A 91,587-nucleotide genomic window follows, 5' to 3' on the forward strand; every position below is an offset into this window, starting at 1 on the left:
CGCAACTGACGATCGAGCGCCGAGCGGCGCTCGGCGGAATGGTAAGCCCGCTGATCAGCGATACCTGACTCATTCCTCCCCGGAACGGGGAGGGGGACCATTCGCCTCTTCCGGCGAATGGTGGAGGGGCTTGGAGCGAGGCAACCGTGCCGCGCTCCAAGCCCCTCCACCACCCGCTGAAGAAGCGGGCGGTCCCCCTCCCCGTTCCGGGGAGGAATAAAGGGAGGAAAAGGTTGACCTCCCTCCCCAACACCCCCACATGCGCAATCGGAACGAATCAATCCGATTGGAGCTCATGCGTCTTTCCAGCCTTGCCGATTACGCGGTCGTGATGATGTCAGCCGCCGCCCGCCATTGCGGCGGCGTGGCGCGGCTGAACGCGACATCGCTCGCCGAGGAGACCGGATTGCCGCTGCCGACGGTGCAGAAGCTGGTGAGCCGCCTCTCGGCCGCCGGCCTGATCGAAAGCGCCCGTGGCACCGGTGGCGGGTTCCGCCTGTCCCGGCCGGCCGCGGCGATCAGTCTCGCCGATATCGTCGAGGCGATCGAAGGCCCGATCGCGATGACCGCCTGCGTGGACAATGGCAGCCATGATTGCTGCATCGAGGAGACTTGCCGGGTGAAGCCGCACTGGAATGCCGTCAATGGCGCGGTCAAGGGCGCACTCGCCGGCGTCTCGCTCGCCAGTCTTTCAGGAGCGCCGGCATAATGGCCACCAAGAACGCCGAGGCGCATGCCGCCGCGAACAAGACGTACGAATGGGGCTTCCATTCGGACATCGAGCAGGAATTCGCTCCCAAGGGCCTGTCCGAAGACACGGTCCGCTTCATCTCCGCCAAGAAGAACGAACCGGAATGGATGCTTGAGTGGCGCCTCAAGGCCTATCGCCTGTGGCTGACCATGACGCCGCCCGACTGGGCCAAATTGAACGTCCCCCCGATCGATTATCAAGACGCCTATTATTACGCCGAGCCCAAGGCGAAGCCGAAGCTCGGCAGCCTGGACGAGGTCGATCCCGAGATCCTGCGCGTCTATGAAAAGCTCGGCATCCCGATCGCGGAGCAGAAGATGCTGGCCGGCGTCGAGGGCGCGCGCAAGGTCGCGGTTGACGCGGTGTTCGACAGCGTCTCGGTGGCGACGACCTTTCGCGCGGAACTGGAAGCGGCGGGCGTGATCTTCMGCTCGATCAGCGAAGCGATCCGCGAATATCCGGATCTGGTGAAGAAGTGGCTCGGCAAGGTCGTGCCGCGGCACGATAACTACTTCGCCGCCCTCAATTGCGCCGTCTTCTCGGACGGCACTTTCGTCTACATCCCTGAAGGCGTGCGCTGCCCGATGGAGCTGAGCACCTATTTCCGCATCAACGCGGAAAATACCGGCCAGTTCGAGCGCACCCTGATCGTCGCCGACAAGGGCGCCTATGTCTCCTATCTCGAAGGCTGCACCGCGCCGATGCGCGACGAGAACCAGCTCCACGCCGCCGTGGTCGAGCTGGTCGCATTGGACGATGCCGAGATCAAATATTCGACCGTGCAGAACTGGTACCCAGGCGATGCCGAGGGCAAGGGCGGCATCTATAATTTCGTCACCAAGCGCGCGCTCTGCCAGGGGAAGAACTCCAAGGTCAGCTGGACCCAGGTCGAGACCGGCAGCGCGATCACCTGGAAATATCCGAGCTGCGTGCTCGCGGGCGAGAACAGCGTCGGCGAATTCTACTCCGTCGCGGTGACCAACAACCACCAGCAGGCCGATACCGGCACCAAGATGATCCATCTCGGCAAGAACAGCCGCTCGACCATCGTGTCGAAGGGCATTTCCGCCGGCCATTCGAACAACACCTATCGCGGCCTGGTCCGCGTCGGGCCGACCGCTGAGGGCATGCGCAACTTCACCCAGTGCGATTCCCTGCTGCTCGGCAGCGAATGCGGCGCGCATACCGTGCCCTATATCGAAGTGCGCAACCCGAGCGCGCAGATAGAGCATGAGGCGACCACCTCGAAGATCAGCGACGACCAGATGTTCTACGCAATGCAGCGCGGCCTGGATTCAGAGGCTGCGGTGGCGCTGATCGTCAACGGCTTCGCGCGCGAGGTGCTGCAGCAACTCCCGATGGAGTTCGCGGTCGAGGCGCAGAAGCTGCTGGGGATCTCGCTCGAGGGGAGTGTCGGGTGAGCATTGACTATGAAGTCATTGTTCCCGGCGACCGCTGGCCAACCTTCGCGGATGCCAATCGTGCGTTGCGCGCTCGCGGCTTTCCCGTTGAAATCGTGCCTGGCAAATCGATGGCCTCGGACGAGCCGATCCAAAATGTGGCGCGCACGCTGGGAATGTTGGTTCGTGTCAATAGAACTCCGCTTGAACTTCAGGTTTTCGTAGGACCCTTTTCCGATCCCATTCGCGCTGACGATGAAACAAATGAGACATTGGAAATGATAGGCGCCGAAATACGCGCCAGACCGGGCGACTATCAATTTTCAGTTGGCTTACATTCGTCGCCGGATGAATGGACGGCTGCCAGCTATATTATGGCCGTGCTGGTCCTCGATTTTGGTGGTTATGGGTACGAGCTGCAGGCGGAATCGCACGGTCGCGATCCGTGGGCTTTCGATCTGATCGAGGCCGCAAGGCAGGGCTTCGCGTCGCCCTTAACCGCAAGGGTCCAAAGCGAGGCGCCAGTATCAGTGAACCAGGTTCCGACCAGAAAATGGATCAGCAACCCCCGCCCTTTCAGGGGGGAAAATCTGTTTTGGCTCGTGGCGTTTGTGCTCGCGGCAATCGTTGGTTTTGCTCTTTCGGAATTTTCCCATGCTAAACATCAATAACCTGCACGCCGAAATCGACGGCAAGGAAATCCTCAAGGGTCTCTCGCTCGAAGTGAATGCGGGCGAAGTGCACGCGATCATGGGCCCGAACGGCGCGGGCAAGTCGACGCTCGGCTATGTGCTCGGCGGACGGCCCGGCTATGAAGTGACCTCGGGTTCGGTGACCTTCGCCGGCCAGGATCTGCTCGAAATGGCGCCGCATGAGCGCGCCGCAGCGGGCCTGTTCCTCGGCTTCCAATATCCGGTCGAGATCCCGGGCGTCTCCAACGTCCAGTTCCTGCGCGAGGCGCTCAATGCGCAGCGCAAGGCGCGTGGCGAAGCGCCACTCTCGGGCGGCGAGTTCCTGAAGCTGGCGCGGGCTCAGGCCGATCTGCTGGCGATGGACCAGGAGATGCTCAAGCGCCCGGTCAATGTCGGTTTTTCCGGCGGCGAGAAGAAGCGCAACGAGATGGTGCAGATGGGCATCATCGGCCCGAAGCTCGCGATCCTCGACGAGACTGATAGCGGCCTGGACATCGACGCGCTCCGCGTGGTCGGCGACGGCATCAACCGCATCATGCGCGCGCCCGACAAGGCGGTGCTGCTGATCACCCATTATCAGCGGCTGCTCGATTATGTGAAGCCTGACTTCGTGCATGTCCTGGCGGATGGCCGGATCGTGCGCTCGGGCGGCGCCGAGCTGGCGCATGAGCTGGAAGCCGAAGGCTATGGAGCGATCGCGGCGTGATTTTGCTCACTCCTCGTCATGCCGGACTTGTTCCGGCATCCATCGAGCCTCGAACGCTGAGCGTCGAGATGGCGCGAGCCGAAGCCGCCGTTGCGCCTGCGGAAAAATGGACCCCGGAACAAGTCCGGGGTGACGGGCAGTGAGCGTGGCTACGCTCGCCTTGCCAACGCGCCGCGACGAGGCCTGGCGCTATAGCGATCTCGACGCGGTCGCGACCGTCTGGCCGATCGCCGGAGCCGAGACGATCCACGTCCCGGCCGGCGAGGAAATCGCCCGCGTAATCGTACAGGACGCCGCCACTGACGAAGTCGCCATCCGCGACTATGCCGTCATCCTGGGCGCAGGCGCCCGCGCGACGTTCCACATCCTCAACACCGGCGGCAAGCTCGGCCGCGTCACGATCGATGTAACCCTCCACGAAGGCGCACATTTCGAGCTTGGCGGTGCGATGCTCGGCGGCGGCGAGCAGACGCTCGAGATCGTCACCACAATGCGCCACATCGAGCCCGGCGCGACCAGCAACCAGGTCGTCCGATCGGTGCTCGGCGGCAAGGCCACCGGCAGCTATCTCGGCAAGGTCGCAGTCGCGCGCGATGCGCAGAAGACCGACGCGAGCCAGTCAGTGAAGGCGATGCTGCTCACCCGCACCGCAACCGCGAACGCCAAGCCCGAGCTCGAAATCTACGCTGACGACGTGAAATGCGCGCACGGCGCCACGGTCGGCGAGCTTGATGCGATGGCGCTCTTCTATCTCGCCAGCCGCGGCATCGCCCCGGCCGAAGCCAAGGCGCTGCTGCTGCGAGCGTTTATCGGGTCGGTTTTCGACGATGTCGCCGATGCGGGCGAGCGCGAGGCAGTCGAGGCGGCAGCGCAGACAGCGCTGGAGCGGATGCTGTGAGTACGCTCGTCGATACCCGCCCACTCGATGTCCTCGCCGACTTCCCCGCGATTCCGGACGGCTGGGCCTATCTCGACACCGCCGCAACGGCACAAAAACCCCAGCCGGTGATCGACGCAATCAACCGCGGCTATGCCGAAACCTACGCCACCGTTCACCGCGGCGTATATCAGCGCTCAGCCGAAATGACGCTCGCCTATGAAGCCGCCCGCAAGCGCGTCGCCCGCTTCATCGGTGCCGGATCGGCCGACGAGATCGTCTTCGTCCGCGGTGCCACCGAAGGCATCAATCTCGTCGCGCAGTGCTGGGCCGGCGAGCAGCTCAAGGCCGGCGACCGCATCCTGCTCTCCACGCTCGAGCATCACTCGAACATCGTCCCCTGGCAAATGGCCGCCGAGCGCGTCGGCGCAGCGATCGACGTGATCCCGCTCACCGCCGATCACCGCATCGATCTCGACGCAATGGCGGCGATGATCACCCCCGCGCACAAGCTCGTCGCCCTCGGGCATGTCTCGAACGTGCTAGGCTCGCTGCTCGATGCGAAGCGAGCGGCGGACATCGCTCACTCCGTCGGCGCGAAGATCCTGCTCGACGGCTGCCAGGCTGTGCCGCGCATGGCCGTCGACGTCGCAGCGCTCGATTGCGACTTCTACGTCTTCTCAGGCCACAAGCTCTACGGCCCAACCGGCATCGGCATACTCTGGGCCCGGCCCGAACTGCTCGAGGCAATGCCCCCCTACCAAGGCGGCGGCTCGATGATCGACCGCGTTACCTTCGCGAAAACCACTTACGCCCCGCCACCCGGACGTTTCGAGGCCGGAACGCCGCACATCGTCGGGGCGCTCGGGCTGCATGCCGCGATCGACTATGTCGAGCGCATCGGCCTCGATCGAATCCATGCGCATGAAACCGCGCTCGTCGCGAAGACCCGCGAGGCGCTGTCGCAGATCAACTCGGTGCGGCTCTACGGCCCCGAGGATTCAGCCGGCATCGTCTCCTTCACCATCGAGGGGGTGCATCCGCACGACATCGGCACCATCTTGGATGAGGAGCGGGTCGCGATCCGCGCCGGCCACCATTGCGCTCAGCCGCTGATGGAGGCGCTCGGCGTGCCGGCGACGGCGCGGGCGAGCTTCGGGGTCTATAGCAGCGCGGCTGACGTGGATGCGCTGGTTCGGGGAATAGAACGCGTCACCAGGATTTTCGGGTAGGGTTGGCATGAACGAAGAGCGGAAGATCATTGTGGAAGAAGTCGACTCGGTCGAGGCACCGCCCCGGGCGCGCGTCGATGGCGGGGTGACCGAGACGTTCGAGCGCAAGCGCGATTATCTCGAAGGTTTCCTCTCGCAAAAGCCGCAGCCCGAAGCGAGCGGCGAGCCCGGCGGCGCGCTCTACGAGGCGGTCGTCGCGGCGCTGAAGGAGATCTACGATCCCGAGATCCCGGTGAACATCTATGATCTCGGTCTGATCTACGGCGTCGAAGTAACGGACGAAGGCCATGCCGTGGTGACGATGACGCTCACCACGCCGCATTGCCCGGTCGCTGAATCCATGCCCGCCGAAGTCGAGCTGCGCGTCGGCTCGGTGCCCGGTGTCGGGACGGCGGACGTCAACCTCGTCTGGGATCCGCCATGGGACCCGCAAAAGATGAGCGATGACGCAAAGCTCGAGTTGGGGATGTTGTGAACATTGACGCTCCCGTCCTGACGATCACGCGCGCCGACTATCGCAACGCCGATCATGGCCGTGACCTCGTCACACTGCTCGACGGCTATGCCCGCGATCCGATGGGCGGCGGCGAGCCGCTGGCGGCGGATACGCGTGAACGGCTCGTGGAAGCGCTCGCCGCGCTGCCCAACGCCTTTTCTTTGATCGCTTATGTCGATGAACAACCCGCCGGTCTGGCGAACTGCTTTGTCGGCTTCTCCACCTTCGTCGCAAAGCCGGTGGTCAATCTCCATGACCTGGTCGTCGACTCCCGATTCCGTGGCACCGGCATCGGCCGCGCGCTCTTCGCTCGCATCGAGGCAGAAGCGGCCGCGCTCGGCGCCTGCAAGGTCACCCTCGAAGTCTTGAGCGGCAATGGCCCAGCCAGGGCGCTTTACGCGTCGCTCGGCTATGGCGACTATGTTCTGGATCCCGCTCAGGGAACCGCACTCTTCTGGCAGAAAAGGCTCGAAGCATGACGACCGCCACCCGCGTCCGCCCGGCGGCGCTGATCCTTACTCCGACCGCCGAAGCGCGGATCGCTGACCTGATGGCAAAGGCACCCGAAGGCGCGATCGGCGTGAAGCTGTCGACGCCCCGCCGCGGCTGTTCCGGCCTCGCTTATTCGGTGGACTATGTCACCGAAGCCAAGCCGTTCGACGAGAAGATCGAAACGCCGGGCGGGACCCTGTACGTCGATGGCGGCTCGATCCTGTACCTGATCGGCTCGACCATGAACTGGGTCGAGGACGATTTCGCCGCCGGCTTCGTCTTCCAGAACCCCAACGCCAAGGGCGAATGCGGCTGCGGCGAAAGCTTCACCGTTTAGGATATCGGTCCCGGTCGATTCAAATCGAGCCGGGATGATAGCAGGACGATCTCGCGAGGCGCCTCATGGCGCCCGCGCGCTCTTTGTCATGGCCGATCTGAATTTCCCTGTTCCGACAGAGAAATTCCCTGTTCCCAGGAACAGGGAAATTCAGTCCAAGCCTCTGTTAATATTTACGTATTTCGGGCCAAAAAGCCGCTCCGGCGCCAAAAAAATAAAAAATTCCCTGTTATCGGCCAGGAACAGGGAATTTGCCTCGCCCAGTCACTGCAACGCCGAGCGCAACGGAGGCCAACCGACAGCGAAATGCCGCCCCTGCTTTTTGGCCTTCCGCGCGGGTCGGGGACGGGGTAACCTTATCTCATGCGCAAACATATCCTCATCATTCTGGGCATTTTCATCGTCGTGGCGGTTGGCATCTGGCTTTGGGTCAGCCAGCCGGACGAGGCACAGCTGAAAGTTGACCAGGTCACCGGCAAGCTGCCGAAGATCACGCCACCGCGGCCGCAGACTTTTCCGACGTACAAGATCGCCGATGCGGTCGGCTGGCCGCAGGGGGCGATGCCGACGCCCGCCGCGGGGCTGGCGGTGAAGGCGTTCGCGCGCGGGCTCGATCATCCGCGCTGGCTGTACCGGCTGCCCAATGGCGATGTGCTGGTCGCCGAGACCAATTCGCCGCCGCGCGAGGGCGGCGGCATCTCGGGCATGGTGATGGGTCATCTGATGGAGAAGGCGGGCGCCGGAGTTGCGTCGGCCAACCGGATCACGCTGCTCCGTGATGCCGATGGCGACGGCGTGGCCGAGACGCGGTCAGTGCTGATCCCGGGGCTCAACTCGCCGTTCGGCATGGCGCTGATGGGGGGCTTTCTCTACATTGGTAACACCGATGCGCTGGTCCGCGTGCCCTATAAGGAGGGCGAAACGCGGATCACCGCCAAGCCGGAGACGGTGGTGAAGCTGAACGGGGGCGGCAACCATTGGGCGCGCAATGTGCTCGCGGCGCCCGACGGCAAGACTTTGTTCGTGACGGTCGGCTCCTCGACCAATATCGCCGAGGACGGCATGGATGCGGAGAAATTCCGCGCCAATATCCTCCAGGTCTATCCCGAGGCGAAGACCTTCCGCATCTATGCGGCGGGACTGCGCAACCCCAATGGCCTGGCATTCGAGCCGCATTCGGGGGGGCTGTGGGTGACGGTCAACGAGCGCGACATGATCGGCTCCGACGTGCCACCCGACTATATGAGCCAGATCGAGATGGGCGACAATTTCGGCTGGCCCTGGTTTTACTGGGGCGGCTATCCTGACAAGAGGGTCCAGCCGGAGAATCCCAATCTCCAGCAATATTCGAAGCGGCCCGATTATGCGCTGGGTCCGCATGTCGCCGCCTTGGGCCTCACTTTCGCCAATGACCTGAGGCTGGGGCCGCAATTCGCCAATGGCGCCTTTGTCGGCGAGCATGGTTCATGGAACCGGGTGCCGGTGTCGGGCTATAAGGTTGTCTATATTCCGTTTGCTGACAATGGCTTCCCGGTGAAGGACGCGAAGCCGGTCGATGTGCTGACCGGCTTCCTCGACACGGACGGCAAGGCGCGCGGGCGGCCGGTCGGCGTGATCGCCGACAGGACTGGCTCGCTGCTCGTAGCGGACGATGTCGGCAACGTGATCTGGCGGGTGAGCGCGAGGAAATAAGGCTGCCAGTAGACGGCGCCACCTGCGCTGCCTTTCCAATGATGCTGCGCGTCACCGGAACCTTGAGCAGCTCCGCCCGCCCCCCACCCAGCCTCCCATTCAGCATATTCTGTGGGAGGCCGGGTGGGGGAGCGGGCTGGTGCCGGTTCAGCGAAGCTGCACAAACTACGGCCGCGGAGGTCGGGCTGCGCCGGCTTCCCCCCAAGCCACCGCAGCCCCTGCTGGCGTGCCGGCTTTTACCCGCGCCAACGCTCGCTTTCCGATCGGGCAGTCGCGCATATGGCTCGCGCAGGTCTGCCGCCCCTCCAATGCGCTGAGTATAGCTTTCCCGCAGCGCCTTGATAGTTTACGGAAAATATCACGCTACCCATATCGGGTAGCGGGACCGAGGGCGTGCAGTGAGGGACCGCGTTGTTACCAACCCGGTGAAGATGACAGAGAATTGGCGCGTCGCGATGACTGCGCTGATGAACCTGTTCCTCACGACGCACCGGACGATGACCGGAGCTTCTTCGATCGGGCCGACCGAGCTGTTGATCTATGTCACCGTGTCGGTCGCCAATGTGCAGAAGCTGATGCGCGAACGCGTGATCCCCGAATGCTATGCCGCAACCGAAATCCTGCCGCGCGAATGGGTGGTGCCCATCTCGCGCAACGCGATCGCGACCGCGAGCGGCCTGCCGCGCGAGACGGTGCGCAGGCGCGTCGCCGCGATGATCGAGACCGGGATATTGATCGAGGATGCCCGCGGCGGGATTACCCTGCCCATCGGCGTGATCAAGGACCGCGGCTATGAGCCGGTGCTGGAGGCGATGATGACCGACTTCGCGCGCACGGCCGAGGCGCTGCTGCGGATCGGGGTGATAGAGGTGAGGAGCGACTAAGCGGCTATTTCAGGAGTGCTGGCCCGTCCTTGGTGAGCTTTTCGCGGATCTTGTTGGCGAACAGGGCAAGCAGTGGCGGCAGGTCGATCACCGCATGGACCCTGTCGTCGAACAGATCGAGCTGACTCGCGACACGCTGCCCCATCACGCTGACGGTGAAATGCATCGTGTCGCCTTCCCAGCGATGATCGACGACGGCGCCGCCGGGGAACAGGGTCCCGAGCTTGCCGATGCCCTTGTCGAGCCGCGCACGCACGCCGTCCTTCCCCAGTTTATGCGGGATATCGACGGTGATCGGCTGATTCATGGCTGGCCCTTCAGGTTGCGAACAGCATCGCATCATCGGCAAACGCCTTGAACTCAAGAGCGTTGCCGGAAGGATCTCGAAAGAACATCGTCGCCTGCTCGCCGGGCTGGCCGCGGAAACGGATATGCGGGGCGATGCCGAAGCTGATGCCGGCCGCGCTGACGCGCTCAGCCAACGCTTCCCAATCCGCCATCGTCAGCACGACACCGAAATGCGGGACCGGGACGTCATGGCCGTCCACCGGATTCGAGACGGCCACCGCCTTGGCGGCGGGATCGAGATGCGCGACGATCTGGTGGCCGAACAGATCGAAATCGATCCAGCTTTCGGCGCTCCGCCCTTCCGGACAGCCGAGCACGCCGCCGTAAAAGGCGCGGGCGGCGGGGATGTCATGGACCGGGAAGGCAAGATGGAATGGGCGGAGGGTCATTGAAGGTTCATAACGTCATTCCCATTCTTTCGTCACCCCGGACTTGTTCCGGGGCCCACCGTTCCGCATACGAAGCCACCGAGGCTCTGAGGGCCGGTGGATGCCGGAACAGGTCCGGCGTGACGGATGCGGGGATGGCTGTTGCTCGAACATCAGGCTCGAATATTGACACGAGCAATTGCACGCCGGCCAACTCTCTTCTCCCTCCTCCTCGGCGCGCTTTCCGCGATCGGGTTTGCGCCGTTCGATCTGTGGCCGGTCGCGCTTGGCTGTTTCGCCGTCTGGATGTGGCTGGTCCACGAAGCGCTCGCACTGAAGCCGGCGCTGCTGCGCGGATGGCTGTTCGGCCTCGGGCAGTTCGCAGTCGGCAATAACTGGCTGCAGCATCCGTTCGCCTTTCAGGACGCGATGCCGCAGTGGCTCGGCTATGTCGGGGTGGTACTCGCATCCTTCTATCTCGCCATCTACCCGATGCTTGCGGCCGGGCTCGCCTGGCGCTTGGCCAGCCCTCGGTCGGCGGGCGACACGCAAGGCGTGCCTGGAGCAGGCTACGTGCTCGTCTTCGGCGCCGCCTGGATCGTGACGGAGTGGCTGCGCGGCACGATGCTTGGCGGCTATCCATGGAATCCGCTTGGCGCGATCTGGGTGCCGCTGCCGAGGATCGCCGGGGTTGCGGCGCAGATCGGCACATATGCGCTGGCGGGGGGCACGATCCTTGTCGCGGGCAGCCTTGGCCTGCTGGCGTGGCGGAGCTGGAAGCTGGCGGCGGCGATGGTGCTGATCCTCGGCGTTATTGCGGTCACCCACGCGCCGGCGGCGCCAGGCAAACAACAGATCGCGCATGTCCGCGTCATCCAGCCCAATCTCGGCGAGGAAGAGCGGCCGACGCCTTTTTACGCCGAGAATAATCTCCGCGCGATCGAGCCATTGATGGGCAAGCCTGGCGCCAATCCGCGTCTGATCGTCTGGCCCGAAGGGGCGCTGCGCTATTCGATCGAGAACGGATATCCGCCGCAATATTATGAGGGCATTTCGCCCTTTTCGGTGCGCCAGCGGATCGCGGCACAGCTCGGGCCGCGGGATATCGTGCTCGCCGGGGGCAATGGGCTCCAGTTCGACGCACGGGGCGATCTCAGCACCGCGACCAACTCGATCTTCGCGCTGAATGCGCGCGGCACGATCCTCGCCCGGTACGACAAGGCGCATCTCGTGCCGTTCGGCGAATATCTCCCGCTCAGGCCATTGATGACAGCACTCGGGCTTTCCCGGCTCGTACCCGGAGATGTCGATTTCGCCGATGGCCCGGGACCGCGTACGATCCCCCTGCCCGGCTTCGGCGATGTCGGCATGGGGGTGTGTTACGAGATCATCTTCTCCGGCCATATCACTGACCCGGCGCACCGCCCGGCGCTGATCTTCAACCCCTCGAACGACAGCTGGTTCGGCACCTGGGGCCCGCCCCAGCACCTCGCCCAGGCGCAGCTGCGCGCGATCGAGGAGGGCATTCCGATCATTCGCGCGACGCCGACCGGCATCTCGGCCGTTATCGACGCCGATGGTCGGCTGCTCGCCACCGTTCCGATGCGCAGGGCCGGCGCGATCGAAATGCCCCTGCCCGCCGCCCATCCGCCGACGCTGTTTTCGCGGCTCGGCAACTGGATGGCGCTGATCACCACGGCGCTGATGCTGTTTCTGGCGGTTGCCATTCGCCGGGCTGCTCGCTAGGGGGCTCATATAAGGAAAGCTTTATATGCGGTTGCCCGTGTGTCGGGTGCCGCGCAGCCAAGGGTGTGATTCAATGCGCGCGTCGTTCCTCTTCACCTCCGAATCGGTTTCCGAAGGCCATCCCGACAAGGTCGCCGACCAGATTTCCGATGCGGTCGTCGATCTGTTCCTGTCCAAGGACCCCTATGCGCGCATCGCGTGCGAGACGCTGACCACGACCAACCGCGTCGTGCTGGCGGGCGAGATCCGCTGCAAGGGCGTTTTCGAGAACGATGAGTGGGCGCCGGGCGCCAAGGAAGAGATCGAGGCCGCCGTCCGCGCGACAGTGAAGCGCATCGGCTATGAGCAGGACGGCTTTCACTGGCAGAACTTCTCATTCGAAAATCATCTCCACGCCCAGTCAGCGCATATCGCGCAGGGGGTCGACGAGAGCGGCAACAAGGACGAGGGCGCCGGCGACCAGGGCATCATGTTCGGTTACGCGACCGACGAAACGCCTGACCTGCTGCCCGCGACGCTCTATTATTCGCACCGCATCCTCGAAAAGCTTGCGCATGACCGCCACAACAAGGTCGTGCCGTTCCTCGAGCCTGACGCGAAGAGCCAGGTGACGCTCGAGTATCGCAACGAAGTCCCGGTTCGCGCGACCGCGTTGGTCGTCTCGACCCAGCATGCGCCCGGCTATTTCTATGACGGTTCGGAAGGCAATCCGGAGCTCTACAAGGAGCTTCGCGACTATGTCGTCGGCGTGTTCAACGACGTGCTGCCGGCGGGCTTTGTCGATGACGAGACCAAGATCTACGTCAACCCGACCGGTCGTTTCGAAATCGGGGGCCCTGACGGCGATGCCGGCGTGACCGGCCGCAAAATCATCGTCGACACCTATGGCGGCGCGGCACCGCATGGCGGCGGCGCTTTCTCGGGCAAGGATCCGACCAAGGTCGATCGTTCGGCCGCCTATGTCGCACGCTATCTGGCGAAGAACGTTGTTGCCGCCGGGCTCGCCCGCCGCTGCACCATCCAGCTCAGCTATGCGATCGGCATTGCCGAGCCGCTGTCGGTCTATGTCGATACGCATGGCACCGGCACCGTCTCCGAGGCGAAGCTGGAAGAGGTTCTGCCGAAGCTGGTGCGCCTGACCCCCAAGGGCATTCGCGAGCACCTCAAGCTCAACGCGCCGATCTATCAGCGCACGGCTGCGTACGGCCATTTCGGCCGCACGCCCGACGGCGATTTCTTCACTTGGGAAAAGACCGACCTGGTCGACAAGCTAAAGGCAGCGGTCGCCTGATATCCGATTGATTTGCGCGGCAGAACCGGTCTAGCCTCCCTGAAACGGGGGGATAGACCGATGCTGCGTATCACAATGATTACCGCGACCTTGCTTGCGGCTGCATGCATTGCACCCGCAGCCCCAGCCCGCGAACTGACGGTTCCCGCCGACAAGGGCTGGAAGCACGCCGCGACGGGAATCATACTCAAGGCCTCGCTATTGGGGCTCGCGCGCGAATCAATCACTGACAACAGCGACGGCGATGGCGAACGCGACATCTACCTGAATTTCTCGGATTCGGGGAAAGCCAACGCGCTCACAATCTATATTTTCCATCCAGCGGCAATGAGTGTGCCCTTGTGGTTCGATCGGTCCCAGACCGCGATCGAGGTGCGTGACATCTTTGGGGGCGTGACAGCCGTCTCTACCGACCCGGTCGCTTTTGCCCCGCCCCGGACCAATATTACCGCTGGGCTGAGGCAGGTCTACACACCCCGCAAGGGCCCCTATCGCGCCACCGGTCTTGTGATGATGCCGCTAGGTGATTGGCTCGTCGCGATCCGGCTGAGCTCGACGACACTCGACCCGGCCGCGCTTGATGCGAAGCTGACCGAAGCCGTCACCGCGATTGGCTGGCCTGCGAACGCGGTGCCGCCGACGGTAGGCGCGACACCAATTCACGCCTGTCCCGATACGCTGAGCTTCAAGAAAGCCAGGCTGCTGAAGCCGGACATGATGCAGGCGTTGCTCGGCGGGGCCGCGATTACGGCCGCGACGAAGGACACGCCGGTAGAAGCCAAACCCGTCAGCTGGTGCCGGCAAGGAGAGGCGATGGCACTATATGCCGTGTATCGCGCCGACGGCGACACGGCACATTATACGCTGGCGCTCGGCGATTCGGGCCGAGTGGCCAATGTCGGCGCTGGCCTGGGCGCCCTCATGGGCAAGGGCGGCTTCGAGGTTTCCTTCAGCGACGTCGATGGTGGCGTTGCGATCTATCCTTCATTCGACCGCCTCCCTCAACCGACGCAGGTGGTGGACCTGATCCTGCACGGCAACCCGATTTCCCGGGTAACGCCCAGCGCCACAGGAAGCTCGGTCACCATTGGTTCGGGCTTGGTCAAATAAGGATCTCGCGTCGGCTCCGGGGGAAGACAGCACCATGAAAATGTTCGGGATCGCGATCGCTATCGGATTGATCCTTGCCGCGCCGGGCATCGGGGTGGCGCAACAGACAGGAATATCCGCATCCAACGAAGCCAGTATCCAACACGCGGTCGAACGCGGCAGGATGATCTACGCCTATGATCAGGCGGCCTGGCACGGCACCGACGACATGCTCACGATGGTCTCGCATCCAGAAACATTGATCGGCGGCTGGATCGTCGATGGCCCCGCGGACGCCCCCGAGCTGGTCTTTTTCGACAAGAATGAGGCCGATCCTCACGCCGTCTATGTCGCGCAATTTCGCAATAACAAGCTCGCCTCCAGCCGGCTGCTCGGCTTTAGCGACGAGACGAAACTCAGCCCGGAACGAATCCGGCTGATCAGGACGCGGAAGACGGCACTGGACTCTTTTTTCGCGAGCAAGGTCGAACGCTGCACCGAGCGCTCCTACAATACCGTGGTACTGCCCCCATCCCTGCCGGGCGGGCCGACTCTGGTCTACGTCCTCACTCCGCAGACCGACAACGACACTATGCCGTTCGGCGGTCACTATCTCATCGAGGTTGCGTCGGACGGGAAGGCATCAGCGCCGCGACCCTTCACCAAATCCTGCATTTCTCTGCCGCTTCGCGACAAGGGGACGGATGCACCCGCGGCGCTGACGATCACCCATCTGCTCGATCCGGTTCCGACCGAGATCCATGTGTTCACATCGCTTTCGGCGCATATGCCGATCTTCGTCCTCACCACTCAGAATCGGCTGAGCTGGACAGTCGAGGGAGGCCGGATCAGCACGTTGGACCTGAAGAAAACCAAATAGCGCACGGCTTGCATATGGCGGCGGCCCTGCCATAGCCGCCCGGCAATGAACGACCCAAGCACGATCCGCCGCCTTTATGGCCGCCGCCAAGGGCACAAGCTGCGCCTTGGCCAAGCCGCTCTGGTCGAAGAACTGCTGCCGCTGATCAGCGTGCCCGAAGCCGGGCCGCTCAATGTGCGGACGCTGTTTGGCGACGAGCGGCCGCTCGAGGTGGAGATCGGCTTTGGCGCCGGGGAGCATCTTGCCGGGCAGGCGGCGGCCCGACCCGAGAGTGGCTTTATTGGCTGCGAGCCGTTTCTCAACGGCGTGGTCGGCGCGCTCAACCATGTCCGCGACGAGGAGCTGGAGAATGTTCGGCTGCATATGGGCGACGCGCTTGATGTGATCGAACGCCTGCCCGATGCGTCGCTCAGCCGGGTTTACCTGCTCCACCCCGATCCGTGGCGGAAGGCGCGGCACGCGAAGCGGCGGATGGTCAATCACGGGCCGCTCGATCTGATCGCGGCCAAGCTGAAACCCGGCGCCGAATTCCGCCTCGGCACCGACGACCCGACCTATTGCCGCTGGGCGATGATGGTGATGAACGCGCGCACCGATTTCGAGTGGCTGGCCGAGCACCCGCGTGACTTCCTCACCCGTCCCGACGACTGGCCCGAGACCCGCTATGAGCGCAAGGCGCGGCGGCAGGGCCATGAGGTCTGGTATTTTACTTTTAGGCGTAAATAAGGATGCGATATCGCAAATTGCTGTCAGTTATATTCCAGCGTGCGATCGCTTCCTCTCGGCTGAGCAATTCGCTCTTACCGCATGGGCCGCCTCGACAGACGCTGGCTCAATGCGGCTTCAGCGCTCTATCGGAAACATCGGTCGGCCGCTCTTGGTCTGAGACGCCGGGACATCTACCTGCATCACGTCCCAATGTTCGACCAGCTTTCCGTTCCTGACGCGGAAGATGTCGACGACCACCAGCGGCTTTGGCCCCCATCCGGTGGCGCGGCCATGGATCATCACCAAGTCGCCGTCTGCCACGATGGTGCCCGGCTCGTACTTGAAATTGGCAGGCAGCGAGGCGACCACCTTGGGCAGGTCGTCCGCCCCGTCCGCCATCATCGGATTGTGCTGAAGATAGGGCTTGCCGAAATAGAGACGCACGGCCTTCTCAGCGTCCCGGGTGACGAACAGCTCATGCATGGCATTGCTGACAAGCTTCTTGTTGGCCTCCTGCAGAGGACCCGCGAACGCTTGACCTGAACCAATGCCGATGATGACGGCGGCCACGCTGACGACTTGCAACAACGACTTCACTGTGCGCTCCTCCAAAATTGATCGCTGGTTAGTAGGCGGAGCGATCGTCGAGAATAAGTCGCCAAGTCGGGATGCTTTATGCCGTGGGGCGGCATAATCCGCACGCCGAGCCGGAGGAAGACGTGCATGGACAAACTCGCCTCGATCAAGGTCTTCCTCCAGGTCGTGAGGGCCGGCTCATTCATCAAGGCCGCTGACCAGCTTGGTTTGTCTCAGACGAGCGCATCACGGATGGTCAGGGAGCTCGAAGACACAGTGGGCGTGCGCCTTCTGAATCGCTCGACTCGCAGCCTCAGCTTGACCGACGTCGGCGACCGGCTGTTCACCCTCTATAGCCAGGTGATCGACGATCTCGAGGGAATGGAGGCAGAGGCCGCTGGGCCGGGCTCTTCGACGACCCGGAGTCGATTGCGCGTGGCGCTTCCCTACACCTTCGCTACACGTCGGCTCGACGCCGCGATCTGCCGGTTCCGTGAGGAGCATCCGACGGTAGATCTGGAGATCCGCCTCGACGATTCTCCGACTGACCTTGTCCGACATGGCTTCGACTTGAGCATCCGCATCGCTCCAGCGCTTAGCTCCTCGACGATTGCTCGACGGATCGCCTCAGTGCCCATGGTCACATGCGCTGCACCGGCCTATCTTGAGCGGCGTGGTCGGCCGCTGATACCAGCGGACCTCGCGACCCACGAATGCCTGATCTATACCGACGCCGTTCCGCCAGACGAATGGGCTTTCGAGCGTGACGGCAAGCGCGAAGTGCAGCGGGTGGCAGGGGCGGTGAAGGCAAACAGCGGCGATCTGTTGCGCTCGCTCGCCGTGGCGGGACAGGGAATCATTTTCCAGCCGGTTTTCATTGTCAGCACAGAGATCGCCTCAGGCAAGCTGTTGCCCATCCTGGAGGACTTCGAGCCGCAGCCAAGGAGTGCCTACGCAATTTATCCAAGCAACCGGTTCATCCCCGCCAAGGCCCGCGCGCTCACCGACATCATCGCGATCGAGCTGTCCGACGATCGCAGGGGAAGGGTCTCGGAAGCGCCCTCTCGGAGCGAGATCGCCGCCGAATATGACTAACGCAAGGCGGATTTCGCGTCGAACGGGACCGGCCGCAAGGATGGCGCGCCGATAGCTCTGGTATGCCACAAACGCGTGCCCGGGCCACGCGCGACAGCGGACGGCGACCAGCCCACCCGATCGTCGGGTTGCGATCAATCATAGAATCATAGGCAGCCACAGTGACGTCCGGGCTGTTTGCAGCGATTGCCGCCACCCGCGCCTGCCGTTCGAACGTCTGCTTGTCATCACCTAGCGAAACCGGCCGACTAGGATCGAGCCGCTAAGCTAGCTCGCGGCTTTTTTCCAGGAAATCCGTCTGCAAGAAGACGCTCCGCACGAGCGGGTCCTGCGCGCATTCCGCGACGTATCCGTATGACGAGTCACACCTTTCACAAGGAAAATCGTGGTTGCATAAATGAAAACAAGCGGTCAGGTTCGGGCTGCGCTGTGCAGAGACGCAGCGATCGGGAGGTTGCGTGAACGGGAAAAAAGGGCCGCGTAGCTGGGCATCACCCCGCGGGCACTGCCAGGAAGCGGTGCGATCGCGGTCGAGCGGCCTGTCGCGAGCCGCGACAAGGATTCACCCCGGAATTAGTGGTCCGCACTCCTAAAGGTATCAGGACATCGACAATGCGAAATAGGTGGCATCATATGATTAAGTTGAAGCTGTCGAGATTCCTCGCCATTTCAGCTTTCGTCGCGACTTTGGCTAATCCGTTCTTCGTGCAAGCCAAAGCACAAGATGTCGATCGCACACCACAATCCATTCTTTATGGGGTGGCGTATTACGATGAATACACCCCCGTAGATCGCATCGATGAAGACTTCCGGCTGATGAAAGAGGCGAACATCACGGTAGTTCGGATCGCCGAGTCGACGTGGGGAACGCTTGAGCCGCAGCCGGGTATCTTTGATTTCAGCCATGTTGATCGAATGCTTGCAGCTGCCCAGCGATATGGCATCAAAGTCATCGTCGGCACGCCGACATATGCGATCCCCACATGGCTCGCGCGTCAGCACCCGGATGTGTTGGTGACCAGACCAGAGGGTCAGGCCAAGTTTGGCTTTCGCCAGAACATGGACATCACGAACCCGCACTATCGCGCGGCTGCCCAGCGGGTCATCGAGAATCTGATTGCCCATGTTGCCAAACACCAGGCGGTCATCGGCTATCAGGTCGACAACGAAACAAAGCCTTACAACACGGCCGGACCGAATGTGCAGGCTGCATTTGTAAAGGCGCTGCAGCATAAGTGGGGCAGCCTTGATAAACTGAACAAGGCCTGGGGTCTCGATTACTGGAGCAATCGCGTTAACCGGTGGGAGGACTTTCCTTCAACAACCGGAACAATGAACGCGAGCGTGAAAAACGCCTTTGCCGAATTCCAGAGAGGTCTCGTAACGGAGTTTCTCGCCTGGCAAACGGAGCTGGTTCGCAAGCATGCGCGCAACGATCAGTTCATCACCCAGAACTTCGACCTGGGCTGGCTAAAAACGTCCTACGGTATACAGCCCGAGGTCAACCATTGGAAAGCAGCCCGGCCGCTCGACGTTGCTGGCATGGACATCTACCACCCAACTCAGGATGACCTGACAGGCGTGGAGATTGCCTTCGGCGGTGACCTGGCTCGCTCGCTGAAAGGCGGCGCGAATTACTATGTTATCGAGACCGAGGCGCAGGGATGGCTACAATGGACACCCTATCCGGGCCAATTGCGGCTACAAGCCTTCAGCCATCTCGCGTCAGGCGCGAACATGGTCGCATATTGGCACTGGGCTACAACGTCGAACGCGATCGAAACCTATTGGCGCGGATTGCTGACCCAGGACTATCAACCGAATGAAGTTTACCAGTCGGCGAAGGAAATTGGTGCTGACATCAAGCGTCTTGGGCCGAAGCTCGCGGATTTGAAGAAGAGCAATGATGTCGCGATCTACGTCAGTAATCGTGCGCAAACCGCATTCGACTCATTCAAGCTGCCTGGAAACATAGAATACAATCAGGTGATGCGTCCCTTTTACGACGCGCTTTATCGAAGAAATATCGAGGCTGACGTCATTTCACCGGATGGAAACCCGGACCTGTCGAAGTACAAGATGATTGTTGTGCCGGCGCTGTATTCGGCGAGCGACGAGGAGATCGCGCGGCTGAATGCTTTTGCCGAAGCTGGCGGTCACCTGGTTTACACGTTCAAAAGCGGGTTCACCAATGAGGACTCCAAGGTGCGCTACGCGACGCAGCCGGGCGCAATCGCACAAGCAGCAGGGGTGGGTTACCAGCTGTTTACCGAACCCAAGGAGGTCAAGGTCGGGCCCGAATTATATGGCCTCAGCGGAAAGGACCTGGAGGCGCGCTGGTGGATGGAGTTTCTAACTCCAACAACTGCTAAGGTCATTGCCCGCTTCGAACATCATTCGTGGCCTCATTATGCTGCGATGACCCGCAACTCCTACGGCAAGGGAGAGGTAACCTATATTGGCTTCATGCCGTCGGACGCGTTGATCGAGGGCGTCCTGACCGACACTGCCAAACGGGCTGGCGTTGTCTGGCCAGACACAGCTCGGTTCCCTCTCATTGTGCGTAGCGGCACTCTGACGAATGGGAGCCGGGTCCGCTACCTGCTGAATTACTCGCGAGAGAAGCAGAATATTCCTCGGGAGCTTGCCAATGGAACAGATCTTCTGACTGGCAGCCAGGCCGCTTCTACAATCGGTCCCTGGGGCGTGGCGATCCTGGAGAACAGCCGTTGAGGTAAAGCGAGAACCTGTGAGGAATAGTCGCAGATGGTTACCGGCGGTATGGCGACCTGTCAGCTCGATCGAGTGGACGAGGTTATGCCAGAGATGCCGATCGTCGGCGCGTTCGCCATCGTGCCCGGCAACGATCGTCCTCCCACCATACCGTTCGCGGTTCGCTCGCACAGGCCCGCTTACGGCCGTTCCGGCTTGAGCCGAACATGACGTCGCCTTTTTATTCCATTCACGAGCCAGTTAGAGCAGAGTAGCTACCCAGCCCAATCACTCCAGATTGCCCGGACTTCCTACCGAGCGTGATTGCTGGACAGCCATACGCATGAGATAGCATCATCACCAAAATATCAGGGTAAGCGCGCGGGCGATCCGCAGGAGGGGATGCCGGTGAGCGACGATATTGACCGCATGATCGCGACACTTGGCGCGGCGCTGCGGCAACGGCCGGATTATCCCTATCATCTCGTCGGGCTGGCTGAGATGGTCGCCGCGAAAAAGCATCGTCGACGCGCCCTGACGCTTGTGCGCGAAGCGATGGCGCTGGCGCGCGACGACCCAGCCACGATCATGCGCGGACGCCGGCTGCTGGCGTCGATGTTGCCGGGCTATCACGTGCCGATGATGAACGACGCACGGCGCAACCTGGCCTGGGATGCGGCGCTGCGGCGCGCGATCCGCCCCGGCATGCTGGTGTTCGAGATCGGCACGGGCGCGGGGATGCTTGCATTGATGGCCGCGCGCGCGGGGGCTGCGAAGGTCGTCACCTGCGAGACCAATCCGGTCGCCGCCGATCTCGCCCGCGAGCTCGCGGCGCTGAACGGTTATGCCGACCGGATCGAAGTGATCACCTGCCCCTCGCAGAAGGTGACGATTGGCAAGGACCTGGAACGGCCAGCCGACCTGCTGTTCTGCGACATCTTCGCTGACAACTTGCTTGGCTTCGATCCGCTCTCAGCGATCGGGGACGCGCGCGCGCGGCTTCTCGCGCCCGGTGCGCCAGTCGTACCGAGGGCGGCCAGCCTGTGCGTGGGCCTGGCCGGCTGGCAGGACCATGGCCGAAGCGGGAAGATCGACAGCGCCTGCGGCTTCGACCTTTCCCCGCTCGCCGATTTCGTCGATGCTACGCTGCTGCGGCCAATCGGTGATCCCGGCCTCGATCTGCTCTCGGAAGGAGAGACGCTATTCCGCTTCGATTTTTCGGACGCGGCTTTTCCCGCCGGCGAGCGGCGCACGGTTGCATGCCGGGCGCTGAAGGCCGGGAAGGTTGATACGATTGCACGATGGATCAGGCTCGAGCTCGATGCGGAAACCATCCTCGAGGCACGGCCGGAGGCAGGCGCCTTCTTCTTCTCGTCGCCGACACTGACGCCGCTCGAAGCTCCCTTCGCAGTATCCGTGGGCGACGAAATCCGGATCGGCGGATCGCATGACCGCCACAAGATCCTGACCTGGGTTGAGGGTGAGAAATCCGGCGTCCCCTGAGGAACGCCGGATTCCCGCTTAGCGATTGTCCGGCTGAGCCCGCACCGCGGTGAGCCCGAGCCGCGTGACGCGGTAAGGTCCGCCTTCAGCGCTGGCGATGAACTGCCGGCGCTTCAACTTGCGGAACAGCGGCAAGGTGCAGTCGCTCAGCACATAGCCGTCGCGGGTGAAGCAATCGACCGCGACGATGCGGCTTGTCTCACCTTCGCGCCGGTGGACGATGCGTCCGCCCTGCGCCAGCGCGTGGAGCACGCGCTGTTCGTATTTCGAGATATTCATGGGAAATGTCGGCCCCTGGCAAAGGGGTTGAGGCCCGCGCAACCAGCGAGAAGCGGTTGCGTACGACGCCCGGTACCGTGATTACCCGGTCAGGCGATCAGCAGGCGACAATTCCAGACATATTCACTCCAGTGGAGCGACGATCATATCGTCGGCTCGGCCGGTGCGTCAATTGCAGGCTGCGCCGAGCGCTGTCCGGTCCGTTCCCAGAGATGGCGCAGCGCTCGCCCGAGCATCGCCGGCAGGCCGGGTCGGACCAGCAGCCAATCGCGGATCGCCGGGCCCTGATGCGCGCCCATCTCCTGCTTGTAGCCGCTATCCCCGGCGCCCCAGTCGACCCGGGCGACCCCGGCCGCCATCGCCCGCATCAGGTTGCGGTAATGGAGCAACTTGCCGGGGGAGTGATCGGCAAAGGCCGGATCATAGCTGTTGGCGATCGCATAGGTGAGATCGCCGGTCGCGAGATCGAACGAGAAGGCCGCCGGCGCGCCAGCGACCCTGAGCAGGGCCGCCGACATCATCGCCGCGACGACCGGGTCCCGCGCCGCCATGCGCCAGAAATTGCCGTGCCCGGTCGTGGTGAACTTGGCGTCGCTGCCATCGGTACGGGCCGCGATCCAGCTCTTCTCCTCGATCGCGGCCAGCGCGTCGAATGCCTCCTCAGTCCAGTCAGCGCCGCTCAGGAACTGCCAGTCGAGCGCGCCTTGCTCAGCCAGATGCTTTTCATGAAAGCGGTTCTTGCGGAGCGTCGAGGTGCGCGGCCAGTCTCCGCGTAGGCGGGCGGCGGCCACATCGAGCAGCCACGAATCAGCGACGAATCGGTCAAGCGTAGCCCAGCCCTTTGCCCGGGCTGCCGCGAGCAGCGGCTCGAGCACGGGATCGCCATCGCAGATCGGACCGACGCGCAAGGCGTTGACCTCACGCCCAAGCCCATCGACCAGGGCATTGAAGGCCCCCTGCCCCACCGCTTCGCTCGCCGGAAAACTGCGGAACGGCCAATAGGAGCCCGGTACCGCCGCCAGCCGCGCCGGCCCGGGGCCGAATCGCACCATCGGCAGGGCAATCACCGGGTCGCCGTCGTGCTCCACGAGCAAGGTGCGCGCCTCGCCGCCATAGGCCGAGAGCGCGGCGGCAAACCATTGGTAGCGAAGGAAACAATGTGTCTCTGGCCCGGCCTCGGCAACCAGATCGATCGCGCCCGAAAGCCCGTCGAACACCAATGCGCGCGTGATCGGCGGCAGGCGGGTGAATTCTGCGAGCAGCATCGGCTTGGTCATGGCCGATCGTTACGTGGCTAGCGGTTACCAACCGGTTCGCGCTTGACCCTTTGGCAGCGAAGCCCCCACAACCGCCTTGTGCAATTTTCTCCCGCCGTCACCACGATCGCCCAGACGATCCAGCTTTCGCTGTCGCCGGTCTTCATGCTGGCCGGCATCGGAGCGTTGCTCAACGTGCTGGCCGGGCGACTTTCGCGCGTGGTCGACCGTGCCCGCCAGGTGGAGGGCCTTCATCCGCGCTCGACCGGGCCCGAGCATGACCGCCATGTCTGGGAGTTGCGGCTGCTCGACCGGCGCATGTCAGTGATCAACATGGCCCTGGTGCTCGGCGTGTCGAGCGCGGTGATGACCTGCCTCGTCGTCGCCATGCTGTTCGTCGCTGAACTGGCCAAGCTCCATATCGGCACCGTCGTCGCGCTGTCCTTCATCCTCGCCATGTTCCTGCTGATCGCAGCTTTGGTCTCGTTCCTGATCGAGGTGCGGATGTCGTTGACCGCAATCCATATCCGGCCCGAGTTGCTCGAAAAAGACGGCGGGTGAACCCACGCATCGAGAAGCGATTGCTGCAGGCGATCGTCGCCGTCGCATGCGTGGTGCCGCTGGCCACCGGCGGCTGGAGCATCCTTCATGGGCCGGGTTTTCTCGGCCATCCACCGGTGGTCCCTGTCGATCTCGACAGCCATTTCCGGTACATCTCGGGCATCTTCTTCGCGGTCGGCATCGCCTTTGCGAGCTGTGTTCCAAGGATCGAGATCAAGGGCGCGCGCTTCCGGTTGCTCGGGACGCTGGTGATAATGGGTGGGCTGTCACGCATCGTGTCGCTGGTTGCGGTCGGCACGCCCTCGAAAGGGCATCTCTTCGCCTTCGCAATGGAGCTGGGCGTCGTGCCGCTGCTGATGCTGTGGCAAACGAGGTTCGCGAAGCGGTGGCGCCAGAGACGCTAGATCAGACTCCCTGCATCGTCTGTTTAAAGGTCAGCTCGATGAACTCCGCCGGATGGACCATCTGGAGCGTGACGTTGACGATCATATAGCCGTTGAGGATGTCCTCGCCCGTCATCGTCGTGGGAACACCGCACGAGACTGTGAAAGCGTCGCTTGCCTTGTCGCCCATCAGCCCGCCCGCCTCCCAGAGTCCGGTCAGGAAACTGGAGATCATCGCTGTCACCGTCGTCCATGTCGCGCTGTCATTGGCGGCGAAGACGAAGGGCTGGAGCGCCTGCTGGATCGATTGCTGAACGTAAATGAGGGTGCGGCGGACCTGGATATAACGATAGTCCAGGCTGTTGCCGTCGAGCGTCCGAGCGCCCCAGACCACAGTGCCGCGATTGGGGAATTCCCGCAGGACGTCAATTGCGTTGCCGTTGAGCGGCACATTGTAACCGGCCTGCTCCGTATCGTTCAGCGATACCTTGGGCGCTATCACCTGGTTGAGTGCCAGGTTCGCCGGTGCGGTCCACACGCTATGATTGGCATCGTTCAGCGCCCAGACCCCGGCCAGCGCACCGCTTGGCGGCACGACGTTGAGCTTGCCGGCGAGAATCTGCTGGATGGTGCCGAGCAGGGGCAGTGCATTGAGGAGATATTGATCGAGCGCCGCGATGCCGGCGCTGTCGGTCGGCACCGCGGCCGCCCCGGGGAGGGACACCGCCATTCCCTCAGCCACGCCGAGGATATTCGCCGGATTCGAGGCGATCGGCGATGCCCCGGAAACGGGAAAGGCGGCTGCGATGTGAGCCGCCATATCGACAAAGGCGGAGGGGAGGTCAGTGGCCGACCCAGACCAGAGAGGCCAATAGAGCGACTGCGCCTGGCTGGTCAGCAGATTGTTCATCAAAATCGTACTGGCAGCACTTCCGCTCAGATTCACGAAGGACAGATCGGTCGGCGCGAGCAGCGACGACTGGAGTGCGGGGCCATAGGCTGTGCCGTAGCTGAGGGCATCCGCGGCCGGCGCGATCGCTGTGTAGAAAGCGTCCGCCTGCTGCTGCATCGCGTCAGCCGACCAATTGGCCGGATCCAGCGCGCCGGGCAGATCGAGGATCGCCACGCGGTCCTGCAGCGTGGCCGATTGCCGGAGCATCTCGACGACGACGGGCTGATAGCCGGGATAGCTCAGTTCGCCATTGGCATCGGCCTCGACCAGTAGGCAGGCATCGGGCACCACCAGCATCGTGCCGCCGCGCGTGTCGTTCGAGACGGCGAGCCCGGCCAGCAGATCGTTCGGATTGACGGCGGCCGGCGTGGCTCCCGTCGGGGGCGTGTTGCTCGCGGTGCCCCAATAATTGGCGACGGAGATGACGAAACAATCGCCGCCGCCATTGGCGAAGAACAACTCCATCGCCGAATAAAGATTGAACTGCGGACCATAGGCCCTGGTGCCGGCGGGCGTCACCGAAGTCGCGACCGTATAGCTCGCAATGGACGACCCATCATCGGCGCCGTCCCAAGAACGCGTCTCGAAATCCGCATCCGCGCTCGACGCCGCTGCCGTGACGATGCCCCTCACATCGAAACCCGCGCCGAAATAGCTGCGATAGTCAGCCATCGAACTCAGCGACACTGGCTCCAGATAGACTGGCTTCCCGGTCGATGGATCCCGGGCGGTTTCGGTATAGCCGATGAAGATCGGAACCGCGGTGGCGACGCCGACGATCGAAGACGGGAAGGCATCCAGCTCAGTGACATAGACGCCGGGTATCTTTCGATCCGCCACGGCAGGAGGCGGCGGGACATTGGCTGACATGGCGGCGCTTCCTTTGCGGCGGGTGGGACAGGTCCAATAGAGGTCATCGCAAATCGCTCATACCGGAAGTCGAACCATCTTCGTTCCGATCGCGGCGGTCAGCGCGTGCCCTCCAACCCGGCGGCCGCATCGGCGACCGGAAGATAGCGCGGCGCGACCCGGGCATGGCTTGCCTGTTCATAGGTATAGCCAGCATCGAGCACCGCCTGATCGCCCCAGGCGGTCGCGATGAAGGACAGGCCGACAGGCAGCCCCTTCACCAGCCCCATCGGCACGGTCAGGTGCGGATAGCCGGCGATCGCGGGCAACTCGCTTGCGCTGGGGCCGCTGAAATTGTCACCGGAGACAGTGTCGCTGAGCCACGGCGTACCATAGGTCGGCTCGACCAGCAGGTTGGCGTCGGCTTTCTTGAGCATCGCGTCGATCCCTTCGGCACCGGCCAGCCTCAGCGATTTGGCGCGGGCACCGAGATATTCGGCATCGGTTAGGCCACGGGTCTTCGCGGCATCGAGGAAGATCTCCTGGCCGAAAAAGGGCATCTCGGTCGCCTTGTTCGCTTCATTAAAGGCGATGACCTGATCGAGCGTGCGCGTCGTGACTGAGTTGGGCGTTGTTGCCAGATAGGCATCGAGATCGGCCTTCAATTCGGCCTTGAGCACGTCGAACTCGGCGTCGCCGCGCCCGCCATCCTTGGGCGCCTCGGCATCGACCAGGATCGCGCCCTGTGCTTTCAAGACAGCGAGCGCCGCCTCATATTGCACCTTCAGAGCTTCCGGCATCTCGGGGTGGAGGACGGCGATCCGCTTGCCCTTGAGCGCATCGCCTGAAAGACCGGCGGCGAAATCGCGCCGGTATTTATCGGCATCCTTCGTTGTTACATCGGCCGGATCGGCGGCGACCATGTTCGAGAACAGGATCGCCACATCCTTCACGCTTCGCCCCATCGGCCCCGGCGTATCCTGGCTGTGGCTGATCGGGACGACATGGGTGCGGCTCACCATGCCGAGCGTCGGCTTCAGCCCGACCAGCCCGTTCATCGAGGAGGGGCATACGACCGAACCGTCAGTCTCGGTGCCGACCGCGACCGCGGCGAAGCTCGCCGCCACCGCCGCGCCGGACCCGCTCGATGAGCCGCACGAAGTGCGATCGAGCGCATAGGGATTGCGTACCAGACCGCCGATAGCGCTCCAGCCGCTGATCGATTTGGTCGAGCGGATATTCGCCCATTCGGAGAGGTTGGTCTTGCCGAGGATCACCGCGCCGCCCTTGCGGAGCTCGGCGACTACCGGCGCATCGCGGCCGGTGCGATTGTCCTTGAGCGCGAGGCTGCCAGCGGTGGTCGGCATGTCGCTCGTCTCGATATTGTCCTTGATCAGCACCGGGATGCCGTCGAGCGGGCCGAGCGGCTTGCCGGCTTTGCGGCGCGCGTCGCTGGCGCGGGCTTCTGCAAGGGCGTCGGGGTTGAGCGCGATCACCGCGCGCAGATTGGGACCTTTGCGATCCATCGCGGCGATGCGGGCGAGATAGGCGCGGGTGATGTCCTGGCTGCTTGCCGTTCCCTTCGCCATCATCGCGTCGAGATCGGCGATCGAAGCTTCCTCGACCCGCACCTCCCGAGCGAAGGCGGGTACCGCGAGGATCGAGCCGACCAGCAGCAGAGCGAAGGCGCGCATTGATGTTCCCCTGTGCCGGATCTTCCGGCCAAATCATGCGGGAGAGCGAAGTCCGGAACAAGCCTGTCCCACGGGCAATAGAGAGAAACCCGATTAGGTTGAATCAGGCCGTCGCCCTTCGGCTTGGCCCAGATATGAAAAGAGGCTGCCGGGTCCGAAGACCCGGCAACCTCCTGACATGGTCAGCGGCCGGAAGCTCCAGCCCGGGAGACCATGCGAACCGCCTCTCCTGTAGGCCCTGCGTTGACTGGGGGAGAATACCCCCCGCACGGCCCGGCGGATTAGCGGCGCGTCCCCCGAACGAACTGAACCGACCCCACTGCTGAACCATGAGACATCGGATCACCTCCTTTCGCTTGTTGAAACATCGTGCCCTGCATGAGCACGCCCTATATGTGAATCATCGGAATCGCATATACAAGTCTTGTAATGTGTTTCGTTTTGAACGAGTCTCTTGCGCTGCCCAAATCGCCGGCCCAGCTCCCTCCCCACCTCGCCTCAGTGGCGTTTGAAATATTGCACTTCACGCTCATGCTTCTCGGCCGCGGCGCGCGTGCCGAAGGTGCCGAGGTTGCGGCCCTTGTGGGTGTCGGGATCAAGTTTGCGCGAATAGAGCCGATATTCGCCGGATTTGAGCTTGCGGATCATGGCCTTGCCTCCTCGCCGTAAAAACGCGCGAGGCGAAAAAGCTATCCGGTCAGCGCCGGCAATCCTCAGTCACGCGCTCGATCTCGGCCCAGGCCGGTACGACCAGGGTGGCAAAGCCCGGCTGCTCAACGACAAAGCGACCGCGGCTGAAGCCGATCGCGTCGAGCAGGCTGTCGCGCGGACCGATCGCAACCGCGAGATAGGGCGGCGTACCGCCGGTCGGAGTGGTCGAGAGTATCCGCGACACCGTGGTGGTGCGGACCGTCATGGGCACTGCGCCCGAGGCTATCCCGGCACGCGAGAGGTAGAGCGTGCTGGCAGCGCGATCGCAGCGCAGCGTCAGTGTGGCGTCGGCGCCGCGCTCTCCGAACAGAGCGATCGAGCCGCGTCCGTCCTGACGGTACACCCATTCCCCCGGCGTCACCGGCCAGTCGCGCCAATCGGCGCCGAGCGGCACCGGTGTCGGCCGTGGCGGCGGCGGTGGCGTGTAGGTCGGGACCGGAACCGGGACTGGTGTCGGCGCAGGCCGTGGCGGCGCGACGGGCGCCACGCAGCTCGCTAGTGCAAGGGTTACAGCAAGGAGCGGAAGCGCACGCATGGCGACCCCTATGCGCGATGCGGGCGGGTCGCTCAACCGTCCGTCTTGCACATGCGCGTTATTTCGACTCTCTTGTCGGCCAGGACGTTGAGCCGGGGGAGAGAGACATGGCGATCGACGCCAAACGCCTGCGATCGATCATCGGCGGTTCGGCCGGCAACCTTGTCGAATGGTATGACTGGTACGCCTATTCCTCGCTCTCACTGGTGTTCGCGGCGACCTTCTTCCCCAAGGGCGACCGCACCGCGCAGTTGCTGAGCACCGCCGCGATCTTCGCGGTCGGCTTTCTGATGCGACCGGTCGGTGCCTGGGTGATGGGGCGTTATGCCGATGCGCATGGGCGCAAGGCGGGGCTGACCCTGTCGGTCGGGCTGATGTGCGTTGGCTCGCTGATGATCGCGCTGGTGCCGGGCTATGCGACGATCGGCGTTGCCGCGCCGGCGATCCTGCTGATCGCGCGGATGCTGCAGGGCCTGTCGGTCGGCGGGGAATATGGCGCGAGCGCGACCTATCTCTCCGAGATGGCGACGCGCGAGCGCCGCGGCTTCTGGTCGAGCTTCCAATATGTCACGCTGATCGGCGGGCAGTTGCTGGCGCTTGCCGTGACGCTGATCCTCCAGGCCTCGCTCGACAAGGCCGAGATGGCCAGCTTTGGCTGGCGGATCGCCTTCGGGCTCGGCGCTGTGCTGGCGCTGTTCGTCTATATCATGCGGCGGCGGCTGGCGGAGACGGCATCGTTCGAGAACCAGGCGGCGGATCGTCCGAAGTCGACCCTCGCCGCATTGTGGAAGGCGCATCCCCGCGAGTTCATACTGGTCGCGATCATCAGCGCGGGCGGCAGCCTGACCTTTTATGCCTACACGACCTATCTGCAGAAGTTCCTGGTCAACACGAGCGGCTTCAGCGTCCAGACCGCGACCCAGGTGATGACCGCCGCGCTTGTCGTTTATATGTGCGTCCAGCCCCTGTTCGGCATGGCCGCCGACCGGGTCGGGCGAAAGCCGATGCTGTTGCTGTTCGGCTTTGGCGGCATGATCGTATCCCAGCCGGTGTTCACCGCGCTCGAGATCGTGAGCGACCCGGTCATTGCGTTCGCCATCATCCTGATCCCGCTGATGCTGCTCTCCGCCTACACATCGATCAGCCCGTTGATCAAAGCCGAGCTCTTCCCGGCGCATATCCGCGCGCTGGGGGTCGCCTTCCCCTATGCGATCGGCAATGCGGCCTTTGGCGGCACGGCTGAATATGTCGCTTTGTGGTTCAAGCAGGCGGGGATCGAATCCGCCTTTTACTGGTATGTCACCGCGATCATCGGCGCAGCGACGATCGCCTTCCTGATGCTGCCCGAGACCAAGCGGACGAGCCTGATCATCGAGGATTAGAGCCTGAAGCATCCGGCCGGATAGCCTGGCCGCGCGGAAGGTTGAATCGAGCGACTGTTGGAAATGTCATGCGGGCGCTGACATTTTTTCAACGACGGCGATGGGCCAGAATTACAATTTAATTGTTTATTATCAATAGATTGTATCTATATATAGCTAGGCCGTGGTCACCATGTACACCTCTCCGTCGAGATCCACGAGATAGAGGTTGCCGGCCGAGTCCTCGCCGAACGATGCGAGCTGGTCGATCGTCCCGGCATCGGGCGCGAAATCCTCGTTGCGGCGCTCGAAGCCGCTGGCGCCCAAGGTCGTTCCCTGGACCAGCGTATCGGCCGGCACGGTGAAGATATGGCCGCGGCCATAATCGCCGAATACATAATAACCGACGAGCGACGTGACTGGCCCGCGATAGACATAGCCGCCGGTGATGGTCGGCCCCTGTTTCATGCCCGTGCCATGGCCATATTCGAGCACCGGATCGATCAGGCCGGCGGGCGCGGTGCCGGTATAGGGATGCGCGCCCTCGCGGAAATGCCAGCCATAATTGCCGCCCTTGTCCTGCGGGCGGACCAGATCCACTTCCTCCCAGGCATCCTGGCCGACATCGCCGACAAGCAGGTTGCTGCCCCAGAAGGAGGCGCGGAAGGGATTGCGGAAGCCATAGGCGAAGATCTCTCGCGCGCCGCCGGCGCCGCTCGCGAAGGGGTTGTCGGCGGGGATGGTATAATAGGAAGGCGTTGCACCGGCGAAGGGATCGGGGTTGATCGTGATGCGCAGTACCTTGCCGAGCAAGACGTTGGTGTTCTGGGCATTGTTCGGCACGTCGCCACCCCCGCCGCCATCGCCGGTCGCGAGATAGAGATTGCCATCGGGCCCGAAGCCTAGCCAGCCGCCATTGTGGTTGCTGTTGGTGGGATGCGGAATGGTTATAATCGTCGCATTGAGCACAGTGGAGCCGTTGCTAGCGCGACGATAACGGCGGATCTCGATATTGCCCGCGGGGTTCGTGACATAGGCGTAGAGGAAGCCGGTCGTCTGGTAATCCGGCGCGGCCGCTACGCCGAGCAGGCCGCGTTCGTTCTCGGTCGAGATGTCGGATACGGTGATGAAGCCAGTCTTGGTGCCGGTCGCGGGATCGAGTGTCAGGACGTTCCCGCCCTTTTCGACGACGAATACCTTGGTGTCGCCGGGGATCGGCGCGACATAAAGCGGCTGACTGAAGCCGGTGCCGACACGGCGCACGCGGATGCCCTCGCGGCTGTTGGTCACGGTGATCCGTACCGCCAAGCTGGCATTGGCCATGCCGTCGCTGACGCCGATCTGGACGTCGTAGATATTATCCTGGCCGTTATCCGCCGGCGCTTCGAAATCCGGCGGCGACACAAAGCGCAGCAGCCCGGCGGGGGTGATCGAGAAGCGAGCGGCATCCGCGCCGCCGGCGATGCTCCAAATTAGCGCGCTGCCTTCGGGGTCGCTTGCTGTCGCCTGATAGGCGTCCGTCACATTCTCGACGACGCTGGCGGCACTTGCCGAAGTAAAGGCCGGCGGCTGATTGCCGGGCGTCGGCGTCGGGGTTCCACCACCTCCGGAACCGCCGCCGCTACAGGCCGGTGCCAGCAGCAGCACAGCCAAAGCCAGGCTGGTCGTCAGGCGCGCGCGGCGGCGTGCGGGGACAGGTCCCGACATCGGTTTTCTCCCGGAGGTACCGAACCGAGGCCTTTGCCCCTTGTTCAGTCAGCGACCCGTCTAGCTCAACGCCCGCGACAGGCTTCCGTTGCTCGCATCAGCATCAGCCTGGCGGCAAGGTCGTCGTGGTGACGATCGCATCGGCCAGGCCCGGCTCCCAGCCGGTCGCGTCGCGCCACAAATGGAAGGTGTTGGTATAGCCCCAGGCGCAGCTCTGCACGCCGACAGAGGCAAAGGCCGAGCTGACAAGGCCGTAATATTTCGCCCGCTCGGCGAGCGGCTTGCTTTCATGGGCGCCATATTCGCCGGCGAAGGGGACCCGCCCGGTGGTCGCCATATAGTTGGTGAGCTTGGTCAGCACGGTACGGAGATCGGCGATGTCGGCGGGCGTGCCGAAATCGAGACGGACCGCCGGCGTCATCCAGGGTGCGGTGTCGAAGGCGAAATTTCCGGGGTCATAATAATGGAAGGTCGGGACAATGTTGGGATCGGCCGGCAAGGGCGAGGTCAGCATCGAATCGAGCGATGCCCAGTTCGCACCGTCGATCACCACGCGGCGGGTCGGGTTGCTGGCGCGCACCGCGGTCAGTGCCGGTGTCTGGATCGCGAGCAGATTGGCGGCGGTGAGGTTGGTATTGGGCTCGTTGATCAGCTCGAAATAGACGCTCGCCGGCTCGTCCTTGAAGGCGACGCCGATCTGCCGCCACATCTCGGCGAAGCGCACCGCGTTGCCTGATGGATCGTCGAACAGCTCGAGATAATGGTGCATGTCGACGATGACCGACATGTTGTTGGCGACCGCGAGATCCGTGACGTGCTTGACCCGCGCCATGAAGACGGGATCGATCGTATAGGGCGCGGCCGTCAGCGCATGCGCCGAAAACCGGGCCGGCAGGCGGATCGCGGTAAAGCCCTTCGCCTTGATGTTGGTGATGTCGCTGTCGAGGACACCGCGACCCCAATCGCCTTCATTGGGCGCTTCGAGCATGTCGGACATGTTGACGCATTTGCCGAGCCGCAGCGTGGCGCCGGTCGTGGGGAGCGCCGCGGCCGCCGCGACGAAGGTGGCGGGCGTCGGAGTTGGGGTGGGCGTCGGGCTCGGCGTTGGTGTCGGAACCGGAGTGGGCGCAGGGGCTGGGGCTGCCGTCAGCGACGACGAGCCGCCGCCGCTGCATCCGGCGAGGCAGATGATCGCCACGCTGGCCATGAACAGCTGCTTTCCCATCGCTCTCCTCCGTTGCCACGCCCTGCCCCGTCGCTCATCGGCGGGGGCCTTTTTTCAAATGACAACGCTGCCATTCTGGCCTGTGCGGCTGGGCAGCGCAAGCCCGATGGCAGGCGTGCGGTTTATACTGCTCAACGTTCGGACAGAATGTCCGTTGCCCTTCGCTGCCAGTTTGGATGCTTCTGGAGCGAAGCTGTGCTGCGTCGGGCGAACACGCGCAGATACTTGGCCGACTCGGCCCGATCAGCTATGACGAAACTGCAAAAAAAGTGAACCATGGGGAGAAAAATCGATGCCTGCGCCGCACGTCACCCTGTCGAGCCTGGGCCTTGCAGCTCTGCTGACCATCTCCGGTCAGGCAAGCGCGCAGAGCGCCCCGGACCTGGACAAGGCGCTTGTCGCCTCCAAGCCCATGTTCGAATCCAACAATGTCTCCGGTCACGTCCAGGCGGCGGTGACGACGGACTGCACGACCGTGCTGAGCCTCGAAGGCAACAAGAGCTATACGATGAAGATCATCGGCAAGCCCGGCAGCGCGGACGGCAATGGGCTGACGATCGATGTGGCCAAAGATTCAGTGATGTTCAGCTTCCGCGGCGACGACGCCGACAATCTGGCCAAGGCCGCCGCCAAGGCGCTGGAGCCGGTTACAGCGCGCTGCAAGGGGTAGCATTCGTCATCCCGGCGGAGGCTGGGGTGACGGTTAGCGCCGTCCCCCGCCCATCCGCATCTTCTGGCTCTTGCCGTAGCGGGTCTTGCGGGTGCCGGGTTTTCCTTCGTTCGCACGGCCCATCACTGGCGCGCGGTGCTCGCCCGCGGGGAGGCCGAGTTCTTCCGCCTCCAAGCTCCTGATCTCGTCGCGCAGGCGCCCGGCAGTCTCGAATTCGAGATCGGCGGCGGCCGCGCGCATCTGCTTTTCGAGGTCCTCGATATAGGCGCGCAGATTGTGGCCGACCATGTGCGGGCGGTCTTCGTCGATCTCGATCGTCACCTGATCGCGGCTGGCCACATCCTTTATGATGTCGCCGATGTTGCGGCGGATCGTTGTCGGGGTGATGCCGTGCGCCTCATTATAGGCGAGCTGCTTCTCGCGACGCCGGCCGGTTTCGTTCATCGCCCGCTCCATCGAGCCGGTGATGCGATCGGCATAGAGGATCACCCGCCCATCCACGTTGCGCGCGGCGCGGCCGATGGTCTGGATCAGCGAGGTTTCGGAGCGCAGGAAGCCTTCCTTGTCGGCATCGAGAATCGCGACCAGTCCGCATTCGGGGATGTCGAGCCCTTCGCGCAGCAGGTTGATGCCGACCAGCACGTCGTACACGCCGAGCCTGAGATCGCGGATCAGCTCGATACGTTCGAGCGTCTCGACGTCGGAATGCATGTAGCGGACCTTGATCCCGGCCTCGTGCATGAACTCGGTCAGGTCCTCGGCCATGCGCTTGGTCAGCGTGGTGACGAGCGTGCGGTAACCTGCCTCGGCGGTCTTCTTCGCCTCGACGATCAGGTCCTGGACCTGCTCCTCGACTGGCTTGATCTCGATCGGCGGGTCGATCAGCCCGGTCGGGCGGATCACCTGTTCGGCGAAGACGCCGCCGGTCTGCTCCATCTCCCAGCTGCCTGGGGTCGCCGAGACATAGGTGGTCTGGGGGCGCATCGCCTCCCATTCGTTGAAGCGTAGCGGCCGGTTGTCGATCGCTGACGGCAGGCGGAAGCCATATTCGGCGAGCGTCAGCTTGCGGCGATGGTCGCCGCGCGACATGCCGTTGATCTGGCCGATCGTGACATGGCTCTCATCGACGAACAGCAGGGCGTTGTCGGGCAGATATTCGAACAAGGTGGGCGGCGGCTCGCCCGGCATGCGGCCGGTGAGGAAGCGCGAATAATTCTCGATGCCCGCGCAACTGCCGGTCGCAGCGATCATCTCGAGATCGAAATTGGTGCGCTGTTCGAGCCGCTGTGCCTCGAGCAATTTGCCTTCCGGGATCAGCTCCTTCAGCCGCTCGGCCAGCTCGTGCTTGATCGCCTCCATCGCCTGTTTGAGCGTCGGGCCGGGCGTGACATAGTGGCTGTTCGCATAAACGCGGACATAGTCGAGGCTCGCGACCTTCTTGCCGGTCAGCGGATCGAACTCGACGATCTCCTCGATATCGTCGCCGAAGAAGGACACGCGCCAGGCGGTATCCTCATAATGCGACGGGAAGATTTCGAGATTGTCGCCCTTCACGCGGAAATTGCCGCGCTGGAACGCCGCATCATTGCGCTTGTATTGCAGCGAGACGAGTTTCCGCACGATCTCGCGCTGATCGACCGTCTGGCCTTTTTTCAGGTCGAAGATCATCGCCGAATAGGTTTCGACCGAGCCGATGCCGTAGAGGCATGAGACCGAGGCGACGATGATCACGTCATCGCGCTCGAGCAGGGCGCGGGTCGCCGAATGCCGCATCCGGTCAATCGACTCGTTCACCGAGCTTTCCTTCTCGATATACGTGTCAGACCGGGGGACGTACGCCTCGGGCTGGTAATAATCGTAATAGCTGACGAAATATTCGACCGCATTCTCCGGGAAGAAGCTCTTGAATTCGCCATAGAGCTGCGCTGCGAGGATCTTGTTGGGCGCGAGCACCAAAGCCGGCCGCTGCACCGCCTCGATCACCTTGGCCATGGTGAAGGTCTTGCCGCTGCCCGTCACGCCGAGCAGCACCTGATCGCGCTCGCCCGCCTGGGTCTGTTCGACCAGTTCGGCAATCGCGGTGGGCTGGTCGCCCGAGGGCGTATAGTCGGAGACGAGCTTGAATGCCTTGCCCCCCTCTGCCTTGGGCGGACGGTTCGGCCGGTGCGGGACGAAGCTGGTGCCCGTTTCGGGCTCGTCGAGGCTGGTGCGAATCTGGATGGCCATAGAAGTACAATATGGGAACAGAAAGGCCGAGCGGCAATCGTCTTCGCAGCATTAGTGGCGGGTCTGCACGCCAAAATCTGGATTGCCATTGGCTGCGAATGCGGGAAGGAAGGGATAACCCGCGGCACAGCGGGATTGGTCGCGTGTAATCTTTGTTCCAGGAGATTTTGCGATGAATCGAGTCCTTGTCGCTGCGCCGCTGCTGCTGATCCTGCCCGCCGCCGGCCCGAGCCTGCCGATCCAGCCCGGGATGTGGCAGAGCACCGTCACCATCACCGAGATGCAGTCACCTCACATGCCACCTGGCGCTGGCGCCGGGATGCGCGCCCATCCGACCACCGTCTCCGCCTGCGTGACCGCGGCTCAGGCGGCTGACGGCCCGAGGGCAGTGCTGCAAGGGAGCCATGGCAAATGCCATTATACGAGCTTCAATGCTTCGGGCGGGCGGTTCAGCGCGGTGATGCAGTGTGCCTTTGGCCGAAGCACGATGACCGTGACCTCGAACGGTACCTACACTGCGACCACTATGGATGTGACTGGCAGCTCGTCCACAACCGGGCCGATGCAGATGACGACCAAATCGCACACGGTCGCCCGGCGGATCGGGGGCTGCTGACTTTCAGCGGGATAAGATGTCGATCGGTTATGTGACCATCGACGGCGTTCAGAAGCTCCGCCGATAGGCCACGCGCCACATCACCAGCCCGATCAGCGCGGAAATGACCGCGAGGATCAGGCTGGTCGCGACGGCGCTGATCCATCGGAACATCAAACTTTGCGCGTCGGTCGCCGGCATGGTGTAGAGACCGAAGAAATAGGTCTGGCCGCAAAGGAACAGGGCGAAGCCGGCAATCATGCCGACCAGAATGGCCGCGACCGGGCCGCGGCGGCCAAGCGCGTGCGCGACGATCCAGAGTGGCCCGGCCACTGCGACCGCTGCCATCGCGGTGATGACGATGCCGATGACGAAGCCGACCGCAACGGAAAAGGGTGTCGCCGATCCGCCGAGCAGGACGAGCAGGCCAGCAAAAGCGCCGCCCAGCAGCCCACCCGCGCCAAGGGAAAGCCCCGCGCGATCCAGACTCGTCTCATATCCGCGCAGTGCGACCCGCTCGGCCAATTCCGGTTCTCCCCTTGCGGACGTCCATATCACCGCATTTCGCGGTGCCCAAGCCCATCCAGTTCCGTTGTACGCTAACGGAACGGGCTGCTTAACCGCCTCGTAGCATGTCGCTGCTACTGCATCGGATCATCGCGATCCGGGGATTTTATGCGCCACAGGCCCTTTTTTCTCACAGCCCTGATACTGTCGTGCCTTCCGCTGTCGGGCTGTCAGGAGGAGGAGGACGATTCGACCAATATTCCCCTTCGTGGACATTGGGAGGCAGTCGTAAAGTTGGTCGCCCTGACGATCGACGACCGCAGCGTCACGGCCGACGAGGTGCCGTTTCCCATTTCGGCCAGTCGGGGAGAGGACAAGGGCTGCTTCGAGCCGAAGTTCAAGACGGTCGACGAGCTCAACGCGATCAGCGCGCTTGAGCAAAACAAGTGCCAGGTCGCCACGCTCGACCACGACGGCGGGTCGATTACCGCGCATGGCAAATGTCAGCCGGTCGGCAGGGGCAGTGTAACGATCACTGGCAGTTTCGACCTGTCCGCCGGAGAGACGAGCGACCGGATCAAGGGCCTCGCGACCAGCAACTTCTCGGTCCATCTGCCCGACGGCGAGACGATCCGTCTACATAGCGCCTACACGATGACCTGGACGCGGCTCGGCCCCTGTTGGGGCGGGCCGCTCTCGGGCTAGCGTGAAATCCGATTGACGATATCGATTGTTGTGTTTACGCAACATATAGATGAAAATTCACAATCGAATCGCGCTCTTCCGAAGCGAACGCGGCACCTCTCGCCGAGAGCTGGCCGATGCGGTCGACGTCAACCCGCAGACAATCGGCTATCTCGAGCGCGGCGACTATAATCCCAGCCTCGAACTGGCGATGAAGATCGCGGCCTTTTTCGATGTCGCGGTCGAACATCTTTTTTCCTTTCAGCCCTTCGAGTCGGTCGCGGTTGCGCTACGCCGCATCGACGCAGCGGAGTGACCCGCATGAGCCTGCCACAACGTCTCGACGATCTCGCCAATTTGACGGGCATGCCGGCCTTGTCCGCTCGCATGGCAAGCGGAAAGCAGCGACGCCATCTGCGCTGGCTCCCGATCATCCTCCTGCTACTGGTATCGGGCGGCACGGCCTTGATATTCGCAAGCCCAGATCGCTGGGGGCTCGGCTATGGTGTGTTGATGCTCGGCAACGTGATCGGGGGATGGCTGCCGATGTACGGGCCCGTCAAGCCATGGGGCGCCCTCGATGGGGCCGACGAGCGCGAGAGGCAGGTGCGACAGAATGCCTATTTCGTTACCTTCGCCACAATCAGCATCGTCGCGGTGCTCGGGCTGTGGCTGCTGGCCGGGCTGGCGCTTGTCAACGGTTGGAGGAGCGATACCCTGGCCCTCGATATGGCGGCTCTTTCACTTTTCTTACTTTCGCTCTGGGAGATCATCCCGACGCTTCACGCAAGCTGGGCAACCCGCCCGCTCGAAGATGAATAGCGCGATGGAATGACCTTGCGGTATCGACGACCAACCGCGAAGTTTCGGGCCTTTCGCTGATTGCGAACTTCGCTACAACCGTGGCGAGCGCGAGGTGAATGTGATGTCCAAGCAGGCGATGATCGTAAATACGGCGGATATCCCCGCTGATCGTTGGTCGGTATCTGCCTATGTCATCACAGCGCTGGGTCTTGCGGGTATTGCTGCCGCGATCATCTTTCTGGCCATCGGTCGCGTGCACCTGGCGGAACTGATCGCGCTCGCGTCCTGGGCCGTGGTTCTCCTGCCCACCGCGTTTGCGAACGCACATGGCCAAGCAAGCGCCTCGAACAGCGACGGATCGCTGGGAAGCCGGGATGCGTCCTTCTGGGGAGCGCTCGCGGTCTTCAGCTTCTTGTGGGGCTGTTATGTCGTCAAAACCTGGCCGCTCGCTTATGACGCGGACGTCGTGTTTTCCCAGTCCGAGCTTCGTACGGGCCTCTGGATTACCTTGTCCATGCTGCAGACCGTCCCTCGCGCCTGTCGCATCTGGTTTACCGCGCCGTCAGCAATGCAGGACTAAGCCCGCTCCACCCGCACGAGCAGCCACCCGCACAACCCAGCCCCGACCGCCATAACGGCCGCGGCGATCGCCGCGCCGTGGAACGCCGCCAGCGAAACGCCGCGCCCATTGTCGGTAAGCACCAGCCCGATCAGCGCGACCGCGATCATGCCGCCGATCCGCGCGGTCGCGTTATTGACGCCCGAAGCGGCGCCGGCGTGGTGCTGATCGACCGCCGTCATCACCGTCGTCGTCAGCGGCGCGACGGCAGCGGTCATGCCGATGCCGACGAGCAGCATGCCGGGCAGGACGTTCCGAACATAGTCGATCCCGCTGTCGGGGATCAGCGCGAACAGCGCGAAGCCGGCGCCGGTCACCATCGGACCCAGGGTCAGCAAAGGTCGCGCGCCGATCTTTGCCGCGAGCGCGCCAACGCTGCGCGAGCCGAGGCCCATGATCAGCGGAAGGGGCAGCACTGCGGTGCCCGCTGCCGTTGCGCTCCAGCCACTGGCGATCAGGAGATAGGGCAGCAGCAGGAGCGCTCCGGCGAGCGCTGCGTAGAGCAGGAAGGTCAGCAACGTCACGCCGGTGAAGACCCGCGTGCCGAACAGGGCGAGCGGGACCATCGCGCGGTCGCCAAGTCTTGCTTCGAGCGAGACGAACGCCACCAGCGCGATCGTTCCTGCGCCGAGCATCGCCGCGCCGACGCCGCGATCGCCCATTCCCGAGGTCATCATTGTCAGGCCCCACACGAGAAGGCCGAGGCCGACAGTGGCGAGTGCGCCGCCATACCAGTCGGGCGCCCGCGCATCCTCATCGCGTCCGCCGGGGACATACAGCACGCCCATCGCGAACGCAGCCAGCGCAATCGGCACGATCAGCGCGAAGATCGCGCGCCAGCCGACATGATCGACCAGCCAGCCGCCGATGATCGGCCCCAACGCACCTCCCATGGCGCCCGCAGCGGCCCAGGTACCGATCGCCCGAGCTCGCGCCGCGCCCTCGAAGTCAGCGCCGAGGATGGCGAGGCTCGCCGGCACCAGCAGCGCCGCGCCGAGCCCCTGCGCGACCCGCGCCGCGATGACGAAGCCAAGTGTGGGCGCAACCATGCAGGCGAGCGATGCGAGGGTGAAGATCACCAGCCCGATAAGGAAGATGCGCTTGCGCCCGACCCGGTCGGCCAGCGCGCCGCCGATCAGCACCAGGGCAGACAGAGGCAGCATGAAGCCGTTGACGATCCATTGCACGCCCGCGCCATCGGCACTCAGCGCGCGGCCCATTGCGGGCAGGGCGACATTCACGACTGAGCCGTCGACCAGCGCAATGCTCGATCCGAGGACCGTCGCGATCAGTGCCCCGGTGCCGGCCGCTCCGCCGCCCGACCGCGCGGAGGCGGCGAGCGTGTCGCACGGTCCGGCGCCCGGCGCGGTCATCCGGCTCGGGTCCAATATTCGGCCATCAGCTCAGTCGCCCATTCGGGCTGACGGACCTCGCCGCGCGGCAGGAATTCGCGCATCACCGGTTTGATATCGAGCACCGGCGTGCCGTCGATCGCGTCGAGCCCGCGGACATGGAGCCGCGCGCCCTCGACCTTCAGGATCGCGCAGGTGGTGAGGCCGATGCGGTTAGGGCGGTTCTTGCCGCGCTGCGCGAAGATGCCGACCAGCGGCCAGTCCTCACGGTTGCGGGGGTGGCGGGCGCCGGTTTCGATCTTCGATTCAGGCACCTGATCGAAGACGAAGATGATCTCGACATGGGAGAAGTCGGCGAGGCCGTACAGCGCCTCGGGGCCGAAGCGCGGTTCGAGTTCGATGATCGCCGTTTCGCGGTTCCAGTCGTCGTCGATCGCTTCGGCGCGGCCGCCGCGGACATGGGCGATGGGCTTGATGTCGAAAGCCATTACTGCTCTCCCCGTCGCACGCGCGCCGCAATCACCGTCTCGAGAAAGGCAAGGATCGCCGCCTCGTCCGTCTTTGCCGCCCTGGCGCTGACACGAAGCAGCAGCGCCGCGAGCGCCATCATCCCTGCCGGGATCACGACAAGGAACAGCTTGTCGCCGAACGCCGCCCCCGATGCGATCATTCCGCTACCTACTAACAGGAGCATGGCGGTCAGGCCTCCGAACAAGCACCCCATGAACACGAGCAAGCTACGCGGCGTGCCGATCTCCCCCTCGATACGCGCACCGTCGCCTTCTGGTTCGATCGTAGCATTAAGGGTCGCCTGGAAACTGTTCTGCACATTGGGACGGAAATAGCACAGCATCATGCTTTGTTCCGATCCTTTGCCCGTCACCCCCCTGACCGGCGCCACGTCTCCATTGCCCAGCACCTCTTTCAGCTTCGTCGCAATCGCCACCGGATCGAGCGGCGAGGTGAGGACGATGGGCCGCGCCATGGATTACGCCCCTTCCAGCAGCTTCTCCCGCGCGATCTTCTCTTTCCACACGAGCGGCGCGAGCTGGTGAACATTGGCGCCGGTGGAATCGACTGCAACCGTCACTGGGAAATCGCTGACCTCGAATTCGTAGATCGCCTCCATGCCGAGATCGGCAAAGCCGACGACTTTCGAGCCCTTGATCGCTCGCGCCACGAGATAGGCCGCCCCGCCGACCGCCATCAGATAGGCGCTCTTGTGGTCGCGGATCGCCTCGACCGCAGCCGGGCCACGCTCGGCCTTGCCGACCATCGCGAGCAGGCCCTGTTCGAGCATCATGCGGGTGAACTTGTCCATCCGGGTTGCGGTCGTCGGGCCGGCGGGGCCGACGACTTCCTCGCCGACCGGATCGACCGGGCCGACATAATAGATCACCCGGCCTGCGAACTCGACCGGAAGCGGCTCGCCGGCATCGAGCATGTCCTTGATGCGCTTGTGCGCGGCATCGCGGCCGGTCAGCATCTTGCCGTTGAGGAGCAGCCGGTCGCCCTGTTTCCAGCTTTGGACCACCTCAGGCGTCAGCGCGTCGAGATCGACCCGGATCGCTGCCTTGTCGGGCGTCCAGTTCACATCGGGCCATTCGTCGAGCTTCGGCGCTTCGAGATAGACCGGGCCTGATCCATCAAGCGTGAAATGCGCGTGGCGGGTCGCGGCGCAATTTGGGATCATCGCGACAGGCTTGGAGGCGGCATGGGTCGGCCAGTCCATGATCTTGACGTCGAGGATCGTCGACAGCCCGCCCAGTCCCTGCGCGCCGATGCCGAGCGCGTTGACCTTGTCGAAGATCTCGACCCTGAGCTTCTCGATATCGGTCTTCGCCCCGCGCTGCTTCAGCTGGGCCATGTCGATCGAGCCCATCAGGCTCTGCTTGGCGAGCAGCATGGATTTTTCCGCGGTGCCACCGATGCCGATGCCGAGCATGCCCGGAGGGCACCAGCCGGCGCCCATTTGCGGGATCATCTCGAGCACCCAGTCGACGATCGAATCGCTCGGGTTCATCATCTTGAACTTGGATTTGTTCTCGCTGCCGCCGCCCTTCGCCGCGACGTCAATCGATACCGTCGCGCCTGGCACCATCTCGAGGTGCAGGACGCTCGGTGTGTTGTCCTTGGTGTTGCGCCGCGTGAAGGCGGGATCGGCGAGGATCGAGGCGCGCAGCTTGTTCTCGGGGTTGAGATAGGCGCGGCGCACGCCCTCATCGATCACCTCCTGGAGCGACCGATCGCTCTCCAGCCGGCAATCCTGACCCCATTTCACGAACACGGTGACGATGCCGGTATCCTGGCAGATCGGCCGATGCCCTTCAGCGCACATCCGCGAATTGGTCAGGATCTGCGCGATCGCGTCCTTCGCCGCCGGACTCTGTTCGGCCTCATAGGCGACGCCCAAGGCGCGGATATAATCCATCGGGTGATAGTAGCTGATGAACTGCAGGGCGTCGGCGACGCTCTCGATCAGGTCGGCTTCGCGGATAGTGGCGGTCATGGGCCTCGCTCGACAAGGGAATGCGGAGCCGCCTAACCCAGTTCGAAGAGAAAGGGGAGAGGCGCGAGGCGCTTGGATCCCGCTTACGCGCGCAGCGCGCCGGGCTGAATCGAGTGCCATTTTTCATGTCGGGATTGCCGGCGGAAATTAACCCTCTTTTCCATCGCCTTCCGGATCAATGAAATGCTTTCTTCACCATCCTGGGAAAGTAAATCTGCAAGATTGCATCCTAACCGAAACGAATGATCGGGCCTTTCACTCCGCTTCGCGCGCTGGCAACGACCTTGCGCGCGTTCCGCGATGACATCGCGGCGGGACAGGAGCCGAACGAAGAGCGGACGGCAACGCTTCAAAGCCAGGTCAAGCAACTCGCCGCGACATGGCTTTTCGCTCTAGCCGCCCTTGTCGGTGCGTCATGTGCCTCATTGTACACGGCCTATGCGCTTGGCCGCCCGGACCTGTTTAGTGCGATCGCGCTTCACGGCGGACTGGTTATCGGGCTGGGGCTGCTGGTCTGGGCATTGCTCAAGCTTTCGGCCTTTTCCGGCTGGTCACCCTATGCGCATATCCGCAGCTTCACGGTGATCGCCGGCGGGATCGCGGTGGCCCTGTTTTCGTTAATCGGTATCGCGGGTCAGTTCCCCGCCAGCCCATTCCAGCTTGCCAGCTTCGTTGCGATCTTCGGCGCTATCATGGTCACCGCAGCGGTGCTGCACCCGGTGCGTGCGGCAACGGTCGCGTTCGCAGCCGCTCTGGTTGGTGCGATCACGGTCCAGTCCCGCTTCGGGCCGGCGAGCGGCGTCGCCTTAGCCTTCTTCCTCTCTCTCGCCATTGCCACCTATCGGCTTACCCGGTTCGACCGATCCGAGTCCGGGACGCGCGGCGCCACTGAGTCGCAGGGCCGGATGGCGGCGCGCCTCGTGCATGAGTTCGAAAGCCACACCACCGGCTGGTTCTGGCAGACCGACAGCCATGGCCAGGTGATCTATCTGTCGAGCAAGGTGGCGAACGAGCTCGACACGCCCGAGGCGCCCGCAGTCGGCGAAATGCTCACCGCCCTGTTCCGAATGGATGGCGGGTCGGCCGAGACCGAGCGCACCCTCGCCTTCCACCTTTCGTCCCGTACTGCCTTTTCCAACTATTCGGTGCGTCCGGCGAGTGCAGCGAAGCTCGAGCGCTGGTGGTCGATTTCAGGCCGCCCGACGACTGACGAGCTCGGCCGTTTCCAGGGCTTTATCGGGAGCGGCAGCGACCTGACCGAGCGCCGCCGCGCCGATGCGGAGATTACCCGGCTTGCGCTGTTCGACGGCCTGACCGGTCTCGCCAATCGTCAGCGCTTGCGGCTGTCGCTCGATCAGATGCTGCACCAGCCAACCGGCGCCTACCGCTCGACCTCGCTGCTGCTGCTCGATCTCGACCGGTTCAAGGCAGTCAACGATACGCTGGGCCACCAGGTCGGCGATTCGCTGCTCAAGCAGGTCGGCCAGCGCCTGCACCGGGCGGTCGGCGATGCCGGCCTGGTCGGACGGCTCGGCGGCGACGAATTCCAGATCCTGCTGCCGAGCGAGGCCAATCGCGAGCGGCTCGGCGAACTCGCGCGGACCATCATCGGTTCGCTTTCCCAGCCCTATTTCATCGACGGCTCGTCCATCACCATCGGCTGCTCGATCGGCGTGGCGATTGCGCCCGAGGATGGCCGTGATTCCGAGACCCTGATCCGCAATGCCGATCTCGCGCTGTATGCGGCAAAGGCCGACGGGCGCGGCATTCATCGCTTCTTCCGCGAAGAGCTGCTGATCGGCGCACAAAGCCGCAAACAGCTCGAGGACGACCTTCGCCACGCGCTGGCGCAGGACCAGTTCCATGTCGCCTATCAGCCGGTCGTCAGCACCATCGATGAGCGGATCGTCGGCTATGAGGCGCTGATCCGCTGGGATCACCCGACGCGCGGCGCGATCTCGCCCACTGAGTTCGTTCCCGTCGCCGAGGATACCGGGCTGATCGAGGCGATCGGCGAATGGGTGTTGCGCACCGCCTGTGTCGAGGCGGCGACCTGGCCGAAGGACATTCGGGTCGCGGTGAATGTCTCACCAATCCAGTTTGCGAATCCCGCGCTGCCGACCGTTATCACCAGCGCGCTCGCCAAATCGGGCATCGCACCCCACCGGCTCGAGCTCGAGATTACGGAAGGGGTGTTCCTCGACGAGACAGCGTCGTCGGAACATATGTTCAAGATGCTGAAGAACCTCGGCGTCCGGCTCGCGCTCGACGATTTCGGGACCGGCTATTCGTCGCTCGGCTATTTGAAAAAGGCGCCCTTCGACAAGATCAAGATCGACCAGAGCTTCGTCCGGGGCGCGGCGATCGCCGGCAACCGCAACGCGGCGATCATCAAGGCGATCGTCACTCTGGCCGATACGCTCGGCATGGAGACGACCGCCGAGGGTGTGGAGGTGCAGGACGAGATCCTGCTGATCCGCGAGCTCGGCTGCAGCCATATCCAGGGCTATGTCTATGGCAAACCGATGCGCGCGGCCGAAGTGCTCAGGCAGCTTTCGGCAGCGGGCGGGATCGCGACCGCCTCGGGCTACCGCGTCAGCCGGAGCCCGCGCCACTCGATGATCCGCAACGCGCGCATCGCCGCCGGCACTGTCGAGGGCGAAATCCGGATCCGCAACATGTCCGCCACCGGCGCGATGATCGACGGGATCGATGCCGACGAAGCGGTCGGGCTGGAGATCCTGATCGAGCTGCTCGAGGACCAGATGTTCCCGGCAAAGATCCGCTGGGCCTCGGACGGCAAGGCGGGTCTGGAATTCGCGCAGCATTTCAACATGGAGCGGCTGTCGCCCCCGCCTGCCGCCTCGGCGGCGTTATCGAAACGGTCGGCCTGAGCTCTTTCGTCCCTCAGTCCCGACCCTCCGGCGCGCCGAGCGGGAACATGTGCCGATACGGCCGCGCCTCATCCAGCGCGCGGGCATAGGAAGGCCGGGCCAGCAGCCGGGCGCGATAGGCGTGGACATTCGCGAACTTTGCCGCGATCGCATGAGTCCAGTCGGCATATAGCAAAGTCGGCGCCGCCGCGCAGTCGGCGAGGCTGAACTGCCCCGCCGCCGCCCATTCGCGGCGCTCCATCCAGGTGTCGAGCCACGCATAGGCCGTATCCAGCATGGCCCGCGCGTCCTCGACGCCCTGCTCGTCATGCCGTCCCTCGGGCCGAAAGAAATCGGAGACGATCTTCTGCTGCGGCGTCATGATATAATTGTCGAAGAACCGGTCCAGCTCGCGCACCTCGACCGCGGCCAGGGCATCCTTTGGAATCAGCGCGACATCGCCAGGATATTTCACCCCGAGATATTCGATAATCGTGCTCGCCTCGCGCACTACCCGGTCGCCATCGACGAGGAGCGGAAACTTCTTCATCGGCCAGAGCCGGGCGAACTCGCTCGCTGCCGGCTCGCTGCCGTCGAGCATGACGAACTCGAACGCGGTGTCATTCTCGTAAAAGGCGACCAGCGCCTTGTGGCAATAAGAGGACAGGGGATGAGCGTAGAGTTTCAGTGCCATGATTACCTCTCCTGCTTGGTCAGAACGATATGGGTGGCGTTCTCGCCCCGGGCATTCTCGGTCACCGCGTAGCCGAGCGCGGGGAGATCGAGGCCGGTAAACAGAGCTTCGCCCTGCCCCAGCACGACCGGCGAGACGGCGAGATGCACTTCGTCGATCGCGCCTGCGACAAGATATTGCCGGATGGTCGCGACACCGCCGCCGATCCGGATATCGCGCTCGCCCGCCGCTGCTTTGGCCAGCGACAGCGCTTCATCGATTCCGCCCGTGATGAAGTGGAAGACGGTGCCGCCCCTCATCTCGATCGGCGCCCGCGCATGATGCGTCAGGACGAACACCGGGCAATGATAAGGCGGCTCCTCGCCCCACCAGCCTTTCCAGACATCATCGGGCCACTCGCCACGAATGGGGCCGAACATGTTGCGGCCCATGATCCAGGCGCCCATGCCCTGCATCGAGCGGGCCGCATATTCCTCATCGATGCCGGTCGAGCCGCCCTCCTCGCCGAACATCGTGCGAAACGTCTTCGTGGCGAAGGCCCATTGGAACATCTCCCCGCCGCGCACTCCCAGGGGATGATCGAGATCCTGATCGGGGCCCGCTCCGAAGCCGTCCACCGATATCGAAAAAGCACCGACGCGAACCTTTCCCATCTTCTCTCTCCAAAACCGCTTTCGAATCACAACCAGTTGCTTTTCCCACAACTGATCCTATATTGCAACCGGTCATGGCAATCCATATCGAAGATCCGCGCTCGGGCTGTCCGATCAACCTCACCATCCAGGCACTTGGCGATCGCTGGAGCCTGATCGTGATTCGCGACGTGATGTTCGGCAACCGCCGGCATTTTCGCGAACTACTCGGCGGGTCCGAGGAGGGCATCGCCTCGAACATCCTCGCCGATCGCCTCAAGAAGCTGGTCGCGGCCGGCTTCCTCGCGATCACGGACGATCCGAGCCACAAGCAGAAGCATATCTACAGCCTGACCGAGCCGGCGATCCAGCTCGTGCCGCTGATCGTCCAGCTCGGCGCCTGGGGGCGGCGCCACCTGCCCGTAACGCCCGACCTCGCGATTCGCGCGCAGCTGCTCGAGGAAGGCGGCCCCGAGATGTGGGCGGACTTCATGGACGAGTTGCGCACTGAACATCTCGGCGTACCGCCCACCGGCCGCCCGAGTGTCGCGGCCCGACTCCAGGCGGCCTATCAGGCGATGACAGCACAATAACGCGCCTCCTGAGGCGCCGGAAACGCGCCCGAAAGAGCCCTTGCGTCATGTCCGTTGAGGCATCAAAGCATGAGGCGACCGGCCCTACGTAAAATTCCTTAACCCATGTTTCGCCACAAGCCGGGACAGCCATTAACCCATAAAATTTTGTCATGTTCCGTGTTCGTTCTCTTGCCTTTCGGCAACCCCGCAGAACTCCACGCGTCGCTGCACTGCAACGTTTCATCGATGCTGTGAAGCGACTCAAATTAGCGACGAACCGAGTCACGAAACCGTCATTTAGCGTCTTGCCCTCGCCGCCGATTAAGCACAATCTGTAGCGGTTGAGTTCGGGGGCGAACCCAAGAACTGGTAGAACAACAACCGGGATCCTATATTGCGGTGAGGTCTTTCCTCGTGCCTTAAGGCACGGGCAGGGAAGATTTTGTTCTCCTTGGTCGCCCCGGAAATGGTAGCATGGGGGTTCGCCCCCGATTCGAACGGACCGGGAACGCCGACAGGCGAATCCGATTGGGTGCAGTTCGATGATGTGTGTCTGTGTGATGTAACTGGGGACGGAAGAAATATGGATTTCAGGGATAGCCAGGAAGCGAGCGTAAACATGGCCACCGACGCAATTGAAGCAGTAGCGGCTGAAGCCGCAGCGCCCGTCGCCGACACGTCGAGCAAGCATGGCGGCGCCAAGCGAAAGCTCAACACGCGCGGCGATTCGAAGGCGGTGAAGCAGCAGCTTTACCCGGTCGAGGTCGATCATTCGCGCGACGCTTTGCTCACCGATTTTGGCAAGGACACGCTGACCGACCGCTATCTGCTGCCGGGCGAGAAGTTCCAGGACCTGTTCGTGCGAGTCGCCTCGGCCTATGCCGATGACGCCGCGCATGCGCAGCGCATCTATGACTATATCTCGCGGCTCTGGTTCATGCCCGCCACGCCCGTTCTCTCGAACGGCGGCACCGGCCGCGGCCTGCCGATCTCCTGCTTCCTCAACTCGGTGCCCGACAGCCTCGACGGCATCGTCGCGACCTGGAACGAGAATGTCTGGCTCGCCTCGCGCGGCGGCGGCATCGGCACCTATTGGGGCAATGTCCGCGGCATCGGCGAGCCGGTCGGCCTGAACGGCAAGACCAGCGGCATCATTCCGTTCGTCCGTGTGATGGATTCGCTGACCCTCGCCATCTCGCAGGGTTCGCTCCGCCGTGGCTCGGCCGCGGTCTATCTCGACATCTCGCACCCGGAGATCGAGGAGTTCCTCGAGATCCGCAAACCCTCGGGCGACTTCAACCGCAAGGCGCTGAACCTCCACCACGGCGTGCTCATCACCGACGCCTTCATGGAAGCGGTGCGCGAGGGCGGCGAATGGGCGCTGACCAGCCCCAAGGACGGATCGGTCCGCGCCAGCGTCGATGCGCGCTCGCTGTTCCAGAAGCTGGTCGAGACCCGCCTCGCGACCGGCGAGCCCTACATCATCTTCGCCGACCATGTGAACAAGGCGATGCCGAAGCATCACCGCGATCTCGGCCTCAAGGTCTCGACTTCGAACCTGTGCAGCGAGATCACGCTGCCGACCGGCAAGGACCATCTCGGCAATGATCGCACCGCGGTCTGCTGCCTCTCGTCGCTGAACCTCGAGACCTGGGATCAGTGGAAGGACGCCAAGGGCTTTATCGAGGACGTCATGCGCTTCCTCGACAATGTCCTGCAGGATTATATCGACCGCGCCGAGCCCGGCATGGAGCGCGCCGCTTACTCGGCGATGCGCGAGCGTTCGGTCGGCCTCGGCGTGATGGGCTTCCACAGTTTCCTGCAGGCACGCGGCCTCGCCTTTGAGGGCGCGATGGCCAAGAGCTGGAACCTGAAGATGTTCAAGCACATCAAGGCCCAGGTCGACGAAGCCTCGATGCAGCTCGCCGTCGAGCGCGGCCCCTGCCCCGACGCGGCCGATATGGGCGTGATGGAGCGGTTCAGCTGCAAGATGGCAATCGCGCCGACTGCGTCGATCAGCATCATCTGCGGCGGCACCAGCGCGTGCATCGAGCCGATCCCGGCGAACGTCTATACCCACAAGACGCTCAGCGGTTCGTGGTCGATCCGCAACCCCTATCTCGAGAAGATGCTGATCGAGAAATCGAAGAATTCCGACGCGGTGTGGAATTCGATCCTCGAGCAGGGCGGCAGCGTCCAGCATCTCGATTTCCTCAGCCAGGACGAGAAGGATTGCTTCAAGACCAGCTTCGAGATCGACCAGCGCTGGCTGATCGAGCTCGCCGCCGATCGTACGCCTTATATCGACCAGTCAGCGTCTTTGAATCTGTTCATCCCGGCAGACGTGGAGAAATGGGACCTGCTGATGCTGCACTTCCGGGCATGGGAGCTGGGCATCAAGTCGCTTTACTATCTCCGCTCGAAGAGCATCCAGCGCGCCGGCTTCGCTGGCGGGGTGGAAGCCGACAACACCATCGACCTTCGTCAGATCGAGGTCGAGGTGAAGGATTATGACGAGTGTTTGGCGTGTCAGTGAGGTGCCACAACTAAGTCCCCCTCACCCTTCCGTCGCTCCGCTCCTCCCTCCCTCTCCCACAGGGGGAGAGGGAAAGAAGGATACGACTCTAAGCTCCTCTCCCCTTGTGGGAGAGGAAGGGGCCCGCGCGAAGCGTGGGAAGGTGAGGGGGAATGCAGAAGGGCTGACGAAACGCCAGCTGCTGCCCTCGACCACGACTGCGCGCGCACGCGCGCTACGCCGTGATCCAACCGAAGCAGAGAAGGTCCTGTGGCGCGCGCTACGCGAGGCGTTCCCCTACGCAAAGTTCCGGCTACAGGTCCCGATGGGCGGTTATTTCGCGGATTTTTGCTCGCATTCCGCAAAGCTCATCGTCGAAGCCGATGGCGGGCAGCATGCCGATAACGCGGCTTATGATGCCCAGCGGACGCGCTTCCTGGAAGGCGAAGGCTATCGAGTTCTGCGCTTCTGGAACAACCAGATTTTGGAGAACATCGATGGTGTGATCGCCACCATCGCCCCACACGTCCCTTCTCCTCCTGTGGGAGAAGGTGGCCCGAAGGGCCGGATGAGGGGGAGTCGTATTAGGTGACCTCAGCCCCCTCACCCTTCCGCGCCTTCGGCGCTCCCTCCCTCTCCCACAAGGGGAGAGGGAAAGAAGAAAACCTACGCCTCTTCCTCGAAGGTCACGGCCACATCGGCATTGGCCGACAGCCGCACCTGATCGCCCTCGACATCGGCGACCAGGCCGAGCGAGATATAGTGATGGTGCCCTTCATGGCTGCCGGTGCCGCTATCAGCCTTGGTCAGCTTGATCCGATCTCCCCCATCTGGTCCTTTGGCGACATGGTCGACCGTCCCGACATGGACGCCGTCAGCGCCGATGACTTCCATATGTTCCTTGATTGCGCTTGCGTCGGCCATGAGCAGTCCTCCTTCGTTACGGGTGCGTCCCCCCAACGCGCCCGAAGCGGATTCGATGCAAGGAGCCTATCGCAATGACCAGCAGAATGGTCCGGCTTTCCGCCCTGTTCGTCGCGATGCTCGCGCTGGCCGCCTGCGCCGCGCATCAGGCGAGCACGGCCGTCCAGCCCGAGGCGCCCGGCTTCCTGCTCGGGGTGTGGCACGGCTTCATCTTCCCGATCGCCTGGATCGTGTCGCTCTTCCTGTCGGACGTCTCGGTCTATGCCGTGCCGAACAATGGCGGCTGGTATGATTTCGGCTATTTCATCGGCATCGTCTTTCTCGGCGTAGGCTCGCACGGATCGCGCAAGGCCGCGAGCAACCGGGGCGGCGCATGATGCTGCGCGCGCCCCTCATCATGGCCACGGTCGCCACCGTGAGCGGCTTCTCGGCGCTTGTCGTCTTCACCCGACCGGGCGTGAGCGAAGAGGCGGTCTATGGCCGCCGCATCGCCGGCACCATGTTCGCCGCGCTGGCGATCATCCTTGGCGGCTTTGCGTACGCGCTCGCTTCATGGGGAGGCGCGCAATGAGTCACTGGCACGTCAGCCACTGGTTCTCAGGCGCGATCGATCTCGCCCTGCTGGGCTGCGGGCTCTATTATATCGTCTTCGCCCAGAAGCTTCGCGACCGCAGGGAGGCGGCGGCCCAGGCTTCCAGAACCGCGAAACCGCCGCCCGATTATTTCCGTCTGGGGCTGGTCCTCGCCATATGCGGGGCCGGGCTCCTCTACCTCAATTTCCTCCGCTGACCCGCGTAACCCAAGGAACCACCCCTGCTCCATCTCGAAGCCAGCAAGCAGTACAAGCCGTTCGGCCGCCCCGGCGCGCCGAGCGTGCGGAGCATTGCGGCATGACTACCAGCCTGCCGCTAGCACCCATCATCTCCGGGTTGCTGCTGATCCTATTCGGCGGGACGATGCTGTTCGCTACCCGGAATCGCCGCGCCGACAGCAAGTGGCTGATCTATGGGCTGGCGGTTCCTGCCCTGGGCTGCGGCGGGTATCTGTTTATCTTCCCGTTGGTCAGTTTCCTCGGCACCTGGTTGATGATCTTCGGCCTGGTCGAATTCGTCAAATCCTTCCGTGCTTGGTGATCCCAATTCCATTATCCCATTCGTTCTGGAGTAACCGCAATGTCCCTCACCGAAGCCCGCAAACAGTATAAGCCGTTCGAATATCCCTGGGCGTTCGATTTCTGGAAGCGCCAGCAGCAGATCCACTGGATGCCGGAGGAAGTGCCGCTCGGCGAGGATTGCCGCGACTGGGCGCAGAAGCTCAGCGACCATGAGCGCAACCTGCTGACCCAGATCTTCCGCTTCTTCACCCAGGCGGATGTCGAGGTGCAGGATTGCTATCACGAAAAGTACGGCCGCATCTTCAAGCCGACCGAGATCAAGATGATGCTCGCCGCCTTCTCCAACATGGAGACGGTGCATATCGCCGCGTACAGCCATCTGCTCGACACGATCGGCATGCCCGAGAGCGAATATGGCGCCTTCCTCGAATACTCCGAGATGAAGGACAAGCACGACTATCTGCAGACCTTCGGCGTCGACACTGACGAGGATATCGCCAAGACGCTGGCGATGTTCGGCGGCTTCACCGAGGGGCTTCAGCTCTTCGCCAGCTTCGCGATGCTGATGAACTTCCCGCGCTTCAACAAGATGAAGGGCATGGGCCAGATCGTCACCTGGTCGATCCGCGACGAGAGCCTGCACTGCGAGGGGATCATCAAGCTGTTCCACGCCTTCTGCAAGGAGCGGGACTGCATGACCAAATCGGTGCGTTCCGACATCATGGACATGTGCCAGACGACGGTGCGGCTCGAGGACAATTTCATCGATCTCGCCTTCGAGATGGGCCCGGTCAACGGCATGACGCCCAAGGAGATCAAGAAGTATATCCGCTACATCGCCGACTGGCGGCTGGGGCAGCTCGGCATGAAGCCGATCTACATGATCGACGAACACCCCCTCCCCTGGCTCGCCCCGATGCTGAACGGCGTCGAGCACGCCAACTTCTTCGAACAGCGCGCGACGGAATATTCCAAGGCGGCGACGCGGGGGAACTGGAACGAGGTTTGGGACGGGTTCGACAAGCGGCAAAAGGCTAAGGCCGGGCCGGCGGCGAACGAGGATGCCGGCAGCGGTGAGGCTGGTGGGGATATGTTCTCGGCGGCTGGGGTGGCGGCGGAGTAAGGCGTGCCGCGCGCCCGGCCGGGGCGCCGACCGGCGGCACGGGCTTTACCCATGCCCTGCCACGGCTGCTAACCGAGGATGCCGGACTCTTCCGGAATGGCTACCGCTTCTCCTCGGTCCTGCAGAGACAGAGGATGAAACGGCCAAGGTGGGTAACAAGAATATGAGGGCGTAGAGCTCGCTAGCATATACATTCGCTACTTGGTATGAAGGTGCCATAAATAATATGAAGTGCTCCTATTGCCAAACGGATTTTCACCCAGACTTTGAGTGGAACACTATCGCTTTTGCTCGCTCTGCCAAACTACCGGACCCCAAAACCGAACAAAGAAATGTTTCTATACGCTATTATAGCTGTGTTTGCTCTGGCTGTGGAGGCGCCCACGTAAGGTTTGATCTTCATAGGCAAGATAGCCAATTGTCATCTATAACGATTTCATCTTTTAATGTTTACCCGAGATGGGCATCTAATATTACACCACCGATAGAGGTTCCGAAGACTATATCCGAAGATTTCTCCGAATCCGTTGCCGTTCTCCCTATTAGTGCGAAAGCATCGGCCGCGTTAGCACGACGCTGCCTGCAAGCGGTACTATCGGATCATGGATACACCGGGAAAAATTTAGTCAACCAGATTGATCAGGTGCTGTCCGAGAAAGACACGACAAAGGCGTTACCCACAGCCATCATGTCTAATATAGATGTCATTAGGAACTTTGGCAATTTCTCAGCACACCCGATTACAGACATAACGTCACTTCAAATTGTGGATGTTGAGGCAGGGGAATCGGAATGGTGCCTGCAAATATTGCAGGACCTATTTGATCATTATTATGTTGCCCCTGCGAGAGCTGCTGCAAAGCGAAGCGCCCTCGCGACGAAGCTCGCAGCCGCAGGAAAGTCGCCGCTGAAGAAATAAGGCAATAATTTATTCTCGATCACACCTTGAGCCTCCCAGCGCTTCTATAGAGCACGGCGCCTGGCGAACCATTTTTGATAAGCTAGCAATATGTACAAGGCCGAATCCTTCGTGAACCTTGGCATCTAGATCCGCGATAAATAAGCCTTCTTGTTGCACGATATTGCGGCATTACTCTACGACTTTTCAGGAACGACCTTCGTCTTATCGCGAGCCGGAAAGTATATCTTTTTATCGTCTATTTCTACCTCTCGGCCACTGAGAGCTGCAATTAATATTATAATGACATTCTGCAGGCCGCGAAGCATCCCTGTTATCGCGGCGACGGCGGTTGCAGCGCTAATCATCGAACAGTCTCTTTGCCCGCAACAGGGAACCCAAAGGCACTCGCTCGCAGCGCGCAGCCGCATCTTTCATTGCGCTATCGGTATTTATGGCGGCGACAAGGTCGCCCGACATGAAAACAATATCACGCATTGCCATATCCTAACCACGGCAGACACCATGGCCGGGATAGCAAATCCTCTATCCAGTTTCAAGCAGTATTTCCCGCTTCATGCTAGTATACTTATTTGGGGATAGCAAGGGATATCCGGGGATATGTCGTGATTTCGCTCCAATTTTACTGTGTATTCCTTGTTTGTTCTCGCATTTTTCTGCGCACCCCCGTTAGTTCTCATTATGTTCTTAATTGTTTAACCGTTGATTCGCGATTGAAAAAGACTTTCGCCGCCAAACCGGGTTCTGGTGACACTCCACTAATTTCTCCGCGATCGACGTGCTGGCAGCGAAAAGTCCTGGAACCCACATGACCCAGCCACCTGACATCGAAATGATCGATTGCGCCTGGCTGGCGTGCGACACATTCGGCCGCCTCGCTGTTCTCATCACCGCAGGGTGCGGCCCGGTCCCTACGGCGGTGTTCGAGGGCCCGGTCGACATATCCGACATCGAACGACGGCTTCACGAGCTATCCTCCAACGGAACCGCCCGGCTGACGGTTTCATATCCGAACGTGTCGAGCTTCACCGCCCTCGCCGAGCGCGGTCTGTTCGTGTTCGACTGGTCCGACATCCATAAAGTCAGCGCCAAGGAGACAAACACCTATGAGCTCATGGCGACGCCCTCGGCCCCTCGCCACCTGGCGGACCTCGCGGACGATCTCCGTCGCACCGCCGAACGGATCAGGCTGGATGTCGACCTGATGCAAACGGAATGGCTGACGATCGAGCCGTAGTGAAAGGCACGTGTACTCGATTGGCCAGAATTTCAGGCCTATCCGACACCTATTACCGACGCCGAGATAGATCGCCGCTTTCCCTGTTCAGGGCCAATAACAGGGAAAGAACAGGGAAGATTTTTATTTATCGCTCGATTTTGTCACTTTTCGGCAGTTTTTCGAGTAAAATTACGAAGCTTTTTCAAAACATTACCACGCCCCTTCCCTGTTATTTTCATAACAGGGAAGATGTTGGAAATAACAGGGAAGGAAGAAGCGCGAGGCTTCGACCGTCATGTGAAAGAGCAAAGCGGACGGTTTTCACCCGCCCGGTTTGCACAATGCGATGTATCGGACTGGGGTTGAATCAAATCGCCAAGGCTCGAGCGACCAGCCCGCCTTCCCCCACGCCAAACATGGACCCGCGAGCCGATCGCCGATAAAGCACCCGCGAAATGACCAATATTCCCGAGCGCGAAATCCGCGCCGTCCATGACGACCAGACCATCCGCGTGTACCAGGCCTATAGCGACCAGATCGCCAACGCCGCGCTTGCCAATAGTACCTTCGTATCACCACCGTTCAGCATGAGCCGGATGACGTGGATCAAACCTTCCTTCCTCTGGATGATGTACCGCGCCGGCTGGGGCTATAAGGATGCCGGACAGTCGCGCATCCTCGCGCTCGACATCAGCCGCGAAGGTTTCGAGTGGGCGCTTGCGCATAGCTGCCCCAGCCATCCCGAGCCCGGCATGTCCCGTGACGATTGGGATGCCGTCAAAAATGCCTCGCCGGTTCGCGTGCAATGGGACCCTGAGCGCGATCTCCATCACAATCCCCTGCCGCATCGCGCGATCCAGATCGGCCTCGGTCCGGAGGCAGTCCGTCTCTATGTCGCGGAGTGGATCAAGCGCGTCACCGATGTGACCCCGCTCGCCCATGCCATCTGTGCGATGGTGCGGGAGGGCCGCCTTGATGAGGCGCGCGCTGCCTTGCCAGTCGAGACGCCCTACCGCTGACCCGGGGAGCTCCGTTCAGGGACGGCATCTTCACCGCCGGGCATCTCGACCATCTCTCCATTTGACAGCCGCCGCCGAGCCGAAACAGGATGCCCGGATATCGAGGGGGGCGCCTACCATGAACAGGACCATCAAGTTCAGGCATTTGGCGAGGCTCCTGCTCTGCCTCACGCTCCTGGCCACGATCCAGCCCGCAACTGCCCGCCCCGCCGATCCCTCAATGACCTTCAAGCTCGGCCACCGCGCGCCATCGGGCCTGTCGAAACTGGCGCGCACCAGCGATCAGACGATCTGGGCCTCGGGCGAGATCACCGACGGCACGACCGAACGCTTCCTCGCCTTCATCGCCGCGAACAGGATCAGCAGGGGCCGGATCTATCTGGATTCGCCGGGCGGCTCGGTCATCGAGGGCCTGGCGTTGGGCAGGGCGATCCGCAAATTGCACCTGAACACCGATGTCGGCGCCGAGAGCGACACCGATGCCGGGACCAACTCCATGTGCATGAGCGCGTGCGTCTATGTCTATGCCGGCGGGGTTGGACGGTTCCTCGATTCAACCAGCGGTCCGCTCGGCGTCCACCAATTTTACGGCAATCGAAAAAAAGAGAATCCCGGCGACATCCAGATTCTGAGCGGCATGATCGTCGAATATCTCGTCTCGGTGGGTGTCGATCCCCAGGTCTTCAGCCTGTCTTCGCTGATCGACCACAAGGGGATAGCGGTGCTGACCCTTGATGACGCGGTTGAATTCAACCTCGCCAATCAAGGCGCGGCCCCGACCACGGCCGAGTTCCGCATGGCCCAGCAGCATGCGGGCCTGATGCTGCAGCAGAATCGGTACGATCTCACCCTTCGGGCCTTCTTCGTCTGCCTCAACAGTCATCTGGTGATGGCCGCCTCGATCCTCGACACGCCTGAGCGGGTTCGGGAGGAAGGCAGGACGATGACCGGCAGCTATGTCGAGATCGATCATGTGCCCCTGCTGCGCCAGAGCGAGATCGAACCGCTCAGCGCCAAAGGTGACGGCTTCATGGTGACGCGCCGCCTGCCCCCCGATATCGCCGCCCGCCTGCTCAAGGCCGATCAGCTAGGGCTGTGGATATCGAAGAGCGGTTCATCCCGCTGGGGCGGGCCGATGGATCTGCGGCCGGTGCGCAACCAGCTCAGCGACTTCATCCAGGATTGCAAATGACGGTATCACCATATCCGACCGCGTGCGCGGCCTCGCGCAATGCCATCAAGCCGTGACCATAGTGGGAAAGCGGCAATCCCATTACGGGGTTCAATAGCGTCCGGTGGCGATCAAGGCGAAGAGCCCCCACAAAGCGGCCGGCAAGACTTCACCCGGTGCGACCGTCGGTGCCGTCCTGACGGCGCTGGAGGCGCACGCTTCGCAGAAGATTCGCGACGAGATGGCGCCGCGCTACGGCATCGTCACCGAACAGGCCTTTGGCGTGCCGATGGCAAAGATGCTCGCAATGGCCAAAGAGCTGGGCCCCAATCACGACCTCGCGGCCGCCTTGTGGGATAGCGGCTGGTACGAGGCGCGCATGGTCGCGTGCATGATCGAAGACCCCGCATGCGTCACGCCGGCGCAGATGGATGCGTGGCGACGCGACTTCGACAATTGGGGCATCTGCGACACGGTCTGCTTCAAATTGTTCGACCGCACACCTTATGTGTTCGCCAAGGTCGCTGAGTGGTCCGACCTGAACGACGAGTTCGGCAAGCGCGCAGCGTTCGCCCTCCTGGCCAGCGCAGCGCTGCACGGCAAAGGGGTCGAGGCGGATTATCTCGGCGCGTTGCCGCTGGTCGCGCGCGCGGCGAGTGACGATCGCAATTTCGTCAAGAAAGGCGTGAGCTGGGCGTTGCGGGCGATGGGGGAAAAGGGCAGCCCGACAGTCAAGGCCGCGGCGGTCGCTTTGGCCGGGAATCTGGCGGCATCCAGCCACGCGACCGAAAGGTGGATCGGCAAGGACGCGCTCAAATCGTTCGAGCGATCAGCCCGAGTATAAATAGGCCGCCAGACGCGCACGCGGCATCACCAATATCATGCCCTCCCGGTTGCTGGTCAGCGCATAGTAATTCCCGGGGCTTCGCAGTGCCTTTCCGATCTCACGGATGTGGAACGCGCTGTTATGTTCATCGGCGCAATCGCCGAGAGCTCCCGGCGCGAAAAGCGCGTTCCCGGGCACGCCATATGCCGGAGCCTGGCCCGGCACCGGCGTCTCCAACCATGGTCCATAAGGATTGCGGGGATTCTCGTTTCTCGGCTTTGCGATCGTCGCGAAGAAGGTCAATCCGGTGTCGGATATCTGCTGCGCCTTCACCTCCGACAGATGATAGACGCTTGCCACGCACGCTTCCCGAAAAAAGCCCGATGAACTCGATGCGAGGATGCGGTCTATGCCGATATCCGCAGGCATGTCTCCCCGGTTGCCGCAGGATGACAGAGCAAGACTGGCTGTTGCCAACGCCCAGACCCCGGCGAGGCGCCATATTCCGTGACGCCACCGTATCGAGAATCCGTCCATGTCGTCCCCTGCTCGCTATCCGACAAGCGCCTCCCCCATGGATCGATATGGCTCCAGGATGAAGTGGAGCTTTTATGAGATTTCGGTGGAGACCCCGCACCGGCGGCACCACCGAGGCAGCGCGGCGGCATAGGCAAGTCGCCGCTGTTTGAGCCGCCACGACGCTTTCAATGCGGTCGAATCGATCGCCAAACTCGGAACGGCTGAAATCGGCGCCGCTCTGTCGCGTTCCGCCCGGTTATCCGCTCAGGCTTGACCTATATTGTGGCGACATCGCCTGCGAACAGTACCGAATCGAGATAGGTGCCAATTTGCCAAGCCGGATCCGCTGACGGGGCCGGCCCTCCCGGGGGGAAGATCATTGCGCCGCGCCGCTCGCCCGCTTGCCTTGTGCCTGCTCGCCGCTGCGATCGGCGGGTGTGTCACCACCAGCCGGCACCACCCGATTGCCACCGTCGAAGTCCCGGACGATCCGGGCCGGGCCTGGAAGGAGCGGATCGACTCAGCCGATGCCGCCCGGCTCGACACCCTGCCCGCGCGCTGGACGGCCGCGCTTGCCGCCGCGAAGCCTCGGTTCCCGACCACGCTGGCTCGGGAGGGGGTGCTGCTCGATCCGACCCGGGCATTGCGATATCCCGCGCTGCCGCCCGGCTCCTATCAGTGCCGCGTCGTGAAGCTAGGCGCATCCGGGCCGCACCAGCCGGCCTGGCGCAGCTTTCCGCCCGGCTTCTGCTTCGTCGGCAATGAAGGCGATGCGCAGTCCTTCACCAAGCAGACCGGCAGCGAACGCCCGGCGGGCTGGCTCTATCCGGATGGCGGCGCCCGCATGGTGTTTCTTGGCGCTTTTGCTGCAGGGAGTGCGAGCGCGCCGGTCTATGGCGCAGACCATGGCCGCAACGCGGTGGGCGTGGTGGAGCGCATCGGCTATTTCCGCTGGCGGCTGACCCTTGTGCCGGCCGACGGGTCGGCGCAGCTTACCGTCTATGATCTGAGCCCGGTGCCGGTCGAGGGGCAGTTGACTGAGACGGAATAGGGCCGAGGCCGCAGCGGTCAGTCGTTTCGATCGCTGCGGAGACGCGCGTGATCCAGTATCTGCGCCGCGCTTAGCGCCCATCCGGCAAGATCGTCAGGCACCCATGAAACCATGTCCTTGTCGAGGCCGAGCATCGCCAGCGCGCGGTCCAGCATGGCCGTATGACCCATCGCCACCGCCTCGCCGCCGTCGATCGTGATCACCGTCGCGGCCAAGGGGTTGGCCGCAACGTGAGAAACCTGCTCGCTGATCAGCGTCGGCGATATGGATGGACCAAGTGCGAAGCCGCGAGCAGGGCCAAGGCCGTCTTCTTCCCAGCATTCGACCTCGAGCCCAAGCCGCGCCGCGAGATCGTCCACGCGACAGGTGAGCGTCGCCAGCGGCAAATCCAGCCCACTGGGGAATTTAAAATCGTGGAGTTGGATGAGATCAGCAGTCATATCGCGCATTCACGCCATCAACCGGATCAGCTGCGGACAGCGGCGCTGTCGCCCGCCCTCAATGTCCCAATCCGCCCAGCCACCTGATGATCTCGCTCTCCAGCCTGATGCGCCGGTCGGACCAGCTATGGTCAGTCGCGACATGCACGGTCGACAGCTTCCTCCCGCCGGCCGCTTTCACTGCGGCGACAAGCCGGTCGGCTTCCGGCGCGAGGCCGTCGTCCGAGGTCAGCACGAACAAATTGGTGCCGGCAAGTCGCGGCCCGGCCTTCACGAAATCCCAGGCATCGGCATGGGCGATCGCCTCGTCCGCCATGATCGCGCCGCTCGTATCCGCCAGTGCCTCAAGGCCGTTCTCGGTGAAGGCGGCGGTGGCCGCGGCACGCGGCATATGGCCGAGAAAGCCGATATTGCCCGGCGAGATCATCGCGCCCCCGAGCAGCGCCGGATCATGCGCTGCCGTCATCGCCGTCACCCAGCCGCCAAGGCTGTGCCCGACCATTGCAATCCGTTTCGGATCGATCCCGAGGCTGGTCGCATTCGCCGGGGTGCGAAGCCAGGCGAGCACTGCATCCGCATCCTCGAGATCATTGGCGAAGCGATAGCTGCCCGGGCTGCCCCAGGAGCCACGATAGTTGAAGGTGATGACTGTCCACCCGGCGCGGCGGATCGCCTGGGCGAGATCGAGATTCTTCTCATTGCCCGGCAGGCCGTGACATAGCAGGACCACCGGATGCGGCCCCGCCCCCGCCGCGACATAGGCAAGGCCGTTGATCGCCACGCCGCCGCTCGGAATATGCAGCACCTCCATCCGCGCGGGATGCGCGGCATCGTGCACCGGATCGGTGGAGATCGCCGCCGGCACCTCCTGCGCCGCTGCCGCCTGGCACCCGAGCGGAACGGCAAGCGCTGCCGCAGCAGCCATGATCCAGACTTTCATCGCCTTTTCCCCTTCATGACCGGATAGACCTCCGATATTTTGGCGTATCTTATTGATATAGCGTATTATTTATATCTTCTGGCAAATCTCGAAAATGTCAGCGCCTCGCATGACATTTCCAACATCGCTCGTGATTCAAACTCCTCCCCCATACCGCTATCGAGGCTGTCCCGGCGGGGCCCGCGCGCCGCTTGTTTCTCATCGTCGGAACCAGAACGCCATCCGGAATCGGATCCGGCTTCATCAGACACCGGAATGGTGCAATCCCCGCGATACAGTCACTTTTTCTCAACCAGCCGTCCGCACTCTCCTTTGATGGATCGGCCCTTCCTCATCCTGGTCGGCGTGAGTTCAGTGGCGACCTTTGGCGGCGTCCTGCTCCTCACGGCACCCGCCGCGCCCGGGCATCCGGCAGCGCCTGCATCATCAAGCCCAGCGAGGTCAGCCGCATCCGTAGCCGCCGCGGCAGCAGCGCTGGAAACGAGCGTCCATTACGCCGGCTGCAACGAAGTGCGTGCTTTGGGCAAGGCGCCGCTCTATCGCGGCCAGCCCGGCTATCGCATCGGGATGGACGGGGACAATGACGGCATCGCCTGCGAGCCACACCGCATCGACGATGACTGAGGGGGCATAATCCCCCGCCCGTCGCTTATGGCTGCGGCGCCAGCTTCACCTGATTGCTCTGCATCTTGAGCTGCTGGCTTTTGAACTGCTGGCTCTTCAGCTGTTGGCTTTTCAGCTGCTCGCTCTTCAGCTGTTCGCTCTTCCACTGCTCGCTCTTATACTGCTGGCTCGACGGCTGGTTGAGGCCGATCAGCACACCCTGAGTGCCCTGGGGGCCAGGCGCGACCGGCGCATATTGCGCATCCGCCGGCGCCGACACGCCGAGTGACAGGCCAAGCATCGAGATCGCGGCGGTCAGCGCGGCCGCCTTTTTGCTATCGTCAGACATGATCGTCTCCTGAGGGTTCACACACTGATTGCCCGTCCAGAATATCGACCAGAATTTCGAGATGCAGGCGCATCCGTTCTTCCGGAAGTTCGGGCTCCTTCATGCCCCGCGCGCCGCACCATGCGGCGAGCTGGCTGTCGATATCGAGCAGGTCTTCCAGCCTGCTTTCTTCAAGCGCCCCCTCCCCAATCCCGCCCCTCTCGATCCCTGACGCGCCAGCAATGAGGCTTGCCCGCGCGCGGCAATACCAGTCGAAATAGGCGTCGGCCGCAGCGATGAACGGCGCGGCGCCCTGCGCCTCGACGAAATCGGCGACCACGCCCGCCTCGCCGAATTCGCCATGTGCCCAGCTCGGATCCACTCGCACGAAATGCACGGCGCCACCTGACTCGATCACCCGCCCAAGCGGGAACAACCGACATACGAGCGGGCGGTCGCCATGGATGCTGCAACCATAGTCGCCGAGGAAAATACAGCGATCCTCGGCGTCCTGACGCAGCACGCTGTCGACTGTGAACCGGTCCCGCGCTTCGGCGGTGGAAACGCCCCGCGCCTGGGCTATCCGCGCAACCTCATAGGGATTCACCTGGATGCGTTTGCCCGTGCAGCAGCGATTGCACCGCGTGCAGCGATAGCTGAAGGGCGTCGCAGGCCCCAGAGTTTGGGCAGGCTCCATCGCCGCTGGAATACCGCTCGGCGCCAAGCCCGTATTGGCTCAATGCGACATGGCGAAAACGCAAGACGCCGCCGGTTTTCCGGCGACATCCTCGGCGCAGGCGGTCCGGAGCGAGCAGCGTTTTATCCATCTATCACATTGTTTAATAACGCTAAAATCACGTTTCGCCAAAATGGAAAGATGTCAGCACCCGCATGACATTTCCAACAGCGACGATCGACAAGGGCGCATGTTGCCACCCGCCAAGGCCGCGCTGGCCAACCGGCGCCCCCACGCGTCGGGTCGATTCAACCCGGTCAGCACACTCGCTACACCGCACCACGGATGGCGCCCCCCGCCGCGATGCCCTACGATAATCCGCCCCAAGCCGGCCCGGAGAACCGACCATGCCCCCAATAGCCGGGAAACCCGGCCAGCCGGTCAATCTCCATGATTTCGGCGCAATCGGCGATGGCTTGCCGGCCAACAGCAAGGCCAACTCAGCCGCGCTCAATGCATTCGGGGTCTGGGCGCGCGCTGAATCGGCCGCCGGGCGCGCGGTGCATGTGGTGGCGCCGCCGGGGGTCTATCATTTTGAATATCCCCTCGCCGAACATTGCTTCAAGGGCATCAGGACGCTCGTTTTCTCAGGTCCCGGCGCGACCTTCCTGCAGACCGCGCCCGGTGGCTGGCCATGGCCGATGAGCGGCAACGCCCTGTTCTTCATGAACAGGAGCAATCCCCTGACCGACGGCGCGAAGAGGGGCGCCACCAGGATCACCGCGCAAACGCCGGCCGAGCTTGCCCAATATGCCCCGGGCGAGATGGTGATGATTGCCGGGCTGGATGTGCAATATGGCGGCTATCCGCCCAACCTCTATTGCTTCGATTTCGTGATGATCAAGGCGATCGATCACGCCACGGGCGCAATGAGCTTCGATCCGCCGCTCACTCATGACTATCGGGCGGATTTCCCAGCCTATCCGATCCAGAACCACTGGAACGGATCGCGCCTCTACAAGCTCGATCGCGACGGCTTCACCTGGAATGTCGACCACAGCTTCCACGGGCTCGAGATTCGCCACGAGACCGAGCGGCTGGGCAATTACATCCAGGCACAGGGGCGCAAGGTCACGTTCCGCGACTGCGTCGTCCCCGGGTTTTCGGAGAGCGTCTGCGAGGAATTCCTCGCTGAACGCTGCGTCGAGCGCAGCTATACCGAGCCCGACAAGCTGGTGAAGAAATCCGTCCGCAGGGGTGGCGAGATGCAGGCCGGCTATGGCCTGCAAAGCGCCAGCGTCGATGTGGCCATTGCCGAGAATTGCAAGATCAGCCTCGTCGCGGTCGGCGGAAAGGCGTTGAGGCTGGTCGACTGCGATATCGGCAGCATCGGTTATGGCGGGCTGTTCGGCTTTTGCGATTCAGTGCGGTTCGAAAATTGCCGGATCGCGTCAGCGCCCTTCTGCTACCCCTATATGACGGGCGCCCGCTATAATTTCATCGACGGCGTCAACGCCACTTATGCCGATGGCGTGTTCACGATTCTCAAAAACGACCTGTTCAGCATCCAGACCGGCGGCGGGTTCACGAACTGGAACATGATACCGGGCATGACGCTGGAGTTCTGTCGCGGCAAGCCGGGCGATGTCAGCACCGGCGGATCGCACCTCGGCGGCGATGCGGGGGCCGGGCTGGTTGTCTCGGTCGAGGACCGGCCAGACGCCATCGCGATCCACACCACGCTGAAGGCAGCGCGCGTGCCCGCCTGGTCTTCAGGCCAGGTCTTCGTCAAGCGCCGCAACGCGCCGGTCTTCGCCAATTGCACCGGCAATGAAACAGTCCGCGTCGCGTCCGATGCCGAGCGCGCGGGGGCCCGGTTTGGCGAATATTTCCGCTATCTCTTTACCGCCGAGACGATCACCCAGGGCCTGATGCTCTATGGCCGGGTGGGCAAGCTGAAGCGGCTGCGCGCGAATGTCATCAAGCCGATGGCGGGCATCAAGGATGCAAAGATCACGCTGGGCGAAATGGCGGCCTATCGCGCGAGCACGATGGATAATCCGCGCCTGTTGCAGGTCGAGATCGACCTGACGATCGCTGGCAGGCGCGATTTCACGCTGAGCGGCGCGCGCGGTGCGGTCGGCAGTGATCGCATCCTGTATGACGGGTTGCCCCGGGATCGCCTGCCGGAGGATGTCTGGTGCGATGAAGGCATGCCCTATTTCTACTGCACCGGCGCGCCGTTCCTGAGCAATCCCGGCGCGGCCCCGGTTATCGAGCTGATCTATGAATTCGATGTCGGGGTGCTTGCTGAGACCAATGTGATGCGGCCGGGCGCCGGGTAGGTCAGCGGGTCCCCGGCAGCGTTGCGGCCTGAGTCAGTTCCGTCAGTTCGGGCGGCACCAGGGTCAGCACCTGCGGGCAGCGGAAGCAGATGCTGTCGCCATTCTCCTCATGCCAGCGGCAGGTCGCGCGGATCTGGCAAGAGGGCAAGGCCGATACCACAGGCGCCAGTTGTGCCGCGATGCGCTCCCCAAGCCCGCAGCGCCCGCCCTCGAACTGAGCGCAGCGCGAACTCTCGCAGCGCGCCGAGAAGCGGAAGACGCGGGTCGGATCGAGATCGCCGAGTTCCGCCATCATCTCCGGCGTCACTTCGGCATCCCGCTTCAGATAGGCGATCCGCGGCTCCTGAGCCGTCCCAGAGACGATGCCGAAGGCGTGCGCGTCCACCATGTCCGGCTGGGCGCTCGGGCACGAAAGCGGCGGATCGGCACCGTCCATGGAGAAGCTAGCCTAGAGTTCCCGGGTGTCGGGAAGCGACGGCAGCTGGATGAAGCCGGCAAGCGTCTCGCCGCGGATCGTCAGCACCGCCGGGTTGGCCTTGATGCCGACCTGATCGAGATGCTTCACCACGGAATTGGAGAACGCAGTCGCCTTGGCGGGATCCTGGATTATAAGTCCGGCGATCTGCCACTTGGCCACCAGTGGACCTGTGGCACCGGCATTGTCGCCAGCGGCCACGATCGCCTTTCTCAGCGCATCAGGCAATTCGTGAAGCGAAATCATTCCCGCCTTGTTCTCTGGCTGATTGTTCATAAACGCCTCCATCCCTGAATTGGATCGCCGGCAAGCTCGCCTTCGATTGGACGGGAGTCAACGAGACCTTGGCCGATACTGCCGATATGGTTCTTTCTCGTGCCTTATGGTGTTCGCCGCTCGTGAAAAAGCCCGGCCCCGGGACGGCATCCCGGGGCCGGGAGTATTGGACGACACGCGCTTTTCAGTCGGTGACCTCAGTCACCACACCCGCGCCGACGGTCTTGCCGCCTTCACGGATCGCGAAGCGCACGCCCGGCTCGATCCCGACCGGCTTGTTCAGCGCAAAGCTGATCTCGGCCTGGTCGCCGGGCGACACCAAAGCGCCGTTATCGATCTCGATAACGCCGGTCACATTGGTCACGCCGAAGAAGAATTGCGGGCGATAGCCGCTCGCAAACGGCGTGTGACGGCCGCCTTCCTCGCCGGACAGGACGAAGATCTGCGCCCTGCCCATGGTACGCGCCTTGATCGCGCCAGGCGCACTCAGCACCTGGCCACGCTCGACATCATCGCGCTTCAGCCCGCGGAGCAACAGCCCCACATTCATGCCGGCCCGCKCCTCCGGAATGTCCTTCCGGAAAGCCTGGGTACCCGTCACGATGACCTCGGCGCCATCATTGTCGAGACCGACGATCTCAACCGCGTTGCCGATCTTGAGCGTACCGCGCTCCACCCGCCCGGACACAACGGTGCCGCGGCCGGGAATGGTGTGCACGCCCTCGATCGGCATCAGGAACGGGCTGTCATAATCCCGAACCGGGTCCGGGATATGCGCATCCAGCGCCTGCACGAGATCGATGACCGCCTGCGCATCAGCGCCTTCCGGCTCGCCCCGCTCCACCGCATCGGCCGCGCGCAAGGCGCTGCCGAAGATGAAGGGGGAATCCGGATAGCCCTGCGAGGCCAGCAACTCGCTGGTCTCGAGCTGGATCAACGCCATCATGTCGTCGCGGTCGGCCGCATCGAGCATGTCCATCTTGTTCACGAACACGACGATGTGGCGGACATTCACCTGCCGCGCGAGCAGGATGTGCTCGATCGTCTGCTTCGCCGCGCCCTTGGTGGCATCGACGAGTAGGATCGCCCCATCCATCTGCGAGGCGCCGGTGATCATGTTCTTCACATAATCGGCGTGCCCGGGGCAGTCGATGTGCGCATAGTGCCGGCTCTCCGATTCATATTCGACATGACTGGTGTTGATGGTGATGCCGCGCGCCTTCTCCTCGGGCGCCTTGTCGATCTGGTCGAACGACAGGGCCTTGCCGCCAAGCCGCGCCGCCTGAACCCGCGTGATCGCGGAGGTCAGCGTGGTCTTGCCGTGATCGACATGGCCGATCGTGCCGACATTCACATGGATCTTGTTCATCATCGTCTTCACTCACTCTTTAAAGCGCCGTCGAACCCGGTTGGCCAGACCGGGCCCGAACGGCCATTGGCATTGGCGCGCCAATTCGGTGGTGGGCATCCGCAAGAGATGCGGGCGCCCGAAAAGCAAAAGGCCCGCCGGGCGGAAACCCGGCGAGCCTTTGAGAACTCGGTGCCCGGATGTCCGTCAGGGGACCCGGGCTGGAACTGCCCGGTATGTCAGGGTGCGAAACGCCGTGCGGCGACTGAACACAGCTCTGCGGCGCACGCGCCGAGGGCGCACGCGTTCAGGGCAGCATTGATCGTCAGCAAAAGCACCATCGCTTCGCTCCTTTAAAGATTGGCGCAAGCAAAGCATGCGCACAAGAAAAACCCCGGAAGGCGGTGGCCATCCAGGGTCTTGCAACGCAGGGGAGGCCAACGCCTCCTGAGAACAAGAGACGGGTCAGATGTCGATAGAATATAGCGATTCGACGCCGGCTACTGCCGTCGTATTGATCGCTTTCCTACTGAATTCTAATCCCGACACGATTTTGCTCCTCGAATAGTGCTGAGGCCGGTAGCACCACGCAACTGCGATTACAAGACAGCTAGTCGGAACGATGTCGATGGGAGGCCAAAGGGATGCGCAGCTTACGCCACGCATCCCTCCGTGCTCAACCAGCGGCACCCAGCGCCTTGCCCCACAGGCCTTGCGGCAGCGAGGCGTAGCGCGCGAACGCCATGGCGAAGCTCGCCCGGCCCTGCGACAGCGACCGGAGCGCGCTCACATAGTTGAACATCTCAGCGAGCGGTGCCTCGGCGATCACCTCATGCACCTGCCCCATCGCAACAGCCGCGAGCAGCTGTCCGCGCCGGCTCTGCAGATCGCCGATCACGCTACCGAGATAGTCTCCCGGTGTCGTGACGACGACGCGCATCATCGGCTCGAGCAGGACCGGCTCCGCTTGCGCAAAGCCGATCTTGAAGGCCTGCCGCGTGGCGTTCTCGAAGGCGAGACCGGACGAGTCCTTCTCGTGAGAAGCCCCGTCCAGCAGAGTCGCCTTCAGTCCGATCACGGGATAGCCGCCCGGCCCGCCATCCAGCAGCGCCTGTGCCAGCGCCTTTTCGATCGACGGCACATAGTCTTTCGGAACAGCACCGCCGACGATCTGGTTGACGAACACCAGGCCCGTTTCGCCCTCCGCCAGCGGCTCGAAGGCAAGACGCACCCGCGCCATCTGGCCTGGACCACCGGTCTGCTTGCGCAGCAGGTGATCCACTTCGACAGGACGCGACAGCGCCGCGCGATAGGCAACCCGCGGCGCGCCGATCACCGCCTCGACACCGAAATCCTCTTTCAGCGTTTCGACGACGATCTGCAGGTGCAGCTCGCCCATCCCCTTCACCAGCGTCTCACCGGTCTCGCCATCGACCATGACGCGTAGCGACGGATCGCCCCGCGCCATCCAGGCTAGCCCCTGGCCGAGCTTCTCCTGATCCTGCGCTGTGAGCGGCTGGATCACCGCTTCGATCACAGGCTCCGGGATGACGAAGCCGCTCAATATGATCGGTCGCGTCGGATCGCTCAGCGTATCGCCGGCTCCGACCGACTTCAGCCCAACCACCGCGACAACGTCGCCGGCAATCGCCTCGCCGATGTCAGTCTGGACATCGGCATGCATGCGGAGCAGCCGCCCGATCCGCTCAGTCTTGCCCGTCGCCGCGATGGCGACTGACATGCCCAGAGTCATCCGACCAGCATAGACCCGCACATAGGCAAGCGGCCCGTGCCGGCTCGGCTGCACCTTGGAGACAAGGGCAGTGAGCGGCTCCGTCGGATCGGCGAAGCGCCGTTCCGTCTCGCCCGAGCGAGGATCGACGCCCTCCACCGGCGGCCGGTCCTCCGGCGCCGGGGCGAACGCGACGATCGCATCGAGCAAGGGCTGCACGCCCATGTTCCGATAGGCCGAACCACACAGCACAGGCGTGAGCCTGCCTGCGAGACAGGCTCGCCGGATCGCCGCCTGAAGCGCCGTCACCGACAAGCCAGACCCGTCGATCCAGGCCGCCATGACCGTTTCGTCGGCCTCGGCGAGCGCCTCGATCATCCGTGCACGTGCCGCCTCGGCCGCCGCCTGCATCGCTGCAGGGATGGCGGCCTCGGTCGGAGCAGAGTCGCCGCTGTCCCAGCACTTCGCATGCATCGAGACGAGATCGACCACGCCGGCGAACTCAGCCTCGGCGCCGATCGGCAGTTGCACCGCCAACGGCGTCGCACCGAGCCGATCAGCGATCATTTCGATCACGCGGCCGAAATCGGCGCCGACCTGGTCCATCTTGTTGATGAAGCACAGGCGCGGCACGCCGAACCGGTTGGCCTGGCGCCATACGGTTTCCGATTGCGGCTCGACGCCGGCGACAGCGGAGAACACCGCCACCGCCCCGTCAAGCACGCGCAAGGACCGCTCGACCTCGATGGTGAAATCGACATGGCCCGGCGTATCGATGATGGTGATCGCCGTGCCCTGCCAGTCGCACGAGGCCGCCGCTGCCGAGATCGTGATCCCATGCCGCTTCTCGAGCGGATGGGAGTCGGTCTCGGTGCTGCCGTCATGGACGTCGCCGATCTTGTGGATGCGGCCGCTGTTGAACAGGATGCGTTCAGTCAATGTGGTCTTGCCGGCGTCCACATGCGCCATGATGCCGATATTGCGGAGTTTGCGGGTCATGATTGGTCTCGCGAATTAGGTGCTGCAAAAGCGAGTCCGGGTCGGCAGGGCGCGCGCCATTGGCCCGCTTTCGAAGACCGAAAGCAGGCGGCGCACAGTCATGGCGAAAGCACGTGCCTCCGCTTCAGACGATGTCGATTGTCGAACTCGAATAAGGGGATGCCGGCGGACAGGGCCCGCGGGACATCGAGAGGGAGGCGCGCTCAGCGCACCTCGACGGACGCGCTAGCGGGACTCCCGGTTCTGGCTATCGTCCGTCATGTTACAACCTCGAAATAGTGCCGCACCGCGCGGCGGGCGAGCGGCTATAGGCGCCGCGTTGCCTTGTCAATGAAATCCGAAACTGCCCCGGGCGCGATCAAATGCAAATCCCTCGGGCGATTCACCGTTGCCCCATGGCGGCGGCATCCAGCTCAACCCGCCGCGTCACGCCGATATTCTCCAGGAACGCCGCATCGTGACTCACCACCAGGAGCGCCCCATCATAGGCTCGCAAGCCCGCCTCCACCGCCTCGATCGAGTCGATGTCGAGATGGTTGGTCGGTTCGTCGAGGATCAGCAGCGAGGGCGGCGTCGCACCGCCCAGCACACAGGCAAGGCCCGCGCGCAGCAACTGGCCGCCGCTGAGCGTGCCCACGATCTGCAACGCCGCATCGGCGCGGAACATGAACCGGGCGAGCGCGGCGCGGCATGCATTCTCGTCCGCCTGCGGGTTGATCCGCCGGAAATTGTCGCGGATCGAAAGTGTCGGATCGAGCAGGCTTACCTGCTGGTCGAGCATGGCATGATCGGCGATGACGCGCACTGCTCCCTCCCACGGCTCCAGCCTACCGGTGATCAGCGCGAGCAGCGTCGTCTTGCCCGATCCATTGGGGCCGGTGATGGCGACCCGCTCCGGTCCAGTCATTGCAAAGCAGAGCCTCTGGATGATCAGCCGGCCGGGCTCATAGCCGGCGGCGACCGCGTCCAGCGTCAGCACCGTGCGACCAGGCGGCAGGCCGGTCGAGGGAATGACGACGGACAGGGGCTCCAGGACTTCGATCCGTTCGCGCGCCGCCGCGGCCGCGTCGAGCGCGTCCGTGCGCCGGCTTTCCGCCAGCCTTGCATTCGCGCCGCTCGTGCCCTCGCTCCGGTTCTTCATCATACCGAGCATGATGCGGGGCATATCGCCCTTGGCTGCCTTGCGCCGCCCTGCCTTGTCGGTCCGCGCCTTGCGCTCGGCGGTCGTCTGGGCGCTACGGGCGCCTTCGGCGACGCGCCGCTCGGCGTCGGCCAGATCATGCTCGGCCGCGGCGAGCTCTGTCGCCTTGCGCGCGCGATAGGCGCTCCAGTTGCCGCCATAGCGAGTGGCGCCGAGCGACGTCAGCTCGACGATCGCGTCCATCGTATCGAGCAACTCGCGATCATGGCTCACCACGATCGCCCCTGCCCGCCACCCGGCAAGCAGCTCGATCACCGCACCGCGCCCCTCGCGATCGAGATTATTGGTCGGCTCGTCGAGCAGCAGGAAGTCGGGTTCGGCGAACACGAGGGCCGCGAGGCTCGCGCGGGTGCGTTGCCCGCCGGAGAGCGCCACGAGCCGCGTGTCCATAGCCGCGTCCAGTCCCGTCCGCGCGAGCGCGCCGGCCACTCGCGCCTCGAGCGTCCAGTCGGCGGCCGCCAGTTCCTCGGCGGTCGCGTCGCCGACTTCAGCGCGGTGCAGGATGGCCAGCGCCTCGCGCGCACCGAACAGATCAGCGACCGTCTCTTCCGGGTTCACCTGTACGGTCTGGCGCAATACGCCGAGGCTGCCGCTGACGGAGACTCGCCCCGATAGCGGTGTCAGCTCGCCCGTGATGAGCTTGAGCAAACTGGTCTTGCCGACGCCGTTGCGGCCGACCAGCCCGGCGCGTTCGGCGCCGAAGCTCAGTTCGAGTTGCGAAAAAAGGCTACGCCCGTCAGGCGTTGACCATGAAAGCGCTGAAAGATGTATGGCGGGCACGGGCGGGAACCTCCCTGGAAACAAGACAAATCGGCTTCGTTGTCCGGGTGGAGTCCATGGCGGCGTGCATCCTGTCGGTATTGCTGACGCGGCGCTGTCTAGGCTTGAAGGATGCGCGGCTCAAGCCGAGCAAGCTTCACGCGCGATGAGCCGCACCGATCCCGCGAGAATCCTGCTGGTCACCTTGATGGATCCGGACGCCCCGCCCGGAGGCAGGGAACTCCTGTCGCGGCTGAATGCGCGGGCATTGCGGACGCTGTTTGGCGATGGTTTGCAGGTGCACCAGTTGAAGGCACCCGGTGCGCGGCTGAGCGACGCCTTGGGCGGGCAACTCTATGGGCTCGATCGGCAGGAAATAGCGCGGATCGTTGCGCGCGTGGGCGAGATATCCGCCAGCCAGGTGTTCGTGGACGGCTCGAATCTCGGCCGGGTCGTTGCGCCGATCAAGCGCGCGTGCCCCGATGTTCGGGTGGTGACCTTCTTCCATAATGTCGAGGCGCGGTTCTTCCTGGGCGCCGCCCGCACCAAGCGGACCGCGCTTTCGCTTGGCCTTCTGGCGGCGAATTACGCCGCCGAGCGCGAGGCGGTGCGGTATAGCGACGTGATCGTCTGTCTCTCCACCCGTGATGGAGAGGGGTTGCGCCGGCTCTATGGTCGCGGCGCCCATTACATATCGCCGCTCGCGCTGGACGACGTGCTTCCCGCTTCCCGCCGGACGAGCGCAGCGGACCCTTATCTGCTGTTCGTTGGAGGAGCCTTTTACGCAAATCTGGCTGGCATCAGGTGGTTCGCGCATGAGGTGGCACCGCAATCGCCACTGCCGATCGCGATCGTCGGGCGCGGCATGGAAATCCTGCGACAGGAATTCGGCGGATCATCCAATGTCCGGATTATCGGCCAGGCCGACGATCTCGCGCAATGGTATCGAGACGCCTGTTGTGTCGTAGCACCGGTCTTCGATGGTTCAGGCATGAAGACCAAGATCGCCGAGGCGCTGATGTTCGGCAAACGCGTCATCGGCACCACCGAGGCTTTTTCAGGCTATGGGCGCGACGTCGTATCAGTCGGATGGCAGGCGGAGACCGCTTCTGAGTTTCTGGCAGCCATAAAGGAGGCAATAAAGGCCGATCTCCCCGATTTCGATCCCGCGGCGCGCGCGATGTATGAGGCGTCCTACTCCTTCGCCGCCGCGACGCATCGCATGGCGGAGATCATGCGGGTCGGATCATGACTGACGGCCCCGCGCGTCCGCCCGTGCCTGCCTGTACAGGCGTCAGCCCGCCTTCAAGATCGGCACGCCATCCGCCTCGTCCGTCAGCGGCAGGTGGCCAGTCGCCGTCAAAAGCCCTGGACGGCCGAGCAGGAACCCTTGGGCTTCGTCGCAGCCTTCCTCCACCAGCACCGCGAGTTGCCGGGCGGTTTCGATTCCCTCGGCCAGGACCGGAATCGACAGGCTCTTGCCGAGCGCGAGCACGGCCCGGATGATCGCAGTCGCCTGCGGGCTGGTTTCGAGCTCGGACGCGAACACCTGATCGAGCTTGATCTTGTCGAAGGGAAAGGCGCGCAGCGTCTCAAGCGACGAATAGCCGGTGCCGAAATCATCGAGCGCCACACAGACGCCGAGTGCCTTGATCTGGCGCAGGACGTGAAGGGCGCGGGGGCGATCAGCCATGATCGCGGTTTCTGTCAGCTCGATCTCGAGGCGGCGCGGCGGAAGGCCGGTCTCGATCATGATCTGGTGGAACAGGCGCGGCAGATCGGGATGGGCCAGCTGTACTGCCGACACGTTCACCGCCACCTTCGCCTGATGGTCCCACCCCATCGCGTCGGCACAGGCGCGCCGCATCACCCATTCGCCGAGCTGCAGGATCAGCCCGTTTTCCTCGGCCATCGGGATGAAGAAGGATGGCTGGATAGCGCCGCGCTCGGGATGATTCCAGCGCACAAGCGCTTCATATCCCGTCACCGCACGGGTCATGACCGACGCCTGGACCTGATAATGGACTTCGAGCCGGTCCTCTTCGATCGCCTTGCGAAGATCGTTCGCGAGTTCGCGCCGATCGCGGATCGCCTCGTCGAGTTCAGCGTCGTAGAAACATGGCGCCATCGAACCCTGGCTCTTGGCGCGGTACATTGCGAGATCGGCGTTGCTCGTGAGCGCGCCGGCGTTGGCGGCGTCGTGCGGGAAAACCGCCACCCCCAAGCTCGCGCCTACCCGGGCTTCGAACGCGCCGATCTTCAGCGGCGCCTTGAGCACTGCGTCGAGCCGGGCAGCGATCGAGTGCAGCCGGGCGCGATCCTCGAAGCGCGTGATGGCCACGAACTCGTCACCGCCCAGGCGCGCCACGAACTCGTCTCGCCCCAACTCGTTCCGCATCCGCTGCGCCAGGATGACCAGGACGTCGTCACCGGCCTTGTGGCCGTGAACGTCATTGATGTCCTTGAAGCGATCGAGGTCGATGGCGACGACGCCGAGCTGTGTACCGGTCGCGAGTGCCAGATTGATCTGGCGGGCCAGCTCGCTCTGGAACCATACGCGGTTCGGCAAGCCGGTGAGCGCATCATTCATCGCCATATGATGCAGGCGCTCCATCGCGTCCGAACGGGTCTGGCGATCGATGAACGCGGCGGAAACGCCGGCCGCGATCACGATCAGCCCGACAAGCGCAGTTGCAAGCGCAAGGCTGCTCATGTCATCGGGATTGCGCGTGGCCTCGCTGAAGGCGAGTGGGACGACATGCAGCGCCGTCATCGCCACAAAATGCAGCGTCGCGATCGCGGTGACGAGCAGCCCGGTCCCGATCAGAACACGGTGCCGGCTCTCCTTGCCCGCAAGCACCATGAGTGCGGCGGCGGAAAAGACGATCGCGCACAGGATCGAGGCGACGACATAGGGCCACCGCCAGGTGACGATGCCGTCGATGCGATAGGCCTCCATCCCCATGAAGTGCATGCCCGAAATGGCGCCTCCGACGATCGCTCCGCCGAGGATGGGAAACGGCCTAGCAGGGCCGCGGGTCGCGACCGTGAAACCGGCAAAGGTTCCGATGACGGCCACCATCAGCGATACGATCGTGAGCACCGGATCGAGGTGGACCGGCACCCTTGCCTTGAACGCAATCATGGCGACGAAGTGGGTACACCATATCGTTGCGCCGGAGCCGACCGATGTCAGGAAAATCCAGCCGAAGCGTTGCAACCCCATCGTACCGCGCGCGCGCTCGAACATCTGTGCGACAGCGAAGGCTCCGACGCAGCAAATGAAGACGGCGAGCAAGACCAGCCACGGGTCATGGTCAACAGCAATACACAGAGCGATGTCGATCATCGGCAGGCTCCCGTACCATGCGCTGTTGCTTCGGCGAGTTGCCTAGCTTTCGGCTTCCCTAAGCTCCGGTCGTTATCGGAGCGTAAAGGTCGTGAAGCATATTTTCGGCGCCCGGCTCGGCCCCCGGCCATCTCAGCGCTTCGTCTCAGGACGCGGCGCCAGCCGGCGTCACCGCCGCCTCGACCCCGCTATCGGCGAGGCCGCTCATCAACCGATCAAAGTCCCGTCGGTCGCTGCTGCGCGCGCCTTGTGCGATCACGAGGCCTGCGATCACGCCCAGCCCTATCGCCAGGGGAAGATACCGCAACGGCCGGCGCGGCTCCGGTTCGGGCAGCGGCCGCGTGTCCCAATTCTGCGCCTGCTTCATGTCCGCCCTTCACGCATGCGAGACGGTGTTGCACCGCCTCGGTCATCCCGGACGAGAGCTTAAGCGGGCATTGGTAACCGATACGCTAAAACTTGCAGGGCCGCCGCAAAGAAATCCGAGCTATTCTCACGACTTCTGCGCATCAATCAGTCCGAGCCGACACTCTTCAATTGCTCGATTCGGTCCGTCAGGACCCGGGCTCGGCAGGCGTAGAAGCTGATCACCTGCCCCTCGCGGCCGAATGCGCTGGTGGTGTAATAAGCCGTGCAGCTTTTTTCTTTGAAGGCAATCCAGAGCCTTTGTTCTTCGAGCAGCGCGGGCTTGGCCTCGCCCGGGAAGCCCGGATAGACGCTCTTCCAGGTGGCGTTGAGCGAGGCCTCGAGCCGGTCGATCATGGCCACGCCGCACGTGGCATAATCGGGATTGGTCACTGCCTTCGCCGCGCATCTATCGTAGAGCGGATCGGCATGCGCGGGCATCGCGACCAGCGAGGCCGCGGCAAAGGCGGCCGCCAACATTAGCTTTGCGATTGGCGACACGGCTGTTCCCCTGATGTGGCGCGGTTACGCCCGCGCTTCCTCGAAGACACCGCTCGAGTTGTGGCGGAGTGCCTTGAGCACGGTTTCGACGATGGCATCGGCATCGAGGCCCGCTTCGGCATATTGCAGCTCGGGCTTGTCCTGGTCCTGGAAGGTGTCGGGCAGGCGCATCGTGCGGAGCTTGAGGCCTGCGTCGATGAGGCCAGTGTCGCTCGCAAGCGTCAGCACATGCGCACCAAGACCCCCGACCGAACCTTCCTCGATCGTGACCGCAACCTCATGGGTGGTCAGCAGCTTGCGGATCAACTCCCCGTCCAAGGGCTTTGCGAACCTGAGGTCGGCAACAGTCGTGGAGAGCCCGCGCGCATCGAGCGCATCAGCTGCCTTTAGTGCCTCGCCAAGCCTGGTGCCGAGCGAGAAGATCGCAACCTTCTTGCCCTCACGTACGATCCGGCCCTTGCCGATCTCGAGCCGCTCTGGCGTTGCCGGGAGGGCAACGCCGGTGCCGTTGCCGCGCGGATATCGGACCGCGATCGGCCCTGTGTCATGAAGCGCGGCGGTGTGGGTCATATGGACCAGCTCAGCCTCATCAGCCGCTGCCATCACCACGAAGTTCGGGAGTGTGGCGAGATAGGTCACATCGAAGCTGCCGGCATGGGTCGCCCCATCAGCACCCACCAGTCCTGCCCGGTCGATCGCGAACCTGACGGGGAGGTTCTGGATCGCGACATCATGCACGACCTGATCATAGGCACGCTGCAGGAAGGTCGAGTAGATCGCGCAGAAGGGCCGCATGCCCTGTGCCGCCAAGCCTGCCGCAAAGGTGACGGCATGCTGCTCGGCAATGCCGACATCGAAGAAGCGCTCAGGGTAGGCGCTCGCGAACTTGTCGAGGCCGGTGCCTGACGGCATGGCCGCCGTGATCGCGCAGATCGTCGGGTCGTTGGCGGCTTCGGCCACCAGCTGGGCGCCGAACACATTCTGATATTGCGGCGGGCCCGGCGGTGCCTTGCTCTGCACGCCGGTGATCACATCGAACTTCTGCACGCCGTGATATTTGTCGGCAGCAGCTTCCGCCGGCGCATAGCCCTTGCCCTTCTTGGTCACGACATGGACCAGGATCGGGCCTTCTTCCGCATCACGCACATTCTCGAGCACCGGGATTAGCTGGTCGAGATTATGCCCGTCGATCGGGCCCACATAATAAAAGCCGAGCTCCTCGAACAAGGTGCCGCCCATCGCCATGCCGCGGGCGAACTCGTCGGTCTTTCTCGCCGCTGAATGCAGCGGCCGCGGTAGCTTCTTCGCCAGCCGGCGGGCCAGATCGCGAAGCCCCAGGAACTCACGGCTCGAGACGATCCGCGACAGATAGGCAGACAAGCTCCCGACCGGCGGCGCGATCGACATGTCATTGTCGTTCAGGATCACCACCAGCCTGTTACCGGCGGCCTCGGCATTGTTCATCGCCTCATAGGCCATGCCAGCCGACATCGCCCCGTCACCGATCACCGCGATGGCCTTGCCGGGCTTGCCCGCGATCTTGTTGGCAACCGCAAAGCCAAGCGCGGCCGAGATGGAGGTCGACGAGTGCGCTGCCCCGAAGGGATCATATTCACTCTCGCTCCGCTTGGTGAAGCCGGAGAGGCCACCGCCGGTACGCAGCGTCCGGATCCGGTCGCGTCTGCCGGTCAGGATCTTGTGCGGATAGCATTGGTGTCCGACGTCCCACACCAGACGATCAGCCGGCGTGTCGAACACATAATGGATCGCCGTCGTCAGCTCGACCACGCCAAGCCCCGAGCCGAGATGACCGCCCGTCACCCCGACCGCCGCAATCGTCTCGGCGCGCAACTCGTCTGCCAGTTGCCGCAAATCGCTCGCCGCAAGCGCCCGCAAATCCGCAGGAACATGCACTGTGTCGAGCAAGGGTGTTTTGGGAACTTCTGCCATCATCTTCACCTAGCCGAGACCTCCGGGGGTGTCGATTGCTGCGCGCGGGGAGCATTTTTTCAGCGCCCGTTCTGCACCGATTCTCGATGCAGGTGTTGCGCTAGCGCCTCACTCGCAATCCGCGCATTTGCCGCGCACCTCGATCACCGGCCGCACCGGCGAGAAGCCCGCCGCCTCGGCAGCTGAACGTACGCCTTTGGTGATGCTGTCATTGTCGAGGTGAGTCGTCTGGCCGCACGAGTCGCAGACCAGGAAGATGCAGTCATGCAGGCAATCGGGATGCGCGTTGGCGATATAGGCGTTCGAGCTCTCGACCCGCCGCGCGAGATTGGCGCCGACGAACAGATCGAGGATGCGGTACACGCTGTTGGCCGCGACTCGTCGCCCGGCCGACTTGGAGACGGCTTCGGCGATATCATAAGCCGAAGCAGGTTTGTCGAATCCGGCAAGTGCCTCGAAAATCTGGGCGCGCATCGCCGTCCATTGTTCGCCCGATTTCTCGAGCGTTGTTCGCGCGGCAACCGAAAGCTCGGCGCCCTGCGGTTCGTGATGGTGATGATGTGCGGCCATGGTGGCAATTTAGGCGCTGCCAGCCTTCCCGGCAAGGCGCCGACTCAAAGCACCTCAGTTGGCGGCGCGGCGGTTCAGATCATGGCCGAGCGCGAGGACCGCAACCCCAAGCAAAGTCCAGATCGTCTCGGTGCCGCCGTCATGCGGCAGCCCCATCGCCCCCGCCATGATGCCGAGCCCGAACGAGCCGACGACCGCGGGGATCATATAGCCATGCGTATAGGCACCGCGCCACAGCGCCGCGGCGCCGAAGCCGATCGCGATCATCAGGCCGACTTCGTGGAACAGCGGGTTGAGCAACAGCCCACCGGCCGACGCGGCCAGCGCGATCAGAATCGAGCTTGCGACGCAGTGCACGACGCACAGACCCGACAGGCCGATCGCGAATCGATCGAATCGCTGCTCGATCCACATGAAAGTGGGCGAGTGAGTATGGGCATGTGCGGTCATTGCGAGAGCCATGTGGCACAGGTCGGAGGGAGTTACAATATATCATCGGTGATTTTTTTGGAACGAGATTGGCTGTTTGCGCGGCGCAATCGTCCCCATAATCCGAATCGACGCGCTCGATGCTCAGCGCTAGGGACCGCCAATGCTTCAGGCCTCATCGTTAGCCCATCCTTCGCGACCCCGTGCGCTCGCCATCTGGCTGTTCTCTGTCGCCGGCCTGATCGTCGCGATGGTCATTGTCGGCGGTATCACCCGACTGACCGAGTCGGGCCTGTCGATCACCGAGTGGAAGCCGATCAGCGGCATCATTCCACCGCTTAGTGAGGCAGCGTGGCAGGCCGAATTCGCCCACTATAAGCGCATTCCCGAATATACCCAGATCAATCGCGGTATGACGCTTGCCGGGTTCAAGCACATCTTCTTCTGGGAATATTCGCACCGGCTGCTCGGGCGGCTGATCGGCATGGCCTTTGCCATCCCGCTGCTGTGGTTCGCGGTGTGGCGGCGGATTCCCCCCGGCTATGCCTGGCGGCTGGTGGCGTTGCTCGCGCTCGGCGGGCTGCAGGGCGCGATCGGCTGGTGGATGGTTTCATCCGGCCTCGCTGTGCGCACCGATGTCAGCCATGTCCGGCTTGCCGTTCACCTGATAACGGCGCTTGTACTGCTCTCGGGCCTGGTGTGGACTGCGCTCGATCTGCGCAGCCTGGCGGAGAGCCGGCTCGCCAGACCCGCAGCCCTGCGCCCGCTTGCCCTGATCGCGCTCGCCTTGCTGTTCAGCCAGATCATGTTCGGCGCGTTCACCGCCGGGCTCAACGCAGGCTATGCCTTTTCGAGCTGGCCGCTGATGGGCGACAGCTTCTTCCCAGCCGGCGTGCCGATGGTCAGCCCGGCATGGCGCAACGCAGTCGACAATCCAGTGGTCGTCCAGTTCATCCACCGCTGGTTCGCCTTTATCGCGGCGGCTGGGCTGGTTCTGCTCGCACGCCGATCGATCCGGTCGGGCGGCATCGTCGCGGGGCGGGTACTGATCGCACTACTCGTACTGCAGATCCTCCTCGGCATCTCGACCCTGATGAGCGGCGTCGCGATCGGCATTGCGGTCGCGCACCAGGCCAATGCGGCGCTGACGCTGATCGCGGCCACCTTCGCCGCGCACGCGATCGGCCGCAATCCGGCATGAGCAAGATCCTGCTGGTCCGCACCACCGTCGGCGATGCGGCGAGCGCGGACCGCCTTGCGCGCCGGATTGTCGAGGAGCGGCTCGCCGCCTGCGCGACCTTCGCCGCCGCCCGCTCGGTCTATCGCTGGCTCGGCAAGATCGAGACCAATGACGAGACCGAGATCCTGTTCAAGACGACACTCGATCGTGCCGCCTCACTCACCGCCCGGATCACCGCGCTGCACAGCTATGAGTTGCCGGTAATCGAGGCCTGGGAGGCTGAGGTCGACCCCGTCGTTGCCGACTGGATCTATGGCGCAACCGGGGATTTATAGGCCTTTCAACGCGACGGTATCATAATACCCGTCAGGAAACCCGCGAAAAGCTTGACTTTCAGCCCGCCTGCGAACATTAGCCCGCCATCAGCGCCGTCCCAGCAGGGGCGGCGCGTGTCGTTTCAATCATAAAGGTCCTGGCTCCATGAAGGCGCTGATGAAGACCACCAAGTCGGTCAAGCCGCACGAGGTGGAGAAAAAATGGCATATCGTCGATGCCGACGGCCTTGTGGTCGGTCGTGCAGCCTCGATCATCGCCAATGTCCTGCGCGGCAAGCACAAGCCGAGCTTTACCCCTCATGTCGATTGCGGTGACAATGTCATCGTCATCAACGCGGACAAGATCCGGTTCACGGGCAACAAGCTCAAGGACAAGATCTATTACCGCCACACCGGCTATGCCGGCGGCATCAAGGGCGTCGCAGCGGGCAAAATCCTCGAGGGTCGCTTTCCCGAGCGCGTGCTTGAAAAGGCCATTGAGCGCATGATCCCGCGCGGCCCGCTCGGCCGTGAGCAAATGCGCAACCTGCGCGTTTTCTCGGGTCCCGATCATCCGCACGCAGCGCAGAACCCCGAAGTCCTCGACATCGGATCGATGAACCGCAAGAACAAGGTGGGCAACTAATGTCCGACAATCGCCAGTCCCTCGCCGATCTCGCCGAGCTGACCAACACGCCGGCGCCGGTCGCGGCTTCGAACCCGGTTCTCGCCAGCGACGAATATGCGCCTGCCGCTCCCGTCGTCGTGCGTGAGCCGATGCCGCTGCGCGAGCAGATCCTCGACAAGCAGGGCCGCGCTTATGCGACCGGCCGCCGCAAGGACGCAGTCGCTCGCGTCTGGATCAAGCCCGGCTCGGGCAAGATCACCATCAACGGCCGCGACCAGGAAGTGTATTTCGCACGCCCGACGCTGCGCCTCGTCATCAACCAGGTGTTCGGCGTGACCGAGCGCGAAGGTGCCTATGACGTGGTCTGCACCGTCAAGGGCGGCGGGCTTTCGGGCCAGGCCGGCGCGGTCAAGCATGGCATCAGCCAGGCGCTGACCAAGTTCGAGCCGATCCTGCGCGCGCCGGTGAAGGCAGCGGGCTTCCTGACCCGCGACAGCCGTACCGTCGAGCGCAAGAAGTATGGCCGGGCCAAGGCTCGCCGCAGCTTCCAGTTCTCGAAGCGCTAAGCTTTTCGATTTCGCGAAAATGGGGCGGTCCGGCAACGGGCCGCCCTTTTTCGTTGACTGGCCGGCCGCGAGACACTGAAGTGCGGTCATGGCCCTGAACGACCCCGTGACCGCCCGGATCATCACCTTCCTAGGTGAGATCGGCATTCCGGTCGTCGTCGAAGCGCTTGAGGAAGACACGTTGCTGCCCGCGATGACAGTGCGCGACGGCGGGCTGGTGATTGATTCCGCGCGACTGACCTGGCCCGGCGATCTCCTTCACGAGGCGGGCCATATCGCCGTTACTGATCCAGCCTTGCGCGGCAGCCTTTGTGAGGTCCCCTCCGATCCGGCCGAAGAGATGGCGGCGATTGCCTGGTCCTATGCCGCGGCGGTGGAGATCGGGCTCGACCCTCATATCGTGTTCCATGACGAGGGCTATCGCGGCGGCGGGGGTTATCTGGCGGACGCCTTTGCCGATGGCGCGACGCTGGGGATACCGATGCTGCAATGGTTCGGCATGACCGCGAGCAAGCACAGCACCGAGGAACAAGACGCGGCGCCCTTCCCCCATATGCTCCGCTGGTTGCGCTGACGGCCGAGCGTACGAGCGCGGGTCTGCGTTTCTGCTGCCGACGATGAGAAAGACGTAACGGGTTTTCCGCTGCTAGATGTCCGGTAGCGGGGGTTTCGATGCGGTTGAATCAAAGCCTTGGCCGCGTCGTACGGGGGCCGCGCGTGTTGGGAATGTCATGCGGGGCGCTGACATTTCCGAGTTGTACAGAACATTGTACATGACAAGATGCAAGGGCCTGACGTTAGCCAAGCGGTCAGACCGCCACCGGCGCCTTTTGCGGGCGTAGTGCCACCCGAGAGGCCTCCTCCTCCGCATCCTGTGGCGCGCCGAGAAAGGCCGCCAGCGTCTGCCCTTCATCACGATAGGTGTCGCGAAAGAGGAAGCCGATGATCTCGTGGATCCAAACGCGACGGCCCATCCGGTAATACCAACGGATCGCGTGGCGGATCTTCGAATCGGAGTTCCACAGCAGGCGGCGCAGCGAGCGCGGGCGCAGTTGCGCCGCTGCCTCGATGAACTTGACCCAGAGGAACAGACGCCATGGCGGCATATGGGACATGCCGAGCACCTGGTGCTTGTAATCCCAACGCGTCGGGTCCGCCTGCACCACTGTCCGGTCGCGGGCGATGCGGAAGAAGGGCGTCCAGCGATGCGGGGTGACATAGAGCGCCTGGATCTGGTCGGGATCATAGGAGATCAGCTGGCGCAGGCCACGCAACAGATCCATGTCGGTCTGGTCGGCAAAGCCCGCGACCCAGGTCGCCATCGACAGGATATTGTGCTTGCGCAGCAGGCGGATCGCCTCGCGGTCGGTCGTGGTCGTGCCGCCCTTGCGGATCAGCTTGAGCGTTGCCTCGTCGGTATTCTCCATGCCGAGCAGGAAGCGCTCGAATCCGGCCTGTTTGTAGAGGTGGAGGATATCGGCATCGCGGACGATGTCGTCGGCACGGGTCGAGCCAACCAGGGTGACCGAGACATTCTCGGCGATCAGCGCCTCGAGAAAAGCGCGCCACGGCTTGCGCCCGGCGCTCGGATTCTCGTCGGCGAAGTTGAAGACCTCGACGCCGTGTTCGCGGTGGAGATGCGCGATCTCGCTGGCGAGGCGGACGGGATCGCGGTGGCGCCATCGAGTCCAGAAGCCGCGCTGCCCGCAATAATTGCAGAGATGCGGGCAACCGCGCGAGAACTGGATCACCACCGCGCGCTTCCCGCCCCAATAGCTGTAGCGGCTATGGTCGATCAGCTCCCAGCCGATCCGATAGGCATCGAGATCGGCGATCACGCGGGCAGCGGGAGTCGCGACCGGCTCGCCCCGCCCGTCGCGAAAGGCGATGCCGTCGATCGCGACGAGCGGCCCGCCTTCCTCCAGCGCGCGCATCAGCTGCCGCGCGGTTTCTTCGCCTTCGCCGCGCACCACGGCCTGGACCCATGGCTCGTCGCGCAGGATCTCGCGCCAGAAATAGGTTGGGTGAACCCCGCCATAGACGATGCGGACATCGGGCAAGGCCTTCGCGATCGCTAGTGCCACTGCGGTGATGATCGGATGGCCGGAAGAGGAGCCCGAATGGCCAAACAGCACCGCATCCGGCCGAGCGTCCACGGCCTCGGCAACGATCCGGTCGATCGGCATCGGTCCGAATTCGCCGTCGATCAGCCGGACGTCATGGCCGTCGTCGATCAACGGGCCACCGACGCAGAGCAGGCCGAGCGGTGGCAATTGCTCCTTTGGGATGCGGCTGCCAATGGCCGGGTGGGGAATGTTGATCAGTAGGATGCGCATTGCCGACCCTCGCTTCGATGACGGAGGCCAGCTTGTGTCACGCCAGCGTGGAGCGAGGATCGGGCAGGCGTGGAGATTTGGTGGAGATGCTAAGGTCTGGACCCTAGTGGCGGGCGCTCGCCTGTCCTGTGGCGGCCACCGCCAACGCACGATCGCTGAGCGGCGTAATGCCGGGACGCGGCGGCAGATTGCGGGGCAGCTTGATATTCCAGGCGAGGCCGACGCACTCCAGCAGCTTGATGAAAACATAGCCGAGATCGATCTGGCCCCGATACAGGCCGTGGCGGGCTGACGCGGGGAAGGCGTGGTGGTTGCTGTGCCAGCTTTCGCCCATGGTCGGGATCGCAAGCCATGGCACGTTATAGGCCTGGATCGCAGCGCCATCGACCAGCCAGTCCTGCGGCCCGGCGGTATGCGCCCGGTAAGATATGTACCAGTGCATCGTGGTGCAGGCCGCCACGCGCACCACCACACCCCAGACGACGAAAGGCCAGCCGCCTGCCAGGAACAGCAGCACGCCAAGCGGGAGCTGGTGAAGCATCCAGGTCCGCTGCAGAAATCGGTAGAAGCGATCGTCGCTGATCCCCGGCCCCGGATCGAAGGAGGGTGGCCGATCCAGGACGACACGGAAGTTCAGATAATAAAAGCCGTCGATCAGCAGCGGTTTGCCGTGCCGCAGGAACCAGTGGCAATCGGCCTGGCGCTGGCCCCAGTCGCGCGTGTCATGAAGACGGACGGTCCAGATCGGGCCGCCCATGCCGACCAGCGTACCGGCCCAGATCATCGCGCGTTCCAGCCATTTGGGGCAATCGAAGCTGCGGTGGATCAGGCGACGGTGGAAACCGACCGAATGCCCCATGCAGAGGGTGGCGCCCGCAAGCAGCAGGAAAACGAGCAGGGCGGGCCAGGTGAAGAAGATCGGCCCCGCGATCAGCGCGCCGCCAAGCATGCCCATGTTCCAGACCGATCGCGGGCCGTCCCACACCACCTTTCCCGCGACCGCGTCGGCCTGGTCCAGATTGCCCAGCGAGTTGACCTTGAACGCGCCCGATGCAGCGCCGCCCTGAACGTCCATCATGCTTCTCCTCGTCCATCGCTCAATGCAGGAGCCGCGCTTCCCGGAAAGGCCGTAGCGGCGCAGGGGACGCTGCTTCAGCCGGCCGCCCGACGATCGCCCCGACCGCGTCCTCGATCCGCGGGTAACGGAAGCGGAAGCCGTGGAAGACCGCTTTGACCGGCAGCACCTTCTGGCCGCCCAGCATGAGCTCGTCGGCAAGATCGCCCAGAGCGAGCCGCAGCGGGAAAGCGGGCAAGGGCAGGATTGCCGGGCGGCGCAGGGCGTGGCCGATCGCCTGAGCGAAGCGCCTGTTGGTGACGGGACTGGGGGCTGTCGCGTTGAGCGGCCCCTCGATTTCGGGATCGGCGGCGGCGGCGACGATCATCCGGACCAGATCGTCGCGGTGGATCCAGCTCGTCATTTGGTGGCCACCGCCGATCGGGCCGCCCATGCCGAGTTCGAAGACCGGCAGCAGACCGCCGAGCATGCCACCGCTTGAGCCGAGCACGATGCCGGTGCGCAGCAAGACGAGGCGCGTGCCGGCGCCCGCGGCACATTTAGCGGCTGCCTCCCACGCCTCGCAGACATCCGCCGCGAAGCCGCGACCGCGCGGCGCCATTTCGTCGATCACGCTATGATCGTCGATGCCGTAGAATCCGATCGCGGAGCCGTTGATCAATACCGCCGGGCGGTGATCAAGCCGCTCGAACAGCGCAGCCAGCGCCCGCGTAACGCGAAGGCGGGATTCGATGATCCGGCAGCGGCGCGCAGGGGTCCAGCGCCCTGCCGCGATCGGCTCGCCGGCCAGATTGATGGCGATGTCGCAGCGGAAATCATGGGGCAGCGCGGCAAGGTCCGTGACGATCCGCAGTGGAGTTGCCAGGCCGGACGCGTGCTTGGGATCGCGCGTGAGGACGGTCACGTCGTGCCCGGCGGCGACCAAAGCCGCCACCAGCCGCGTGCCGATAAAGCCGGTTCCGCCCGTCACCAGCACTGCCTGACGCCCGGGCAAGGCGCTGGCCAACTCCGCCGCCGGGCTGTCGATCAGCCGCTCGTTTCGTGCCGCCGCGAACAGGTCGCGGATTCCGGAGGCGGTGACTCCGAGCGCCGCGATCGCCAGCAGGATCGACACCAGACCATGGCCCTGGAGACTGGTTCCCGTGGGAAGCAGGGCCCATCCCACCAGTACCGGCACGAGCAGGGCGACCAGCACGCCATAATTGAGCGTGAGCAGGGTATGCGTCACCCGCTCGCTCGCCGGCAGGGCGCGGATGCGGTCCTCCTCGACAAAATCCCACAGCGTAATCCCGGTTTCGATCGCCAGCGCCGCGATCAGCACCATCGCCGCCGCCCCGTGCGGCTCGGTCCAGCCGAGCGCCAGGAACAGCAGCCCATAGATCAGGTTGCGGACGCCGTGGAGGCGAAGTTCCCTCGCCTGGCCGGGCCTCCAGGCGAGGCGCTGGGTCAGCTCATGATGGTAGAGCGTATCGAAACCGCCCAGCGCGATCTGGAGCAGCAGCAAGGCGATGAAGACTGGATTGCTCATGACACATTTCCCGGCCGATATTCAGTGAACAGGCAGCATTGGTGGACGAGCGGGCCGAACCAGGGGTGGTCGAGCGCGAGCGTGAAGGCGAAGTGGCCATGGTCGCAATCGATATGGCCGATGCTGAGCCGCCCGGGCGCTAGCCAGCGCGGGAGGCGAAACCGAATGGGGCCGACGCGCCAGAAATAATGGTCGCTCTCGAAATACAGCGCCTCTGCCTCGACCCGCAGCACCAGCGCGATGCCGAAGCCCATGCCGAGATATTCCTCGATGCCGGTGGGCCCGGCAAACCGTTTGGAGCTGTGGATGACCTGCGGGAAACCGCCACGACGGCAATATTGGCGGGTCCAGTACTGACCGTCGGAGCCCGCATCCTCCGTTACGCAGACGGACGCAGCCACATTGGTATCGGTGTTGAGCGGCAAAGGCGCGCCCACGACCCGGCACAGATTGGCGAGCAACCGCCCGAGCCGGCTCATCCGGCATTCGACGACCTCGCCGATATAGCTGATCGTCTGAGTCGCCAGCGCCTTGCGGCCGAAGCGCGCCCGCACGGCGGGCGGCAGCGCGGCCCAGTTCGCCTCGCCGAGCAGCTGGCGAAAGCGCGGGTCGATGACGGTGGCGCCGATGTTCGGGACGAAGGAAGCGGGCGTCTTCAGCGCTACGACCGTCCCCATCTCTTCCTCCTGTTCCTGCTATTTCTGTTAAATCAGAAATTACAGACCTTGCTGTCATGAGTCAAGCCGGATGTTTGCAGCGTTGGACGTGCGCCAACAGGAAGCGTCCTTGTTGCCGTGGCGCGGTGGAGCGATGATCCACGCGTTGGGCAGCTTCGGCGGGAATCCCGTGTCGATTGCGTGCAGAAATCCTTCTCCCCCTGTGGGAGAAGGAGGGAGGAGCGAAGCGACGGAAGGTTGAGGGGGAGTGAGGTTCGTTCAGCGTCGACCCAAGGAGAGTCCCCTTCACCCTTCCCATCGCTACGCGATGGGCCCAGCATTGGGTCGGCCATGCCCCCGGCATGGCCTAAACAGCGCGGGGCGCTGTTTACCCAATGCTCCTCTCCCATAGGGGGCTACGGCATTCACACATCGCGCCGCGCTTCTCTTCTCCCTCTCCCAGCGGGAGAGGGAAGGGGCCCGTCACGAAGTGACGGGAAGGGTGAGGGTGACCAGCATGAGCGTCTCGCCCTCAACCTCACCCCGCGCTGCTGCGCAGCTTGCCCCTCTCCTAAAGGGAGAGGGGAAGAAGGGCGCTGTACAATGTGTGAATCTGGTAGCCCTAAGGGAGAGGGAGAAGAGGCGTCGCTCGATGTGTGAACGCCTAGCGTGGGCGCGAAAGAGACTCGTTGCCGGAGAGCGCCTATGCCGCGCCCTGTACCACCGGCTCCCTGGGCAGCACCGTGTCGGGCTCCGGGCTCAGCGTGCGCAGCACCACGTCGAACCTGGCGTCCGCGATCCTGATCTCGTTGAACGAAGGCGGCGTCGCGCGGGTGCGACGCGACAGCGTTCCAGCCCCTATCATTCGGACTTCGCGGCCGACGACGTCAAGCGCAAGATTGAACGGATCATGGACATGCCCGGTCAGCACGGCGTCCGTGCCGGCGGCCGCAAGAATCTTCAGCGCCTCGGCACCGCCGCGTGTCGCGCCGGTCGCGTCGGTCTTAGCCTCGACCAGTGGGTGATGGCAGGCGACGAAGACCAGCTTGTCCTTGGGCACCGTCTCGATCAGCGCCAGCGTGCGACTCAAGGAGCGGGGGCTGACATTGCCCTTCGCCCAGTTGAGCCGCCACTGGAAGCGCGCGGTCGTCACCATCGGGACGATCGCCACGCCCGGCAGGTCGAGCGGCCTTTCGATGATCCGCTCGATCTCGTCGATGCGGTGATAAGGCCGGAAGAGCCGTGCGATCGGGTTGAAGTAAGGCAGATCGTGATTGCCGACCTCTACGGTCACGGGCACGCCGAGGCCCTTGAGCCATTCGAGCCCCGCGACGAACTCATGGCGCCGTGCGCGCATCGTCAGGTCGCCGGTCATGACCACGGCATCGGGTCGTTCGGCCTCAACCAGCGCGTCGAACCATTTGACTGCCGCAACGTCTTCGCGGCCGAAATGCACGTCGCTCACATGGAACAGGCGGATCATGTCGCGGCCTCCATCATCGCCACGGTATTGGTGGTGAACCCACACATTCTGCATTAGCCGCCCAACGCACGACTCAGCGGAATGGGGTCGCGCAAAAGACGGAGAGCGATGTGGCGAACCTGTATGACCGTTTCTTCAATCGTTTCGCCGACCGCCTCGCCGAGCCGTTCATCGTTCACCCGGACGGCCGCATGATCCTGTACGGCGATCTGCATGATGCCACCGGCCGGATCGCCAATCTGTTCGCGTCGCTCGGCATCGGGCGTGGCGACCGGATTGCGATGCAGGTCGACAAGTCGGCCGAGGCGCTGCTCGTCTATCTCGCGACCCTGCGCATCGGGGCGATCCATCTGCCGCTCAACCCGGCCTATACGCCGCGCGAGCTCGACTATTTCCTGCGCGATGCCGAGCCGAAGCTGTTCCTCGGCTCGCCCGTCAATGAGTCGGTGCTGGGTGCGCTGTGCAGCGAGGCGGGCATACCGCATGTCCTGACGCTCGGTACCGCCGGCGACGGCAGCCTGCTCGATCAGGCTGAAGCGATGACTGCCGCTTTCACGACGGTTGCGGTGGCGGACGATGAGCTGGCCGCGATCCTCTACACCTCGGGCACCACGGGCCGCTCCAAGGGGGCGATGCTCACCCATGACAATCTCGGCTCGAACGCAGAGACCTTGCAGGTGCTGTGGCGCTTCGAGCGCGACGACGTCCTGCTGCACGCGCTGCCGATCTTCCACACCCATGGGTTGTTCGTCGCCACCAACCTCGTGCTGCTGAGTGCCGCACGGATGATCTTCCTGCCCGCTTTCGATCTCGACGCGATGATCCGGCTGTTGCCGCAGGCGAGCGTTTTGATGGGTGTGCCGACCTTTTATTCGCGGCTGTTGTCGCGGCCCGATTTCACGCGCGAGCTGGCGCAGGACATGCGGCTGTTCATCTCCGGATCGGCGCCGCTTTCGGCCGAGGTCCACCGCGAGTTCAGCGCACGCACCGGCCATGCGATCCTCGAACGCTACGGCATGACCGAGACCAACATGAACAGCTCGAACCCCTATGACAGCGCTCGGGTGCCGGGGAGCGTCGGCTTTCCGTTGCCGGGGGTGGATATCCGGATCACCGATCCCGAAACCGCCGCGCTCTTGCCGCAGGGGAGCATCGGCATGATCGAGGTGCGCGGGCCGAATGTGTTCGCCGGTTATTGGCGGATGCCGGAGAAGACCGCCGAGGAGAAGCGCGCCGATGGCTGGTTCATCACCGGCGATCTCGGGCGGTTCGATGAGGCGGGTTATCTCTTCATCTCGGGGCGCGAGAAGGATCTGATCATCTCGGGCGGGCTCAACGTCTATCCGGCCGAGGTCGAGGCGCTGATCGACGAGCTGCCGGGCGTCGCCGAATGCGCGGTGATCGGCGTGCCGCACCCCGATCTCGGCGAAGGCGTGGTCGCGGTGATTGCCGCGAAAGCTTCCGGTGCGGTCGATCCCGGGGCGGTCAGGGCCGCGCTCGCCGACAGCCTCGCCTCGTTCAAACGGCCCAAGCTTGTCTTCGTCGTGGATCAGTTACCGCGCAACGCCATGGGCAAGATCCAGAAGGCTGAGTTGCGCAAGCTTTACGGCGACAGCTTCAGTCCAGCATCCTGATGATGCCGGAGAAATCGAGGCCGCCTTGCCCTTCGGCGGCGAACTTCTCGTAAAGCTCAGCGGCCTTGGCCCCCATCGGCGTATCGGCATCGACCTGGCCTGCCGCCTCCATCGCGAGGCGCAGGTCCTTGAGCATCAGCAGTGTCGCAAAGCCGCCCTGATAATCATGATCGGCTGGCGTTTCCGGCCCGACGCCGGGGAGTGGGGCGTAGCTCGTCATCGACCAGCTCTGGCCTGACGAAACCGACGCGATGTCGTAGAATTTCTGCGGATCGAGCCCGAGTTTCTTCGCCAGCAGGAACGCCTCGCAGGTCGCGACCATGGTCGCGCCGA

95 protein-coding genes are annotated in these 91,587 nt (G+C 63.5%); 52 read left to right on the plus strand and 43 right to left on the minus strand.

What is annotated here, in order from left to right:
- The first annotated feature begins 295 nt into the window (after nucleotides 1–295).
- From AC1DVS_RS25305 to AC1DVS_RS25355, 11 genes are all read left to right on the plus strand, one after another.
- Nucleotides 296–709, plus strand: coding sequence for an SUF system Fe-S cluster assembly regulator (locus AC1DVS_RS25305; protein ID WP_478027269.1), 414 nt, complete (start codon nucleotides 296–298; stop codon nucleotides 707–709).
- Nucleotides 709–2,172 carry a Fe-S cluster assembly protein SufB gene (gene sufB / locus AC1DVS_RS25310; RefSeq protein ID WP_478027270.1) on the plus strand — a complete coding sequence of 488 codons (1,464 nt, stop codon included), beginning with the start codon at nucleotides 709–711 and terminating at the stop codon, nucleotides 2,170–2,172. The genes AC1DVS_RS25305 and sufB overlap by 1 nt, the downstream gene beginning before the upstream one ends.
- Complete coding sequence (locus tag AC1DVS_RS25315; RefSeq protein WP_478027271.1) at nucleotides 2,169–2,822, plus strand: hypothetical protein; 654 nt, start codon at nucleotides 2,169–2,171, stop codon at nucleotides 2,820–2,822. The genes sufB and AC1DVS_RS25315 overlap by 4 nt, the downstream gene beginning before the upstream one ends.
- Nucleotides 2,806–3,549 (plus strand): Fe-S cluster assembly ATPase SufC, encoded by a 744-nt coding sequence (gene sufC / locus AC1DVS_RS25320; RefSeq protein ID WP_478027272.1) that lies wholly within the window; start codon nucleotides 2,806–2,808, stop codon nucleotides 3,547–3,549. Before AC1DVS_RS25315 ends, sufC begins: the two co-directional genes overlap by 17 nt.
- Before the next feature lie 145 nt (nucleotides 3,550–3,694).
- Complete coding sequence (locus AC1DVS_RS25325; protein WP_478027362.1) at nucleotides 3,695–4,447, plus strand: SufD family Fe-S cluster assembly protein; 753 nt, start codon at nucleotides 3,695–3,697, stop codon at nucleotides 4,445–4,447.
- Nucleotides 4,444–5,658: a cysteine desulfurase gene (locus tag AC1DVS_RS25330; protein ID WP_478027273.1), complete on the plus strand. Its 1,215-nt coding sequence runs from the start codon at nucleotides 4,444–4,446 to the stop codon at nucleotides 5,656–5,658. The genes AC1DVS_RS25325 and AC1DVS_RS25330 overlap by 4 nt, the downstream gene beginning before the upstream one ends.
- A 7-nt stretch (nucleotides 5,659–5,665) precedes the next feature.
- Nucleotides 5,666–6,133 (plus strand): SUF system Fe-S cluster assembly protein, encoded by a 468-nt coding sequence (locus tag AC1DVS_RS25335; protein WP_478027274.1) that lies wholly within the window; start codon nucleotides 5,666–5,668, stop codon nucleotides 6,131–6,133.
- A complete protein-coding gene (locus tag AC1DVS_RS25340; protein WP_478027275.1) occupies nucleotides 6,130–6,633 on the plus strand; it encodes a GNAT family N-acetyltransferase in 504 nt (167 codons plus the stop codon). Before AC1DVS_RS25335 ends, AC1DVS_RS25340 begins: the two co-directional genes overlap by 4 nt.
- Entirely contained in the window at nucleotides 6,630–6,983 is a 354-nt protein-coding gene (locus tag AC1DVS_RS25345) for a HesB/IscA family protein (protein ID WP_478027276.1), read from the plus strand. The genes AC1DVS_RS25340 and AC1DVS_RS25345 overlap by 4 nt, the downstream gene beginning before the upstream one ends.
- Before the next feature lie 363 nt (nucleotides 6,984–7,346).
- Nucleotides 7,347–8,675, plus strand: a complete 1,329-nt coding sequence (locus AC1DVS_RS25350; RefSeq protein WP_478027277.1) for a PQQ-dependent sugar dehydrogenase — start codon at nucleotides 7,347–7,349, stop codon at nucleotides 8,673–8,675.
- Between the two features lie 398 nt (nucleotides 8,676–9,073).
- Nucleotides 9,074–9,559 (plus strand): hypothetical protein, encoded by a 486-nt coding sequence (locus tag AC1DVS_RS25355; RefSeq protein WP_478027278.1) that lies wholly within the window; start codon nucleotides 9,074–9,076, stop codon nucleotides 9,557–9,559.
- Between the two features lie 4 nt (nucleotides 9,560–9,563).
- Here the strand turns inward: AC1DVS_RS25355 and AC1DVS_RS25360 are convergent, their stop codons facing one another.
- Together AC1DVS_RS25360 and AC1DVS_RS25365 are read right to left on the minus strand one after the other, a co-directional pair.
- Nucleotides 9,564–9,866: a polyhydroxyalkanoic acid system family protein gene (locus AC1DVS_RS25360; protein ID WP_478027279.1), complete on the minus strand. Its 303-nt coding sequence runs from the start codon at nucleotides 9,864–9,866 to the stop codon at nucleotides 9,564–9,566.
- Between the two features lie 10 nt (nucleotides 9,867–9,876).
- Entirely contained in the window at nucleotides 9,877–10,296 is a 420-nt protein-coding gene (locus AC1DVS_RS25365; RefSeq protein ID WP_478027280.1) for a VOC family protein, read from the minus strand.
- A 165-nt stretch (nucleotides 10,297–10,461) separates the two neighbouring features.
- Here AC1DVS_RS25365 and lnt point away from each other — a divergent pair, with 165 nt between their 5' ends.
- The 5 genes from lnt to trmB all read left to right on the plus strand — a co-directional run bounded on the left by lnt (nucleotide 10,462) and on the right by trmB (nucleotide 16,007).
- Nucleotides 10,462–12,021: an apolipoprotein N-acyltransferase gene (gene lnt / locus AC1DVS_RS25370; protein WP_478027281.1), complete on the plus strand. Its 1,560-nt coding sequence runs from the start codon at nucleotides 10,462–10,464 to the stop codon at nucleotides 12,019–12,021.
- 73 nt (nucleotides 12,022–12,094) lie between these two features.
- A complete protein-coding gene (gene metK, locus AC1DVS_RS25375) occupies nucleotides 12,095–13,312 on the plus strand; it encodes a methionine adenosyltransferase (protein WP_478027282.1) in 1,218 nt (405 codons plus the stop codon).
- 60 nt (nucleotides 13,313–13,372) lie between these two features.
- The gene (locus AC1DVS_RS25380; RefSeq protein WP_478027283.1) at nucleotides 13,373–14,422 is read left to right on the plus strand and encodes a hypothetical protein; all 1,050 of its coding nucleotides are present in this window, start codon (nucleotides 13,373–13,375) and stop codon (nucleotides 14,420–14,422) included.
- 34 nt (nucleotides 14,423–14,456) lie between these two features.
- Nucleotides 14,457–15,281 carry a hypothetical protein gene (locus AC1DVS_RS25385; RefSeq protein ID WP_478027284.1) on the plus strand — a complete coding sequence of 275 codons (825 nt, stop codon included), beginning with the start codon at nucleotides 14,457–14,459 and terminating at the stop codon, nucleotides 15,279–15,281.
- Nucleotides 15,282–15,326: 45 nt separating this feature from the next.
- Entirely contained in the window at nucleotides 15,327–16,007 is a 681-nt protein-coding gene (trmB, locus tag AC1DVS_RS25390) for a tRNA (guanosine(46)-N7)-methyltransferase TrmB (protein ID WP_478027285.1), read from the plus strand.
- 117 nt (nucleotides 16,008–16,124) lie between these two features.
- On the opposite strand, the gene AC1DVS_RS25395 is transcribed toward trmB, so the two are convergent.
- Nucleotides 16,125–16,586 carry a nuclear transport factor 2 family protein gene (locus AC1DVS_RS25395; protein WP_478027286.1) on the minus strand — a complete coding sequence of 154 codons (462 nt, stop codon included), beginning with the start codon at nucleotides 16,584–16,586 and terminating at the stop codon, nucleotides 16,125–16,127.
- 126 nt (nucleotides 16,587–16,712) lie between these two features.
- On the opposite strand from AC1DVS_RS25395, the gene AC1DVS_RS25400 reads away from it, so the two are divergent.
- The 3 genes from AC1DVS_RS25400 (at nucleotide 16,713) to AC1DVS_RS25410 (ending at nucleotide 21,875) form a co-directional block, all read left to right on the plus strand.
- On the plus strand, nucleotides 16,713–17,660 hold the full coding sequence (locus AC1DVS_RS25400) for a LysR family transcriptional regulator (RefSeq protein WP_478027287.1): 948 nt from the start codon (nucleotides 16,713–16,715) through the stop codon (nucleotides 17,658–17,660).
- A gap of 633 nt (nucleotides 17,661–18,293) precedes the next feature.
- Nucleotides 18,294–20,393, plus strand: a complete 2,100-nt coding sequence (locus AC1DVS_RS25405) for a beta-galactosidase (protein WP_478027288.1) — start codon at nucleotides 18,294–18,296, stop codon at nucleotides 20,391–20,393.
- 387 nt (nucleotides 20,394–20,780) lie between these two features.
- A complete protein-coding gene (locus AC1DVS_RS25410; protein ID WP_478027289.1) occupies nucleotides 20,781–21,875 on the plus strand; it encodes a 50S ribosomal protein L11 methyltransferase in 1,095 nt (364 codons plus the stop codon).
- A gap of 18 nt (nucleotides 21,876–21,893) precedes the next feature.
- On the opposite strand, the gene AC1DVS_RS25415 is transcribed toward AC1DVS_RS25410, so the two are convergent.
- On the minus strand, nucleotides 21,894–22,154 hold the full coding sequence (locus AC1DVS_RS25415; RefSeq protein WP_478027290.1) for a YjhX family toxin: 261 nt from the start codon (nucleotides 22,152–22,154) through the stop codon (nucleotides 21,894–21,896).
- Between the two features lie 143 nt (nucleotides 22,155–22,297).
- The gene (locus AC1DVS_RS25420) at nucleotides 22,298–23,431 is read right to left on the minus strand and encodes a GNAT family N-acetyltransferase (RefSeq protein WP_478027291.1); all 1,134 of its coding nucleotides are present in this window, start codon (nucleotides 23,429–23,431) and stop codon (nucleotides 22,298–22,300) included.
- A 78-nt stretch (nucleotides 23,432–23,509) separates the two neighbouring features.
- Here AC1DVS_RS25420 and AC1DVS_RS25425 point away from each other — a divergent pair, with 78 nt between their 5' ends.
- A complete protein-coding gene (locus tag AC1DVS_RS25425) occupies nucleotides 23,510–23,971 on the plus strand; it encodes a DUF2721 domain-containing protein (RefSeq protein ID WP_478027292.1) in 462 nt (153 codons plus the stop codon).
- Nucleotides 23,968–24,375, plus strand: coding sequence for a DUF4345 domain-containing protein (locus AC1DVS_RS25430; RefSeq protein WP_478027293.1), 408 nt, complete (start codon nucleotides 23,968–23,970; stop codon nucleotides 24,373–24,375). Before AC1DVS_RS25425 ends, AC1DVS_RS25430 begins: the two co-directional genes overlap by 4 nt.
- Before the next feature lies 1 nt (nucleotide 24,376).
- On the opposite strand, the gene AC1DVS_RS25435 is transcribed toward AC1DVS_RS25430, so the two are convergent.
- From AC1DVS_RS25435 to AC1DVS_RS25450, 4 genes are all read right to left on the minus strand, one after another.
- Nucleotides 24,377–26,176 (minus strand): phage tail sheath family protein, encoded by a 1,800-nt coding sequence (locus AC1DVS_RS25435; RefSeq protein ID WP_478027294.1) that lies wholly within the window; start codon nucleotides 26,174–26,176, stop codon nucleotides 24,377–24,379.
- Nucleotides 26,177–26,274: 98 nt separating this feature from the next.
- Entirely contained in the window at nucleotides 26,275–27,849 is a 1,575-nt protein-coding gene (locus tag AC1DVS_RS25440; RefSeq protein ID WP_478027295.1) for an amidase, read from the minus strand.
- Nucleotides 27,850–28,347: 498 nt separating this feature from the next.
- On the minus strand, nucleotides 28,348–28,497 hold the full coding sequence (locus tag AC1DVS_RS25445) for a hypothetical protein (protein WP_478027296.1): 150 nt from the start codon (nucleotides 28,495–28,497) through the stop codon (nucleotides 28,348–28,350).
- A gap of 49 nt (nucleotides 28,498–28,546) precedes the next feature.
- A complete protein-coding gene (locus AC1DVS_RS25450) occupies nucleotides 28,547–29,095 on the minus strand; it encodes a hypothetical protein (protein WP_478027297.1) in 549 nt (182 codons plus the stop codon).
- Between the two features lie 107 nt (nucleotides 29,096–29,202).
- Here AC1DVS_RS25450 and AC1DVS_RS25455 point away from each other — a divergent pair, with 107 nt between their 5' ends.
- Nucleotides 29,203–30,477 carry an MFS transporter gene (locus tag AC1DVS_RS25455; RefSeq protein WP_478027298.1) on the plus strand — a complete coding sequence of 425 codons (1,275 nt, stop codon included), beginning with the start codon at nucleotides 29,203–29,205 and terminating at the stop codon, nucleotides 30,475–30,477.
- A 156-nt stretch (nucleotides 30,478–30,633) separates the two neighbouring features.
- On the opposite strand, the gene AC1DVS_RS25460 is transcribed toward AC1DVS_RS25455, so the two are convergent.
- Together AC1DVS_RS25460 and AC1DVS_RS25465 are read right to left on the minus strand one after the other, a co-directional pair.
- The gene (locus AC1DVS_RS25460) at nucleotides 30,634–32,163 is read right to left on the minus strand and encodes a PQQ-dependent sugar dehydrogenase (RefSeq protein WP_478027299.1); all 1,530 of its coding nucleotides are present in this window, start codon (nucleotides 32,161–32,163) and stop codon (nucleotides 30,634–30,636) included.
- Nucleotides 32,164–32,266: 103 nt separating this feature from the next.
- Nucleotides 32,267–33,388, minus strand: coding sequence for a glycoside hydrolase family 5 protein (locus AC1DVS_RS25465; RefSeq protein ID WP_478027300.1), 1,122 nt, complete (start codon nucleotides 33,386–33,388; stop codon nucleotides 32,267–32,269).
- 292 nt (nucleotides 33,389–33,680) lie between these two features.
- Between AC1DVS_RS25465 and AC1DVS_RS25470 the strand changes: the two genes are divergently transcribed.
- On the plus strand, nucleotides 33,681–34,058 hold the full coding sequence (locus AC1DVS_RS25470) for a hypothetical protein (RefSeq protein ID WP_478027301.1): 378 nt from the start codon (nucleotides 33,681–33,683) through the stop codon (nucleotides 34,056–34,058).
- A gap of 33 nt (nucleotides 34,059–34,091) precedes the next feature.
- On the opposite strand, the gene uvrB is transcribed toward AC1DVS_RS25470, so the two are convergent.
- Complete coding sequence (gene uvrB / locus AC1DVS_RS25475) at nucleotides 34,092–36,284, minus strand: excinuclease ABC subunit UvrB (RefSeq protein ID WP_478027302.1); 2,193 nt, start codon at nucleotides 36,282–36,284, stop codon at nucleotides 34,092–34,094.
- A gap of 172 nt (nucleotides 36,285–36,456) precedes the next feature.
- Here uvrB and AC1DVS_RS25480 point away from each other — a divergent pair, with 172 nt between their 5' ends.
- Nucleotides 36,457–36,900, plus strand: coding sequence for a DUF3617 domain-containing protein (locus tag AC1DVS_RS25480; protein ID WP_478027303.1), 444 nt, complete (start codon nucleotides 36,457–36,459; stop codon nucleotides 36,898–36,900).
- A gap of 48 nt (nucleotides 36,901–36,948) precedes the next feature.
- Here AC1DVS_RS25480 and AC1DVS_RS25485 read toward each other — a convergent pair whose 3' ends face one another.
- The gene (locus AC1DVS_RS25485; protein ID WP_478027304.1) at nucleotides 36,949–37,404 is read right to left on the minus strand and encodes a hypothetical protein; all 456 of its coding nucleotides are present in this window, start codon (nucleotides 37,402–37,404) and stop codon (nucleotides 36,949–36,951) included.
- 276 nt (nucleotides 37,405–37,680) lie between these two features.
- On the opposite strand from AC1DVS_RS25485, the gene AC1DVS_RS25490 reads away from it, so the two are divergent.
- From AC1DVS_RS25490 to AC1DVS_RS25505, 4 genes are all read left to right on the plus strand, one after another.
- Nucleotides 37,681–38,091, plus strand: a complete 411-nt coding sequence (locus tag AC1DVS_RS25490; protein WP_478027305.1) for a hypothetical protein — start codon at nucleotides 37,681–37,683, stop codon at nucleotides 38,089–38,091.
- Between the two features lie 49 nt (nucleotides 38,092–38,140).
- Complete coding sequence (locus AC1DVS_RS25495) at nucleotides 38,141–38,386, plus strand: helix-turn-helix transcriptional regulator (protein ID WP_478027306.1); 246 nt, start codon at nucleotides 38,141–38,143, stop codon at nucleotides 38,384–38,386.
- Nucleotides 38,383–38,892: a hypothetical protein gene (locus tag AC1DVS_RS25500; RefSeq protein ID WP_478027307.1), complete on the plus strand. Its 510-nt coding sequence runs from the start codon at nucleotides 38,383–38,385 to the stop codon at nucleotides 38,890–38,892. The genes AC1DVS_RS25495 and AC1DVS_RS25500 overlap by 4 nt, the downstream gene beginning before the upstream one ends.
- Before the next feature lie 103 nt (nucleotides 38,893–38,995).
- On the plus strand, nucleotides 38,996–39,454 hold the full coding sequence (locus tag AC1DVS_RS25505) for a hypothetical protein (protein ID WP_478027308.1): 459 nt from the start codon (nucleotides 38,996–38,998) through the stop codon (nucleotides 39,452–39,454).
- Here AC1DVS_RS25505 and AC1DVS_RS25510 read toward each other — a convergent pair.
- Genes AC1DVS_RS25510 through AC1DVS_RS25525 form a run of 4 tightly spaced genes read right to left on the minus strand, consistent with a single transcriptional unit; the run spans nucleotide 39,451 to nucleotide 43,354 of the window.
- Nucleotides 39,451–40,866 carry an MFS transporter gene (locus AC1DVS_RS25510; RefSeq protein ID WP_478027309.1) on the minus strand — a complete coding sequence of 472 codons (1,416 nt, stop codon included), beginning with the start codon at nucleotides 40,864–40,866 and terminating at the stop codon, nucleotides 39,451–39,453. The two genes, AC1DVS_RS25505 and AC1DVS_RS25510, sit on opposite strands and share 4 nt — an antisense overlap.
- Nucleotides 40,863–41,333: an SAM-dependent methyltransferase gene (locus AC1DVS_RS25515; RefSeq protein WP_478027310.1), complete on the minus strand. Its 471-nt coding sequence runs from the start codon at nucleotides 41,331–41,333 to the stop codon at nucleotides 40,863–40,865. Before AC1DVS_RS25515 ends, AC1DVS_RS25510 begins: the two co-directional genes overlap by 4 nt.
- Nucleotides 41,333–41,830 (minus strand): hypothetical protein, encoded by a 498-nt coding sequence (locus tag AC1DVS_RS25520; protein WP_478027311.1) that lies wholly within the window; start codon nucleotides 41,828–41,830, stop codon nucleotides 41,333–41,335. Before AC1DVS_RS25520 ends, AC1DVS_RS25515 begins: the two co-directional genes overlap by 1 nt.
- Nucleotides 41,831–41,833: 3 nt before the next feature.
- Nucleotides 41,834–43,354, minus strand: coding sequence for a fumarate hydratase (locus AC1DVS_RS25525; protein WP_478027312.1), 1,521 nt, complete (start codon nucleotides 43,352–43,354; stop codon nucleotides 41,834–41,836).
- Between the two features lie 242 nt (nucleotides 43,355–43,596).
- Between AC1DVS_RS25525 and AC1DVS_RS25530 the strand changes: the two genes are divergently transcribed.
- On the plus strand, nucleotides 43,597–46,248 hold the full coding sequence (locus tag AC1DVS_RS25530; RefSeq protein ID WP_478027313.1) for a putative bifunctional diguanylate cyclase/phosphodiesterase: 2,652 nt from the start codon (nucleotides 43,597–43,599) through the stop codon (nucleotides 46,246–46,248).
- Nucleotides 46,249–46,261: 13 nt separating this feature from the next.
- Here AC1DVS_RS25530 and AC1DVS_RS25535 read toward each other — a convergent pair whose 3' ends face one another.
- Nucleotides 46,262–46,921 (minus strand): glutathione S-transferase family protein, encoded by a 660-nt coding sequence (locus tag AC1DVS_RS25535; RefSeq protein WP_478027314.1) that lies wholly within the window; start codon nucleotides 46,919–46,921, stop codon nucleotides 46,262–46,264.
- A gap of 2 nt (nucleotides 46,922–46,923) precedes the next feature.
- Nucleotides 46,924–47,574, minus strand: coding sequence for a dihydrofolate reductase family protein (locus tag AC1DVS_RS25540; protein ID WP_478027315.1), 651 nt, complete (start codon nucleotides 47,572–47,574; stop codon nucleotides 46,924–46,926).
- A 74-nt stretch (nucleotides 47,575–47,648) separates the two neighbouring features.
- Here AC1DVS_RS25540 and AC1DVS_RS25545 point away from each other — a divergent pair, with 74 nt between their 5' ends.
- The 3 genes from AC1DVS_RS25545 (at nucleotide 47,649) to AC1DVS_RS25555 (ending at nucleotide 51,235) form a co-directional block, all read left to right on the plus strand.
- Complete coding sequence (locus tag AC1DVS_RS25545) at nucleotides 47,649–48,146, plus strand: winged helix-turn-helix transcriptional regulator (protein WP_478027316.1); 498 nt, start codon at nucleotides 47,649–47,651, stop codon at nucleotides 48,144–48,146.
- A gap of 565 nt (nucleotides 48,147–48,711) precedes the next feature.
- Nucleotides 48,712–50,664, plus strand: a complete 1,953-nt coding sequence (locus AC1DVS_RS25550) for a ribonucleoside-diphosphate reductase subunit alpha (RefSeq protein ID WP_478027317.1) — start codon at nucleotides 48,712–48,714, stop codon at nucleotides 50,662–50,664.
- Nucleotides 50,639–51,235, plus strand: a complete 597-nt coding sequence (locus AC1DVS_RS25555) for an endonuclease domain-containing protein (protein WP_478027318.1) — start codon at nucleotides 50,639–50,641, stop codon at nucleotides 51,233–51,235. Before AC1DVS_RS25550 ends, AC1DVS_RS25555 begins: the two co-directional genes overlap by 26 nt.
- A 74-nt stretch (nucleotides 51,236–51,309) precedes the next feature.
- On the opposite strand, the gene AC1DVS_RS25560 is transcribed toward AC1DVS_RS25555, so the two are convergent.
- The gene (locus AC1DVS_RS25560) at nucleotides 51,310–51,567 is read right to left on the minus strand and encodes a DUF2171 domain-containing protein (RefSeq protein WP_478027319.1); all 258 of its coding nucleotides are present in this window, start codon (nucleotides 51,565–51,567) and stop codon (nucleotides 51,310–51,312) included.
- Between the two features lie 74 nt (nucleotides 51,568–51,641).
- Here AC1DVS_RS25560 and AC1DVS_RS25565 point away from each other — a divergent pair, with 74 nt between their 5' ends.
- From AC1DVS_RS25565 to AC1DVS_RS25590, 6 genes are all read left to right on the plus strand, one after another.
- Nucleotides 51,642–51,944: a hypothetical protein gene (locus AC1DVS_RS25565; protein WP_478027320.1), complete on the plus strand. Its 303-nt coding sequence runs from the start codon at nucleotides 51,642–51,644 to the stop codon at nucleotides 51,942–51,944.
- On the plus strand, nucleotides 51,944–52,138 hold the full coding sequence (locus AC1DVS_RS25570) for a hypothetical protein (protein WP_478027321.1): 195 nt from the start codon (nucleotides 51,944–51,946) through the stop codon (nucleotides 52,136–52,138). The genes AC1DVS_RS25565 and AC1DVS_RS25570 overlap by 1 nt, the downstream gene beginning before the upstream one ends.
- On the plus strand, nucleotides 52,135–52,356 hold the full coding sequence (locus tag AC1DVS_RS25575) for a hypothetical protein (RefSeq protein ID WP_478027322.1): 222 nt from the start codon (nucleotides 52,135–52,137) through the stop codon (nucleotides 52,354–52,356). The genes AC1DVS_RS25570 and AC1DVS_RS25575 overlap by 4 nt, the downstream gene beginning before the upstream one ends.
- A 101-nt stretch (nucleotides 52,357–52,457) precedes the next feature.
- The gene (locus AC1DVS_RS25580; RefSeq protein WP_478027323.1) at nucleotides 52,458–52,700 is read left to right on the plus strand and encodes a hypothetical protein; all 243 of its coding nucleotides are present in this window, start codon (nucleotides 52,458–52,460) and stop codon (nucleotides 52,698–52,700) included.
- A 39-nt stretch (nucleotides 52,701–52,739) separates the two neighbouring features.
- Complete coding sequence (locus tag AC1DVS_RS25585) at nucleotides 52,740–53,804, plus strand: ribonucleotide-diphosphate reductase subunit beta (protein ID WP_478027324.1); 1,065 nt, start codon at nucleotides 52,740–52,742, stop codon at nucleotides 53,802–53,804.
- A gap of 226 nt (nucleotides 53,805–54,030) precedes the next feature.
- Nucleotides 54,031–54,723, plus strand: a complete 693-nt coding sequence (locus AC1DVS_RS25590) for a DUF4145 domain-containing protein (protein WP_478027325.1) — start codon at nucleotides 54,031–54,033, stop codon at nucleotides 54,721–54,723.
- 339 nt (nucleotides 54,724–55,062) lie between these two features.
- Here AC1DVS_RS25590 and AC1DVS_RS25595 read toward each other — a convergent pair whose 3' ends face one another.
- The gene (locus AC1DVS_RS25595; RefSeq protein WP_478027326.1) at nucleotides 55,063–55,200 is read right to left on the minus strand and encodes a hypothetical protein; all 138 of its coding nucleotides are present in this window, start codon (nucleotides 55,198–55,200) and stop codon (nucleotides 55,063–55,065) included.
- Nucleotides 55,201–55,531: 331 nt separating this feature from the next.
- Here AC1DVS_RS25595 and AC1DVS_RS25600 point away from each other — a divergent pair, with 331 nt between their 5' ends.
- The 4 genes from AC1DVS_RS25600 to AC1DVS_RS25615 all read left to right on the plus strand — a co-directional run bounded on the left by AC1DVS_RS25600 (nucleotide 55,532) and on the right by AC1DVS_RS25615 (nucleotide 58,976).
- Nucleotides 55,532–55,960, plus strand: a complete 429-nt coding sequence (locus AC1DVS_RS25600; protein ID WP_478027327.1) for a hypothetical protein — start codon at nucleotides 55,532–55,534, stop codon at nucleotides 55,958–55,960.
- Nucleotides 55,961–56,397: 437 nt separating this feature from the next.
- The gene (locus tag AC1DVS_RS25605; protein ID WP_478027328.1) at nucleotides 56,398–56,961 is read left to right on the plus strand and encodes a DUF4291 domain-containing protein; all 564 of its coding nucleotides are present in this window, start codon (nucleotides 56,398–56,400) and stop codon (nucleotides 56,959–56,961) included.
- A gap of 118 nt (nucleotides 56,962–57,079) precedes the next feature.
- On the plus strand, nucleotides 57,080–58,153 hold the full coding sequence (locus tag AC1DVS_RS25610) for a COG3904 family protein (protein WP_478027329.1): 1,074 nt from the start codon (nucleotides 57,080–57,082) through the stop codon (nucleotides 58,151–58,153).
- A 103-nt stretch (nucleotides 58,154–58,256) separates the two neighbouring features.
- Nucleotides 58,257–58,976 (plus strand): DNA alkylation repair protein, encoded by a 720-nt coding sequence (locus tag AC1DVS_RS25615; protein ID WP_478027330.1) that lies wholly within the window; start codon nucleotides 58,257–58,259, stop codon nucleotides 58,974–58,976.
- Here AC1DVS_RS25615 and AC1DVS_RS25620 read toward each other — a convergent pair.
- A complete protein-coding gene (locus AC1DVS_RS25620; RefSeq protein WP_478027331.1) occupies nucleotides 58,962–59,387 on the minus strand; it encodes a hypothetical protein in 426 nt (141 codons plus the stop codon). The two genes, AC1DVS_RS25615 and AC1DVS_RS25620, sit on opposite strands and share 15 nt — an antisense overlap.
- A 469-nt stretch (nucleotides 59,388–59,856) precedes the next feature.
- Here AC1DVS_RS25620 and AC1DVS_RS25625 point away from each other — a divergent pair, with 469 nt between their 5' ends.
- Nucleotides 59,857–60,528, plus strand: coding sequence for a DUF4893 domain-containing protein (locus AC1DVS_RS25625; protein ID WP_478027332.1), 672 nt, complete (start codon nucleotides 59,857–59,859; stop codon nucleotides 60,526–60,528).
- A 17-nt stretch (nucleotides 60,529–60,545) separates the two neighbouring features.
- Here the strand turns inward: AC1DVS_RS25625 and AC1DVS_RS25630 are convergent, their stop codons facing one another.
- Together AC1DVS_RS25630 and AC1DVS_RS25635 are read right to left on the minus strand one after the other, a co-directional pair.
- Nucleotides 60,546–60,977, minus strand: a complete 432-nt coding sequence (locus AC1DVS_RS25630) for a hypothetical protein (protein ID WP_478027333.1) — start codon at nucleotides 60,975–60,977, stop codon at nucleotides 60,546–60,548.
- A 49-nt stretch (nucleotides 60,978–61,026) separates the two neighbouring features.
- Nucleotides 61,027–61,908, minus strand: a complete 882-nt coding sequence (locus AC1DVS_RS25635) for an alpha/beta hydrolase family protein (RefSeq protein WP_478027334.1) — start codon at nucleotides 61,906–61,908, stop codon at nucleotides 61,027–61,029.
- 315 nt (nucleotides 61,909–62,223) lie between these two features.
- On the opposite strand from AC1DVS_RS25635, the gene AC1DVS_RS25640 reads away from it, so the two are divergent.
- The gene (locus tag AC1DVS_RS25640; RefSeq protein ID WP_478027335.1) at nucleotides 62,224–62,532 is read left to right on the plus strand and encodes an excalibur calcium-binding domain-containing protein; all 309 of its coding nucleotides are present in this window, start codon (nucleotides 62,224–62,226) and stop codon (nucleotides 62,530–62,532) included.
- Nucleotides 62,533–62,557: 25 nt separating this feature from the next.
- Here AC1DVS_RS25640 and AC1DVS_RS25645 read toward each other — a convergent pair whose 3' ends face one another.
- Nucleotides 62,558–62,860, minus strand: a complete 303-nt coding sequence (locus AC1DVS_RS25645; protein ID WP_478027336.1) for a hypothetical protein — start codon at nucleotides 62,858–62,860, stop codon at nucleotides 62,558–62,560.
- Entirely contained in the window at nucleotides 62,853–63,536 is a 684-nt protein-coding gene (locus tag AC1DVS_RS25650) for a YkgJ family cysteine cluster protein (protein WP_478027337.1), read from the minus strand. The genes AC1DVS_RS25645 and AC1DVS_RS25650 overlap by 8 nt, the downstream gene beginning before the upstream one ends.
- A 386-nt stretch (nucleotides 63,537–63,922) precedes the next feature.
- On the opposite strand from AC1DVS_RS25650, the gene AC1DVS_RS25655 reads away from it, so the two are divergent.
- On the plus strand, nucleotides 63,923–65,860 hold the full coding sequence (locus AC1DVS_RS25655) for a hypothetical protein (RefSeq protein ID WP_478027338.1): 1,938 nt from the start codon (nucleotides 63,923–63,925) through the stop codon (nucleotides 65,858–65,860).
- A 1-nt stretch (nucleotide 65,861) separates the two neighbouring features.
- On the opposite strand, the gene AC1DVS_RS25660 is transcribed toward AC1DVS_RS25655, so the two are convergent.
- The 5 genes from AC1DVS_RS25660 to AC1DVS_RS25680 form a co-directional block, all read right to left on the minus strand.
- A complete protein-coding gene (locus tag AC1DVS_RS25660) occupies nucleotides 65,862–66,296 on the minus strand; it encodes a hypothetical protein (RefSeq protein ID WP_478027339.1) in 435 nt (144 codons plus the stop codon).
- 12 nt (nucleotides 66,297–66,308) lie between these two features.
- Entirely contained in the window at nucleotides 66,309–66,611 is a 303-nt protein-coding gene (locus AC1DVS_RS25665; RefSeq protein ID WP_478027340.1) for a hypothetical protein, read from the minus strand.
- Between the two features lie 184 nt (nucleotides 66,612–66,795).
- A complete protein-coding gene (gene tuf, locus AC1DVS_RS25670) occupies nucleotides 66,796–67,983 on the minus strand; it encodes an elongation factor Tu (RefSeq protein WP_478027363.1) in 1,188 nt (395 codons plus the stop codon).
- Between the two features lie 652 nt (nucleotides 67,984–68,635).
- Nucleotides 68,636–70,690, minus strand: a complete 2,055-nt coding sequence (fusA, locus tag AC1DVS_RS25675) for an elongation factor G (protein ID WP_478027341.1) — start codon at nucleotides 70,688–70,690, stop codon at nucleotides 68,636–68,638.
- 382 nt (nucleotides 70,691–71,072) lie between these two features.
- The gene (locus tag AC1DVS_RS25680; RefSeq protein WP_478027342.1) at nucleotides 71,073–72,671 is read right to left on the minus strand and encodes an ABC-F family ATP-binding cassette domain-containing protein; all 1,599 of its coding nucleotides are present in this window, start codon (nucleotides 72,669–72,671) and stop codon (nucleotides 71,073–71,075) included.
- 145 nt (nucleotides 72,672–72,816) lie between these two features.
- Between AC1DVS_RS25680 and AC1DVS_RS25685 the strand changes: the two genes are divergently transcribed.
- Nucleotides 72,817–73,902 carry a glycosyltransferase gene (locus tag AC1DVS_RS25685; RefSeq protein WP_478027343.1) on the plus strand — a complete coding sequence of 362 codons (1,086 nt, stop codon included), beginning with the start codon at nucleotides 72,817–72,819 and terminating at the stop codon, nucleotides 73,900–73,902.
- A 42-nt stretch (nucleotides 73,903–73,944) separates the two neighbouring features.
- Here the strand turns inward: AC1DVS_RS25685 and AC1DVS_RS25690 are convergent, their stop codons facing one another.
- From AC1DVS_RS25690 to AC1DVS_RS25715, 6 genes are all read right to left on the minus strand, one after another.
- A complete protein-coding gene (locus AC1DVS_RS25690; RefSeq protein WP_478027344.1) occupies nucleotides 73,945–75,999 on the minus strand; it encodes a putative bifunctional diguanylate cyclase/phosphodiesterase in 2,055 nt (684 codons plus the stop codon).
- A 145-nt stretch (nucleotides 76,000–76,144) separates the two neighbouring features.
- Nucleotides 76,145–76,366 carry a hypothetical protein gene (locus tag AC1DVS_RS25695; RefSeq protein ID WP_478027345.1) on the minus strand — a complete coding sequence of 74 codons (222 nt, stop codon included), beginning with the start codon at nucleotides 76,364–76,366 and terminating at the stop codon, nucleotides 76,145–76,147.
- 146 nt (nucleotides 76,367–76,512) lie between these two features.
- Nucleotides 76,513–76,905 carry a lysozyme inhibitor LprI family protein gene (locus AC1DVS_RS25700; protein ID WP_478027346.1) on the minus strand — a complete coding sequence of 131 codons (393 nt, stop codon included), beginning with the start codon at nucleotides 76,903–76,905 and terminating at the stop codon, nucleotides 76,513–76,515.
- 24 nt (nucleotides 76,906–76,929) lie between these two features.
- The gene (dxs, locus tag AC1DVS_RS25705; RefSeq protein WP_478027347.1) at nucleotides 76,930–78,855 is read right to left on the minus strand and encodes a 1-deoxy-D-xylulose-5-phosphate synthase; all 1,926 of its coding nucleotides are present in this window, start codon (nucleotides 78,853–78,855) and stop codon (nucleotides 76,930–76,932) included.
- Nucleotides 78,856–78,963: 108 nt separating this feature from the next.
- On the minus strand, nucleotides 78,964–79,425 hold the full coding sequence (locus AC1DVS_RS25710) for a Fur family transcriptional regulator (protein WP_478027348.1): 462 nt from the start codon (nucleotides 79,423–79,425) through the stop codon (nucleotides 78,964–78,966).
- 54 nt (nucleotides 79,426–79,479) lie between these two features.
- Nucleotides 79,480–79,887 carry a MerC domain-containing protein gene (locus AC1DVS_RS25715; protein ID WP_478027349.1) on the minus strand — a complete coding sequence of 136 codons (408 nt, stop codon included), beginning with the start codon at nucleotides 79,885–79,887 and terminating at the stop codon, nucleotides 79,480–79,482.
- A 130-nt stretch (nucleotides 79,888–80,017) separates the two neighbouring features.
- Between AC1DVS_RS25715 and AC1DVS_RS25720 the strand changes: the two genes are divergently transcribed.
- The 5 genes from AC1DVS_RS25720 (at nucleotide 80,018) to AC1DVS_RS25740 (ending at nucleotide 83,116) form a co-directional block, all read left to right on the plus strand.
- The gene (locus AC1DVS_RS25720) at nucleotides 80,018–81,055 is read left to right on the plus strand and encodes a COX15/CtaA family protein (RefSeq protein ID WP_478027350.1); all 1,038 of its coding nucleotides are present in this window, start codon (nucleotides 80,018–80,020) and stop codon (nucleotides 81,053–81,055) included.
- A complete protein-coding gene (gene cutA, locus AC1DVS_RS25725; protein ID WP_478027351.1) occupies nucleotides 81,052–81,369 on the plus strand; it encodes a divalent-cation tolerance protein CutA in 318 nt (105 codons plus the stop codon). Before AC1DVS_RS25720 ends, cutA begins: the two co-directional genes overlap by 4 nt.
- Nucleotides 81,370–81,514: 145 nt before the next feature.
- Nucleotides 81,515–81,994, plus strand: coding sequence for a 50S ribosomal protein L13 (gene rplM / locus AC1DVS_RS25730; RefSeq protein ID WP_478027352.1), 480 nt, complete (start codon nucleotides 81,515–81,517; stop codon nucleotides 81,992–81,994).
- On the plus strand, nucleotides 81,994–82,542 hold the full coding sequence (rpsI, locus tag AC1DVS_RS25735) for a 30S ribosomal protein S9 (RefSeq protein WP_478027353.1): 549 nt from the start codon (nucleotides 81,994–81,996) through the stop codon (nucleotides 82,540–82,542). The genes rplM and rpsI overlap by 1 nt, the downstream gene beginning before the upstream one ends.
- 88 nt (nucleotides 82,543–82,630) lie before the next feature.
- Entirely contained in the window at nucleotides 82,631–83,116 is a 486-nt protein-coding gene (locus AC1DVS_RS25740; RefSeq protein WP_478027354.1) for a hypothetical protein, read from the plus strand.
- A 235-nt stretch (nucleotides 83,117–83,351) separates the two neighbouring features.
- On the opposite strand, the gene bchE is transcribed toward AC1DVS_RS25740, so the two are convergent.
- The 5 genes from bchE to AC1DVS_RS25765 form a co-directional block, all read right to left on the minus strand.
- A complete protein-coding gene (gene bchE, locus AC1DVS_RS25745; RefSeq protein WP_478027355.1) occupies nucleotides 83,352–84,878 on the minus strand; it encodes a magnesium-protoporphyrin IX monomethyl ester anaerobic oxidative cyclase in 1,527 nt (508 codons plus the stop codon).
- A 103-nt stretch (nucleotides 84,879–84,981) separates the two neighbouring features.
- Nucleotides 84,982–85,953, minus strand: coding sequence for an acyl-CoA desaturase (locus AC1DVS_RS25750; RefSeq protein ID WP_478027356.1), 972 nt, complete (start codon nucleotides 85,951–85,953; stop codon nucleotides 84,982–84,984).
- Nucleotides 85,954–85,975: 22 nt separating this feature from the next.
- Nucleotides 85,976–87,481 (minus strand): TIGR01777 family oxidoreductase, encoded by a 1,506-nt coding sequence (locus AC1DVS_RS25755; protein WP_478027357.1) that lies wholly within the window; start codon nucleotides 87,479–87,481, stop codon nucleotides 85,976–85,978.
- Nucleotides 87,478–88,158, minus strand: a complete 681-nt coding sequence (locus AC1DVS_RS25760; RefSeq protein ID WP_478027358.1) for a DUF4166 domain-containing protein — start codon at nucleotides 88,156–88,158, stop codon at nucleotides 87,478–87,480. Before AC1DVS_RS25760 ends, AC1DVS_RS25755 begins: the two co-directional genes overlap by 4 nt.
- A gap of 682 nt (nucleotides 88,159–88,840) precedes the next feature.
- Nucleotides 88,841–89,620, minus strand: a complete 780-nt coding sequence (locus tag AC1DVS_RS25765; RefSeq protein ID WP_478027359.1) for a metallophosphoesterase family protein — start codon at nucleotides 89,618–89,620, stop codon at nucleotides 88,841–88,843.
- A gap of 110 nt (nucleotides 89,621–89,730) precedes the next feature.
- Here AC1DVS_RS25765 and AC1DVS_RS25770 point away from each other — a divergent pair, with 110 nt between their 5' ends.
- Nucleotides 89,731–91,254 carry a malonate--CoA ligase gene (locus tag AC1DVS_RS25770; protein ID WP_478027360.1) on the plus strand — a complete coding sequence of 508 codons (1,524 nt, stop codon included), beginning with the start codon at nucleotides 89,731–89,733 and terminating at the stop codon, nucleotides 91,252–91,254.
- On the opposite strand, the gene AC1DVS_RS25775 is transcribed toward AC1DVS_RS25770, so the two are convergent.
- Nucleotides 91,238–91,587: NAD-binding protein (locus AC1DVS_RS25775; RefSeq protein WP_478027361.1), on the minus strand; the 350-nt coding region annotated here is incomplete at its 5' end. The genes AC1DVS_RS25770 and AC1DVS_RS25775 overlap by 17 nt on opposite strands.

Source organism: Sphingomonas sp. P3_C5, from assembly GCF_056402635.1.

Bases quoted from the DNA above. Each gene is read 5' to 3' on its own strand.
- uvrB (WP_478027302.1), bottom strand. From the start codon at position 36,284: ATGGCCATCCAGATTCGCACCAGCCTCGACGAGCCCGAAACGGGCACC.
- AC1DVS_RS25580 (WP_478027323.1), top strand. From the start codon at position 52,458: ATGACTACCAGCCTGCCGCTAGCACCCATCATCTCCGGGTTGCTGCTG.
- AC1DVS_RS25660 (WP_478027339.1), bottom strand. From the start codon at position 66,296: ATGGACGGTGCCGATCCGCCGCTTTCGTGCCCGAGCGCCCAGCCGGAC.
- AC1DVS_RS25595 (WP_478027326.1), bottom strand. From the start codon at position 55,200: ATGCGTGATATTGTTTTCATGTCGGGCGACCTTGTCGCCGCCATAAAT.
- AC1DVS_RS25480 (WP_478027303.1), top strand. From the start codon at position 36,457: ATGAATCGAGTCCTTGTCGCTGCGCCGCTGCTGCTGATCCTGCCCGCC.
- AC1DVS_RS25495 (WP_478027306.1), top strand. From the start codon at position 38,141: ATGAAAATTCACAATCGAATCGCGCTCTTCCGAAGCGAACGCGGCACC.
- AC1DVS_RS25400 (WP_478027287.1), top strand. From the start codon at position 16,713: ATGGACAAACTCGCCTCGATCAAGGTCTTCCTCCAGGTCGTGAGGGCC.
- AC1DVS_RS25690 (WP_478027344.1), bottom strand. From the start codon at position 75,999: ATGATCGACATCGCTCTGTGTATTGCTGTTGACCATGACCCGTGGCTG.
- AC1DVS_RS25470 (WP_478027301.1), top strand. From the start codon at position 33,681: ATGCCTGCGCCGCACGTCACCCTGTCGAGCCTGGGCCTTGCAGCTCTG.
- AC1DVS_RS25380 (WP_478027283.1), top strand. From the start codon at position 13,373: ATGCTGCGTATCACAATGATTACCGCGACCTTGCTTGCGGCTGCATGC.
- AC1DVS_RS25575 (WP_478027322.1), top strand. From the start codon at position 52,135: ATGAGTCACTGGCACGTCAGCCACTGGTTCTCAGGCGCGATCGATCTC.
- sufC (WP_478027272.1), top strand. From the start codon at position 2,806: ATGCTAAACATCAATAACCTGCACGCCGAAATCGACGGCAAGGAAATC.
- AC1DVS_RS25415 (WP_478027290.1), bottom strand. From the start codon at position 22,154: ATGAATATCTCGAAATACGAACAGCGCGTGCTCCACGCGCTGGCGCAG.
- rplM (WP_478027352.1), top strand. From the start codon at position 81,515: ATGAAGGCGCTGATGAAGACCACCAAGTCGGTCAAGCCGCACGAGGTG.
- AC1DVS_RS25445 (WP_478027296.1), bottom strand. From the start codon at position 28,497: ATGATCCGCAAGCTCAAATCCGGCGAATATCGGCTCTATTCGCGCAAA.
- AC1DVS_RS25755 (WP_478027357.1), bottom strand. From the start codon at position 87,481: ATGAGCAATCCAGTCTTCATCGCCTTGCTGCTGCTCCAGATCGCGCTG.
- AC1DVS_RS25560 (WP_478027319.1), bottom strand. From the start codon at position 51,567: ATGGCCGACGCAAGCGCAATCAAGGAACATATGGAAGTCATCGGCGCT.
- rpsI (WP_478027353.1), top strand. From the start codon at position 81,994: ATGTCCGACAATCGCCAGTCCCTCGCCGATCTCGCCGAGCTGACCAAC.
- AC1DVS_RS25740 (WP_478027354.1), top strand. From the start codon at position 82,631: ATGGCCCTGAACGACCCCGTGACCGCCCGGATCATCACCTTCCTAGGT.
- metK (WP_478027282.1), top strand. From the start codon at position 12,095: ATGCGCGCGTCGTTCCTCTTCACCTCCGAATCGGTTTCCGAAGGCCAT.
- AC1DVS_RS25610 (WP_478027329.1), top strand. From the start codon at position 57,080: ATGAACAGGACCATCAAGTTCAGGCATTTGGCGAGGCTCCTGCTCTGC.
- fusA (WP_478027341.1), bottom strand. From the start codon at position 70,690: ATGACCCGCAAACTCCGCAATATCGGCATCATGGCGCATGTGGACGCC.
- AC1DVS_RS25535 (WP_478027314.1), bottom strand. From the start codon at position 46,921: ATGGCACTGAAACTCTACGCTCATCCCCTGTCCTCTTATTGCCACAAG.
- trmB (WP_478027285.1), top strand. From the start codon at position 15,327: ATGAACGACCCAAGCACGATCCGCCGCCTTTATGGCCGCCGCCAAGGG.
- AC1DVS_RS25710 (WP_478027348.1), bottom strand. From the start codon at position 79,425: ATGGCCGCACATCATCACCATCACGAACCGCAGGGCGCCGAGCTTTCG.
- AC1DVS_RS25545 (WP_478027316.1), top strand. From the start codon at position 47,649: ATGGCAATCCATATCGAAGATCCGCGCTCGGGCTGTCCGATCAACCTC.
- dxs (WP_478027347.1), bottom strand. From the start codon at position 78,855: ATGGCAGAAGTTCCCAAAACACCCTTGCTCGACACAGTGCATGTTCCT.
- AC1DVS_RS25540 (WP_478027315.1), bottom strand. From the start codon at position 47,574: ATGGGAAAGGTTCGCGTCGGTGCTTTTTCGATATCGGTGGACGGCTTC.
- AC1DVS_RS25585 (WP_478027324.1), top strand. From the start codon at position 52,740: ATGTCCCTCACCGAAGCCCGCAAACAGTATAAGCCGTTCGAATATCCC.
- AC1DVS_RS25440 (WP_478027295.1), bottom strand. From the start codon at position 27,849: ATGCGCGCCTTCGCTCTGCTGCTGGTCGGCTCGATCCTCGCGGTACCC.
- AC1DVS_RS25760 (WP_478027358.1), bottom strand. From the start codon at position 88,158: ATGGGGACGGTCGTAGCGCTGAAGACGCCCGCTTCCTTCGTCCCGAAC.
- AC1DVS_RS25525 (WP_478027312.1), bottom strand. From the start codon at position 43,354: ATGACCGCCACTATCCGCGAAGCCGACCTGATCGAGAGCGTCGCCGAC.
- AC1DVS_RS25695 (WP_478027345.1), bottom strand. From the start codon at position 76,366: ATGAAGCAGGCGCAGAATTGGGACACGCGGCCGCTGCCCGAACCGGAG.
- AC1DVS_RS25460 (WP_478027299.1), bottom strand. From the start codon at position 32,163: ATGTCGGGACCTGTCCCCGCACGCCGCCGCGCGCGCCTGACGACCAGC.
- AC1DVS_RS25510 (WP_478027309.1), bottom strand. From the start codon at position 40,866: ATGACCGCGCCGGGCGCCGGACCGTGCGACACGCTCGCCGCCTCCGCG.
- AC1DVS_RS25630 (WP_478027333.1), bottom strand. From the start codon at position 60,977: ATGCGCGATATGACTGCTGATCTCATCCAACTCCACGATTTTAAATTC.
- AC1DVS_RS25360 (WP_478027279.1), bottom strand. From the start codon at position 9,866: ATGAATCAGCCGATCACCGTCGATATCCCGCATAAACTGGGGAAGGAC.
- AC1DVS_RS25600 (WP_478027327.1), top strand. From the start codon at position 55,532: ATGACCCAGCCACCTGACATCGAAATGATCGATTGCGCCTGGCTGGCG.
- AC1DVS_RS25550 (WP_478027317.1), top strand. From the start codon at position 48,712: ATGGATTTCAGGGATAGCCAGGAAGCGAGCGTAAACATGGCCACCGAC.
- AC1DVS_RS25335 (WP_478027274.1), top strand. From the start codon at position 5,666: ATGAACGAAGAGCGGAAGATCATTGTGGAAGAAGTCGACTCGGTCGAG.
- AC1DVS_RS25505 (WP_478027308.1), top strand. From the start codon at position 38,996: ATGTCCAAGCAGGCGATGATCGTAAATACGGCGGATATCCCCGCTGAT.
- AC1DVS_RS25515 (WP_478027310.1), bottom strand. From the start codon at position 41,333: ATGGCTTTCGACATCAAGCCCATCGCCCATGTCCGCGGCGGCCGCGCC.
- AC1DVS_RS25465 (WP_478027300.1), bottom strand. From the start codon at position 33,388: ATGGGAAAGCAGCTGTTCATGGCCAGCGTGGCGATCATCTGCCTCGCC.
- AC1DVS_RS25640 (WP_478027335.1), top strand. From the start codon at position 62,224: ATGGATCGGCCCTTCCTCATCCTGGTCGGCGTGAGTTCAGTGGCGACC.
- AC1DVS_RS25530 (WP_478027313.1), top strand. From the start codon at position 43,597: ATGATCGGGCCTTTCACTCCGCTTCGCGCGCTGGCAACGACCTTGCGC.
- cutA (WP_478027351.1), top strand. From the start codon at position 81,052: ATGAGCAAGATCCTGCTGGTCCGCACCACCGTCGGCGATGCGGCGAGC.
- AC1DVS_RS25450 (WP_478027297.1), bottom strand. From the start codon at position 29,095: ATGCGTGCGCTTCCGCTCCTTGCTGTAACCCTTGCACTAGCGAGCTGC.
- AC1DVS_RS25645 (WP_478027336.1), bottom strand. From the start codon at position 62,860: ATGTCTGACGATAGCAAAAAGGCGGCCGCGCTGACCGCCGCGATCTCG.
- AC1DVS_RS25605 (WP_478027328.1), top strand. From the start codon at position 56,398: ATGACCAATATTCCCGAGCGCGAAATCCGCGCCGTCCATGACGACCAG.
- AC1DVS_RS25650 (WP_478027337.1), bottom strand. From the start codon at position 63,536: ATGGAGCCTGCCCAAACTCTGGGGCCTGCGACGCCCTTCAGCTATCGC.
- AC1DVS_RS25555 (WP_478027318.1), top strand. From the start codon at position 50,639: ATGACGAGTGTTTGGCGTGTCAGTGAGGTGCCACAACTAAGTCCCCCT.
- AC1DVS_RS25590 (WP_478027325.1), top strand. From the start codon at position 54,031: ATGAAGTGCTCCTATTGCCAAACGGATTTTCACCCAGACTTTGAGTGG.
- AC1DVS_RS25365 (WP_478027280.1), bottom strand. From the start codon at position 10,296: ATGACCCTCCGCCCATTCCATCTTGCCTTCCCGGTCCATGACATCCCC.
- AC1DVS_RS25385 (WP_478027284.1), top strand. From the start codon at position 14,457: ATGAAAATGTTCGGGATCGCGATCGCTATCGGATTGATCCTTGCCGCG.
- AC1DVS_RS25685 (WP_478027343.1), top strand. From the start codon at position 72,817: ATGAGCCGCACCGATCCCGCGAGAATCCTGCTGGTCACCTTGATGGAT.
- AC1DVS_RS25435 (WP_478027294.1), bottom strand. From the start codon at position 26,176: ATGTCAGCCAATGTCCCGCCGCCTCCTGCCGTGGCGGATCGAAAGATA.
- AC1DVS_RS25405 (WP_478027288.1), top strand. From the start codon at position 18,294: ATGATTAAGTTGAAGCTGTCGAGATTCCTCGCCATTTCAGCTTTCGTC.
- AC1DVS_RS25455 (WP_478027298.1), top strand. From the start codon at position 29,203: ATGGCGATCGACGCCAAACGCCTGCGATCGATCATCGGCGGTTCGGCC.
- AC1DVS_RS25720 (WP_478027350.1), top strand. From the start codon at position 80,018: ATGCTTCAGGCCTCATCGTTAGCCCATCCTTCGCGACCCCGTGCGCTC.
- AC1DVS_RS25565 (WP_478027320.1), top strand. From the start codon at position 51,642: ATGACCAGCAGAATGGTCCGGCTTTCCGCCCTGTTCGTCGCGATGCTC.
- AC1DVS_RS25420 (WP_478027291.1), bottom strand. From the start codon at position 23,431: ATGACCAAGCCGATGCTGCTCGCAGAATTCACCCGCCTGCCGCCGATC.
- AC1DVS_RS25715 (WP_478027349.1), bottom strand. From the start codon at position 79,887: ATGGCTCTCGCAATGACCGCACATGCCCATACTCACTCGCCCACTTTC.
- AC1DVS_RS25655 (WP_478027338.1), top strand. From the start codon at position 63,923: ATGCCCCCAATAGCCGGGAAACCCGGCCAGCCGGTCAATCTCCATGAT.
- AC1DVS_RS25520 (WP_478027311.1), bottom strand. From the start codon at position 41,830: ATGGCGCGGCCCATCGTCCTCACCTCGCCGCTCGATCCGGTGGCGATT.
- AC1DVS_RS25750 (WP_478027356.1), bottom strand. From the start codon at position 85,953: ATGGACGTTCAGGGCGGCGCTGCATCGGGCGCGTTCAAGGTCAACTCG.
- AC1DVS_RS25620 (WP_478027331.1), bottom strand. From the start codon at position 59,387: ATGCCTGCGGATATCGGCATAGACCGCATCCTCGCATCGAGTTCATCG.
- AC1DVS_RS25345 (WP_478027276.1), top strand. From the start codon at position 6,630: ATGACGACCGCCACCCGCGTCCGCCCGGCGGCGCTGATCCTTACTCCG.
- bchE (WP_478027355.1), bottom strand. From the start codon at position 84,878: ATGCGCATCCTACTGATCAACATTCCCCACCCGGCCATTGGCAGCCGC.
- AC1DVS_RS25765 (WP_478027359.1), bottom strand. From the start codon at position 89,620: ATGATCCGCCTGTTCCATGTGAGCGACGTGCATTTCGGCCGCGAAGAC.
- AC1DVS_RS25635 (WP_478027334.1), bottom strand. From the start codon at position 61,908: ATGAAAGTCTGGATCATGGCTGCTGCGGCAGCGCTTGCCGTTCCGCTC.
- AC1DVS_RS25570 (WP_478027321.1), top strand. From the start codon at position 51,944: ATGCTGCGCGCGCCCCTCATCATGGCCACGGTCGCCACCGTGAGCGGC.
- AC1DVS_RS25350 (WP_478027277.1), top strand. From the start codon at position 7,347: ATGCGCAAACATATCCTCATCATTCTGGGCATTTTCATCGTCGTGGCG.
- AC1DVS_RS25305 (WP_478027269.1), top strand. From the start codon at position 296: ATGCGTCTTTCCAGCCTTGCCGATTACGCGGTCGTGATGATGTCAGCC.
- AC1DVS_RS25665 (WP_478027340.1), bottom strand. From the start codon at position 66,611: ATGAACAATCAGCCAGAGAACAAGGCGGGAATGATTTCGCTTCACGAA.